This is a genomic window from Nocardioides deserti (assembly GCF_014266025.1).
Lineage (GTDB): Bacteria > Actinomycetota > Actinomycetes > Propionibacteriales > Nocardioidaceae > Nocardioides > Nocardioides deserti.
Genome location: NZ_JACMYC010000004.1, coordinates 170,148 through 283,121, shown reverse-complemented (window position 1 = coordinate 283,121; position 112,974 = coordinate 170,148). Strand labels below are relative to the sequence as shown.

Annotated in this window: 109 protein-coding genes (2 of these 109 running past the window's edge); 39 read left to right on the top strand and 70 right to left on the bottom strand. The window is 73.3% G+C overall.

What is annotated here, in order from left to right; all coding sequences use genetic code 11:
- A protein-coding gene (locus H7344_RS09225; RefSeq protein WP_186345719.1) for a wax ester/triacylglycerol synthase family O-acyltransferase crosses the window boundary here: on the bottom strand, window positions 1-1,157 show its 5' portion. The gene continues 376 nt to the left of window position 1, outside the view; the window shows 1,157 of its 1,533 coding nt (coding positions 1-1,157); its start codon is at window positions 1,155-1,157; its stop codon lies beyond the left edge, outside the window.
- Between the two features lie 155 nt (window positions 1,158-1,312).
- Here H7344_RS09225 and H7344_RS09220 point away from each other — a divergent pair, with 155 nt between their 5' ends.
- Both H7344_RS09220 and H7344_RS09215 read left to right on the top strand, forming a co-directional pair.
- The gene (locus H7344_RS09220; protein ID WP_186345718.1) at window positions 1,313-1,678 is read left to right on the top strand and encodes a hypothetical protein; all 366 of its coding nucleotides are present in this window, start codon (window positions 1,313-1,315) and stop codon (window positions 1,676-1,678) included.
- Window positions 1,675-3,000 (top strand): hypothetical protein, encoded by a 1,326-nt coding sequence (locus H7344_RS09215; RefSeq protein WP_186345717.1) that lies wholly within the window; start codon window positions 1,675-1,677, stop codon window positions 2,998-3,000. The genes H7344_RS09220 and H7344_RS09215 overlap by 4 nt, the downstream gene beginning before the upstream one ends.
- Here the strand turns inward: H7344_RS09215 and H7344_RS09210 are convergent.
- Together H7344_RS09210 and H7344_RS09205 are read right to left on the bottom strand one after the other, a co-directional pair.
- Window positions 2,963-4,303, bottom strand: coding sequence for an AAA family ATPase (locus H7344_RS09210; RefSeq protein WP_186345716.1), 1,341 nt, complete (start codon window positions 4,301-4,303; stop codon window positions 2,963-2,965). The genes H7344_RS09215 and H7344_RS09210 overlap by 38 nt on opposite strands.
- 8 nt (window positions 4,304-4,311) lie before the next feature.
- A complete protein-coding gene (locus tag H7344_RS09205; RefSeq protein ID WP_186345715.1) occupies window positions 4,312-4,944 on the bottom strand; it encodes a hypothetical protein in 633 nt (210 codons plus the stop codon).
- Window positions 4,945-5,083: 139 nt separating this feature from the next.
- Between H7344_RS09205 and H7344_RS09200 the strand changes: the two genes are divergently transcribed.
- Window positions 5,084-5,323, top strand: coding sequence for a helix-turn-helix domain-containing protein (locus H7344_RS09200; protein ID WP_186345714.1), 240 nt, complete (start codon window positions 5,084-5,086; stop codon window positions 5,321-5,323).
- 19 nt (window positions 5,324-5,342) lie between these two features.
- On the opposite strand, the gene H7344_RS09195 is transcribed toward H7344_RS09200, so the two are convergent.
- Genes H7344_RS09195 through sigE form a run of 3 tightly spaced genes read right to left on the bottom strand, consistent with a single transcriptional unit; the run spans window position 5,343 to window position 7,858 of the window.
- A complete protein-coding gene (locus H7344_RS09195) occupies window positions 5,343-6,683 on the bottom strand; it encodes a S1C family serine protease (RefSeq protein WP_186345713.1) in 1,341 nt (446 codons plus the stop codon).
- Window positions 6,684-6,737: 54 nt separating this feature from the next.
- On the bottom strand, window positions 6,738-7,241 hold the full coding sequence (locus H7344_RS09190; RefSeq protein WP_186345712.1) for a hypothetical protein: 504 nt from the start codon (window positions 7,239-7,241) through the stop codon (window positions 6,738-6,740).
- On the bottom strand, window positions 7,241-7,858 hold the full coding sequence (gene sigE / locus H7344_RS09185; protein WP_186345711.1) for an RNA polymerase sigma factor SigE: 618 nt from the start codon (window positions 7,856-7,858) through the stop codon (window positions 7,241-7,243). Before sigE ends, H7344_RS09190 begins: the two co-directional genes overlap by 1 nt.
- 213 nt (window positions 7,859-8,071) lie before the next feature.
- Here sigE and H7344_RS09180 point away from each other — a divergent pair, with 213 nt between their 5' ends.
- Complete coding sequence (locus H7344_RS09180; protein WP_229706899.1) at window positions 8,072-8,728, top strand: O-methyltransferase; 657 nt, start codon at window positions 8,072-8,074, stop codon at window positions 8,726-8,728.
- Between the two features lie 207 nt (window positions 8,729-8,935).
- Here H7344_RS09180 and H7344_RS09175 read toward each other — a convergent pair whose 3' ends face one another.
- The gene (locus H7344_RS09175; protein ID WP_229706900.1) at window positions 8,936-10,990 is read right to left on the bottom strand and encodes an MMPL family transporter; all 2,055 of its coding nucleotides are present in this window, start codon (window positions 10,988-10,990) and stop codon (window positions 8,936-8,938) included.
- 62 nt (window positions 10,991-11,052) lie between these two features.
- Here H7344_RS09175 and H7344_RS09170 point away from each other — a divergent pair, with 62 nt between their 5' ends.
- Window positions 11,053-11,565, top strand: a complete 513-nt coding sequence (locus tag H7344_RS09170; RefSeq protein ID WP_186345710.1) for a MarR family winged helix-turn-helix transcriptional regulator — start codon at window positions 11,053-11,055, stop codon at window positions 11,563-11,565.
- On the opposite strand, the gene H7344_RS09165 is transcribed toward H7344_RS09170, so the two are convergent.
- The 3 genes from H7344_RS09165 to H7344_RS09155 are packed head-to-tail and all read right to left on the bottom strand — an operon-like array spanning window position 11,495 to window position 13,618.
- Complete coding sequence (locus H7344_RS09165; protein WP_186345709.1) at window positions 11,495-11,833, bottom strand: hypothetical protein; 339 nt, start codon at window positions 11,831-11,833, stop codon at window positions 11,495-11,497. The two genes, H7344_RS09170 and H7344_RS09165, sit on opposite strands and share 71 nt — an antisense overlap.
- Window positions 11,834-11,849: 16 nt before the next feature.
- Window positions 11,850-13,418, bottom strand: a complete 1,569-nt coding sequence (locus tag H7344_RS09160; protein WP_229706901.1) for a leucyl aminopeptidase family protein — start codon at window positions 13,416-13,418, stop codon at window positions 11,850-11,852.
- Between the two features lie 32 nt (window positions 13,419-13,450).
- Entirely contained in the window at window positions 13,451-13,618 is a 168-nt protein-coding gene (locus H7344_RS09155) for a DUF3117 domain-containing protein (protein ID WP_166191440.1), read from the bottom strand.
- Window positions 13,619-13,789: 171 nt separating this feature from the next.
- Between H7344_RS09155 and H7344_RS09150 the strand changes: the two genes are divergently transcribed.
- Together H7344_RS09150 and H7344_RS09145 are read left to right on the top strand one after the other, a co-directional pair.
- Window positions 13,790-14,584, top strand: coding sequence for a PaaX family transcriptional regulator (locus H7344_RS09150; protein WP_186345708.1), 795 nt, complete (start codon window positions 13,790-13,792; stop codon window positions 14,582-14,584).
- A complete protein-coding gene (locus H7344_RS09145; RefSeq protein WP_186345707.1) occupies window positions 14,581-15,426 on the top strand; it encodes an enoyl-CoA hydratase-related protein in 846 nt (281 codons plus the stop codon). Before H7344_RS09150 ends, H7344_RS09145 begins: the two co-directional genes overlap by 4 nt.
- A 130-nt stretch (window positions 15,427-15,556) precedes the next feature.
- Here the strand turns inward: H7344_RS09145 and H7344_RS09140 are convergent, their stop codons facing one another.
- Genes H7344_RS09140 through dapE form a run of 5 tightly spaced genes read right to left on the bottom strand, consistent with a single transcriptional unit; the run spans window position 15,557 to window position 18,904 of the window.
- The gene (locus tag H7344_RS09140) at window positions 15,557-16,339 is read right to left on the bottom strand and encodes a M14 family zinc carboxypeptidase (protein WP_186345706.1); all 783 of its coding nucleotides are present in this window, start codon (window positions 16,337-16,339) and stop codon (window positions 15,557-15,559) included.
- A gap of 32 nt (window positions 16,340-16,371) precedes the next feature.
- Entirely contained in the window at window positions 16,372-16,794 is a 423-nt protein-coding gene (locus H7344_RS09135) for a hypothetical protein (RefSeq protein WP_186345705.1), read from the bottom strand.
- A gap of 15 nt (window positions 16,795-16,809) precedes the next feature.
- Window positions 16,810-17,079 carry a DivIVA domain-containing protein gene (locus tag H7344_RS09130; protein WP_186345704.1) on the bottom strand — a complete coding sequence of 90 codons (270 nt, stop codon included), beginning with the start codon at window positions 17,077-17,079 and terminating at the stop codon, window positions 16,810-16,812.
- Complete coding sequence (locus H7344_RS09125; protein ID WP_186345703.1) at window positions 17,079-17,825, bottom strand: LOG family protein; 747 nt, start codon at window positions 17,823-17,825, stop codon at window positions 17,079-17,081. The genes H7344_RS09130 and H7344_RS09125 overlap by 1 nt, the downstream gene beginning before the upstream one ends.
- Window positions 17,822-18,904, bottom strand: a complete 1,083-nt coding sequence (gene dapE / locus H7344_RS09120) for a succinyl-diaminopimelate desuccinylase (protein ID WP_186345702.1) — start codon at window positions 18,902-18,904, stop codon at window positions 17,822-17,824. The genes H7344_RS09125 and dapE overlap by 4 nt, the downstream gene beginning before the upstream one ends.
- A 73-nt stretch (window positions 18,905-18,977) precedes the next feature.
- On the opposite strand from dapE, the gene H7344_RS09115 reads away from it, so the two are divergent.
- Window positions 18,978-19,829, top strand: coding sequence for an LLM class F420-dependent oxidoreductase (locus H7344_RS09115; protein WP_186345701.1), 852 nt, complete (start codon window positions 18,978-18,980; stop codon window positions 19,827-19,829).
- Here H7344_RS09115 and ileS read toward each other — a convergent pair whose 3' ends face one another.
- The 3 genes from ileS to H7344_RS09100 form a co-directional block, all read right to left on the bottom strand.
- The gene (gene ileS / locus H7344_RS09110; RefSeq protein ID WP_308423317.1) at window positions 19,830-23,063 is read right to left on the bottom strand and encodes an isoleucine--tRNA ligase; all 3,234 of its coding nucleotides are present in this window, start codon (window positions 23,061-23,063) and stop codon (window positions 19,830-19,832) included.
- A 295-nt stretch (window positions 23,064-23,358) separates the two neighbouring features.
- Window positions 23,359-24,243, bottom strand: a complete 885-nt coding sequence (locus H7344_RS21155; RefSeq protein WP_186345700.1) for a DUF559 domain-containing protein — start codon at window positions 24,241-24,243, stop codon at window positions 23,359-23,361.
- A 64-nt stretch (window positions 24,244-24,307) separates the two neighbouring features.
- Window positions 24,308-26,416: an FAD-dependent oxidoreductase gene (locus H7344_RS09100; RefSeq protein ID WP_229706902.1), complete on the bottom strand. Its 2,109-nt coding sequence runs from the start codon at window positions 26,414-26,416 to the stop codon at window positions 24,308-24,310.
- A gap of 90 nt (window positions 26,417-26,506) precedes the next feature.
- Between H7344_RS09100 and dapD the strand changes: the two genes are divergently transcribed.
- On the top strand, window positions 26,507-27,448 hold the full coding sequence (gene dapD / locus H7344_RS09095) for a 2,3,4,5-tetrahydropyridine-2,6-dicarboxylate N-succinyltransferase (RefSeq protein WP_186345699.1): 942 nt from the start codon (window positions 26,507-26,509) through the stop codon (window positions 27,446-27,448).
- Between the two features lie 61 nt (window positions 27,449-27,509).
- Window positions 27,510-28,472: a hypothetical protein gene (locus H7344_RS09090; protein WP_186345698.1), complete on the top strand. Its 963-nt coding sequence runs from the start codon at window positions 27,510-27,512 to the stop codon at window positions 28,470-28,472.
- A gap of 130 nt (window positions 28,473-28,602) precedes the next feature.
- On the opposite strand, the gene H7344_RS09085 is transcribed toward H7344_RS09090, so the two are convergent.
- Entirely contained in the window at window positions 28,603-29,349 is a 747-nt protein-coding gene (locus H7344_RS09085) for a hypothetical protein (protein ID WP_186345697.1), read from the bottom strand.
- 157 nt (window positions 29,350-29,506) lie between these two features.
- Here H7344_RS09085 and H7344_RS09080 point away from each other — a divergent pair, with 157 nt between their 5' ends.
- Both H7344_RS09080 and H7344_RS09075 read left to right on the top strand, forming a co-directional pair.
- Window positions 29,507-30,757 carry an AI-2E family transporter gene (locus H7344_RS09080; protein ID WP_186345696.1) on the top strand — a complete coding sequence of 417 codons (1,251 nt, stop codon included), beginning with the start codon at window positions 29,507-29,509 and terminating at the stop codon, window positions 30,755-30,757.
- Window positions 30,758-30,831: 74 nt separating this feature from the next.
- Complete coding sequence (locus H7344_RS09075; RefSeq protein ID WP_186345695.1) at window positions 30,832-31,500, top strand: hypothetical protein; 669 nt, start codon at window positions 30,832-30,834, stop codon at window positions 31,498-31,500.
- A gap of 9 nt (window positions 31,501-31,509) precedes the next feature.
- On the opposite strand, the gene dapC is transcribed toward H7344_RS09075, so the two are convergent.
- Both dapC and fdxA read right to left on the bottom strand, forming a co-directional pair.
- A complete protein-coding gene (gene dapC / locus H7344_RS09070; protein ID WP_313960337.1) occupies window positions 31,510-32,586 on the bottom strand; it encodes a succinyldiaminopimelate transaminase in 1,077 nt (358 codons plus the stop codon).
- Between the two features lie 26 nt (window positions 32,587-32,612).
- Complete coding sequence (fdxA, locus tag H7344_RS09065; protein WP_186345694.1) at window positions 32,613-32,939, bottom strand: ferredoxin; 327 nt, start codon at window positions 32,937-32,939, stop codon at window positions 32,613-32,615.
- Between the two features lie 109 nt (window positions 32,940-33,048).
- Between fdxA and H7344_RS09060 the strand changes: the two genes are divergently transcribed.
- Window positions 33,049-34,008, top strand: coding sequence for a GNAT family N-acetyltransferase (locus tag H7344_RS09060; protein ID WP_186345693.1), 960 nt, complete (start codon window positions 33,049-33,051; stop codon window positions 34,006-34,008).
- On the opposite strand, the gene H7344_RS09055 is transcribed toward H7344_RS09060, so the two are convergent.
- From H7344_RS09055 to H7344_RS09030, 6 genes are read right to left on the bottom strand one after another with little or no spacing between them, the layout of a single operon-like run.
- Window positions 34,005-34,805, bottom strand: a complete 801-nt coding sequence (locus H7344_RS09055) for an esterase/lipase family protein (protein ID WP_186345692.1) — start codon at window positions 34,803-34,805, stop codon at window positions 34,005-34,007. The genes H7344_RS09060 and H7344_RS09055 overlap by 4 nt on opposite strands.
- The gene (locus H7344_RS09050; RefSeq protein WP_229706903.1) at window positions 34,799-35,653 is read right to left on the bottom strand and encodes an esterase/lipase family protein; all 855 of its coding nucleotides are present in this window, start codon (window positions 35,651-35,653) and stop codon (window positions 34,799-34,801) included. Before H7344_RS09050 ends, H7344_RS09055 begins: the two co-directional genes overlap by 7 nt.
- Before the next feature lie 30 nt (window positions 35,654-35,683).
- Entirely contained in the window at window positions 35,684-37,405 is a 1,722-nt protein-coding gene (locus H7344_RS09045) for a VanW family protein (protein WP_186345691.1), read from the bottom strand.
- A gap of 10 nt (window positions 37,406-37,415) precedes the next feature.
- A complete protein-coding gene (locus H7344_RS09040) occupies window positions 37,416-37,775 on the bottom strand; it encodes a hypothetical protein (protein WP_186345690.1) in 360 nt (119 codons plus the stop codon).
- A gap of 19 nt (window positions 37,776-37,794) precedes the next feature.
- On the bottom strand, window positions 37,795-38,727 hold the full coding sequence (gene mshB / locus H7344_RS09035; RefSeq protein WP_186345689.1) for an N-acetyl-1-D-myo-inositol-2-amino-2-deoxy-alpha-D-glucopyranoside deacetylase: 933 nt from the start codon (window positions 38,725-38,727) through the stop codon (window positions 37,795-37,797).
- A 26-nt stretch (window positions 38,728-38,753) separates the two neighbouring features.
- Window positions 38,754-39,458, bottom strand: a complete 705-nt coding sequence (locus H7344_RS09030) for a (deoxy)nucleoside triphosphate pyrophosphohydrolase (RefSeq protein ID WP_229706904.1) — start codon at window positions 39,456-39,458, stop codon at window positions 38,754-38,756.
- A gap of 23 nt (window positions 39,459-39,481) precedes the next feature.
- Between H7344_RS09030 and H7344_RS09025 the strand changes: the two genes are divergently transcribed.
- Complete coding sequence (locus H7344_RS09025) at window positions 39,482-40,576, top strand: hypothetical protein (RefSeq protein ID WP_186345688.1); 1,095 nt, start codon at window positions 39,482-39,484, stop codon at window positions 40,574-40,576.
- 174 nt (window positions 40,577-40,750) lie between these two features.
- On the opposite strand, the gene H7344_RS09020 is transcribed toward H7344_RS09025, so the two are convergent.
- Together H7344_RS09020 and H7344_RS09015 are read right to left on the bottom strand one after the other, a co-directional pair.
- Window positions 40,751-43,708, bottom strand: a complete 2,958-nt coding sequence (locus H7344_RS09020; protein WP_186345687.1) for an alpha-2-macroglobulin family protein — start codon at window positions 43,706-43,708, stop codon at window positions 40,751-40,753.
- Window positions 43,709-44,152: 444 nt separating this feature from the next.
- Entirely contained in the window at window positions 44,153-46,834 is a 2,682-nt protein-coding gene (locus H7344_RS09015) for a beta strand repeat-containing protein (protein WP_186345686.1), read from the bottom strand.
- 235 nt (window positions 46,835-47,069) lie between these two features.
- Between H7344_RS09015 and H7344_RS09010 the strand changes: the two genes are divergently transcribed.
- Complete coding sequence (locus H7344_RS09010; RefSeq protein ID WP_186345685.1) at window positions 47,070-48,686, top strand: hypothetical protein; 1,617 nt, start codon at window positions 47,070-47,072, stop codon at window positions 48,684-48,686.
- 59 nt (window positions 48,687-48,745) lie between these two features.
- On the opposite strand, the gene H7344_RS09005 is transcribed toward H7344_RS09010, so the two are convergent.
- A complete protein-coding gene (locus H7344_RS09005) occupies window positions 48,746-50,017 on the bottom strand; it encodes an HNH endonuclease signature motif containing protein (protein WP_186345684.1) in 1,272 nt (423 codons plus the stop codon).
- 263 nt (window positions 50,018-50,280) lie between these two features.
- Window positions 50,281-51,093, bottom strand: coding sequence for a thioesterase family protein (locus tag H7344_RS09000; RefSeq protein WP_186345683.1), 813 nt, complete (start codon window positions 51,091-51,093; stop codon window positions 50,281-50,283).
- Window positions 51,094-51,153: 60 nt separating this feature from the next.
- On the opposite strand from H7344_RS09000, the gene H7344_RS08995 reads away from it, so the two are divergent.
- Entirely contained in the window at window positions 51,154-51,495 is a 342-nt protein-coding gene (locus H7344_RS08995) for a YidH family protein (protein WP_186345682.1), read from the top strand.
- Here H7344_RS08995 and H7344_RS08990 read toward each other — a convergent pair.
- Window positions 51,488-52,027, bottom strand: a complete 540-nt coding sequence (locus H7344_RS08990) for a DUF421 domain-containing protein (protein ID WP_186345681.1) — start codon at window positions 52,025-52,027, stop codon at window positions 51,488-51,490. The two genes, H7344_RS08995 and H7344_RS08990, sit on opposite strands and share 8 nt — an antisense overlap.
- A 112-nt stretch (window positions 52,028-52,139) precedes the next feature.
- Here H7344_RS08990 and H7344_RS08985 point away from each other — a divergent pair, with 112 nt between their 5' ends.
- Together H7344_RS08985 and H7344_RS08980 are read left to right on the top strand one after the other, a co-directional pair.
- Window positions 52,140-54,665, top strand: coding sequence for a hybrid sensor histidine kinase/response regulator (locus H7344_RS08985; protein WP_186345680.1), 2,526 nt, complete (start codon window positions 52,140-52,142; stop codon window positions 54,663-54,665).
- 250 nt (window positions 54,666-54,915) lie between these two features.
- Window positions 54,916-55,326: a G5 domain-containing protein gene (locus H7344_RS08980; protein WP_229706905.1), complete on the top strand. Its 411-nt coding sequence runs from the start codon at window positions 54,916-54,918 to the stop codon at window positions 55,324-55,326.
- A gap of 218 nt (window positions 55,327-55,544) precedes the next feature.
- On the opposite strand, the gene H7344_RS08975 is transcribed toward H7344_RS08980, so the two are convergent.
- A complete protein-coding gene (locus H7344_RS08975; protein WP_186345679.1) occupies window positions 55,545-56,822 on the bottom strand; it encodes a PAS domain-containing sensor histidine kinase in 1,278 nt (425 codons plus the stop codon).
- Between the two features lie 19 nt (window positions 56,823-56,841).
- Window positions 56,842-58,371 carry a serine/threonine-protein kinase gene (locus tag H7344_RS08970; protein ID WP_186345678.1) on the bottom strand — a complete coding sequence of 510 codons (1,530 nt, stop codon included), beginning with the start codon at window positions 58,369-58,371 and terminating at the stop codon, window positions 56,842-56,844.
- 215 nt (window positions 58,372-58,586) lie between these two features.
- On the opposite strand from H7344_RS08970, the gene H7344_RS08965 reads away from it, so the two are divergent.
- Window positions 58,587-60,005 (top strand): sensor histidine kinase, encoded by a 1,419-nt coding sequence (locus H7344_RS08965; protein ID WP_186345677.1) that lies wholly within the window; start codon window positions 58,587-58,589, stop codon window positions 60,003-60,005.
- Window positions 60,006-60,022: 17 nt separating this feature from the next.
- Here the strand turns inward: H7344_RS08965 and H7344_RS08960 are convergent, their stop codons facing one another.
- From H7344_RS08960 to H7344_RS08885, 16 genes are all read right to left on the bottom strand, one after another.
- Window positions 60,023-61,072, bottom strand: coding sequence for a phosphotransferase family protein (locus H7344_RS08960; RefSeq protein WP_186345676.1), 1,050 nt, complete (start codon window positions 61,070-61,072; stop codon window positions 60,023-60,025).
- The gene (locus H7344_RS08955) at window positions 61,069-62,253 is read right to left on the bottom strand and encodes an acyl-CoA dehydrogenase family protein (protein ID WP_186345675.1); all 1,185 of its coding nucleotides are present in this window, start codon (window positions 62,251-62,253) and stop codon (window positions 61,069-61,071) included. The genes H7344_RS08960 and H7344_RS08955 overlap by 4 nt, the downstream gene beginning before the upstream one ends.
- Before the next feature lie 232 nt (window positions 62,254-62,485).
- Window positions 62,486-63,091 (bottom strand): TetR/AcrR family transcriptional regulator, encoded by a 606-nt coding sequence (locus tag H7344_RS08950; protein WP_186345674.1) that lies wholly within the window; start codon window positions 63,089-63,091, stop codon window positions 62,486-62,488.
- 46 nt (window positions 63,092-63,137) lie between these two features.
- Window positions 63,138-63,917 (bottom strand): acetoacetate decarboxylase family protein, encoded by a 780-nt coding sequence (locus H7344_RS08945; RefSeq protein ID WP_186345673.1) that lies wholly within the window; start codon window positions 63,915-63,917, stop codon window positions 63,138-63,140.
- Window positions 63,918-63,988: 71 nt separating this feature from the next.
- Window positions 63,989-64,783 carry an acetoacetate decarboxylase family protein gene (locus H7344_RS08940; RefSeq protein WP_186345672.1) on the bottom strand — a complete coding sequence of 265 codons (795 nt, stop codon included), beginning with the start codon at window positions 64,781-64,783 and terminating at the stop codon, window positions 63,989-63,991.
- On the bottom strand, window positions 64,780-65,466 hold the full coding sequence (locus tag H7344_RS08935; RefSeq protein WP_186345671.1) for a nitroreductase family protein: 687 nt from the start codon (window positions 65,464-65,466) through the stop codon (window positions 64,780-64,782). Before H7344_RS08935 ends, H7344_RS08940 begins: the two co-directional genes overlap by 4 nt.
- On the bottom strand, window positions 65,463-66,266 hold the full coding sequence (locus H7344_RS08930; RefSeq protein ID WP_186345670.1) for an SDR family NAD(P)-dependent oxidoreductase: 804 nt from the start codon (window positions 66,264-66,266) through the stop codon (window positions 65,463-65,465). The genes H7344_RS08935 and H7344_RS08930 overlap by 4 nt, the downstream gene beginning before the upstream one ends.
- Before the next feature lie 90 nt (window positions 66,267-66,356).
- Window positions 66,357-67,352, bottom strand: coding sequence for a zinc-dependent alcohol dehydrogenase (locus tag H7344_RS08925; RefSeq protein WP_186345669.1), 996 nt, complete (start codon window positions 67,350-67,352; stop codon window positions 66,357-66,359).
- 1 nt (window position 67,353) lies between these two features.
- A complete protein-coding gene (locus tag H7344_RS08920; RefSeq protein ID WP_186345668.1) occupies window positions 67,354-68,187 on the bottom strand; it encodes an SDR family NAD(P)-dependent oxidoreductase in 834 nt (277 codons plus the stop codon).
- Window positions 68,184-69,185, bottom strand: a complete 1,002-nt coding sequence (locus H7344_RS08915; protein WP_186345667.1) for an ABC transporter permease — start codon at window positions 69,183-69,185, stop codon at window positions 68,184-68,186. Before H7344_RS08915 ends, H7344_RS08920 begins: the two co-directional genes overlap by 4 nt.
- Window positions 69,186-69,195: 10 nt before the next feature.
- A complete protein-coding gene (locus H7344_RS08910; RefSeq protein ID WP_186345666.1) occupies window positions 69,196-70,749 on the bottom strand; it encodes a sugar ABC transporter ATP-binding protein in 1,554 nt (517 codons plus the stop codon).
- Window positions 70,750-70,782: 33 nt separating this feature from the next.
- Window positions 70,783-71,829, bottom strand: a complete 1,047-nt coding sequence (locus H7344_RS08905; protein ID WP_186345665.1) for a sugar ABC transporter substrate-binding protein — start codon at window positions 71,827-71,829, stop codon at window positions 70,783-70,785.
- A 103-nt stretch (window positions 71,830-71,932) separates the two neighbouring features.
- On the bottom strand, window positions 71,933-73,483 hold the full coding sequence (locus H7344_RS08900) for a class I adenylate-forming enzyme family protein (protein ID WP_186345664.1): 1,551 nt from the start codon (window positions 73,481-73,483) through the stop codon (window positions 71,933-71,935).
- Between the two features lie 8 nt (window positions 73,484-73,491).
- Window positions 73,492-75,084, bottom strand: a complete 1,593-nt coding sequence (locus H7344_RS08895; protein ID WP_186345663.1) for an acyl-CoA synthetase — start codon at window positions 75,082-75,084, stop codon at window positions 73,492-73,494.
- Between the two features lie 104 nt (window positions 75,085-75,188).
- A complete protein-coding gene (locus tag H7344_RS08890) occupies window positions 75,189-76,202 on the bottom strand; it encodes a cyclase family protein (RefSeq protein WP_186345662.1) in 1,014 nt (337 codons plus the stop codon).
- Between the two features lie 88 nt (window positions 76,203-76,290).
- Window positions 76,291-76,887, bottom strand: coding sequence for a lysophospholipid acyltransferase family protein (locus H7344_RS08885; protein WP_186345661.1), 597 nt, complete (start codon window positions 76,885-76,887; stop codon window positions 76,291-76,293).
- A 320-nt stretch (window positions 76,888-77,207) separates the two neighbouring features.
- On the opposite strand from H7344_RS08885, the gene H7344_RS08880 reads away from it, so the two are divergent.
- Window positions 77,208-77,822, top strand: a complete 615-nt coding sequence (locus H7344_RS08880; RefSeq protein WP_222130435.1) for a TetR/AcrR family transcriptional regulator — start codon at window positions 77,208-77,210, stop codon at window positions 77,820-77,822.
- A gap of 99 nt (window positions 77,823-77,921) precedes the next feature.
- Here the strand turns inward: H7344_RS08880 and sucB are convergent, their stop codons facing one another.
- The 3 genes from sucB to H7344_RS08865 are packed head-to-tail and all read right to left on the bottom strand — an operon-like array spanning window position 77,922 to window position 81,746.
- Window positions 77,922-79,754: a 2-oxoglutarate dehydrogenase, E2 component, dihydrolipoamide succinyltransferase gene (gene sucB / locus H7344_RS08875; RefSeq protein WP_186345659.1), complete on the bottom strand. Its 1,833-nt coding sequence runs from the start codon at window positions 79,752-79,754 to the stop codon at window positions 77,922-77,924.
- A 10-nt stretch (window positions 79,755-79,764) separates the two neighbouring features.
- Window positions 79,765-80,790 (bottom strand): alpha-ketoacid dehydrogenase subunit beta, encoded by a 1,026-nt coding sequence (locus tag H7344_RS08870; protein ID WP_186345658.1) that lies wholly within the window; start codon window positions 80,788-80,790, stop codon window positions 79,765-79,767.
- Complete coding sequence (locus tag H7344_RS08865) at window positions 80,787-81,746, bottom strand: thiamine pyrophosphate-dependent dehydrogenase E1 component subunit alpha (RefSeq protein WP_186345657.1); 960 nt, start codon at window positions 81,744-81,746, stop codon at window positions 80,787-80,789. The genes H7344_RS08870 and H7344_RS08865 overlap by 4 nt, the downstream gene beginning before the upstream one ends.
- A gap of 210 nt (window positions 81,747-81,956) precedes the next feature.
- On the opposite strand from H7344_RS08865, the gene H7344_RS08860 reads away from it, so the two are divergent.
- Together H7344_RS08860 and H7344_RS08855 are read left to right on the top strand one after the other, a co-directional pair.
- Window positions 81,957-82,706: a histidine phosphatase family protein gene (locus H7344_RS08860; RefSeq protein WP_222130434.1), complete on the top strand. Its 750-nt coding sequence runs from the start codon at window positions 81,957-81,959 to the stop codon at window positions 82,704-82,706.
- Window positions 82,696-83,586, top strand: a complete 891-nt coding sequence (locus H7344_RS08855) for an ADP-dependent NAD(P)H-hydrate dehydratase (protein ID WP_186345656.1) — start codon at window positions 82,696-82,698, stop codon at window positions 83,584-83,586. Before H7344_RS08860 ends, H7344_RS08855 begins: the two co-directional genes overlap by 11 nt.
- 85 nt (window positions 83,587-83,671) lie before the next feature.
- Here H7344_RS08855 and ychF read toward each other — a convergent pair whose 3' ends face one another.
- Complete coding sequence (gene ychF, locus H7344_RS08850) at window positions 83,672-84,748, bottom strand: redox-regulated ATPase YchF (protein WP_186345655.1); 1,077 nt, start codon at window positions 84,746-84,748, stop codon at window positions 83,672-83,674.
- A gap of 93 nt (window positions 84,749-84,841) precedes the next feature.
- A complete protein-coding gene (locus H7344_RS08845) occupies window positions 84,842-85,024 on the bottom strand; it encodes a hypothetical protein (protein ID WP_186345654.1) in 183 nt (60 codons plus the stop codon).
- A 92-nt stretch (window positions 85,025-85,116) separates the two neighbouring features.
- On the opposite strand from H7344_RS08845, the gene H7344_RS08840 reads away from it, so the two are divergent.
- Window positions 85,117-86,307, top strand: coding sequence for a cysteine desulfurase-like protein (locus H7344_RS08840; RefSeq protein WP_186345653.1), 1,191 nt, complete (start codon window positions 85,117-85,119; stop codon window positions 86,305-86,307).
- Window positions 86,308-86,317: 10 nt separating this feature from the next.
- Here the strand turns inward: H7344_RS08840 and H7344_RS08835 are convergent, their stop codons facing one another.
- Together H7344_RS08835 and H7344_RS08830 are read right to left on the bottom strand one after the other, a co-directional pair.
- Window positions 86,318-87,088: a sulfite exporter TauE/SafE family protein gene (locus H7344_RS08835; protein WP_186345912.1), complete on the bottom strand. Its 771-nt coding sequence runs from the start codon at window positions 87,086-87,088 to the stop codon at window positions 86,318-86,320.
- A 58-nt stretch (window positions 87,089-87,146) separates the two neighbouring features.
- Window positions 87,147-87,767: a FadR/GntR family transcriptional regulator gene (locus H7344_RS08830; RefSeq protein WP_186345652.1), complete on the bottom strand. Its 621-nt coding sequence runs from the start codon at window positions 87,765-87,767 to the stop codon at window positions 87,147-87,149.
- 109 nt (window positions 87,768-87,876) lie between these two features.
- Between H7344_RS08830 and H7344_RS21150 the strand changes: the two genes are divergently transcribed.
- Complete coding sequence (locus H7344_RS21150; RefSeq protein ID WP_186345651.1) at window positions 87,877-89,238, top strand: SLC13 family permease; 1,362 nt, start codon at window positions 87,877-87,879, stop codon at window positions 89,236-89,238.
- Between the two features lie 19 nt (window positions 89,239-89,257).
- Here the strand turns inward: H7344_RS21150 and H7344_RS08820 are convergent, their stop codons facing one another.
- Together H7344_RS08820 and H7344_RS08815 are read right to left on the bottom strand one after the other, a co-directional pair.
- Complete coding sequence (locus H7344_RS08820; RefSeq protein WP_186345650.1) at window positions 89,258-89,923, bottom strand: HAD family hydrolase; 666 nt, start codon at window positions 89,921-89,923, stop codon at window positions 89,258-89,260.
- Window positions 89,920-90,636: a CDP-alcohol phosphatidyltransferase family protein gene (locus tag H7344_RS08815; RefSeq protein ID WP_186345649.1), complete on the bottom strand. Its 717-nt coding sequence runs from the start codon at window positions 90,634-90,636 to the stop codon at window positions 89,920-89,922. Before H7344_RS08815 ends, H7344_RS08820 begins: the two co-directional genes overlap by 4 nt.
- A gap of 31 nt (window positions 90,637-90,667) precedes the next feature.
- Between H7344_RS08815 and H7344_RS08810 the strand changes: the two genes are divergently transcribed.
- Entirely contained in the window at window positions 90,668-91,444 is a 777-nt protein-coding gene (locus H7344_RS08810; protein WP_186345648.1) for an exodeoxyribonuclease III, read from the top strand.
- Window positions 91,445-91,468: 24 nt separating this feature from the next.
- Here H7344_RS08810 and H7344_RS08805 read toward each other — a convergent pair whose 3' ends face one another.
- Both H7344_RS08805 and H7344_RS08800 read right to left on the bottom strand, forming a co-directional pair.
- A complete protein-coding gene (locus H7344_RS08805; RefSeq protein WP_186345647.1) occupies window positions 91,469-91,972 on the bottom strand; it encodes a hypothetical protein in 504 nt (167 codons plus the stop codon).
- Window positions 91,973-92,056: 84 nt separating this feature from the next.
- Window positions 92,057-92,914 carry a formate/nitrite transporter family protein gene (locus H7344_RS08800; RefSeq protein WP_222130433.1) on the bottom strand — a complete coding sequence of 286 codons (858 nt, stop codon included), beginning with the start codon at window positions 92,912-92,914 and terminating at the stop codon, window positions 92,057-92,059.
- 106 nt (window positions 92,915-93,020) lie between these two features.
- Between H7344_RS08800 and H7344_RS08795 the strand changes: the two genes are divergently transcribed.
- Window positions 93,021-94,049, top strand: a complete 1,029-nt coding sequence (locus tag H7344_RS08795) for a DNA recombination protein RmuC (RefSeq protein ID WP_229706906.1) — start codon at window positions 93,021-93,023, stop codon at window positions 94,047-94,049.
- 42 nt (window positions 94,050-94,091) lie between these two features.
- Complete coding sequence (locus tag H7344_RS08790) at window positions 94,092-94,514, top strand: DUF6542 domain-containing protein (protein ID WP_229706907.1); 423 nt, start codon at window positions 94,092-94,094, stop codon at window positions 94,512-94,514.
- Between the two features lie 132 nt (window positions 94,515-94,646).
- Here H7344_RS08790 and H7344_RS08785 read toward each other — a convergent pair whose 3' ends face one another.
- A complete protein-coding gene (locus H7344_RS08785) occupies window positions 94,647-95,270 on the bottom strand; it encodes an L-threonylcarbamoyladenylate synthase (RefSeq protein ID WP_186345644.1) in 624 nt (207 codons plus the stop codon).
- A 47-nt stretch (window positions 95,271-95,317) separates the two neighbouring features.
- A complete protein-coding gene (locus tag H7344_RS08780; protein ID WP_186345643.1) occupies window positions 95,318-96,322 on the bottom strand; it encodes a 4-hydroxy-3-methylbut-2-enyl diphosphate reductase in 1,005 nt (334 codons plus the stop codon).
- 46 nt (window positions 96,323-96,368) lie between these two features.
- Here H7344_RS08780 and xseA point away from each other — a divergent pair, with 46 nt between their 5' ends.
- Together xseA and H7344_RS08770 are read left to right on the top strand one after the other, a co-directional pair.
- Complete coding sequence (gene xseA / locus H7344_RS08775) at window positions 96,369-97,643, top strand: exodeoxyribonuclease VII large subunit (RefSeq protein ID WP_186345642.1); 1,275 nt, start codon at window positions 96,369-96,371, stop codon at window positions 97,641-97,643.
- Entirely contained in the window at window positions 97,636-97,857 is a 222-nt protein-coding gene (locus tag H7344_RS08770; protein ID WP_186345641.1) for an exodeoxyribonuclease VII small subunit, read from the top strand. Before xseA ends, H7344_RS08770 begins: the two co-directional genes overlap by 8 nt.
- On the opposite strand, the gene H7344_RS08765 is transcribed toward H7344_RS08770, so the two are convergent.
- A complete protein-coding gene (locus H7344_RS08765; RefSeq protein WP_186345640.1) occupies window positions 97,854-98,429 on the bottom strand; it encodes a DUF4245 family protein in 576 nt (191 codons plus the stop codon). The genes H7344_RS08770 and H7344_RS08765 overlap by 4 nt on opposite strands.
- Before the next feature lie 121 nt (window positions 98,430-98,550).
- Here H7344_RS08765 and H7344_RS08760 point away from each other — a divergent pair, with 121 nt between their 5' ends.
- The 5 genes from H7344_RS08760 (at window position 98,551) to glpX (ending at window position 102,617) form a co-directional block, all read left to right on the top strand.
- Window positions 98,551-98,946, top strand: coding sequence for a TOBE domain-containing protein (locus tag H7344_RS08760; RefSeq protein WP_186345639.1), 396 nt, complete (start codon window positions 98,551-98,553; stop codon window positions 98,944-98,946).
- On the top strand, window positions 98,943-99,728 hold the full coding sequence (gene modA, locus H7344_RS08755; RefSeq protein WP_186345638.1) for a molybdate ABC transporter substrate-binding protein: 786 nt from the start codon (window positions 98,943-98,945) through the stop codon (window positions 99,726-99,728). The genes H7344_RS08760 and modA overlap by 4 nt, the downstream gene beginning before the upstream one ends.
- On the top strand, window positions 99,725-100,513 hold the full coding sequence (locus H7344_RS20585; protein ID WP_186345637.1) for an ABC transporter permease: 789 nt from the start codon (window positions 99,725-99,727) through the stop codon (window positions 100,511-100,513). The genes modA and H7344_RS20585 overlap by 4 nt, the downstream gene beginning before the upstream one ends.
- Window positions 100,510-101,547 carry a sulfate/molybdate ABC transporter ATP-binding protein gene (locus H7344_RS20580; protein WP_186345636.1) on the top strand — a complete coding sequence of 346 codons (1,038 nt, stop codon included), beginning with the start codon at window positions 100,510-100,512 and terminating at the stop codon, window positions 101,545-101,547. The genes H7344_RS20585 and H7344_RS20580 overlap by 4 nt, the downstream gene beginning before the upstream one ends.
- A gap of 65 nt (window positions 101,548-101,612) precedes the next feature.
- Entirely contained in the window at window positions 101,613-102,617 is a 1,005-nt protein-coding gene (glpX, locus tag H7344_RS08740; protein WP_186345635.1) for a class II fructose-bisphosphatase, read from the top strand.
- Here the strand turns inward: glpX and H7344_RS08735 are convergent.
- Window positions 102,582-103,418, bottom strand: a complete 837-nt coding sequence (locus H7344_RS08735; RefSeq protein ID WP_186345634.1) for an esterase/lipase family protein — start codon at window positions 103,416-103,418, stop codon at window positions 102,582-102,584. The genes glpX and H7344_RS08735 overlap by 36 nt on opposite strands.
- Window positions 103,419-103,502: 84 nt before the next feature.
- Here H7344_RS08735 and H7344_RS08730 point away from each other — a divergent pair, with 84 nt between their 5' ends.
- Window positions 103,503-104,438, top strand: coding sequence for an alpha/beta fold hydrolase (locus H7344_RS08730; RefSeq protein ID WP_186345633.1), 936 nt, complete (start codon window positions 103,503-103,505; stop codon window positions 104,436-104,438).
- Window positions 104,439-104,487: 49 nt separating this feature from the next.
- Here H7344_RS08730 and H7344_RS08725 read toward each other — a convergent pair whose 3' ends face one another.
- Complete coding sequence (locus tag H7344_RS08725; protein WP_186345632.1) at window positions 104,488-105,570, bottom strand: ABC transporter ATP-binding protein; 1,083 nt, start codon at window positions 105,568-105,570, stop codon at window positions 104,488-104,490.
- Window positions 105,571-105,764: 194 nt separating this feature from the next.
- Between H7344_RS08725 and H7344_RS08720 the strand changes: the two genes are divergently transcribed.
- Genes H7344_RS08720 through H7344_RS08705 form a run of 4 tightly spaced genes read left to right on the top strand, consistent with a single transcriptional unit; the run spans window position 105,765 to window position 110,134 of the window.
- Entirely contained in the window at window positions 105,765-107,093 is a 1,329-nt protein-coding gene (locus H7344_RS08720) for an extracellular solute-binding protein (RefSeq protein WP_186345631.1), read from the top strand.
- Complete coding sequence (locus H7344_RS08715) at window positions 107,090-108,043, top strand: carbohydrate ABC transporter permease (protein ID WP_229706908.1); 954 nt, start codon at window positions 107,090-107,092, stop codon at window positions 108,041-108,043. Before H7344_RS08720 ends, H7344_RS08715 begins: the two co-directional genes overlap by 4 nt.
- A gap of 4 nt (window positions 108,044-108,047) precedes the next feature.
- Window positions 108,048-108,881, top strand: coding sequence for a carbohydrate ABC transporter permease (locus H7344_RS08710; protein WP_186345630.1), 834 nt, complete (start codon window positions 108,048-108,050; stop codon window positions 108,879-108,881).
- Between the two features lie 5 nt (window positions 108,882-108,886).
- Window positions 108,887-110,134, top strand: a complete 1,248-nt coding sequence (locus tag H7344_RS08705; RefSeq protein ID WP_186345629.1) for an ABC transporter ATP-binding protein — start codon at window positions 108,887-108,889, stop codon at window positions 110,132-110,134.
- A 41-nt stretch (window positions 110,135-110,175) separates the two neighbouring features.
- Here the strand turns inward: H7344_RS08705 and H7344_RS08700 are convergent, their stop codons facing one another.
- The 4 genes in view from H7344_RS08700 to H7344_RS08685 are tightly spaced (at most 23 nt apart) and all read right to left on the bottom strand, a layout consistent with a single transcriptional unit that may run on beyond the window.
- A complete protein-coding gene (locus H7344_RS08700) occupies window positions 110,176-110,868 on the bottom strand; it encodes a DUF1707 SHOCT-like domain-containing protein (RefSeq protein WP_186345628.1) in 693 nt (230 codons plus the stop codon).
- Window positions 110,869-110,891: 23 nt separating this feature from the next.
- Window positions 110,892-111,980: an ABC transporter ATP-binding protein gene (locus tag H7344_RS08695; protein WP_186345627.1), complete on the bottom strand. Its 1,089-nt coding sequence runs from the start codon at window positions 111,978-111,980 to the stop codon at window positions 110,892-110,894.
- A gap of 4 nt (window positions 111,981-111,984) precedes the next feature.
- The gene (locus tag H7344_RS08690) at window positions 111,985-112,764 is read right to left on the bottom strand and encodes an ABC transporter permease (protein ID WP_222130432.1); all 780 of its coding nucleotides are present in this window, start codon (window positions 112,762-112,764) and stop codon (window positions 111,985-111,987) included.
- A protein-coding gene (locus tag H7344_RS08685) for an ABC transporter permease (protein WP_222130431.1) crosses the window boundary here: on the bottom strand, window positions 112,761-112,974 show its end. 593 nt of this gene lie beyond the right edge of the window; only the last 214 of its 807 coding nucleotides appear in the window; its start codon lies beyond the right edge, outside the window; the stop codon is at window positions 112,761-112,763. The genes H7344_RS08690 and H7344_RS08685 overlap by 4 nt, the downstream gene beginning before the upstream one ends.

Here is a 112,974-nt window from a genome sequence, read left to right as displayed (position 1 = left end):
CTGAGCTGGTAGCCGCGGCGCACCTCGCGTGCCGCGACGCGCGACCCGATCGCGTGGAAGGTGGTCGGCGCGAAGCCGGCGATGCCCGCGAGTCGGTTGGCGGCGACGCCGCGGCCGGTCTCCTTGTGCACCTGGAAGGAGTAGCTGACCTGGTGCAGCCGCACCACCGGGCTCGCCTCGCCGACCGGCAGGTCGACGTAGTGGGCGGCGATCTGGCTGCCCAGCGAGGTCGCCTCGAGCTCGGTGTCGATGACCGAGACCGGCACGACGGCACGGATCCGGCGGAAGCCCCGGAGCGACTCGTCGCGCGTCATCAGCCACGCCCGCAGCCCGCCGGTGATGGTCGCGAGGATGACGTCGTTGACGGTGCCGCCGTGGACGTCGCGGACCTTGCGGTAGTCCTGGAGCCGGGTCTCGACCGTCACGATGCGACGTTGCTGCGACAGCGGGCCGCCGAGCGCGCCGTCGCGCTGGGGCCGGCGACCGGCGAGGCCGCCGACGATACGACCGGCGGTGCCGGCGGTGGCCTCCGCGGCGCGCAGCAGCGAGCCGGTGGTGCCGCGGGCGGTGTCGAGCACCGTGCGGGGGTCGGTCAGGGAGTCCCGCGCCGCGTCGACGAGCATCGCGGCGGACGTGGGCCCGCGCTGCGGCATCCACTCGTCGCCGCCCAGCACCTTCGGCTCGGGCTGGACGTCGAGGAGGAGCTGGCCCAGGTCGACCGTCTCCGCGCCGTCGACGAGCACCTGGTGGGCCTTCGACAGCAGGGCCACGCGGCCGCCGGCGAGCCCCTCGACGAGGTAGATCTCCCACAGCGGCCGGGTGCGGTCCAGCGGCCGGGACACGATCCGGGCGACGAGCTCGCGCAGCTGGTCCTGGGTGCCCGGGCGCGGCAGCGCCGAGCGCCGCACGTGGTAGGCGAGGTCGAAGTGCTCGTCGTCGACCCACACCGGGTTCGCGACCCGGCCGGGGACCTGCTGGAGACGCTGCCGGTAGCGCGGCACGAACGAGATCCGGTCGCGGATCAGCTCGACGAGCCGGTCGTGGTCGAAGCCGGACTCTGCGCACTCGAAGATCTCGACGGTGGCGTTGTGGGCCGGCGTCGTCGGGGTCTCCTCGGCGAGGAGGGCGAGGTCGCGGGGCCGCAGCCGCTCGCTCATCCGGCGCTCACTCCCTCGTCTCGTCGGTGGTCCCGCTGGTGGTCTCGCTGGTGGTCGGCACAGCGCGTCCGTCCCGGACCCGTACCCGATCGCGCTTGCTCAACGTGGGATTCTGACAGACGTCACCCCCCGACCCCATGAGGAAAGTCACCAGCATGCACACCACGCGACGACTCGCGGCAGCCGCCGCGGTCCTGGGCCTCGCGCTCGGCACCACCGCCTGCGGCGACGACGAGCCCGCCCCCGAGACCTCCGGCGAGACGCAGACCATCGAGGTCACCTTCGAGGGCGGCACGGTCACGCCGAACGGCGAGCGCGTGGAGGTGGCGGTCGACGAGGAGGTCGAGCTGGTGGTCCAGGCCGACGAGGGCGGCGAGATCCACGTCCACTCCACGCCGGAGCAGACGCTGCAGTACGGCGCCGGCACCACCACCCTGCCCATCACCCTGGACCAGCCGGGCGTCGTCGAGGTCGAGTCGCACGACCTGGACCAGGTGATCGTGCAGCTCGAGGCCCGGTGAGCGACGGGCGGTACCTCGCCCACGGGATCGGCGGCGCCAAGGACCTGCCGATCCCCCCCGAGCTGGCGATCGCCGGCGCGGTGGCCGCGCTGACGGTGTCCTTCACCGTGCTGGCCGTCGCGTGGCGGTCCCCGAGGTACGACGCTGCCACCTCCGGCCGGCCCGCGCCGGCGTACCTCCAGGCGCTCGTCGACGCGCCCGCGCTCCGCGTGGTGCTGCGCGTGCTGGGCATGGCGGTCTTCCTGTACGGCGCGTACGCCGCCGTCCTCGGCCAGGACCTGCTCACCAATCCCGTGTTCGGGATGTTCTACGTGTGGTGGTGGGTCGGCCTGGTGCCGCTCTCGCTGCTCCTCGGCCCGGTCTGGAAGGCGATCAGCCCGGTCCGCACGATCAACCTGGCGTTCGCGAAGATCTCCGGCAGCGACCCCGACCGGGGCGTGTTCACCTACCCCGAGCGCCTCGGCGTGTGGCCCGCCGCGATCGGCCTCTACGCCTTCGTGTGGATGGAGCTGGTCTACCAGTTCTCCACCGAGCTCGGCCCGGTCCGCCTGTGGGTCGCGACGTACGTCGCCGTGATGCTGCTCGGCGGCGCCTTGTTCGGCAACACCTTCTACGAGCGCGCCGACCCGTTCGAGGTCTACTCCTCGCTCATCGCCAAGCTGTCCCCGTGGGGCCGGCGCGACGGCCAGCTCATCGTGCGCAGCCCGCTCGCGAACCTCGACTCGGTCACCGTCCGCCCCGGCCTCGTGGCGGTGATGGCCGTGCTCTTCGGCTCCACCGCCTACGACTCGTTCCGCGAGTCGTCGTTCTGGGTGCGCCACATCCAGTCCAGCGAGACCTCGGTGTCGCTGCTGAACAACCTCGCGCTGCTGGGCTTCGTCGTCGGCGTCGGCGTGATCTTCGCGGTGGGCACCGCGGCCACCGGCGTCGGCCCGGAGACGCCCCGGTGGAGCCTGCCGGACCGGTTCGCGCACTCGGTCGTGCCGATCATCGTGGGCTACATGGTCGCCCACTACCTGACCTACCTCGTCGAGGTCGGGCAGCTGACGCTCATCCAGGCGAGCGACCCGCTGGGCACCGGCCAGGACCTGCTCGGCACCGGGGACTGGAGCGTCAACTACTGGTTGTCCTACCACCCGACGCTGCTGGCCAACACCAAGGTGCTCGCCGTCGTCCTCGGCCACGTCGTCGGTGTGGTGGCCGCGCACGACCGGGCGATCAAGCTGCTGCCGAAGCGTCACCAGCTCACCGGCCAGCTGCCGCTCCTCGTGGCGATGGTCTTCTTCACCGCCGGCGGTCTCTACCTGCTCTTCGCCGCCTGATCGTCGCGCCGCGGGCGCCGGGTGTCGTCGCCGGCGGGGCCGACGGCGGGGCCGACGGCGGAGCGGCCGGCGGAGCGAGCGCGTCGACCAGCGATGCGACGGCCCGGGTCACCGGCGAGTCGCCGGACTCCAGCAGCGTGCGGCCGGCGACCAGCGCCCGGTCCACCGCGGCGCGGTCGTCGGGCACGAAGTGCAGCGACGCCACCCGCCCGAAGCCCCGCACCATCGCGGCCACGTCCTTCTCCGACCAGCCCAGCGTCGGGCGCATCCGGTTGACGACGACCCGCACCGGGACGCCGCCGGTGACCTCGTCGAGCTCGACCAGCCCGCGCGCCAGGCGCGAGAGGCCCACGGGGTCGGCGGTGCCGACGACGAGCAGCTCGTCCGCGCCGACGACCGCCTCGAGGGTGAGCCGGTTGCGGCTGGGCCGGCCCGGTTCGAGCCCGTCCTCCTCGAGGCTCGGGCCGGTGTCGACGACGACGTCCCCGTGCGACCGGCCGACGTCGAGGAGGTGCTCGAGCGTGCCCGACCGGACCTCGGCCCACCGGTCGGCCCGCGGCAGCCCCGTCACCACGCTCAGGTGCTGGTCGAGGCCGCGCTGCACCGAGGCGAACCCGTCGGCCAACGTCCCCGCCGTCGCCAACCGGGTCGCCGCGAGGAGCCCCGAGACCTCGTCGAGGATGCCGAGCTGCTGCGCCACCGTCCCGCCGTACGGATCGGCGTCGAGGAGGATCGTGCGCCGGCGCCGACGGGCCAGCTCCGCGGCGACGGCCGCGGCGAGCGTCGTGCGCCCCGGTGCGCCGGCCGGACCCCACACCACCAAGGCGCGCCCGCGCGGGCCGGCCGGTCCCGGCTCCACGGTCGCTCCGTCGGCGTCGGCGTCCGCACCGAGCGCCGGTGCGTGGCGCGGGACGGTCGGCGGCGCGTCGGGCGTCGAGACGGCCGCGACGACCGCGTCGGCGAGCAGGTGCAGCGCCGCCTCGTCGACGACGGCGCCGATGCCGACCCGGGAGGCACGCAGCCGCCCGGCGTCCACCGCGTCGCTCGGCACGACGGCGACCGGCTGGACCCCGTGCGCACGCAGGTGGTCGACCGCCGCGGCGTCCAGGCCAGGCGCGTCGATCCCGACGACGGCCGCGTCCGCCTGACCCGCGGAGGCGGCGGCGAGCAGGTCGTCGACGTCGACGCACCGCTTGAGCACGACGACGTCGCGCCGCTCGTCGAAGCGGCGCAGCGCCTCGGACTCCCACGCGGCGCCGCCACCGACGACGAGCACGACGAGCGGGCTCCTGGGAACGCTCACCGGGCCGCTCACGAGACCTGGGTGACGGTGGTGACCGGGTTCTCCACCCGCGACAGCCGCGCGAAGAAGTCCTCGGCGTCGTCCTCGTCCACCGCGACGACGAGCTGCCGCTCGCCGGTCGCGCCGAAGCCGTCGTCCAGCGCGGGCACGTCGACCACGACCACGTCGTCCAGCACCGGACCGTCCGGGGTCCCGGCCGACCCGGTCAGGTAGACGTCGACCACCGAACCCTCGGCCACCGCCGGCGGCACCAGGTCGACGGCGAGCGGCACCGACACCGTGCCGGCGTCGTCGGCCGACCCGACCGCCGCGCGCGGCAGCAGCTCGTCGGCGCCGACGCCGCGCACGAGCGCCAGGTCCGGAGGCAGGGCGTCGTCGACGGTGAAGTACCGGTCCAGCCCCTCGTCGGCGAACCGGACCCGTCGGGCCACGAGGTCCTCCTCCCCCACCCGGTCCCCCGCGCCGAGGTCCGAGACGACGGCCCAGACCTGCACGGTGTCGTCGGCGCCGTCGACCACCCGGGCCCCGATCACGACCGACGCCGCGACCACCAGGACCCCGATCCACAGGCGCGGGTCGCGCCAGCCGGGCGTGCCGGTGCGCGTCGCCGGCGGCGGGGAGCTCGCTTGTTCCGTGGCCACGCGGACAGTGTGCAGATCGCGGGCGCGGCCGTCACCCCGTCATCCACAGCCGCCCGCAGCCGTCCGTCGAGCGCCGCGTCGTCCACAGCCGGCAGCCGGGTCCGCGGGTCCGGGGGCGGGAGGTGCCACCATGTCCCTTATGGCCGGTACGCCCCGCTTCCTCACGCTCGCCGACGTCGCCGAGGTGCTCAACACCTCGAGCGCGCAGGTGTACGCGCTGGTGCGCCGCGGCGAGCTGCCCGCCATCAAGATCGGCGGCCGGGGCCAGTGGCGGGTCGAGTCCAGCCAGCTGGAGGACTTCATCCAGCGGATGTACGACGAGACCCGCACGTTCGTCGACGAGCACCCGTACGTCGACGCCGAGCCGCGCGGGGAGTGACCCGAGCTCGGCCTGGCGCTCAGCCCGTCTCGGAGCCGAGCGTCACCTCGACCTCGCGCTCGTCGCCGTCGCGGACGACCGTGAACGCGATGGTCTCCCCGGGCTGGTGCGTGCGGATCGAGACGATCAGCGCGATGCCGTCGGTGACCCGCTCGCCGTCGACGGCCACGACCACGTCGCCGGCCTCCAGGCCCGCCTCCGCGGCCGGGGTGTCGTCGAGGACCTCCTCGATCCTCGCGCCGGTGCCGTCGCGCCGGCCGGTCTGCACCTGGGCGCCGATCACCGGGTAGCTCGCCTCGCCCGTCCGCAGGATCTGGTCGGCGGTCACGCGGACCTGCTCGATCGGGATCGCGAAGCCGACGCCGATGTTGCCGGACTCCCCGCCGAGCATGCCGCCGCCGGTCGTGGCGATCGCGGAGTTCACGCCGACCACCTGGCCGCGCAGGTTGACCAGCGGCCCGCCCGAGTTGCCGGGGTTGATCGCGGCGTCGGTCTGGACGGCGTTGATGTAGGAGGAGTCGTTCGCCGAGTCGCCGGTCGTGACCGGGCGCTTGAGCGCGCTGACGATGCCGGCGGTCACGGTCGAGCTCAGGCCGAGCGGCGAGCCGATCGCCACGACGCCCTCGCCGACGAGCAGCCGGGTCGAGGAGCCGAGCGCCGCCGGCTTCCTGCCCTCGACCTCCTCGGCGTAGAGCACGGCGAGGTCGTAGACCGGGCTGCGCCCGACGACCTGCGCGGCGTACCGGTTGCCGTCCTGGTCGACGATCTCGATCTCGCCGTCCTCCTCGGCGGCGTCGGCGACCACGTGGTTGTTGGTCACGACGTGGCCGCGGGTGTCGAGGACGAAGCCGGAGCCGGTCGCGCCGCCGGCCTCGCCATCCAGCTCGGCCCGGATCTGGACGGTGCTGGGCAGCAGCTCCTGGGCCACCGCCGCGACCGAGCCGTCTGCGACGTCGAGCGGCGGGTAGGTGCGCACGGCGTCCTCGGCGAGGCCGGAGCCCAGCAGCGCGGAGCCGGACTCCTCCTGGAGCTGGTCATGGACGACGCTGCCGACCACGCCGCCGACGACCCCGACCACCAGGGCGAGGACGGAGACGACCGGCCACACCCAGGCCGGGACGCGGCCGCGGGGCGCGGCGGTCGGCGCCGGGTAGGGCTGGCCGTACGGCTGCGGGTAGGGCTGGGGGTACGGCTGGGCGTACGGCGCCGGCCCACCGGCCGGGCGCGGGGCGTCCCACTGCATCGGCCGCGGCTGCGCGGTCGGCGGGACCCAGGAGGCACCCGCCGCGGGCGCCGGGCCCAGCGGGCGGGTCTCCTCCGGACCGCTCGCGCCGCTCGGGCCGGGCTGCTCGTCGTTCACGTGCCCATCATGACGGGCGGCTGGTGGTCCGCCGCGCCCGACCACTGCGCCCGATCAGGGGCGGCGCAGCGCCGGCGCACCCGGGGTGGGCGACGGGGCCGGTGCGGGCGTCGTGGTGCCGATCGAGGTGACCGGCGCGCGGCGGTCGACCGGGGGTGCGTCGGCCGGGGCCGCGCCGAGCGCGATGACCCCCATGACCGCGGCGCCGACCGCGCCACCGCCGATCGCCACGAAGCTCGCCGTACGCCGCCCGCGGTGCTGCTCGCGCTCGGCCGCGATCGCCAGGTAGACGTCGCCGGGAGGCATCCCCGCCGCCGCGGCGGGGCCGCAGCGCAGCGCGCCCTTGAGCGAGTCGGGGGCGCCGCCGCAGTCGCCCATCGAGAAGCCGACCAGCCGCGTCTTGACCCAGCCCTCGCGCTCGACGAGGTCCCGGCAGGCGTGGCAGGCGTGCACGTGCGCCCAGGCGCGCTCGGCCTCGGCGGCAGGCAGCTGCCCGTCGAGCAGCGCGCTGACCTTGGCACCGAGGTGACCGCCCAGCGGACCCATCAGCGAGCCCATCAGCGGTCCCGTCCCGGGACGAGTGCCTCGTGCCCGACGGGACCGGAGTACCGCTGCCGACCGTCCACCGGCGCCCTGTGCGCGAGTGCCTTGCGGAGCATCGCGCGGCCGCGGTGGATGCGGGAGCGGACCGTGCCGAGCTTCGCGTCGAGGATCCCGGCGATCTCCTCGTAGGAGAGGCCCTCCACGTCGCACAGCACGACGGCGGCGCGGAAGTCGGGCGGCAGGGTCGCCAAAGCCCGCTCCACGTCGTCGTCGAAGCGCTGGTCGGCGTACGCCGCCTCGGGTGCGGGCGAGGCGCTGGTCAGCCGGTCGGCCCGCTCGTCGGAGAGCGCGTCGAAGCGGATGCGCTGCTTGCGGCGGGCCTGGTCGAGGAAGAGGTTGGTGGTGATGCGGTGCAGCCAGCCCTCGAACGTGCCCGGCGTGTAGCCCGACAGCGAGCGGAACACCCGGACGAAGACCTCCTGGGTGAGGTCCTCGGCGTCGTGGCGGTTGCCGGTGAGCCGGTAGGCCAGGCGGTAGACGCGGTCGGAGTGCTGCTCGACGACCTCGTCCCACGTCGGCACCCCGGGGGTGCTGGTCTGCTCCGGACCGGGCGTTGCGTCCCGCTCGTCCATGACGGTCCCTCTCCACCTGACCACTGCGTCCCCCTCACCGTAGGTGTGCTCGCTGAGAGATCCCTGTGAGCCGGATGCCCACGTCCTCTGCCAACGCTCGAGCGCATCTCCGCGTTCCCGGGGGCGTTCCCGGGTGCGTTCCCGGTGCGTTCCCGGGGGCGTTCCCGGGTGCGCCGGGTGATGCCCGGGCTCCCGGCGCGGTAGGTTCGCCGCGTGACGACGACGCCGGTGAGTGCTGCCAGCTGGAGCTATGCCGAGGAGTTCGTGGCCGAGGACGAGGTCCTCGCCGCCGCGCGCGCCCGCGCGCAGGAGGTGGGGGTGGTCCCGGTCGGCCCCGGCGCCGGCGCGGCCCTGCGCTTCCTCGCCTCCGTCCTCGACGCCCGCGCGGTGGTCGAGATCGGCACCGGCACCGGTGTCTCCGGCCTCTGGATGCTGCGCGGCATGCGCGGCGACGGCGTCCTCACCACCGTCGACGTCGAGACCGAGCACCAGCGCCTCGCCCGCCAGTCCTTCACCGAGGCCGGCATCGCCACCCAGCGCGCCCGCACGATCTCCGGCGCCGCCCTCGACGTCCTCCCCCGCCTGACCGACGGCCACTACGACCTGGTCTTCTGCGACGGCGACAAGCGGGAGTACGCCGCCTACCTCACCGAGGCGCTCCGGCTGCTCCGCCCCGGCGGCGTGGTGGCCTTCGACAACGCCCTGTGGCACGACCGGGTTGCGGACCCCGCCCAGCGCGACGAGGAGACCGTCGCCATCCGCGACCTCGGCCGGGCCGTCGTCGAGCACCCCGACCTGGTCGGCCTGATGCTCCCCGTCGGCGACGGGCTGCTCGTCGCGAAGAAGACCTGGAACCCCGAGTCCGACTGACCCACTGACGACGCCCCGAACCGCCGAGTCAGACCGCTGACCGGGGTCGTGTGCCCCAGGACGCGCCCGCCCGCGACGACAGGCACACGACCCGAGCCGAGCGACCGGATCAGGCCGACCGGATCAGGCCGACCAGATCCGGCCTCGTGCTGCCCGGCGAGCGCCAGGGCGCACGCTCAGCAGCACGAGGCGTCGTACGCCGATCCCTCAGGCGCGCACCCTCCGCGGCCACCAGAACCGGTCGCCGAGGATGAGGGCGGCGGCGGGGACGAGGACGGTGCGGACGAGCAGGGTGTCGAGCAGGACACCGATGCAGATGACCGTGCCGACCTGGGCGAGGACGACGAGCGGCAGCACGCCGAGGACGGCGAAGACCGCGGCGAGGAGCACGCCGGCGCTGGTGATGACGCCACCGGTGGCGGCGAGCGCGCGGAGCATCCCGTCGCGGGAGCCGTGGTCGGCGGCCTCCTCGCGGGCGCGGGCGACGAGGAAGATGTTGTAGTCGACGCCCAGCGCGACGAGGAACAGGAACGCCAGCAGCGGGACCGACTCGTCGAGCGCGGAGAACCCGAGCGGACCGGTGAAGAGCCACCAGGCGGCGCCCATCGAGGCGGCGTACGTGCCGAGCACGGTGGCGACGAGGATCAGCGGCGCGACGACCGAGCGCAGGAGCAGCAGCAGCGCGCCGAGCACGAGCCCGAGGATGAGCGGAAGGATGACGACCCGGTCGCGGGCAGCGCCCTCGCGCGCGTCGATCGCGGTGGCCTCGGTGCCGCCGACGTGGGTGTCGTCGAGGCCGTCGACCGCCTCGCGGATGGCGGCGATGGCGTCCTCGGCCTCGTCCGAGCCGGGCGATCCCTCGAGCACGACGTTGAGCTGGGCGACGCCGTCGCCCTCCGGGCCAGGCTGGACCTGGGCGACGCCCTCGGCTCCTTCGACGGCCTGGGCGACTTCGCGGGGGTCGGCGGTGGTGACGACGCGGGCGGGGTCGGTCAGGCCGGCCGGGAAGGACTCGGCGAGTCGGTTCGAGGCCGAGATCGCCTCCGGCTCGTCGAGGAACTGCTCGTCCTGGTCGAGGCCGGTGCTCACGCCGAGCAGGCCGATGGACAGGGCGGCGATGAGGGCGATGGTGCCGGTGGCGAAGAGCGCCGGCTTGCGGGCCACCCGGGCGCCGACGCGGTGCCAGAACGAGTCCTGGTCGACCAGCGCCGTCTGGCCGGTGCGCGGCACCTTCGGCCAGAAGACCCAGCGACCGAAGAGCACGAGCAGCGCGGGCAGCACGACGAGCGCGAAGAACGCCGCGATCACGACGCCGACGGCGCACGCCAGGCCGAGCCCGCGGGTGGTGGGCACCACCGACAGCAGCAGCGTGAGCAGGCCGAGCACGACTGTGGTGGCGCTGGCCAGCACCGCCTCGGCGGTGCGGGCGAGGGCGGTGGTCATGGCGGCGTACCGGTCCTCGACGTGCCGCAGCTCGTCGCGGTAGCGCGAGATCAGCAGCAGCGCGTAGTTCGTGCCGGCGCCGAAGACCAGCACCGACAGGATGCCGACGGTCGACTCGTCCCAGGCCACGTCGAGCGCGGCCATCACCTGGGTCGCGGCGATGGCGGCGAAGCGGTCGGCCACACCGACCACCAGCAGCGGGATCGCCCACAAGATGGGGCTGCGGTAGGTGATGACCAGCAGGAACGCCACGACGGTCGCCGTGACGGCCAGCAGCCGGAAGTTCGCACCGTCGAAGACCGCCGCGAGGTCGGCCTGCACCGCCGCCGGACCGGTCGCCTGCGCGGTGACGCCGTCGGGCGCGGTGTCGTCGAGCTCCGCGCGCAGGTCCTCGACCTCGGCGGAGACGTCGGTGGCGGAGCCGGGGGCGACCTGCACGATCGCGATCGCGGCGGTGCCGTCCTCCGCGACCGACATCGGCCCCTCCGGGCCACCGCCGACCGCGTCGAGGTCCTGGGCCACCGAGCGCAGCTCCTCCAGCGCGCCGTCGTCGAGCTCCCCCTCGTCGGCGGTCCACAGCACGACGGCGGTGTTCGAGCCCTCGTCGGGCAGCCGCTGCTCGAGCTCGGTGGCGAGCGTGGAGTCGAGGTCGCGCGGCAGCTGGTCGAGCGGCTGCTGCTCGCGGTCGCCCTCGCCGAGCAGCACCAGGCCGAGCACGGCGGCCACGAGCGGGAGGAACGCGAAGAGCCAGGCGGTCCGCCGCGCGACGACCACCGACGTCACGGGGTGCGGCCGGTGGGTGGACCGGTGATCGGGCACGGCGTTCTCCTCGAGGACGTACGATTTAGTCCAGACGAAAAGATGCTAAGCAGGTGAGACAAATGGCGGACCAGCACGGGCTTCTCGGTGCCCTGCGCGACCTCGTCGAAGCCGGGGTGCGCATGCGGCACACCGTCGCCCGGGCCGCCGGCCTGAGCGAGCACGAGATGGTCGCGCTCCAGCACCTCAGCCGCGGCTCGGTCGGCCCCGCCGAGCTGGCCCGCCTGCTCGGCGTCTCCACCGCAGCGTCCACCGGCATCGCCGACCGGCTCGCGGCCCGCGGTCACGTCGTACGCCGTGCGCACGCAGCCGACCGCCGGCGCACGGAGCTGCACCTCACCGAGTCCGGGCGCGCGGAGGTGCTCGCGCACCTCTCCCCCATGCTGGTGGCGCTCCGGGCGCTCGACAAGGAGTTCGACGACGACGAGAAGGCCGTCATCGAGCGCTACCTGACCGGCGCGACCGCGGCGCTGGGCCGGATCAGCGAGCAGGCCGGTGCGCCGCTCAGCCCCGAGGCGTCGCCTCGAACCCTTCCCAACCCTCCGCGACCGCCACGACGTCCCACGGCTCGATGAGCACCGGCGGCGCGCCGACCATCCGCGAGCCCGGCGCGTCCGCGGCCCCGGCGGCGAACTCCTCCTGGAACGCCGCCCGAGCCTCGTCGGTCGCGAACAGGTAGAGCCCCTCGAACCACTCGCCCGGACGCACCCGCCAGGTCTTGAACCGCAGCCCGGCCATCCCGGTGAAGCGCGCGTGCGAGGTCTCGGCGACGTACGCCGCCAGCTGCTCCTCGACGCCCTCGGGCGCGTCGACGAGCGACCAGCGGATGCTCAGCCCCTTCACCGCTGCTCCCGGGCCATCAGGCGATGCCGTCGAGCGGCGCCTCGGCGCCGAGCCAGGTCAGCAGCGCGCGGGCGCCGAAGCCGGTCGGCCCCTCCGTCCACTCGTCCGCGTCGGCCGGTGCGTCGCCCACCGAGGCGACGTCGAGGTGCGCCCACGGGACGTCGCCGACGAAGTGCTGGAGGAACAGCGCCGCGGTGATCGCGCCCGGGCCACCGGCGCCGTTGTCGGCGTCGGCGACCTTCGAGGCCAGCTTGTCCTCGTAGACCTCCGCCAGCGGCATCCGCCACAGCGGCTCCCCGGACGCCTCGCCGGCCGCAGCGATCGCGGCCGCCAGCACCTCGCGGTTGGCGAAGAACCCGCCGACCTGCTGGCCGAGCGCCACCTTCATCGCGCCGGTGAGCGTGGCGACGTCGACGACGACGGTCGGGTCGAGCTCGGCGACGGCGTACGCGAGCGCGTCGGCCATCACGACCCGTCCCTCGGCGTCGGTGTTGGTGATCTCGGTGGTCCGCCCGCCCCAGTGGCGCACGACGTCGCCGGGGCGCAGCGCGTTGCCGGAGACGGCGTTCTCCGCCATCGGTACGAGCCCGACGACGCGGACGGGGCAACCGACGTCCTTCAGCGCGGCCATGGTGGCGAGCACGACTGCGCCGCCGGTCATGTCGCGCTTCATGTTCGCCATCGCCTGGGCGGGCTTGATGGACAGGCCGCCGGTGTCGAAGGTGATGCCCTTGCCGACCAGCACGACCGTGGGCGTACGCCGTCCGGCGCGGCGCGGCGCGTAGTCGAGCTGCACCAGGCGCGGCGGCGTCGCCGAGCCCTGGCCGACGCCGAGGACGCCGCCGAAGCCCTCGGCGGCGAGCTGCTGCTCGTCCCAGACGCGGTAGCCGAGACCGGCCTCGTCGGCGAGGCGGCGGGCCTCCTCGGCGAGCCAGGCCGGGTTCTTCAGGTTCGACGGGACCGTGGCGAGGGTCCGCGAACGCCACCCGGCGCCCGCGACGGCGAGCGCGCGCCGCAGAGCGGCGTCGTACGCCTTCGGGTCGAGCGCGGCCAGCACGACCTGCTCGACCGGGACGTGCTCGGGCGGCGTGGAGCGCCAGGAGAAGCCGTACGACCCGAGCACGAGACCGACGACGAACGGCTCGAGCCCGGTGTCGGGGTCGAGCGCCGGCACGGTCGTGGCGACGGCGCGGACGTCCTTGACGGCGCGGCCGAGCGCCGCGCCCGCCTTGCGGAAGTCCGCGGGGCGCTGCGCACCGACGCCGACCAGCAGCACGCGCCGCAGCGACGCCTGGTCCGGACCGCCGAGCGGCACCGGGTAGGCGACGATCCGGCCAGCCTCGCCGCTCGCGCGCTCGGCCTCGAGCAGCGCGACCAGGTCGACGCCGAGCTGCTCGCCGACCTCGTCGGCACCGGGCCCGAGCACCGGCGCGGCACCGTCCCCCTCACCCGGGACGACCGGCAGGGCCACGACCTCCACGCCGTCGACCGCGAGCGGCCGGGCACCGCTCAGCGCGAGCTCGGGCGGCGAGACCTGGGACGGGAGCGAGAGGGCAGGCGGGCGGTCGGACGAGGTGGGGGGCACGACGCGGCGCGAGGCGGGGTTCGTGGCCGGCGTCAGCCGACGACGGCCTTGAGGGCGTCGCCGAGCGCTCCGGCCTCCTCGGCGTTGAGCTCGACGACCAGACGACCGCCGCCCTCCAGGGGGACGCGCATGACGATGCCGCGACCTTCCTTGGTGACCTCGAGCGGACCGTCACCCGTTCGTGGCTTCATTGCCGCCATCCCGGCACCTCTTCTCGTGTTGCAGTCCTCGAGACCGACGAGGTCCAGGCGCCCCGCCAGCCGTGTGACCTCCATTATCCCCTATCGGGCTCCGGAGTGTGACCGGTCCCCACACCTCGGCCCGTGGGACGCGCGGGTCGGCGCCCTCCCACCGGTGACAGACTCGGGTGCATGCACGCGCGGTCGGCCCTCTTCGACCTCTACGGCGACCACCTCCGCGCGTGCGGCTCCCAGGCGCCGGTCGCCGCCCTCGTGCGCCTGCTCGCGCCGGTCGGCATCGCGGCCCCGGCGGTCCGCACGGCGATCTCGCGGATGGTCATGCAGGGCTGGCTCGAGCCCGTCGCGCTGCCCGACGGCCGCGGCTACCGCGCCACCGACCAGGCCACCCGCCGTCTCGACGAGGCCCGCGCCCGGATCTACCGGCGCCGCGACGAGCCGTGGGACGGCCACTGGCACCTGGTGCTGGTCACCTACCCGCCCGACCGGAGCGCGCGCACGCGGCTCCGCGCCGACCTGGCCTACCTGGGGTACGCCGAGCTCGCCGACACCGTCTGGGTCGGCCCGGTCGCGAGCCCGGAGCTCGACGGGGCGCTCGCCCGGGCCGGTGCGACCGCGCGGACCGCCCGCGCCCGCGACGTCGCCCCCTCCCCGGCCGACGCGTGGGACCTGGCGGCGCTGCGGGCGTCGTACGACGGGTGGCCGGCCGTTGCGGGCGCGCTCGTCGCGGGCCACCTCGCCGCGCACGACGACCCGGACGAGGCGGCGTTCGCGGCGCGCTTCCACCTGGTGCACGAGTGGCGCAAGTTCCTCTTCGCCGACCCAGGACTGCCGGCGGAGGTGCTGCCGGCCGACTGGCCGCGCGACGAGGCCGCGCAGTGCTTCGCCGCCGAGGCCGGCCGGCTGAAGCCCGCGGCGGACAGGTTCGTCGCCCGCTGCCTGCCGAGCGCGGCAGACTGCCCCGCATGACCTCCGCCAGCCCCTCCGCCAGCTCCTCCTCCGGCCCCACGCCCGACGCGACCCAGGCGCCCGTGCTCCTCGACGTCTCCGAGGGCGTCGCGACCATCACGCTCAACCGGCCCGACGCGATGAACAGCCTCGACGTCGCGACCAAGGTGCTGCTGCGCGAGATCGTCCAGCACGTCGCCGAGGACCCGGCCGTGCGCTGCGTGCTGCTCACCGGCACCGGCCGCGCGTTCTGCACCGGCCAGGACCTCAAGGAGCACGTCCAGCTGCTGCACAACGGCGGGAGCGAGGCGCTGTTCTCCACCGTCGACGAGCACTACAACCCGATCGTCACCACGCTGGCCGGCATGGCCAAGCCGGTCGTCGCCGCGGTCAACGGTGTCGCCGCGGGCGCCGGCGCGAGCCTCGCCTTCGCCTGCGACCTGCGCCTGGTCGCCGACACCGCGGGCTTCAACCTCGCCTTCGCCAACGTCGGGCTCTCCTGCGACACCGGCGCCAGCTACCACCTCCCGCTGCTCGTCGGGCGGGCCAAGGCGCTCGAGCTGCTCTACTCGCCGCGCACCGTGCCCGCGGCCGAGGCGCTCGAGCTCGGCCTCGCGACCTCGCTGCACTCCCCCGACACGCTCGCCGAGGAGGCACGCGCCCTCGCGGTCCGGCTCGCCGCCGGCCCGACGGTCGCGCTCGGCTCGATCCGCCGCTCCGTGGCGTACGCCGCCGGCCACACGTTCGAGGAGGCCGTCGCCTTCGAGTCCTCGATGATGCAGCTCACCGGCGCCACCGAGGACCACCGGGCCGCCGTCGACGCGTTCGTCGCCAAGCAGAAGCCGGTGTTCGAGGGCCGCTGAGGGTCGGGCCCGGCCCGGCGGGCCCGGGTCCGGGCGTCGACGATCGTTCAATTGCGCGGTTCCAGCGCCTCGGCGCCCGCGAACCGGTCCACAACCCAACAATTGAACGATCGTGCGCGCCCGGGACCGACTAGCGCTGCGCCCAGTCCAGGTGTCCGCGGTAGGCGCCGAAGATCGACAGCACCTGGTCGGGGACGACCGTGCGCAGTCGGCGGCGCGACGGCTTGGCGGCGTACTCGACCGTCAACGCGGCGCCCTTGAACCGGTGGTTGAACCAGCCGGTCATCGTGCCGTGGCAGACGCCGCCGCAGTCGAAGGTCTTGCGCGGCAGGCCGAGGTGACGGGCGACCTTGCGGGCGAAGCGCGGCCGCTTGGTGTCGGTGTCGACCCCGTGCAGCGGCTGGTGGAAGCTCAGCAGGTAGTCGGGCCGGACGTCGGCCAGGAAGCCCATCATCGCCTTCGTCTCCGGCTCGGACGCCGCCTTCGGCCCGGACTCGTAGCGCCCGTCGAGGTCGGCCCACTTGTAGGGGTAGTTGCGGTTGAGGTCGACGCCGCGGGCGCTGCGCCGGGTGCCCGCGGCGAGGCCGTCGGGGTTGTAGGTCGGCACGATCCACAGGTCGACACCGACGACGGGCGGACCGTCGCGCAGCGCGGTGAGGATGTGCCGGGTCGCGGGCTCGTCGCCGTGCATGGTCGAGATCAGTACGACGGTCGGCACGCCCGGGCGGTCCGGCTCGCCGAGGTGCCAGGCGACGATGTCGCGGTCCTGCGCCGACGTGCCGAGGACGCGCTTGCCCACGACCGCGGGTCGCTCCGGGGCGGCGCGCTCGGGGGCCGCGGCGGGTGCCGCCGGTGCGCTGGTGAGGACCAGCGCGAGGCCGGCGACGGCGGTCAGCAGGCGGGGACGGCGCACGGGCGCTCCTCGGGATCGGCGGCTCGGACGACTCAGACGACGGAGGTCAGGTAGGCCCAGGTCAGCACGCAGACGCCGGCCAGCGTGCCGAGGTGGGCGAGCAGCGACAGGCCGGGCCCCTCGGACCAGGAGTCCTCGGCGCCGGCGGACGCGTGGCGGCCGCGGCTGGGCAGCCAGCGGACGAGGATGCCGATCCCTGCCACCACCAGGAGCCACCAGAAGCCGAGCCCGATGATGCCGACGGTGTCCCCGCCGAGGGGCGAGTCCGGCGGCGCGAGGAGGAAGACGGTCCACACGACGAGCGCCGCGACGCCGGCGCCGGTGTGCAGGTCGAGCAGGCGGCGACCAACGCGGAGCCGGCCGGCGCCGCCCTCACCGCGCAGGCGCAGCCGGGTCAGCACGACCACGACGGCCCCGAGGGCGGTCAGGACGTAGACGACGACCTCGCTGGACACGCGGCGCAGTCTGCCCTACGCCGTGTGGTCGTCGCCACGGACGTCCGCGGCGTCCCGCTCGCGTGCGAGCCGGTCGAGCAGCGCGTCGACGTCGGCCATCCGGTAGCCCCGCAGCGCCAGCGGGAACCGCACGCGCCGCAGGTCCTCGGCCGTCAGCGGCCGGTCGGCGGGCAGGTCCACGGCCAGGCGGTCGTGCTCGACCTCGCTCATCGGCGTGCCCCGTCCGGCGGCCACGGCGGCAATGCCGCCCATGAGGAGCACGACCAGGACGGCGAAGAACCACATCATCGCTCGCTCGCCTCCCCGGCATCCGCGTCCCGCGCGGCCTGCATCAGCGCCACGACCTCGTCGAGGTCGTCGGTGAGCGTCAGCATGTCGAGGTCCTCCACCGCGATCTTGCCCTCGGCGGCGACCGTGTCGCGCAACCAGTCGACCAGCCCGCGCCAGTAGTCGGTGCCGATCAGCACGATCGGGAAGCTGGTGACCTTCCGGGTCTGCACGAGCGTCATCGCCTCGAACAGCTCGTCGAGGGTGCCGACGCCGCCCGGCAGCACGGCGAAGCCCTGGGAGTACTTCACGAACATCGTCTTGCGGGCGAAGAAGTAGCGGAAGTTGATCCCGACGTCGGACCAGTCGTTCAGCCCGGTCTCGAAGGGCAGCTCGATGCCTAGCCCGACGCTCACCCCGCCCGCCTCGCTCGCGCCCTTGTTGGCGGCCTCCATCGCCCCCGGTCCGCCACCGGTGATCACCGCGAAGCCCGCCTCGGCCAGCCGCCTGCCCAGCTCCTCCGCCGCGGCGTACGACGGGTGGTCGACGGGCGTGCGGGCCGAGCCGAACACCGCGATCGCCGGCCCGAGCTCGGCCAGCGCGCCGAACCCCTCGACGAACTCTGCCTGGATCCGCATGACGCGCCACGGATCCGTGTGCAACCAACCGCTGTCGCCGCGGGAGTCGAGCAGCCGCTGGTCGGTGGTGGAGCCGTCGACCTGGTCGCGTCGCTGCACGACCGGGCCCTTGAACTTCGACCTCATGCGTCCACCTCTCCTGCCGCGCTCGTCAGCCACGCCCGCAGCTGCCGCTCGCAGCGCTCGATGTCCGCGACCGGCACGTGCTCGTCCTGCTTGTGGGCGTAGAGCGGGTCGCCGGGGCCGAAGTTGACCGCCGGCACGCCCAGCGCGGTGAACCGGGCGACGTCGGTCCAGCCGAACTTCGGCGCGACCCGACCGCCGACCGCCTCGACGAACGCCTTCGCGGCCGGCCGGTCGAGCCCCGGCAGCGCGCCCGGCGACATGTCGGTCAGCCGGACGTCGTACCCCTCGAAGAACTCGCGGACGAACGCCTCCGCCTCCGCCTCCGAGCGGTCCGGCGCGAAGCGGAAGTTGACCTCGACGACGCACTCGTCGGGGACGACGTTGCCGGCGACGCCGCCGGAGATGCGGACGGCGTTGAGGCCCTCGTGGTACTCCAGCCCGTCGATCACCGGCCGCCGCGGCTCGTAGGCCGCGAGCCGGTTGAGCACCTCGGCGGCGCCGTGGATGGCATTGACCCCGCGCCAGGAGCGGGCGGAGTGCGCGCGCTCGCCGGTGGTGCGGACCTCGACGCGCAGCGTGCCCTGGCAGCCGGCCTCGACCGACGCGTTCGAAGGTTCCATCAGGATCGCGAAGTCGGCCGCCATCAGGTCCGGGCGGGCCTCGGCGAGCAGGCGGAGGCCGTTGTACGTCGCGTCGATCTCCTCGGCCTCGTAGAGGACGTAGGTCACGTCCCGCACCGGCTCGGGCACCGTGGCGGCGAGCTTCAGGATGACCGCGTCACCGCCCTTCATGTCGCAGGTGCCGAGGCCGTGCAGCACGCCGTCCTCGAGCCGGCTGGGCAGGTTGTCGTTGACCGGGACGGTGTCGAGGTGGCCGGCGATGACGACCCGCTCGCCGCGACCGAGGTCGGTGCGGGCGACCACCGTGTGCCCGTGGCGCACCACCTCGAGGTGCTCGAGCGGGCGCAGGGCCGCCTCGACGGCGTCGGCGATCTCGGCTTCGTCGCGGCTGACGGACTCGATGTCGACGAGGGCCGCGGTGAGCGAGACGACGTCCAGCGAGAGGTCGAGGGTGGCCATGCCTCCATCCAAGCAGCCGGGCCGCGACCGCCGCCCTTCCACCACAGGTGGAACACGTTCTAGTCTCAGGCCCATGCGCAACGGCCTCGTCCTCTTCACCTCCGACCGCGGCATCACCCCGGCCGCCCTCGCGAAGGCGGGCGAGGAGCGTGGGTTCGACACGATCTACGTCCCCGAGCACACCCACATCCCGGTCAAGCGGACCGCCGCCCACCCCGGCACCGGCGACGAGACGCTGCCCGACGACCGTTACCTCCGCACCCTCGACCCGTGGATCTCGCTGGCCACCGCCGCGGCGGTCACCACGCGGATCCGGCTGTCGACCGCCGTCGCCCTGCCCGTCGAGTCCGACCCGATCACGCTGGCCAAGCAGATCGCCACCCTCGACCACCTCTCCGGCGGCCGCGTCACCATCGGCGCCGGCTTCGGCTGGAACACCGACGAGCTGGAGGACCACGCCGTCCCGCCGGGCAAGCGCCGCACGGTGCTGCGGGAGTACGTCGAGGCGATGCGGGCCCTGTGGACGCAGGAGGAGGCGTCGTACGACGGGCAGTTCGTGTCGTTCGGGCCGTCCTGGGCCTATCCCAAGCCCGTCCAGGCGCACGTGCCGCTCATCATCGGCGCCGGCGGCGGGCCCAAGACGTTCCGCTGGATCGCGGAGAACGCCGACGGCTGGATGACCACCCCCACCCAGCAGGACGTCCTCGGCAACATCGAGGCGCTGAAGAAGGCGTGGGCCGAGGCCGGTCGCGGCGGCGCCCCGGACATCCGCGTCCTCATCGCCTTCAAGCCCGACCCCGCCGACCTCGCCGCCTGGGCCGAGGCCGGCTGCACCGAGCTCATCTGGGGCGTCCCCGACAAGTCCGAGGACGAGGTCCTCGCCAGCCTCGACCGGATGGCCACCCGGCTCGGCCTCTCGGCCTGATCAGGCCTTCGCGACCGTCACCTGCGGCTCGCCGTCGCCGGCGACCAGGTCGAGCGAGGTGGCGAGCGTCTCGGAGGTCAGCAGATCGCGGTGCGTCTCGGCGGCGGCGAGCACGTCCGTCGACCCGGCCACGGTGAGCGCGATCCGGTCGGAGACCTCGAGGCCGGCGTCGCGGCGGGCCTGCTGCACCTGGCGGACCAGGTCGCGGGCGAGGCCCTCGGCTGCCAGCTCCGGGGTGACCGCCGTGTCGAGCACGACGAATCCGCCGCTGCGGAGCACGCCGGTCGCGGAGTCGGCGTCGGCCGACCCGACGACGGTCTCCAGGGTGTACTCCCCCTCCTGCAGCGCCAGTCCACCCGAGGTCACGGTGCCGTCCTCGGCCACCGACCAGTCGCCGGTCTTCGAGCCCTTGATCGCCACCTGCACGTCCTTGCCGAGCCGGGGGCCGGCGGCACGGGCGTTGACGGTCAGCTTCTGCTCCACGCCGTACGACGCCGCCTCGTCGGAGTCTGCGGCGAGCAGGCGCACCTGCTTGACGTTGACCTCGTCGGCCACGATCCCCTCGAACCCGGCCAGCGCGGCCGGGTCGTCGACGACCACCGTCAGCGTCGACAGCGGCAGCCGGTTGCGCAGGTTGCCCGCCTTGCGCAGGGCGGACGTGGCCGAGCAGACCTCGCGGACCTGGTCCATCGCGGCGACCAGCGCGTCGTCGGCCGGCAGCGCGGACGCGTCCGGCCAGTCGGCCAGGTGCACCGACCGCTCGCCGGTCAGCCCGCGCCACACCTCCTCGGTGGTCAGCGGCAGCAGCGGGGCGACGGTCCGGCAGGCCACCTCGAGCACCGTGTAGAGGGTGTCGAAGGCCTCGGTGGAGTCACCCCAGAAGCGGTCGCGCGAGCGACGGATGTACCAGTTGGTCAGCACGTCGAGGAACGACCGCGTCGTCTCGCACGCATCGGCGACGGCGTACTCGTCGAGCTGCGCGGTCATCGCCTCGACGTACTGCCGCAGCTTCGCGAGGAGGTAGCGGTCGAGCGGGTCCTTGGAGTCGGTCGACCACTGCGCGGCGTACCCCTGGCCGTCGTTGGCGGCGTTGGCGTAGAGCTGGAAGAAGTACCAGCTGTTCCACAGCGGGATCATCACCTGGCGCACCGAGTCGCGGATGCCCTGCTCGGTGACGACCAGGTTGCCGCCGCGCAGGATCGGGCTCGACATGAGGAACCAGCGCATCGCGTCGGCGCCGTCGCGCTCGAAGACCTCGCGCACGTCGGGGTAGTTGCGCAGCGACTTGCTCATCTTGTTGCCGTCGCTGCCCAGCACGATGCCGTGGCTGATGCACGACTGGAACGCCGGCTTGTCGAACAGTGCCGTCGCCAGGACGTGCAGGGTGTAGAACCAGCCGCGCGTCTGGCCGATGTACTCGACGATGAAGTCGCCCGGGAAGTGGCCCTTCTTCCCGCCGTCCTCGGGCGCGGTGCCGTCGAACCACTCGGCGTTCTCGAACGGGTAGTGGTTCTGCGCGAAGCTCATCGACCCCGAGTCGAACCACACGTCGAGCACGTCCGGGACGCGTCGCATCATCGACTTCCCGGTCGGGTCGTCGGGGTTCTGGCGGACCAGCTCGTCGACGTACGGCCGGTGGAGGTCGGGCTCGCCGTCCTTGTTGCGCGGCAGCGTGCCGAAGTCGCGCTCGAGCTCCTCGAAGGAGCCGTAGACGTCGAGACGGGGGTACGCCGGGTCGTCGCTCTTCCACACCGGGACCGGGCTGCCCCAGAACCGGTTGCGGGTGATCGACCAGTCGCGGGCGTTGGCCAGCCACTTGCCGAACTGGCCGTCCTGGATGTGGTCGGGCACCCAGCGGATCTGCTGGTTGAGCTCGAGCATCCGCTCCTTGATCGCGGTCACCTCGACGAACCACGACGAGACGCCCTTGTAGATGAGGGGTTCGCGGCAGCGCCAGCAGTGCGGGTAGGAGTGGTCGTAGGTCTCGCGGCGCAGCAGCACCGTGCCCGGCGTGACGGCGCCGGCGGCCTCGCCGGTCTCGCCTCGGGTCGCGGCCTTCAGGTGGTCGATGACGTGCGGGTTGGCGTCGAAGACCTGCATGCCGGCGTACTCCGCGACCGGGTGGGTGAACCGGCCGTCCTTGCCGACCGGCATGACCGGCTCGATGCCCTCGCGGTCGGTGACCTCCTTGTCGACCTCACCGAACGCGCCGGCGGTGTGCACCAGCCCGGTGCCGTCGGTGGTCGTGACGGCGTCGTCGGCGGGCACGACGCGGAAGGCCCGCTCGTGGCCGAGGTAGTAGGAGAACGGCGGGGCGTAGGTCAGCCCGAGCAGCTCGGTGCCCTTCCCGCGCCACACGACCTCGGGGGTCTCTCCGAGCTCGCGGGCGTAGGCACCCAGTCGCGCCTCGGCGAGCACGTAGCGCACCCCGTCGGCCTCGACCGCGACGTAGTCGATGTCAGAGCCGACCATGACCGCGAGGTTGCTCGGGAGCGTCCACGGCGTGGTCGTCCAGACGAGGAGCTTGGCGCCCTTGAGCTCGTGGTCGGAGGTGATGTCGTAGCCGACGGTGACGGCCGGGTCCTGGCGGTTCTGGTAGACGTCGTCGTCCATGCGCAGCTCGTGGTTGGACAGCGGCGTCTCGTCGTTCCAGCAGTAGGGCAGCACGCGGAAGCCCTCGTAGACCAGGCCCTTGTCGTGCAGGCGCTTGAACGCCCAGATGACCGACTCCATGTACTCCGGGTTCATGGTCCGGTAGTCGCGGTCGAAGTCGACCCAGCGCGCCTGGCGGGTGACGTACTCGCGCCACTCGCCGGTGTACTTCATGACCGACTCGCGGCACGCCTCGTTGAACCGGTCGATGCCCATCTCGACGATCTCGTCGGTGGTCTTGATGCCGTTGAGGCGCATCGCCTCGAGCTCGGCGGGCAGGCCGTGGGTGTCCCAGCCGAAGCGGCGCTCGACGCGCTTGCCGCGCATCGTCTGGTAGCGCGGGACGATGTCCTTGACGTAGCCGGTGAGCAGGTGGCCGTAGTGCGGCAGCCCGTTGGCGAACGGCGGGCCGTCGTAGAAGACGAACTCGTTGCTCGCGTCCGCGCCCGGGTCGCGCTGGTCGATGCTCGCCTGGAAGGTGCCGTCGGCGTCCCAGTAGGCCAGCACCCGCTCCTCGATCGCAGGGAACCGCGGGGTGGACGGCACGCCGCTCTCGGAGGTGGAGACCTTCGGGTACGTCATTTCGGGTTGCTCCTGCAGCTTCGGGGGTGATCCTTCTCGAAACCACAGGGACGATCCGGTCGGACCGCGGTACCACCCTGCTTGCCGCCCGGTGCTGCTGGACGACCGCTCTGCTGCGGCTGTGACGGGCCCACCCGTCCGGTTCTACTGAGGACTCGCGTCCCGTTCTTCCGGAGGCTCGCCGCTGATGACGGCTCGAACGCCTGTGGTCCCAGGGTACGGCGCCGCTGCTCGACCCCGCCAATCGGTTCCTCGCTCGTCGACGGACGGGCAGAAGTCCGATGGAGCGATCGGCTCAAGCGGCGCGGCAGGACGCGCAACGGACTTCTGCCCGCTGGTCGACGGCGGCCTGGAGCACTCGCAGGACGTCCGCGCGGTGGAACATCACGTCCTCCCACGAGAAGCGCAGAACCAACCACCCGTGGACCGCCAGACCGTTGTAGCGGCGGCAGTCGCTGGCGAGCTGGTCGCGGCCGCCGTGCCAGGCGAAGGAGTCGGCCTCGAGAACGATCCGAAGGCGGCGGTCCGCCAGGTCGACGCGCCCGAGGAACGCCGGCTCCCAGACCTCGACCTGCGGCTCGACCACCAGGCCGTCGACCTCCAGCGCGATGGCGCGGAGCACCGACTCGAACGGGTTCGCCGCCAGCGGGCTCGCGTGCTGCGCCACTCGTCGCACGCGTGCGGCGCCGGCTCCTCGCGCCGCATCGGCCAGCGCTCGAAGGTGGCCGGGCGCGAATCCGTCGCGCAGCGCCGAGTCGGCGACCGCGAGGGCGTCGGCGAACGGCAGCGACCGGGCGCAGTCCAGCAGCGTGCGGTCCTTGCTCGTCGCCCCCTGTGTACGCTCCTCGGCGGTCACGTCCGCCCAGTGGAGGTGGACGCGAGCTGCGCCGGTGCTTCGTCGGCGCCGACCGACAGTGACGTGCGGTCGGTCCGGCCTGGTCGCCACCGACCAGCCGTGCAGCAGCGCGGCACTTGTGTGGGAGACGACGCCGGTGAGCCGGTGGGCGGCGGCTCGGGCCTCGTCGACCTGCGGCAGCGCCCAACGGCCACGCGCCAGGCGGGCGAGGTCGCCACCGGCGATCGCTCGCTCCACCTCCGCGCGGGAGGTGAGGGCGACGAGCTGGGCGCGGGTGGCCGTGCCACCCAGCCGCTCGAGGACCTCCACCACCGACTCCGTCACGCCCCCACGGTCGCCCAGGATGAGCCGCAGCGCACCCGGCTCTCCACAGGCCGGCGCCTGGACCTCAGAGGACGGTCGCGACCTCCCAGGCGGAGTGGACGGCGCCGTGGATGTAGCCGACGTCGGCGGCGTCGCCGACGACGTCGACGGCGAACCCGGCCACGCGCAGCTCGTCGGCGAGCGGGGAGCCGGCGCAGGTCCCGTCGGCGTGCACGACGAGGTCGGCGGCGGCTGAGAACGAGCGCTCGCCCTCGGTCCACTCGACCGCGGACTCGGTGATCCGGGTGACGACCGCCTGGCGGTGGAGGTCGACGCCGTGGGCACCGGCAGCCTTCACGGCCGTCCAGCGTCGCGGCATCGCCATCGGCAGGCCGAGCTGGCGGCCCTCGTGCAGGAGCGTGACGCGGCGACCGCGCTCGGCGAGGAACTCCGCGAGCTCCAGACCGACCAACGAGCCACCGATCACCACGACGTCCTTGCCGACGGGCAGGAAGCGGCGGGTCAGGCGGCGTACCGCCTCCGGCGAGCGGGTGATGCCCGAGGCGCGGCCGAGACGCCCGAGGGTGCGCAGGACGGCACCGCCCTCGCCGGCGGTGGCCGTGCCGAGGAGCAGCGCGCGCAGGGTGTCGCCGGTGTGGACGTGCGGCAGGTCGCCGCCGGGGAGGTCCGGTCGCGGCCGCACGGCGCCGGTCGCGACGACGACGTGGTCGGGTCGCAAGGCGCGCACGGACTCGACCGTCGCGGTCGTGCGGAGACGCACCGCGATCCCGAGCCGCGCGACCTCCGCCTCGTGCCAGCGCAGCAGCCGCTCGTTGTCGGGGGTGGTGAGCGCGGAGAACCACAGCGTCCCGCCGAGGCGGTCGGACCGGTCGACCACCGTGACCCGGTGGCCCCGCTCGGCCAGCAGCCGCGCGCTCTCCAGCCCGGCCGGACCGGCGCCGACGACCATCACGTGCTTGGTCGCGGAGGCCGGTCGCAGCGGGAGCAGCGTCTCGTTGCCCAGCGCCGGGTTGACCGCGCAGAAGGGGGTGTCGTCGAAGAAGTTCTCGGCCACGCAGAGGTAGCAGTTGATGCAGGGCCGCACCTGCTCGGCGCGACCGTCGCGCAGCTTGTTCGGCAGCTCGGGGTCGGCCAGCAGCTGGCGGCCCATGGCGGCGAAGTCGACGCGCCCGGCCGCGATCGCCTCCTCGGCGACCTCCGGCAGCACCCGGCCGACCGCGATCACCGGCACGCCGACCCGGGCGCGGACGGCGGCGGCGTTGTCGAGGTACGCGCCGACCTGCGCGGGCAGCGGGCCGTCGGTGAAGTTGTCGAACGGGTTGCGGCCCCAGCCGGTCACGTGGATCGCATCGGCGCCGGCCGCCTCGAGCAGCACCGACGCCTCGACCGCCTCGTCGAGGGTGAGCCCGCCGTCCTCGCCGTACTCCTCCCCCGCGAGCCGCACCAGCACGGCCAGCCGGTCGCCGACCCGGTCCTTGACGGCGCGGACGACCTCGCAGGCGAGCCGCGCGCGGTTGGCCAGCGGGCCGCCGTACTCGTCGGTGCGTCGGTTGTCGCGGCGGTTGAGGAAGACGCCGAGGATGTAGCCGTGCGCGACGTGCACCTCGATCGCGTCCGCACCGGCCCGCGCGACCCGCTCGGCGGCGTCGGCCCAGGTGGCGACCAGCCAGGCGATGTCGTCGTGGGTCATCTCGCGGTACGTCGCGTGCTTGCCCGCCGTCGCGGACGCCATCCGGCGCAGCTCGTCGGGGGTGCTGTCGACGAGGGCCGACATGTCGTAGCCGCCGGTCGGCGGGCTCGGCGCGAGCAACGGCCGGTCGTTCGCGGTGTCGACGCGGGCGACTTTGCCGTGGTGGGTCGACTGCACGCACAGCTTGGCGCCGGCGGCGTGCACGGCGTCCGCGAGCGCGCGCAGGCCCGGCACGAACCGGTCCTCAGAAAGGCCCGGCTCCTTGGTCGAGGCAGCGCCGTGCGGGAACGCGATCGCGCAGGCGCCGGTGATCACCAGGCCGGCGCCGCCGGCGGCCCGCGCGGCGTAGTGCGCGACCTCCCGCTCCTCGATCTCGCCGTCCTCGGACACGTTCATGTCCATCGCCGGCAGCACGATGCGGTTGCGCAGCTCCATCGGGCCGATCCGGCCGGGCGACATCAGGGCGGGGAAGGACTGGTTCACGCGCGCACGCTAGGTACGCCGGCACCCACCGCGTCCGCGCTGTCGCACCCACCGGGACGGGCACGGGCGCCCCGCCTAGACTCGAGCCTCGTGACTGCGACCTCAGCCTGGGGCCACGGCCTCGCGACCCTGACCGACGACGGCACCGTGCTCGACGTGTGGTTCCCGCAGCCCGCGCTCGGCGCGCGCGACGGCGCCGAGGTGCCGGCCGAGCTGACCGCCCTCGAGGGCCGCGACGACGTACGCCGCGTGACCCGCGAGGTGCGCACGGTCGAGGTCGCGGACCTGCAGGCCGCGCCGGCCTCGACCGAGGACGTCTGGCTGCGCCTGCACCTGCTGAGCAGCCGGCTCGCGGTGCCGCACTCGATCTCGATGGAGGGCGTCTTCGGGCTGCTCACCAACGTGGTGTGGACGTCGGCGGGCCCCTGCGCGGTCGAGGGCTTCGAGCTGACCCGGGCGCGGCTGAAGGCGAGCGGCCAGCACGTGACCGTCCACGGCGTCGACAAGTTCCCGCGGATGGTCGACTACGTCCTGCCCACCGGCGTGCGCATCGCCGACGCCGACCGGGTGCGCCTCGGCGCCCACCTGGCCGAGGGCACGACCGTCATGCACGAGGGCTTCGTCAACTACAACGCCGGCACGCTCGGCGCCTCGATGGTCGAGGGCCGGATCTCCGCCGGCGTCGTGGTCGACGACGGTTCCGACGTGGGCGGCGGCGCCTCGATCATGGGCACGCTGTCGGGCGGCGGCAAGCAGGTCATCTCGATCGGCAAGCGCTGCCTGCTCGGCGCCAACGCGGGCCTGGGCATCTCCCTCGGCGACGACTGCGTGGTCGAGGCCGGCTGCTACGTCACCGCGGGCACCAAGGTCACCGTCAAGGACATGGACGGCAAGCCGCGCGTGGTCAAGGCGATCGAGCTCTCCGGCACCAACAACGTGCTGTTCCGCCGCAACTCCGTCTCCGGCGCGATCGAGGGGGTGCCGTGGCGCAGCGAGGGCGTCGAGCTCAACGCCGCGCTGCACGCCAACTGACCCTCGGCGGACCCGGCCGGGTTGGGCGAGCCCCGGACACTGGGCCCATGAGGCGCGCTGCATGAGGATCGGTTCGGCCGTGGCGCTGCTGGGCGCCGCGGCGCTGGGCGTCACGGCGTACCTCGGGTGGGACGTGCTGCGCGAGTCCACCCCGTTCTCCGGCGGCGAGCAGTGCACGGCGACGGTCGAGGGCCGGACCGTCGAGCTCGAGGTCGAGCAGGCGGAGAACGCCGCGCTCATCACCGCGATCGCGGTCGGTCGCGGCATGCCCGCCCGCGCCGCGACGATCGCGCTGGCGACGGCGTACCAGGAGTCGGAGCTCTACAACATCGACTACGGCGACCGCGACTCCCTCGGCCTCTTCCAGCAGCGGCCCTCGCAGGGGTGGGGCAGCCCCGAGCAGGTGCTGGACCCGGTCTACGCGACCAACGCGTTCTACGACGAGCTGGTCGACGTGGACGGCTACGAGTCCCTGGAGGTGACCGTGGCCGCGCAGCGCGTGCAGCGGTCCGCCTTCCCTGACGCGTACGCCGACCACGAGGCCGACGCGCGCGTGCTGGCCTCCGCGCTGACGGGGAACTCGCGGGCGGCGTTCACCTGCGAGCTCGACGGCGACGCCGAGGAGGCCGCCGACGAGCTGACCGAGTCCGGCCTGGTGAAGCGTGCCGAGAAGGTGCGCCGCGAGGTCGTGAACGTCTTCGGCGACCAGTCGCTCGGCGGCTTCGCGCCCGGTGGTGTGCGCGACGGGCACATGGAGGGCTCGACGCACTACGACGGCCGCGCGGTCGACATCTTCTTCCGCCCGGTCACCGACGCGAACAAGACCCGCGGTTGGGCCGTCGCGCACTACCTCGTCGCCATGGCCGACCGGCTCGACGTGCAGACCGTGATCTTCGACGACCGGATCTGGAAGAACGGCTGGCGCTCCGGCTCCGGATGGCGCGACTACGACCCGCCCTCGCGCTCGGGCGACCGAGCGATCCTCGAGCACCGCGACCACGTCCACGTCGACGTCTTCGACTGACCAGGACGCCCCGGCGACCTGCACAGCGCGGCGCCACCGCCCCTCGTTCGGGGCGGTGGCGCCGTGGTGTCCTCCGGGTGCTGCTGGCTGGTGCCGTGCTGGTCAGGCGGTGCTGGTCAGGCGGTGCTGGTCAGGCGGCCTCGCGCGGGAACGGCAGCGGGAGGTCGCAGATCGGCAGCGGGACCGGGAGCGCGGCGCAGATCGCGTCGAGCGGGTTCCCGTCGCCGCCACCCGCGGCGGCGTCGCAGATCTCCTGCGGCAGACCGGCGTCGCACAGCGGCTGGATCGGGCTCGCGCCGCCGGGGCCGGGGGCTCCACCCGCGGCGTCGCAGAGCGGCTGCAGCTGGGGAACCGCGTCGCACAGCGGCTGGATCGGGCTCGCGCCGCCGCCACCCTCACCCGGGGTCGGGATCGGCAGGCTGCCGAACGCGTCGCAGATCTGCTGGGGCAGGCCGGCGTCACAGGCAGGCTGCAGCGGGTTGCTGGCGGGCGGCGGCTCCGGGGTGCTGCTCCGCTGGCACTGGCGCAGGTCGCGCTGGGCGCGGGCCTTGCGCTCCTTGGCCCGGTTCAGCTGCGCCTTGGCCCTGTTCTTCTTGGCCTTCGCCTTCTTGATGCCCGCCTTCTTGCCGGACTTCTTCGCCTTCTTCAGCTGCTTCTTCGCGGCCTTGAGCTTGGCCTGCTTCTTCTTCGTCTGCTTCGCGGCCTTGTTGACCGCCGTCCTCTCGGACGAGCAGTCGGCTGCGGCAGCAGCCGTGGTGGCGTCCGTCGCGGTGCTCGAGCTGCGGGCGACGCCGGCACCGGCGCCACTGGTGAACCCGAGCACGAGCGCGATGGCCACGAAGGCCACCGCCGCCGGCCGGAGGAGGAAACGGGTCATGAAGTGCTCCTGGGGGGTCGATTCGGCGGGGCGGACGCGCAGGCGAGCGTCGCTGCGCCACGGTAACCCGGTGTGACCTGACCCACACCCCTTTCCCGTGGCACGACCGGACGGGTTCGCCCCCGCTCAGGAGGGCTCCGGCCGGGTACCGTGCCTCGTGCCCGAGTCCCGCCACGTCCCCGACCTGACCACTCCGCCGGCCGCTCCCGACACCGCCGGCGCCGTCGCCCTCGACCGCGACGACCGCGACGAGCGTCACCAGCGCCTCGGCCGCGGCCTGACCTGGGTGGGGGTCTGGTCCTGGCGCTGGGTCGGCTTCGCGATCGCCGCCGCCATCCTCGGCTGGCTGGTCGGGGTGCTGTGGGTGGTGCTGCTGCCGGTCTTCCTCGCCCTCACCCTCGCCTCGGTCCTGCAGCCGGTCTCGCACTTCGTGGTCCGGCGCACGCCGCTGCCGCACGGGCTCGCGGCCGGCCTGGTGCTCCTCGGGTCGCTCGCGGTGCTGGCCGGCCTGGTCACGGCGATCGCGCCGTCGGTGACCGGCCAGTGGGGCGCCATCGTCGACGACGCGACGGAGGGCGCCGACCAGCTCCGGGCCTGGGCGGTCGAGCGCGAGCTGGTCTCCCAGGCGCAGCTCGACGACGCCCTCGCGCAGGCGACGGACCGGCTGCGCGACAGCGCCGGCTCGATCGCCAGCGGCGCGCTCGCGACGGCGAACGCCGTCACCTCCGGCCTGGTCACCCTGGTGCTCACCCTGGTCCTCACCTTCCTGTTCCTCAAGGACGGGCACCGCTTCCGGCCGTGGGCGGCGCGGGTGACCGGGGCCCGCGTCGGTCGTCACGTCGAGGAGGTCCTCGACCAGGTGTGGACGACCCTGGGCGGCTTCGTCCGGACCCAGGCGATCGTGAGCTTCGTCGACGCCGTACTCATCGGCATCGCCCTGGCGGTGGTCGGCGTGCCGCTGGCGATCCCGCTGGCGGTCCTGACCTTCATCGGCGGCTTCGTGCCGATCATCGGCGCGTTCGTGGCCGGCGGGCTCGCCGTGCTGGTCGCGCTGGTCTCGGTCGGGTTCCAGGGCGCGCTGATCGTGCTGGCGGCGATCATCGTGGTCCAGCAGCTCGAGGGCAACGTGCTCCAGCCGTGGCTGCAGTCGCGAGCGATGCAGCTGCACGCCGGCGTGGTCATCCTGGCCGTCACCCTCGGCTCCACGCTGTTCGGCATCGCCGGCGCGTTCCTGGCCGTGCCGGTGGCGGCGATGACGGCGGTGGTGCTGCGCTACCTCTCCGGCCTGGCCGACCCGCCGCAGGAGGCGACCGCGCCGGAGGACCCGGACGACCCGACCCCGGAGGAGGCCGCGGCCGTCGCCGCCGCCGATCGGGATCCCGACGCGGTGCGGCCGGCGACGCCCTGACCTGCGCCGGGCGGCGGCGCCGGTCCGGCGTTGGCTAGGGTGCCGGTCCGACCCCGCGAGGAAGGAGCCGTCGCGTGCTCGCGCTGCCCGCCCACGGCTTGGTGGTGCTCTCGGCCCCCAAGTGCGCCTCCACCGCACTGGAGGGGGCCCTCGGCGACCGGGCCGAGATGGTCATGCGCCACCACCCCCGGCTCAAGCACGTCAACGTGCGGGCCTTCCACCGCTACGTCGCCCCGCTGCTCGGGGTCGCCGGCTACGAGCGTGACGACTACGAGGTGGTCAGCCTGCTGCGCGACCCCGTGGACTGGCTGCACTCGTGGTGGCGCTACCGGCAGAGCCCGCACGTGCGCCAGGCCGAGCGCGACGGGTCCCGATGGACCGGGTCGGTGGAGTTCGCGGAGTTCGCGGCGGCGTACGTCGCCGGGCGCGGCGCCGAGATCGGCGTGCTCGGGCGGCCGGCGCGGTTCGTACTCAAGCAGGACGGCTCGGTCGGCGTGGACCGGCTCTTCGCCTACGAGCGCACCGACGTGTGGCAGGGCTGGCTCCGGGAGCGGCTCGGCGAGGACCTGGAGTTCCCGGTCAGCAACCGCTCCCCCGTGCGGACCGAGATCGAGCTCGACGACGACCTGCGCGCCCGGCTGGCGGCGTACTTCGCCCCCGAGGAGGAGCTGCGCGCCCGGGTCACCGAGACCGGCGAGTGGGCCGGCGCCCGGGGTGCGCGCCTGACGCACCCGGTCGACTGAGGCCCGGGGTCAGGCGCGGAGCCGGTCGGCCGCGGCCTGGATGCGCTCGTCGGTGGCGGTGAACGCCACGCGCACGTGCTGGTTGCCGGCCGGGCCGTAGAACGAGCCCGGCGCGACCAGGATGCCGCGCTCGGCCAGTGCGGCGACGGTGTCCCAGCAGTCCTCGTCGCGGCTGCTCCAGAGGTAGAGCGACGCCTCGGAGTGGTCGATGCGGAACCCCGCGCCCTCCAGCGCGTCGCGCAGCACGCGGCGCCGCGCGGCGTACCGGCTGTGCTGCTCGGCGGCGTGGACGTCGTCGTCGAGGGCGGCGGCCATGGCCCGCTGCTGGGGGCCGGGCATCTGGAGGCCGAGGTTCTTGCGGACCGCGAGCAGCTCGCCGACCAGCGCGGCGTCGCCGGCGACGAAGGCGCAGCGGTAGCCCGCGAGGTTCGAGCGCTTCGAGAGCGAGTGGACGGCGAGGATGCCCTCGGTCGACCCGCCGCAGACGTCGGGGTGCAGCACCGAGACCGGCTCCGCCTCCCAGGCGCACTCGAGGTAGCACTCGTCGGAGACCAGGATCGTGCCGCGCTCGCGGCACCACTCGACCACCTTGCGCAGGTGGTCGACGGGCAGCACGCGGCCGGTCGGGTTCGAGGGGCTGTTGAGCCACAGCAGCCTCGGCATCTCGGGGCCGAAGGCCGTCAGCGAGTCGGTCGCCAGGGAACGGGCGCCGGCGAGCGCGGCGCCGACCTCGTACGTCGGGTAGGCCAGCTCGGGGTAGCCGATCAGGTCACCGGCACCGATCCCGAGATGCACCGCCATCGACCCGATCAGCTCCTTGGAGCCGATCACCGGCAGCACCTGGTCCAGGCCGAGGCCGGTCACGCCGTGGTTGCGCTCCAGCCAGTCGATGGCAGCCTGGCGGGTCTCCGGGCGGCCGATCGTCAGCGGGTAGCCCGGCGAGTCGGCGCCGGCCCGCAGCGCCTGCTGGACGACCTCGGGCGTGGGGTCGACCGGGGTGCCGACCGAGAGGTCGACGATCCCGTCCGGGTGCTGGCGGGCCTGCTCGGCGTACCGGACCAGGTGGTCCCAGGGGAAGTCCGGCAGCCTCGAGGAGACCCCCGACGAGACGCTCAGTGGTCCTGGTTCTGCGGGTCGAGGCCGGCGATGAACGGGTGGTCCTTGTCGATCTCACCCATCTTCGCGGCGCCGCCGGGCGACCCCAGGTCGTCGAAGAAGCCGACGTTGGCGGTGTAGTAGTCCTTCCACTGCTCCGGCACGTCGTCTTCGTAGAAGATCGCCTCGACCGGGCAGACCGGCTCGCAGGCGCCGCAGTCGACGCACTCGTCGGGGTGGATGTAGAGCATCCGCTTGCCCTCGTAGATGCAGTCGACCGGACACTCGTCGACGCACGCGCGGTCCTTCACGTCGACACACGGCTGCGAGATGACGTAGGTCACCGGGTCCTCCTGGGAGCGCAAAGGGATGCACGTACGGGCCCAACCCTAGTATCCGGACGTGGCCGATCCGTCAGAACCCCACGATGTGGGCCCGGGGGTGGGCCGGGAGGTGGGCGAGCAGGTGGGCCGGCACCTGCTCGGCCCGCACGTCGTCGGCCAGCGCGTGGTCGTACGCCGCGTGGTGCGGGGCGAGGTCGGCCCCACGGGCGGGCCGGCGTTCACCGACCTGCTCGGCACCTGCCTGGCGTGGACGGCCGGCCCCGGCGGCACCTGCGTGCTCCAGCCGGACCCGCGCGCCGGCGAGCCGCCGCCCGAGCCCGTGCGGATCGCCCTCGCCGACATCGTCTCCGGCAAGCCGGTGCCGCCGCGGCCGAGCCACCGGTTGCGGGTCGAGCCGCGCGAGGCGCAGCTGCGCGCGCTGGCGCTGTGGCCGGACCTGGTGACCGAGGAGGTCGGGCCGGAGCCGGGCGGGTGGCTGCTGCGGCACTCCCCCACCTCGCCGAACCGGCGCGCGAACTCGGTGCTCGCCGCCGGCCCGCCCGGCCCGGTGGGGCTCGACGCGGCGCTCGAGCGGGTCGTCGGCTTCTACCGCGCCACGACGGGGCGGCCGGTCGCCGCCGTGCTCACCGACAGCGCCGAGGAGGCCGCCCTGCGCGAGCGGGGGTGGGTCGCCGAGAGCGGCGACGCCGACACGGTGTTCTCCGTGGCCGGGGTGGCTGCGGCGCGGCGTGCGCTGCGCTCCGCCGGCGGCGCGGGCGGTGCCGCCGTCGGCCCGGAGGTCGAGCTGGCCGAACTGGCTCCCGGGGTGGTGCGGGCGAGCCTTCCGGGGGCGACCGGCGTGGCGGCGTACGACCGGGACTGGGTGGGGTTCCGCAGCGTCGAGGTGGACCCGGACCGGCGCCGGCAGGGACTCGGGCTGCGGGTGATGTCAGCGCTCCTGGGCTGGGGCGCGGAGCTCGGCGCGACGACGGCGTACCTGCAGGTGCTCGGCGACAACGTGCCGGCGCTGGCGCTCTACGAGCGGCTGGGGTTCGTCGAGCACCACCGGTACCGCTACCTGGCGCGCTAGCAGCCGAGCCCGGTGGTGCGGGCCGGCCCACGGCGGCCGAGCGCGTCGAGGGTGACCGCGATGGTGGTGCTGCTCGAGGGCAGGAGCAGGTGCTCGGACAGGTCGAGGGCGCAGAGGTCCTGGACGGTGACGTTGGTGGTGCGCGGACCGGGTGCGAGGTGGCCGGAGGTGTGCGGGAGCACGACCTGCTCGTAGCGGGTGGTCACCTGCGTCCAGCTCACGCGGCCGGGGGTCTCGTCGCCGGCGTTGAGGTCGGCGAGGAACGCCGAGCCCGCGGCCTGCTGGCGGCACGCCGGGCACGAGATTGCGGAGCCGACCAGAGGGAACCGCGAGCCGTGGTGGGTCGCGGCGATGCTGACCACGTCGTCGACGACCTTGCCGCCGCCGAGCCGGGCGACGTAGTAGCGGGCGAGCAGGCCGCCCTGCGAGTGGCCGACCAGCGACACCTTCGCGGCGCCGGTCGCCTTGCGCACGCGGCGTACGTAGGCGCGCAGCTCGCGCGCGGAGACGGTCACGTCCTGGGTGCCCTGCTGGCCGTACTCCAGCGACCACACGCACCACCCCGCGCTGGTCAGCGCCGAGGACATCCGCTCCCAGCCGTAGCTGCGGTCGCCGAACGTGCCGTGCACGAGGACCACCGGCGTCGGGTGCTTCGCGGACGGTCGGCACGACCAGTCGTTGGCGCCGGGCGGGTCCGGGTCGAGGACCGGCGTGCTCGCCGAGGTGGGCACCGGCGCGAGCGCGAGCAGCGTCCCGAGGACGCCGGCCACGAGCGGGGCGAGCAGGCGGCTCAGCACGGCGGTCGGAAGCCCTTCCGCGCCGGACCCGGCCGGGTCAACGCGTCGAGGGTCCAGGCGATCGCCGTGCGGCTCATCGGGATCAGCAGGTGCTCGGCGAGGTCGCCGGGGCAGGAGTCCTGGATCGTGGTGTTCGTCGTGCGCGGGCCTGCACGGAGGTAGCCGGACAGGTGCGGCACCACGACCTCGTCGTACGCCGTGGTGACCTGGGTGTAGCTGACCTTGCCGGGCGTCTCGTCCCCGGCGTTGAGGCGGCGCAGGAAGGCCGACCCGACGGCCTGCTGGTTGCAGGAGTAGCAGACGACGTCGAGCAGCGGGTTGGTCAGCAGCGCCAGTGCGGTGCCGCCGCTGAGGACCGTGCCGTGGTTGGACGGGGCGAGCCCGACCAGGTCGTCGACGACCTTCGCGCCGCCGAGGAACTTGATGTAGTAGCGCGGCATCATGCCGCCCTGCGAGTGGCCGACCATCGAGACCTTGGCGGCACCGGTCGCCCGCAGCACCCGGTTGGTGAACCGCTTCAGCTGCTTGGCCGACGTGACGATGTCGCCGGTGCCGCGGTTGCCGTAGTCGAGGGAGAAGACGCAGAACCCCTTCGCCTTGACCGCCGCCGACAGCGGGTCGAGCAGGCTCTTCCGGTCACCGATCGTGCCGTGGACGATGACCACCGGCGTCGGCCGCTTCCTCGTCGGCTCGCAGTCCCAGTCGTTGGCCCCCGTCGGCTCGCCCAGCCCGCCCGGCAGCGGCAGCGGGAACCCGGACGGCGCCGCTGCGGCCGTCCCGGTCGTGCTGACCATCGCGAGGAGACCAAGGACGAGAGCAGTGACGAGGGCCGCGAGGGATGCGCGCACGTCTAGACCAACGAGCCTGGCGCGCCCCGGTTACTTGCAGACGACCGTGTCCGACGGCGTGTACGTCGTGTGGAACTCCTCGCGCTTGACGACCTCGTCCTGGCCGGGCCGCTTGAAGTACCGCACGACATCGACCTGGAAGCCGGAGTAGCCGGTGTTCGGGTAGCAGTCGTCGGTGGTCAGCGTGCGGGTCTCCGGAGCGGTGTAGGCGTAGCGGTCCGAGGTGGTGCTGGTGATGTCCCAGACCTTCGTCGACCACAGGGAGACGGTCACGGCGCCCTGCCCGCCGGGGCTGCTCGGGGACACCTTCGCGTCGATGAGGACGCCGTGCTCGGTGTCGTTCCTGAAGCGCAGGTCGAGCGCGCCCCAGGCGACGGTGGCCTCGCGGCCGACCGGGTAGCGGTCGATGTAGAACGAGTGCGGCTTGTGCTCGACGTCCTCGAGACCGGCGAAGAACATCGCGTTGAACAACGTCGTCGCCATCTGCGAGACGCCGCCGCCGAGGTCCTCGACGAGGATGCCGTCGTTGATGACGAAGCCCTCGGTGAACCCGTTCTCCGCGGTCCGCTCGCCGACGGTGTCGTTGAGCGAGAAGGTCTCCCCCGGCTTGAGGAGGGTGCCGTCGACGAGCTCGGCGGCGCGGCCGAGGTTGACGTTGCGGTACTCCGCGTGGGGGTAGTAGGTCGTGAACGTCGAGACCTGCTCCTTGATGTTGAGCTTCCTCGCGTCCGCGGTGGTGAACTCCGGCTCGGCGACCTGCGCCTCCACCTCGAGCTCGCGTTCACCCTCCTCGCGGGTGACCAGGTCGAGGAAGGTCGCGCTGACCTCCTCGGGGTCGTAGCTGACGCCCGGCTTGGCGGGGACGACCCTCGGCTTGCCGTTCCGCAGCACCACCGTCGCGTCGACCGGGGCGCCGTCGTCCCCGACCGCGTCGCCGACCAGCTCCTCCAGCGCCGCCTCGTCCACCTCGGGCACCAGCGCGCCGTCCTCGGCGGTCATCGACAGCAGCGGCCCGAACTGGCGCGGCAGCAGCCGCACCGGCGAGTCGCCGAAGACGAGCGTCACCGGGCCGGACATCGCCGGGTTCGCGAACTCCTCGACCGCCGTGCGCAGGTCCGCCTCGTCGACCTCGGGCTCGACCTCGACGAGCGGCAGCTCGACGGTCGGGTCCTCGGAGAGGTACGCCGCGACGAGGTCGTCGCGCAGCGCCTGGCGGTCGACCTCCTCACCCGTGCGGGGCTCGCGCGTCACGACGCGGCTGCCCTCGAACGACACCGCAGCGTCGCGGGCCGGCCGGCCGACCTCGCCCTCCACCGGGGCGAGCGCCTCGGCGAGCGCGGCGTCGTCGACCTCCACCACGGCGTCGAGGTCGTCGCCGTCGGTGTAGTAGGCCCACAGGCGGCGCGGGTCCCACGAGCGCCCGCCGCCGGCTTCGGCGACCGACTCCTCGTGGTCGACCGTGACGCCGGCCGTGGCCGGGTCGAGCTCGAACGTCTCGCCCGCGGCGGTCAGCGTGAACGGCTCCGCCGCGCGGTCGGCGAGGCCGTCGCGCAGCGCGGCGACCGCGTCGTCCGGTGTCTTGCCGCCGATGCCGACGCCCGCGACGGTCGTGCCACGGGGCACCTTGTCGCCGGCCATCGCGTAGGCGGCGACCCAGCCGGCGCCGACGAGCACCACCAGCCCGAGCAGGACGAGGAGGACGGCGCGGCCGCCGGCCTTCTCGCGGGACGGGGCGGTCTGCGGCTCGGTCACGCGGGCCAGTCTAGGAAGGCGCCCCCGACGACACGGGAGGCGTCCGGTCGGGGCGCGGCAGCGTCGCGACCGAGACCACGAGCAGCAGCACCGCCACCGCCAGGACGACGTAGCCCGCGACGCCCGCCGGCACGAGGAAGTCGCCCTCGGGCCGCTCCTGCAGGGCGGCGGCCAGCACGGCGGCGTACGCCACGGCGTAGGGCGGGCGCGTGGACCAGTGGGCGGGCAGCGCGAACACGGCGGCGACCGACGCCGCGACGCCGAGCAGCAGCCCCCACCACAGCTGGTGGAGTGAGACCGTCGCAACGGCGACCGCGAGGCCGAGCGCCAGAGACCCAACGAGCCTCCCGGCCGTGGCCACCACCTTCACGGGCGGGCCTCCGCGGCGCTCAGAGCCCGGCGAAGAGGTCGGTCTCGAGCCCGTCCTCGCCGACCGGTCCCTGCTGGCCCTTGGCGATCCGGTAGAACTCCAGGCCCCAGGCGGTCGCGCCGACGTTGTTGCTGAGCGCGAAGAACGGGCCGTCGGTCGTGACCTGCGTCGGGTAGGCCTTGAGCGCGGCCATCTTGCGGTCGACGAAGTCGGTGGCGTCCACGCCGGCGGCGAGGTTCTCGTCGGGGGTCACGAAGTGCGGCAGCGGGCCGTCGGGGTCCATCCCCTCGAACGACGTGGTGTCGCCGGCCTCGCGGAGCAGCCGCAGTCCCTCGCGCATGCGGCTCTCCGACATCGCGCCCCAGTAGATCTTGGCGAGGTCCCAGGGCTCGCCGAGGTCGAGCCGGTACGACGGCACCGCGGCGAGCTGCGCGGCGTACATCGCGACCCGGTGGGCCTGGATGTGGTCGGGGTGGCCGTAGCCGCCGAACTGGTCGTAGGTGACCAGCACCTGCGGGCGCACCTCGCGGATGATCGCGACGAGGTGGTCGGCGGCCTCGGTGAGGTCGGCGTTCCAGAAGGCGTTGGGGTGCTTGGCGATCACCTCGGGGTCGCCGACCGCGTGGCCGTCGGCGTGCCACGCCATGCCGGAGTCGCGGTAGGTGCCGAAGCCGCCGAGCCAGCGGTGGTCGGTGACGCCGAGCTCCGCCATCGCGTCGGCGATCTCGCCGCGGCGGTGCTCGCCGAGGCGGTCCTCCTTGTCGGCGGCGAGGTGCTCCAGCTCGGGGACGAGGATCTCCCCCATCTCGCCGGCCGTGCAGGTCACGAGCGTGACGCCGCGGCCCTCGGCGACGTACTTCGCCATCGTGGCGCCCTGGCCGATCGTCTCGTCGTCGGGGTGGGCGTGGACGAGGAGCAGGCGGTGCTGGGGCTGCTCGGGGCGCTCGGGCATGGAGGTGATCCTAGGTCGGTCGATGTTCAGGGGCGCTTGATCCGGCGCGGCTGCGTCGGCAGGTCGAGGGGTGAACCCGCGACGGGTGCGTCCTGTTCCGCGGCCACCTCCCCGTCACTCGCAGCGTCGAGCCAGCCGTCGAGCTCGTCGACGAGCAGCTCGAGCGCGATGACCGGGGCGTCGGTGAGCACCGCCCACGGGTGGTCCTCGTCGTCGTCCTCGCCCGCGAGCCGCTCGCGCTCGACGTGCGCGTCGTACCCGTCGTGGCGCAGCCGTCGTGCCGCCTCCGCCGCGTCGTCCTCGTCGAAGAACACACCGCGCAGCGTCGGCGCCGCCCGGCGCAGCTCGTGGGCGACCTCGGCGAGGAAGGGCCGGTCCGGCTCGAGCCAGTCGACCTCGTCGAGCTCGTCCGGGCCGAGCCAGCGCAGGCGGTCGTGGGTGTCGTCGTGCGGCTCGAGCTGGTCGGCCTCGCCGGTGATCCGGGCGAGGGCGGCGGTCAGCTCGTGGCGGTCACCGACGGGTACGACGCCGGAGAGCCAGCGGACCACCTCGACGTCCACGCCGAGCTCCTCGCGCAGCTCCCGCTCGAGCGCGTCGCCGGCCCGCTCCCCCGGCTCGACCTTGCCGCCCGGCAGCTCCCAGCGGCCGGCGGCCTCGGGCGGGCGGGTCCGTCGGGCGGCGAGCACGCGACCACCCCGGACGATCGCGGCGCCGACCACCTGTTGCCTCACCCCTCGAACCCTAAGGTCGAGCCATGCACGGTGTGCACCTGACCCGGACCGCCGAGAACGTCGCCGAGATCGACACCCTGGCCGCCCGGCTCGCCCGCGGTGGTGGCGGTCGGGTGCCGCTCACCGACTTCCTCGCCGACCTCCGGACCACCGGCCGCCGCGGCCGGCGCGGCCCGCTGGGTCGGCTGCTCGGCCGCAAGGTCCGCCGTTCGTTCACCTGGGACGCCGCGGACCGCCGTGACCCGCTGTGGTGGCCGCAGGGCATCACGTCCTCCGCCGACGCCGTCGACGGCCCGGGTCTCGTGGAGGGGCGCCGGGTGCTCGTCGTGTCCTGGTACGCCAAGGCCGCCTCCCACGACGGTGGCCAGGGTTCCCGGCTGACGTTCGTCGACCTCGAGACCCGCCGCTACCGCCACGTGCTCCTCGTCGTCCCGACGCTGCGCGACGGCGAGGTGCACCTCGAGCCGCTGCGGGTCCACGCCGGCGGCATCGTGTGGCGCGGCCCGTACCTCCACGTCGCCGCCACCGCCCGCGGCTTCGTCACCGTCCGCCTCGACGACCTGATGTGGGCGCCGGTCGAGGGCGACTCGATGTTCGGCTACCGCTGGGTGCTGCCGGTGCGGTTCACCCACAAGGCCGCGGCCGACGACGGCGTCGAGCGGCTGCGGTACTCGTTCCTCTCCCTGGACCGCTCCGTGGAGCCGCCGGGGCTGCTGGCCGGCGAGTACGGCCGCCGCAAGCAGACCCGCCGCCTCGCCCACTACCCGCTCGACGACGCCGGACTGCCGGCCCTCGGCGAGGACGGGTTCGCGCGGCCGGCGACCCTCGACGACGCCGGCCTCGCCGGCATGCAGGGCGCGGTCACGGTCGGCTCGTCGTACCTGGTCACCGCATCGCACGGGCCGTGGACGCCGGGTTCGTTGCACGCCGGCCGCCCCGGCGCCTTCCGCCGCCACCGGTGGGCGCTGCCGATGGGCCCGGAGGACATCACCTGGTCCCCGCCGGACGACCTGCTCTGGACCGTCACCGAGCACCCCCGCCGCCGCTGGGTCGTCGCCGTCCGCCGCGCCTTCGTCGCGCCCCTGGCTTCCAGTTCCCCGGGCGCTCCGCCGGGGTAGTCCGTGACGTTCGGCAGGCGATCCGGGCCCGCATCACCTGCCGAACGTCACGGACTAGCTCTTCGTCATCCACAGGCGGGCGCACCTCGGAGACGACGACCGGCCGCCCTCCCGAAGGAGGACGGCCGGTCGGAGGTAGCCCCTGGCAGCGACGTCAGGAGCCGGCGGACAACGTCAGCGCACGCGCTTGACGTTGGTCATGTCGCCCTTGTGGGCCGGCTGGGGCACCACCTTGGCGACGTACTTGGTGAACTTGCGGCCGTTCTTGTCACCGATGCGGAACCACTTGCCGCCCTGCTTGTTGAGGCGGCCGACCTGCATCAGCTTGCGGTTGCCGTTCTGGATCCGGAACACCTTCACCTTGGCCCCGGCCGCGACCTTCCAGGTCTTCACCCGGATGACGTCGCGCTTGCCACCGTTGTTCTTGCCGTTCATCTTGGCGACGATGGCCTTCTTGCCACCGTTGCCATTGCCCGGCTGGTCGGTCTCCGGCTGCCACGAGATCGGCTCGGAGTCGGCGGTCGCCGTCCGGGTGGCCGTCACCGGGTCGCCGTCGGCGTCCACCGTGGTGCGGGGAGCGTCGTTCAGCGTCGCGGTGAGGGTCTGCACGACCTCGTTCTGGGAGGTCGCGACGATCGCGGAGTTGGACGTGGCGAAGTCCGTGGTGGTGCGGTTGAACTCGCCGTCCGTGCGCACCTCGGCGCGCGGCGTGTCGTCGCTGATGGTGACCTCGCGGTCACCGACGAGGTTGCCGAACTGGTCGCGCGCGAACAGGTTGAAGTCGACGTCCTGGCCGATCCCCGCGGCGCCGTCGCTGTCGTCGCCGTCGCGGACCAGCTCGAGCTCGCCGATGTTCAGCGCGTTGCGCGAGTCGAACGTGACCGTCTCGGTCTCGGTGACGCCGCCGGCGGTGACGGTGATGGTCGCCGTGACCCGGCCGTCGTCGTCGAAGCCCTCGTCGCGGCCGATGGTCGCCACGACGCCCGCCTGGTCACCGGCGTCCCCGGTGGAGACCTGCTCCTCCTGACCCAGGTCGCGGTAGACGCCGAACAGGTCGCCGGCGTCGTCGTTCTCCGGGTCCAGCGCGAGGTCGTCACGCGTCTCGGCGTTGGGGCTCAGGAAGCCCTTGTCGACCGTGACGGTGACCGGGACGTCGTTGAGCGTGCCGCCCTGCTGCCCGTTCTGGCCCTGTCCGCGGACGGTGATGTCGAGGTCGACCGGCTTGCCGGGCGCCGGGTTGCCGTCGAAGAGCGCCTCGACGTCGACGTCGATCGAGCCGACCTCGGCCTGCTGGGCGAAGTTGACGGTGATCTGGCCGGCCGCGTCGGCCGACGCCACGTCGCCCTGCCCCTGCAGGTCCCGCGCCACCGCGTTGACCACGGTGGCGTCGGGGGTCGGGGGGACGTTCGGCGGGACGCCCGGGTCGGTGAGGGCGACCCGGAACTCCCCGTTGGCGTCGGTGGTGGCCGTGGCCGTGTTGCCGGAGACGGTGGTGCCGTTCGGCTGCTGAGCGGCCGGGGCGAACGAGACGTCGCCGGCGCCGGTCTCGGTGATGCTCACGGTGCGGCCGGCGAGGTTCGCGCCGCCCGCGCCGGTGAGCGCGAGCCGCCCGACGACGGTGTAGGTGCCGTTGACCGGGGCGTTGGCGTTCGCGCCCTCGGCGAAGGTGATCTCCGACTCGGCGGCCTGGAAGGTCAGCGGCTGGCCGTTGATCAGGCCGGTGCCGCCGACGTTCGGGCGACGCACCTCGAGGGTCCAGGTGCCGGCCGGCTGGCCGGTGATGCCGGTCGTGGTGAACGGGACGGTCACCTCGCCGTCCCCGTCCGTCTGGCCGGCGTTGGTCCACGCCGTCGACTGGTTGGGGCCGGCCGCGGACGGGTCCACGGTCCAGCGGTACTGCACCGGCTGGTTCGCCACGCCGTTGCCCTGCTGGTCGTCGACCGACGCGGTGAACGTCGTGCCGCTGAGCTCGTCGAGGTCGTACGCGTTGCGGTTCGGCTGCGCGGCGACGCTGACCGCGGTGGCCTGCTGGGCGTACGACGCGACGGTGAAGGCCTGCGCCTCCACGTCCGCCGGCTGGTAGCCCGCCGTGCCGTTCGTGTCGGCGTACGCCACGTAGGTGCCCCTGCCCAGGCCGGTCAGGGTGACCTGCCCGTTGGCGTCGGTGCGACCGGCGTTCGCGTTGTCCGTCGCGGCGGTGTTGTCGCTGGTGTCGTCGTCCACGGTGTAGCCGACCCGAGCACCCGCGACGGGGTTGCCGCGCTGGTCGGTGACCGTGACGGTCGCGTTGGTGGTGCCGCCGTCCGGGACGTTCGTGCGGGCCGGCGTGGCCGACACGCCCTGCACGTCCTGCACGTAGTACGACGACGCCTCGGTGTCCTCGTCGGTGTCGATCGCCGCGGTCAGGGCGGCCTGGTTCGGCTCGGTGCCCGGGGAGAACTGGTAGCCGTTCGCGGCGTACTCAAGCACGCCGTTCCAGGTCCACCGGCCATTGTCACCGCGCGTGGCCTGGATGCCGCCGACGCGACCGGGGGTGCTGTCGCCCGTGGCGTCCTGCACGGCGTCGAAGACCGTGATGTCGTTGAGGCCGGTCGGGTCCGACACGGTGCCGCGCACGGCGACGCTGTGGGTGCCCTCGACCGGGTCGCGGTAGATGCCGAGGTTGCCCTCGGTGGCCAGCTCGACCGTCGGCTGGTCGGTGACGACCTCGAGGGTGTCGGAGTCGGCGTTGCCCAGCCCCGTGTTGGGGACCGCCCGGAGCTCGACCGTGTCGCCGGCGCGGACGTCGTTCGGCCGGGTCCACTCGGTGGCGAAGGCACCGTCGGCGTTGCGCGTGACCGGCGCGGCGACGTTCTGCCACTCGCCGGTGGAACCGCGGCGGTACTGGAAGGTGATCGAGGTGACGCCCTCGGGCGCGACGGCCACGAGCGACTCGGTGGTGTTGGTGCCGTCGTTGTCGAACGACAGGGTGTTGGCGTACTGCTCGCCGCCGCCCGTCAACAAGGTGACGGCGTCGACCTGGTCGTCGAGGGGTACGGCGTTCGCGCTGCCCGCCATGAGCGGGATGCCCGAGATCGCCAGGGCCGTGATGGCGGAGCCCGCCAGGCCCTTCTTGATGCCGCTGCTTCGCATGCGTTCACTACCTCCAAGGGTGGTGTGACCGGGACGTTCCCGGCCGACGGGGCGGCGGAGTGCGCCGCCCTGGCGTCGCGGTCTAGACCGACGCCGGACCATCTTTACCCTGCTCGGCGACCCACATGCGAGCCCTGACCCGGGTACTACGACCAAAGGACGACGGGTCCGCGGTCTGGTCCACCGGCCGAAATGCAAAGGACGCCGTGCGTTGCACGGCGTCCTTGTCAGGGTCACGCGGACCGCGTGCCCTAGGGTGAGACAGGCGGTCCGGACCATTCTCGCGCAGCGGCAAACAGAGAATGGCCCGGACCGCGTCTGTGTGTCCCGACTATCGGTGGGGTGCAGCCCCGGGGGCTGCGGGAGCTAGGCCCCCGGTAGGAGCTCCCCCCCGGGCCCGAAGGCCCGGGGGGTCACCCGTGAGTTGATCCGAAGATCAGTGGGTCACTTGATGAAGACAGCCTTGGTCCGGTCGCCCTTGGAGGTGTCGGTCGGGCGGACCTTCGCGAAGTACTTGCTGCTCTTCTTGCCGTTCAGGTCCTTGCGGACGAACGTGGCACGGCCGTTGCTGTTCAGGGACTTGGTCTTGACCCGGCGGACCTTGCCCTGGGCGTTGACCTTGTACAGCTCGACGGCAGCGTCAGCAGCGGCCTCCGGCTTGTCGACCGAGACGCGGATGCGGTCGTAGCCGTCCGAGGCGCGGTTCGAACCGGTGGCCGTCGCGACGATGGTCGCCGGCGGGGTGTCGGGACCCTCACCCGGGATCACGTTGACAGTCGCCTCGGTGACGTTCGAGGAAGCCGACAGACCCTGCGCACTACCTGCCGCAGCGGTCGGGTCGAGCTGGTTCTCGGCCGCACCGAACTGGTTGGTGTTGCCGCCCGGGTTGAGACCCTGCACGCGGATGGTGACCGGACCCTCAGCGTCGTCGTCCAGACGCACGTTGATCCGCGCCTCGCCAGCCGGGTTCGTGGTGGCGTCGCTGTCCTGGAAGGCACCCGGGCCGCTGACCTGGATGTTGAGCGCACCAACCGGGTAACCGCGCAGCGGGTTCCCGAACGCGTCCGTGACGACCGCGATGAACGTCGCCTGCTGCTCGCCCTGGGCGACCTCGTCGTCCTGGGCGCTCACGGTCACGTTGCGGGCCTGAGTCGGGTCGGTCTGTGCGGTGACAGTGAACTGCGCGGTCTTGGTGCGGCCGCCCGAGGTCACGGTGACGGTGGTCAGACCGGACTTGGTCCCAACGATGCGGATCGACTGCGGGGCGTTGCTCTCAGGGAGAACGATCCGCTCCGAAGCCGCACCCTCGCTCAGGCGCGTCTCGCCGTTGCGGAGGATCAGCGCGCCGTTGTCGACGGTGACGGTCGCCGGGGCGCCGTTGTCGCCGCCGGCAATGGCCAGCTCGACAACCTCGTCGTCGTTGACACCGTTGGCCGGAGTGTTCGACGTGTTGGTGTCGGAGAACGGCACGACCGACACCGTGGTCGGGTCGTAGGTCGGGCTACCCGTGTTGACGTTGTCCAGCGACAGGTTGAAGTCGCTGCCCTGGCCGTCGGTCGTGTAGCGAATCGTCGCGGTGTCGAAGTGCTCCGCGAAGTTGCTGTCGCCGTCGGGGTCGATCGGGTTGGCGGCGAACTGGTCGCGGAACGCACGGAACGTGACCGTGTCCGTCGAACCGTTCGTGGCGTTGACGTCCGTGAAGGTGAACGTCGCCCGACCGTTGGCGTCGGTCGCCTTGCGGGCCTGCGGCTGAGCGTCGGTGTTCGCACCCGTACGCTGCGCCTCGACGAACGCGCCGGCAGCCGGAAGACCGAACTGGTCGGTGGTCACCACGGTGATGTCGACGGTGCCGTCGATCTTCGAGACGTAGGTCTCGGCCTCGGCGTTGACCTCGGAGACAGTGCCCCGCTGGAAGTCCAGCTGCAGGTCGAGGCCGCCGCCGTCGATGTTGACGACGTCGCCCTCCTGCACCGTGCCGGCGTCAGGGGTGATGGTGAGCGAACCACGACCATTGGCGTCAAGGGTGGTCGAGACCGTGGTGGAGCCCTGACCGCCGAAGGTGACGTTCGGGCTCGCGACCGTAAGAACGATGGTGCCGTTGGCGTCGGCCGCCGGGGTGTTCGAGCGGATGTCGATCCGGATCGAGGTCTGGTCAACGCGAACCGGGACGTCCTGGCTGTTGACGCCGTAGTCGCCACCGCCGAAGCCGGTCCAGCCGTCCGCCGCGGTGACGATGTCGACCTCGTCGTCGGTCAGCGTGCCGACCGCCTTCGCGACGATCAGCTGAGCGGAGCTCGACAGGTTGGCCGGCCCGTCGGCGACGTCGCCGCCGGCGCCGTCGGTGTCGGTGTCGCCCGCGACGGTGATGGTGTACGCGCCCTCGGTGTTGCCGGTCGCGCGGAACGTCGTGGTGCCGCGGAGGATCTCACCCGCGGTGATCTCGTCGTTGGTAACGGTGACCGTGCCCGCGGCGGGCGCGCTGTCGGTGACGTCGAGGTTCTCGGCGCCCGTCAGCTGGGTGAGCCGACCGCCGGCGTCACGCAGCGTGACGGTGTAAGGGGCGCTCTGCTGGCCAGCAGCCGTGGTCTGGCTGTTCGGGCTGATCTCGGCCGTCGTGGGCACTCCGCCGGTCTGAATCGAAAGCTGGGCACGCGGCTCCGTCGCGTCGACGCCCGCCGTGCCGCCCTCCTCCAGGTACACCGCAAACTCAGCCGTGTCGCCGACGTCGGTAGTGGTGACGGGGACCTGGATGACGATCTCGTCGAAACCGTCGTTGTTACCGAACTCGTTGGTCTCGGCCGGGGCCGGGGTGCCGTCGTCCTCGCGGTAGTCGAGGACGGTGACCGCGCCAATCGTCTGGGTAGCGTCGTTCGCAGAACCCTCGAGGTCGTTGTCGACGACAGTCAGGTTCTGCGCCTCGAGCTCGGTGATGCCCTTGGTCTCGAGGACGATGATCGCGCCGTTGCCGGCACCGGTCGAGCCGTTGCGGGCGGGGCCCTCAAACGCGACGTTGATGACGTCGTTGACGTCGGCCGAAGCCGGGGAGGCGAGCGCCGGGATACCGGCGACCGCGAGTGCGGAGATCGCGGAAACCGCGAGACCCCGCTTGATGCCGCTGCTGTTCATGCGTGTGTTTCCTTCCGGAATGATTAAAGGTGGCGAGCGGAGCTCGCCGGCAGGGAACCACCGATGAGGGCCCCTGTGGCCCCGGACACGGATTCCTGGGCCATCCCGAACATTAGGGACGCGGCTTGGGTCACCCGGGGTTGTTGCAGTCCGTCTTTACTTCTGCAATAAATGTGTCCCGACGACGTGAACCGGGTCATGGAGTCGCTTCGACTCACCTGCCCGGAAGGACCCCATGACAGGCACCGGCGAGAGCTCCGGCGCGGCCCGGCGGCGCGGGCGGCCGCAGAGGCTGCCGATCGACCCCACGCCGGTCACGGACCTCGGCGTCGGGGTGGACCAGCGGGTCGCCTGGCTGCTCAGCACGAACCGGCTGCTTGGGCCGGACCCGGAGCTCGCGCGGCGCGACGGTTTCCTGAAGGTGCTCAAGGAGCAGGGGGTCCAGGTCGACAACACCCGCGTCTCCCGGTGGGAGTCCGGCCTGCAGCCGGTTCCCGGGCGGGTCGTGGCGACGTACGAACGGGTCCTCGGCCTGCCCGAGGGCGCTGTGGTGTCCGTGGCGGCCGGGCTGCGCCGCGGGTTCGGCAGCGCCCCTCCCCCGCGCGAGACGTCGTTGCGCGACGAGGACCTGACCAGCGGGTCGTTCGAGGGAATGCTCGATGTCGCCGAGCACGGCGACGCCAGCGGCGCACTGTGGCTGCGGCTGGCCGAGCAGCTGCACAAGTTCGACCGCGTCTTCCTGCGCAAGGAGGAGTGGATCCGACTGTGCGGGCAGCTCGTCGAGGAGCTGGGAGTGGCGGTCGGTCCGGCGTACGTACGCCGGTACGAGGCCGCCGCGACCATGCTGCGGCACCGGGCGGCGCAGCGGCCGATGCTCCGCGCGATCGGCAGCTTCGTCGTCCACCCCGACACCCAGGTCGTTGCGCCGGTGCTCAACCTCCTGACCGAGCTTCCGGACGCGCCGGCCGGCGACCTCGTGCTGCGCCTGCTCGGCAGCGAGGACGGCAACCTCCGGCGCGCGGCGGCCTCCGTGGCGGCGTACAAGGTGGCTCGGGGGCACCTGCGGGGCGACGCCCTCGGCCAGCTCGAGACCGCCGTGCTCGGTGCGCTGCGCCGATCGGACCCGCTCGACGGGCGACTGGACTTCTTCGACCTTGCCGTCCATCTGCCCGACGACTCGTGGGAGCGGGTGAGCGGTGGGCTGCGCACCAGACGGGCCTTCGGCATGGTCACCCAGGCCCGGGCGACCTCCGAGCTGGTCCCCCACGTCCGCACCGTCGCGATCGTCGCCGAGCTCGCCGCCACCGCGCAGGCTCAGACCCCGACGCAGCACTCCCGTGAGCCCGACCCGATGCTCCGACGGCTGCTGCGCGAGGCGCTGCTGCACGTGCACAAGCCCCGCCGGCACCACGCGGCGCTGGTGATCGCCGCCAGTCCTTACGCCCCCGCCGTCGCTGAGCAGTGCCTGCGTCTGACCGGGCACCCGAACGACCTGCTCGCCGCTCGCGCCTGGACGGTGCTGATGCGGATCGGGCACGGCGGCCGCGAGGACAAGGTGGTCCGCCGTGCCCGCACCGAGGAGCGGCCCACCCTCCGCGCCCGGGCGCTCGTCAACGTCGGCATGGCGTGCGCCGGGCTGCCGGAGGAGGACGCCACCGCGCTGGCGGACGCCGTAACCACGCAGCAGCGGCCGGCCGACCGGCACGCGACGCTGTTCGCGCTCGGCATGCAGGGCGCCACCGAGCTCAAGGCGCTCGCCGAGCACGACCAGCAGGACATCCGGCGAGGCGCCTCGTGGTGGCTCGAGCGGGGGCCGGCGATCCACGACGCCGACGCGGTCGGAGCCTCGTAGCGGCTGCGCTGCTCTCCCACCGGCTCTTCGTGGTCGAGATGGCGGGTCGGCCGGTCGGTCTATGTCCGCATGTGGAAGGTGACCTGGTTGTCGGGGTGGATGGTGGTCTCGAAGCGGGGGTCGTGGATGCGGGCGTGGTGCCGTGGGCAGAGCAGGCGGCCCTTCTCGAGGTCGGTGCGGCCGCCGGAGAGCCACGTGTCGTCGTGGTGGGCGTGGCAGAGGTGGGCGGGCCAGTCGCAGCCGGCGGTGGTGCAGGTCTTCTGAGTGATGGCCAGTCCGCGGCGCTGGGCGCCGGAGAAGAGGCGGGCGGTGCGGCCGAGGTCGAGGAGCTCGGAGCGGGCGCCGAGGACGGCGGGGAGGAGGCCGGCTTCGCAGGCCATCCGCCGCGCCATCGACGCGGAGATCGGCTGCCCTGAGTCCAGGACCGCGCGGCCGACATCGCTCTTCAGGTTCGTGTAGTCGATGAGGACGATGATCGAGGCGTTCAGGCCACCGAGCATCGGCAGCTTGTCGGCCGGGAGACGTTCGAGGAGCTCGCAGAACGCATCCCCCAAGCGCTCCGGTGAGGGTCGCCGCTCGACCTGCTCCCGCTCTCCGGTCTGGTCCGCGTCCTTCTTGGTCGCCTGGTGCTTCGGTGCTGCGAACGCGAGCAGCATCTTCTTGAGCATCTCGCCGTGCAGCGTGGGGATGGAGAACTTCCCGCGGTAGCTGCCGCGCCCGTCGGGTGCCATGGTCAGCCAGGCCTTCGCCCGTGCCTCGCGTTCTTCTTGCTCGAGGGCGCGGGCGTCGCGCTCCTCGCCGATCTCGGGCGCAACGACGGTGAGGACGTGCTTGGCCAGGATCGCCAGAGTCTTGGGGTCGCAACCCAGCGCCTCGGTCAGGAGGTGCTTCTCGGCCCGCTCCGGGATCGTCGGGTCGGGCAGGCCATCGGGGAGCCGGTCGACGCACTCGGTGATCACCCGGGCGTGGTCGATGCTGATCGCGCCCTCCGCCAGCGCAGCGGACGTGGACGCGTGGCGGTCGAGCGACTCTGCGAGCCGCATCCGCCGCATCGCGGCGGGCCGGTCCTGCCTCGTCTCATGGCCCCACCACGACGCGGTGTCCGTGGCGCCGGTCCGGTCGCCCACGGCGCGCCGGTCGGCTTCGGCGGCCAGCCTGAGCTCGAGCGCCTCGACCTGCGCACGCAGCCGGGTGGCCTCCACCAGCGTCGCGGACACTTCGTCGTCGGACATGGTCCAGAGTCGAGAGCCAGCTGCCGAGCGGGCCTTCTTGCGGGACTTCACGACCGCGCGGCACACCGGGTGCGCGTTGTGTCGGGAGTCCTCGGCCATGGGTCTACTCAAGCAGCGACCACCGACAGTGACGGGGTTGTCTCCGCAGGTCAAACCACTATGTGGACAACGAATCCAGCGAGCTTCTCGGCCGGTTTCGGGACGGACCTGGCGGCCTCCTCAACCAGCCGCCGCGAGCCGGGAGACCACCGCGGGCCACGACGAACTCGTCCTCATAGCTGCCTGCACCGCAACCACCCACGGCCTGCAAGCCGAGGGTCGGCTGCCAGGGGTTTCGACACGCCTCGCTGGCGCTCGCCGGCTCAACCAGCGGTGGGCCGCGGTTGGCGGGCGAGCTGGCGGGACTGGGCGACGAGGCGGCCGGTGGAGTCCCAGACCTCGCAGTCCTCCTCGAACATCCCGCCGGCCATGTTGCGGGTCGCGTGGCGGACCTTGAGCCAGCCGGGGGCCGGGACGGCGCGGACGTGGGCGGTCAGCTCCAGGGTCGGCGCCCAGCCGGGCATGCCGAGGTCGAAGGTGACGGGCGGGAGGGCGTCGACGGCGAGCAGCAGCGAGACGGGGTCGGGCTCGCGGCCGTCCGCGAAGCGGAACCACGCGGAGATCGCGCCGGTGCGGCCCGGCTCGCCGACCGCCCAGCCGATGTGATCGGGGTGGAAGCGCATGTCGAAGCGCTGCATCAGCGGCGCCACGCGGCGTACCTCCTCCGGCGCCATCGACGACGGCACGCACTCCTCGACCGGCGGCAGGTGGGGCTCCTCGGCGGTGGTGCGGACGTCGTCGCCGAGCCGCCCCAGGTCCCCGTACGTCGCCAGCGCGGTGATCCGCGCCTGGTCGACCTGCCGGAGGTCGGCCGCGACCGTGCTGACCGTGCCCCCGTCCCGCCGGACGTCCAGCGCCACCTCGGCCGGGCCGGCGGTCGAGGCGGAGAGGTAGTACGCGCTGACCGCCAGCGGGTGCGGCTTGGCCGGCAGGTGGGTGCTGATCGCGCGGCCGATGATCGCCAGCAGGTAGCCGCCGTTGATGCCTCCGCCGACGTGCCATCCGTCGGAGAGGTCGGCGGCGTAGACCCCGTCCCCGGTCGGCGTGACGGCGGTCTGGGCGTCGTACTCGTGCATGACCCGGACCGTACCGAGCGCCGGTCCTCCCCCGACGAGCCGGTGCGTCAGGATGGCGGCATGGGCGCCTACGACGTCGGGGACGAGCCGGACCCGCGGTACACGCTGGCCAACGAGCGGACCTTCCTCGCGTGGGTCCGCACTGCGCTGGCGGTGATGGCGGGCGGCGTCGCGCTGCACTCCCTGGAGGTGCCGGAGCAGGACGGGTTGCGGATCGTGCTCGTCGTCGTGCTGGTCCTGCTCGGCGGCGGCACCACGGTGCTGGCCTACCGCCGGTGGGCGCTCGTCGAGCGGGCGATGCGGACCGGCCGACCGCTCCCCCGCTTCGGGCTCGGCGCGGTGATGACCGGCGCGGTGCTCGTCGCCGCGGTGCTGCTGGCGGTCACGTTGAGCATCAGCTGAGTCCGTCGCTTGATCCGCCGTCCCGCGCGAGCCGCAGGTCGGCGAGGGCGGACCGGTCCCCGGCCGAGTCCCGCGGGATGACGCTGAGCGTGCCGTCGGTCTCGAGGACCACCGCGGCCACGCGGCCCAGGTCGCCGAGCCCGCTGGACCGGATGGCCTGGCGCACCTCGGCCAGGTTCGTGCGGGTGCGGCGCATCGCATCCGGCAGCGGCTCGCCGTCGACCAGCAGCGCCGTCGGCTGGGCGGTCACCCAGCTGCGGGCCGCCCCGACGTGCGCGGTCACGAACGCGACGAGCAGCTGCAGCACCACGAGGAGCGCAAGCGCCGCGACCCCCTCGGACCACGCCAGCTTCGCATCGGTGAGCACGGTCGCCAACGTCGAGCCGAGGGCGATGGTGACGACGAAGTCGAAGGCGTTGAGCTTGGCGAGGGTCCGCTTGCCGGAGACGCGCAGCAGGGCGACCAGCGCGGCGTACCCCGCCGCTCCGACCAGGACGATCCGCAGCACATCGGTCCACGAGCTCCACCACATGCCTGATCCGGTACCCCACGACCAGCACCGCAGCGGGGCGAGGCGACCCGGGCCTCGGTCCCCCTCGTCCGAAATGCGCGCGAGCACCGCCCCCCGCCCTGACAATGGAGGCATGCCCGGCGCTCGGTGGTCCCCGCAGGAGCACGTGCGGACGACACTGCCCGCGGTGCTCGGTGCGATCGCGCTGCTCGGTCTCGCCGTCCACCTGACCCGGGGTGCGAGCGCGGCGTACGACGCCCTGTACATCCTCGTGGTCGTGGGCGCGGCGGTGACGGCCGGCCTCGGCGCCCGGGCCGCTGCCCCCGCTCGGCGACTGGTGCCGACCCTCGTCGCGCTCGGCCTCGGGGCCAACGCCCTCGCCGACATCATCTGGTACCTCTACGCCTGGACCGGCCCGGAGCCGGACGTGTCCTGGGCCGACGTGCCGTACTTCATCAGCTACCTCGGGCTGGGCGCCGCCCTCCTCGCCGCGCTGTGGCAGGTGCGTCCGCGCGGACGCCGCGACGCCGAGGTGCTGCTGGACGCGCTCACGATCGTCACCGTCTGCGTGCTGCTGCTCTGGGACGTCTCGATCGGCGGCATCGTCGCCGACGAGACGACCAGCACCGCCGAGCGGGCGGTCTTCGCGGCCTACCCCGTCGCCGACGCCGTGCTCCTCGGGCTGGTGCTGCGCACGCTCGCCACGCGGGCGACGCGCGACCGGATCGGGCTCGAGTTCGCGCTCGGCGTGGGGTGCTGGCTCCTCTCCGACCTCGGTTACCTCCTGTTCTCGCTCTCGGGCCCCGTCGCGGCCTGGCTGGACCTGGGCTGGATGGTCGGTGCCGTCCTGCTCGCCCGCTCGGCAAGCCCTCGGCCCGGGTCGACGGCCGGCCCGGTCGACGCCAGGACCGGCGAGCACGCCGGCACCCGGATGGCCGTCGCCATCCTGCCGCTCCTCGCGCCGATCGGCGTGCTGGTGGTCGACGACCTGGTCGGCCGCCACGGCGACGTGCTCGCCGCCGGCGCGGCCGCCGCGGTGCTCGCGGCGATCGCGGTGGTGCGCACCGCGCGCCAGCTGCGCTGGGAGGCCGACGCGCTGGCCGCGGCGCACGCGGCGTCCGCGGCGAAGTCGGACTTCCTGGCGACGATGTCGCACGAGATCCGCACCCCGTTGAACGGCGTCATCGGCCTCACCGGGCTGCTGCTCGACACCGAGCTCACCGACCGGCAGCGCCAGTACGCCGAGGGCGCGCGCGGCGCGGGCGAGGCGCTGCGCACCGTCATCGACGACATCCTCGACTTCTCCAAGATCGAGGCCGGCAAGCTGGACCTCGAGGTCGTGGACCTCGACCTCGTGAGCGTCGTCGAGGGCGCCGCCGAGCTGGTCGCGGCCCAGGCCCACCAGCGTGGCCTCGAGCTGCTGGCGTACTGCTCCCCCGACCTGCCGACCGCGCTGCGCGGCGACCCCGCCCGCCTGCGCCAGGTGCTGCTCAACCTCGCGTCGAACGCCGTGAAGTTCACCCACGAGGGCGAGGTGGTCGTCTCCGCCCACCTCGACGGTCGCGCAGACGGTCGCGCGGACGGCGGCGCCGGAGACGAGACGGTCTTCGTGCGCTTCGAAGTGCGCGACACCGGCATCGGGCTGGCCGCGGAGCAGCGCGAGCGGGTCTTCGAGCCGTTCTCCCAGGCCGACTCCTCGACCACCCGCCAGTACGGCGGGACCGGCCTGGGCCTGGCGATCTGCCGGCAGCTGGTCGCTGCGATGGGCGGCACGCTCGGCGTCACCAGCGAGCCGGGCGTCGGCAGCACGTTCTGGTTCCGCGTGCCCATGGCGCCCGCCCACGACACCTCGGTCACCGCGACCTGCCGCCGCGACGACCTCGCGGGCCGTCGGGTGCTCGTCGTCGACGACAACGCCACCAACCGGCTGGTGCTCGAGGGCCAGCTCGGCGCCTGGGGCATGGACGTCACCCTCGCCGACGGCGCCGCGGCCGCGCTCGAGCTGCTGGCGGACGGCCTGCGCCCGGCCCTCGTGCTGCTCGACCTGTGCATGCCCGGCACCGACGGCCTCGAGCTCGCGCGGCGCATCTCCTCGCGCGGCGACGCCCCGCCGATGGTGCTGCTGACCTCCGAGCCCGCGGTCGACCTCGGCGACACCGCCGCCGCCGGCATCGGCGCCGTGCTCACCAAGCCCCTGCACATGGCGCGCCTGCGCGAGGTCGCCTGCGAGTCCCTGGCCGCGCCTGCCCCGACCCCGGCGGGCCGTGACGGCGTACGTGCCGGCAGCGGGCACCTGCTGGTCGTCGAGGACAGCGAGATCAACCAGCTCGTCGCGGTCGGCATCCTGGCCTCGCGGGGCTACACCGCCGACGTCGCGGAGGACGGCGCCGAGGCGCTGACCATGCTCGCCGAGCGGGCGTACGACGCGGTCCTCATGGACTGCCACATGCCGGTGCTCGACGGGTACGACGCAACGGCCGAGCTCCGACGCCGCGAGGCCGACGGCCGGCGCACCCCCGTCATCGCGATGACCGCCGGCGTCGGCGCCGCCGACCGCGACCGCTGCCTGGCTGCGGGCATGGACGACTTCGTCCCCAAGCCGGTCCACCCCGACGAGCTGCAGGCGGTCCTCCAGCGCTGGGTCACGTCCCGCGCCTGACGGGCGGCGGTTCGGCGCGGCGGTTCGGCGCGGCAGACTTCGAGACGCCGCGGGCGCCCTCCTCGACCCACCGGCTGGCGTCGGTCCAGAGGTCCAGACCGATGGGCGGCCCTGACCGGTTCCCAAGCGCATCAGTGTGCCGCGTGAGCGAGTCGGCGCCGCGACCGTCCCCGACGAGTCGCCGGCCGAGTCCGCGACTCAGCCGTCCACTCAGCCACCCGCGCCGGTCGTCACGCACAAGACGGTCCGGGTGCGGGAGAGGATCCCCTTCGGGCAGCAGGTCCGCCGGACGGACCAGCTGGACCGCGGCGAGCGGCGGATCGGTCAGCCCGGCCGAGCGGGCACCCGCGTACGGGTCGTGCGCGTGACGCTCGAGGACGGCGTCGAGGTCGCCCGCGAGATCCGTCGGACCTTCGTCGCCCGCCGGCCGGCGCCCCGGGTCACCTTGCTCGGCACCTACGTCGCGCCTCCGCCGCCGGTCGCCCCTGCAGCCTCGAGTGGCTGCGACCCGAACTACTCAGGGTGCGTCCCTGTCGCGAGTGACGTCGATTGCGCCGGAGGCAGCGGGAACGGCCCCGCGTACGCCAGCGGCGTCGTCCAGGTGCTCGGCTACGACATCTACGACCTGGACGCGGACGGCGACGGGTACGGCTGCGACTGAGCCCCGTTCCGGCCGTCTGGCCTCCAGAGTCGGCGGGTCCCGACTCGGTCCCGTCGAGCCCGTTCGCTCCGTCCTCGCGCCGAACTGCTGAACGAACGAGGCCTCGGGCATCGGCGACCTGCGCAAACGCCGTCGTCGAGGGCCCTTCGCCCAGTACTTCGGCAGCGCCGGGCACGCCCGCCGGGCCCGGCGAGTTCGGGACAGGCGCTGCGCCCTCCTCAACCAGCCGAGCTCGGCCGGCCGAGGGGGACGGCGAAGGCAAGGGTGCTGCCGCCGCCGGGGCTGCTGGTCACCCAGATCGAGCCGCCCATGAGCGTGACGAGCTGCTTGCAGATCGCGAGCCCGAGGCCGGTGCCGCCGTAGCGGCGGGTGATCGAGGAGTCGCCCTGGCTGAAGGACTGGAAGAGCTTGCCCTGCTGCTCCTCCGTGATGCCGATGCCGGTGTCCTCGACGCGGACGAGGACCTTGGTGGAGGCCGGCAGCGTCTCGGCGACCTCGACGCTGACCCGGACGGAACCCTCGGGGGTGAACTTCACGGCGTTGTCGAGGAGGTTGCCGACCACCTGGCCGAGCCGCTCGGGGTCGCCGGTGAGGCGGCGCGGCAGGTCCGGGTCGACCGTCAGCGAGAGCTCGAGCCCGCGTTCCTCGGCGACCGGGCGCACCAGGGAGACGGCGTCGCCGACGACCGTGCGCAGGTCCATGTCGACGTCGTGCACCGAGGCGCGACCGGCCTCGATCGAGGAGAAGTCGAGGATGTCGTCGACCAGCCGCAGCAGCCGCTGGCTGGACCGCTGGACGGCGGCGGCGAACCGCTCCTGCTCGGGGTCCAGGCCGCTGTCGACGAGCAGCTCGGTCGTCGCCATCACAGCGGTCAGCGGCGTGCGGATCTCGTGGCTGACGTTGGCGAGGAACATCGACTTCGCCTCGCTGGCCTGCTCGGCGCTGCGGCGCGTCCGGGCGAGCTCGCGCTGCATCCGGTTGCGCGCGGTCACGTCCTCGGCGATGCCGTACACCCCGACCACCTCGTCGTCGAGGACGATCGGCACACCGGTCACGCTCACCTCGGCGGTCGTGCCGTCGGGGCGCAGCACAACGGTCTCGAGCTGCTGCGCGCGACGCTGCACGATCTCGACGAACGCCTCGGCCACCGGTCCCTCGGCGCCGGGCTGCAACAGCTGGGCGAACGGCATGCCGATCAGCTCGTCCGCGGCGTACCCGCTCACTCGCTCGGCCGCCGGGTTCGCCTCGACGAAGCGGCCCTCGAGGTCCAGGGAGAACACGGCGCTGGGGTGGTACTCGAACAGCGAGCGGTAGCGCTCGTTCGTCTCCGCCGCCGCGCGCCGCGTCGCGGCGCCCACCTGGCCGACCGCGAGCAGGTCGGCACGGGCGCGGCGCCAGCGCGACCAGCAGTACGCCGCGAGGGCGTGGCCGCCGACCGTGGTGCTCGCGAGGACCGCGGTCCTCGCGTCGACGCCGCGTCGCCAGCTCCTGCGCACCCTCACGAGGGTATCCGGGTCAGGCGACTCCGTCGGCGACGATCCGTCCGCCGCGCACGGTGATCTCGCGGGTCTCGCTCTCGTCGCCGTCGTAGGTGAGGTCGACCAGGACGGTCCCACCGCCCTGCGGCTCGGTGCCGTCGACCCTGACCGAGCCGATGGAGGACCAGAAGCCCGAGTACGAGTCGTAGCCCAGCTCCTCCTGCAGGTCCGGCGAGAGCACCCGCCAGGCGCTCTCGTAGTCGTCGGGCAGGAGGGCGTAGTAGTCCTCGACCAGCTGCTCCTCGTTGCCGCTGCTCACCGGTGGCGTCTCCGCACTCGGCGACTCCGCGGCCTCCTCCGTCTCCTCGGGGGTCTCCCCCGTCGTCGCGGAGGTCTCCTCGCTCGGCTCCTCCTCCGCCGGCGGGTCGCTCGGCTCCTGCGACGCCGATCGGGACCGGTCGCCGCCGGGCCGGTCGGTGGCCGTACCCGCGTCCTCGTCGTCGCCGCCGAGGACACCGCTCAGCAGGGCGGCGCCGAGCGCCACGACGAGGACGACGGCGGCGACCGCCAGGGCGAGGGCGGTACGCCGTCGGCGAGGGTCGTCGGGCCCGCTCGCGGCGGGCACCGGGGCCGGCGCGGCGACCGGCGCGGGTGCGGGGGTGGGCGCAGGCGTGGGCTGCGGCTCGGGCTGGGGCTCGGGCTGGAGCTCCTCCACCGTCGTGGCGTCGGCCGCGCCGCCGACCGGCAGCAGCACGGTCGAGGCGTCGCCACCCTCGGCGACGACGCGGAGGGCGGCCGCGGCTTCGGCCATGCTGGGGCGGGCGCCGGCGTCGACCGACATCATCCGGCGGATCGGCTCGGTCAGCGCCCCGGCCCGCTGCGGCACCGGCGGCTCGTGGCCGACGATGTGCATGAGCATGGCGATCGAGTTCTCCTGCGTCGGCCACGGCGGCTCGCCCTCGACGGCCGCGTAGAGGCTCGCGCCCAGGGCCCACACGTCGTCCTCGGGCGTCGGCTGGCCGCCGCGGGCGAGGCCCGGGGAGAAGTAGAGCGGGGTCCCGGCCACCATGCCGGTCTGGGTGAGCTGCTCCTCGCCGAGGGTGCGGGCGATGCCGAAGTCAGAGATCTTCGCGACGTCGTCGTCGGTGACCAGGATGTTGCCGGGCTTCACGTCGCGGTGCACCACCCCGCGCGCGTGCGCCGCGGCGAGGCCGTCGGCGACCTGCGCACCGAGGCGGGCCGCACGGCGTACCTCTACCGGGCCCTCCTTCAACACCTCGGAGAGGTTGCGCGAGGGGAGGTACTCCATCACCAGCCAGACGTGGCCCCCGTCCTCGATCGCGTCGAAGATCGAGACGACGTTGGGGTGGTTGAGCGCCGCGGACGACCGCGCCTCGCGCAGCGCGCGCGCCAGGTGCGGCGTCGACTCGCCCGGCAGGCCGCCGACCTGCTTGACGGCGACCTCGCGGCCGAGGGTGCGGTCCTGGCAGAGCCAGACGGCACCCATGCCGCCGCGGCCGACCTCGCGCACGACGTCGTAGCGGCCGGCGATGGTCTCGGGGGGCATGCGGGGTCCTCCTGCGTGCTGCGCGGCCTTCACGGTCGGGTACCCGCTACCCGCGCGCCGGTCCCGGCAAGCGCGGGGACCCCGTCCCCTACCGGCCGAGGCCTCGCAAGCATTCGCCGGGCGACAACCGGGTAAGGGGCACTTCACCTATTTCACGACGTCGACGGCGGGCTCGGCCGCTGTCGACGGGGCAACGACGTACTGGGGGACCGAGCATGCGACGGTGGCTGGACCGCGGCGCCGGTGACGGGCGGACGGTGCTCGCCCTCGTCCTCGTCCTGACGGTGCCGTTGCTGCTCCTCGGCTGGCTGGTGCCCAGCGCACGCGACCTCGACCGTGCGGCGCTGTCCTACGAGCTGCTCGTCTACCCGTCGGTCCTCGTCGCAGGCCTGCTGTTCTACGTCTGCTGGCGCATGTCCGGGAACCCTACGACCGCGTGGCTGGCGGCCGGCGTCACGGTCGTGGGCGCCCAGGGCGTCGGCCTGGCCGCCGTGCGCCTGGCCCAGCCGACCGCGTTCGCCGCGCACGCGGGCTGGATGACCGGGATCGACCTGGCCCTGCAAGCGCTCGTCGTCGCCGGCACGGTCCTCGCGGCGCGGCGGCCGCTGCACGTCGACCCGTTCCTCGCCGGCCTGGTCGTCGGCGCGGTCGTCACCGCGCTGCGCGCGACCGCCCTCGACCTGCCCGCCCTGGGCCTGTCCGGGACGGCCCTGAGGGGGCTCGCCGTGCTGCTGTTCGTCGGCCAGGCCTGTGCCGCGCTGCTGCTGACGCGCCTGAGCGGTGCGCCCGGGTGGGTACGGCTCCGGATCGGCCTCGCGTCCGTCGCGCTCGGCTTCAGCCAGCTGGTCCTGGCGCCCGGCCTGTTCGAGGACCTCGAGGCGGCCCTCGCGACCGTCCTGCGGATCGGCGGCGCCGTTGTGCTCATCCACACCGCCCTGGCGCTCCTGCAGGTGAATACGCGCCGGTACGGGAGCACGGTGCGGAGCCTGCACCGCCGGATGGAGCACCTGGAGGCGGACGCCCGGGTCAACCGGGAGCGGCTCCACGAGATCGGCGCGACCATCGCCGGCATCGCGAACGTCTCGCAGGTCCTCCACACGCACCCGGGTATCTCGCCTGACCGGCGGCGCCACCTCGAGCAGGCGATGGACGCGGAGGCGTCCCGCCTCCAGAGGCTGATGGACGACCGGCGCACGACCCGGTTCGAGCAGGCCGACCTCGACGCCGTGCTGGAGCCGCTCGTCACCGCCCACCAGGCGCGCGGTCGCCAGGTGGCTTGGGCCCCCAGCCAGGTCAAGGCCCTCTGTCGGCCCGACGACGTCGCCGAGGTGGTGAACATCCTGCTGGAGAACGCCGCGCAGCACGCCCGCACCGCCTGCACCCTCGAGGTCGACCACGCCGCTGACGTGATCGAGATCCGGGTAGGTGACGACGGCCCCGGCGTCCCGGCTGACCTGGCCGGCACCATCTTCGACTGGGGCCGCAGCGGTCCCGCCTCCACGGGGCAGGGCATCGGCCTCCACATCGCCCACCGGCTCATGGTCGAGCAGGGCGGCGACCTGCGCCTCGAGCCCGCCCCTCCCGGGCAGGGCGCCACGTTCGTGGCCGTGCTCCCCGGCGAGGTCCCGGAGTAGCCGTCGACGCCCGCTGGTCAGAGCCGTTCGAGCCCCGCCTCGAGCAGCGGCTGCACGGCCTGGGCGGCGGTGTCGAAGCCCTCACCGTGGGTGGCGCCGGCGCGGTGCCGGTGGTCGATGCCGGCGGCGATGACGGCGAGCTTGAAGCAGCCCAGCGCGAGGTGGGCGTCCCAGTCGACGAGGGGCACGCCGCCGGCGCGCTCGTACGCCGCGGCGAGGGCGTCGGCGCTCGGCAGCCGGTCGCTGGTCCAGGCCGTGGGGAACCCCAGGACCAGGTCGAGGGCCGGGTGGCGGTAGACGCACATCATCGCGACGTCGGCGACCGGGTCGCCGATGGTCGAGAGCTCCCAGTCGACGACGGCCTCGACCCGAGGCCCGTCCGGCCCGTCGAGGGACAGCAGCGTGTTGTCGATGCGGTAGTCGCCGTGGACGACGCCGGTCGAGCGCTGGTCGAACTCCGTCGCCGCGAGCCGGCCGCCGAGCTCGGTGGCCAGCGGACCGAGCGCCGGGTCGCCGACGAGCTCCCACTGGCCGGTCCAGCGGCGCACCTGCCGCGCGGCGTACCCGTCCGGGCGGCCGAACCGCTCCAGCCCGACCGCGACGTGGTCGACGGAGTGCAGGGCGGCCAGTGTCTCGACGAGCCGAGCCGTCGTCGCCTCCAGGGTGGCGTCGTCGAGGGCGTCGAGGTCGGCGCGCGACTGGACCGTGCGACCGGTCACGAACTCGGCGACCGCGAACGGCAGGCCCACCGCCGTCGCGCCCTCCTCGGCCACCACGACCGGCCGGGCGACCGGGAAGCCGGCCGCGGCCAGCGCGCCGGTCACCCGCGCCTCCCGGCCCACGTCGTGCGCGGACGGCGTGCGACCCAGCCGGGGCGGCATCCGCATGACCCAGGCGTGGCCGGGCTCGTCACTGCCGTCGTCGAGCCGGTAGGTGAGGTTGGAGCGGCCGCCGGCGATGAGCCGCGCGCGCAGGGGCCCGGCGAGGTCCGCGCCGGCGCGGGTCATCTCGTCGGCGACCGCCGCCAGCTCCTCGGCGGAGAGGGCGGCGGCGCCGGCCTCACTCATCCGAGGTCCTTCTCGACCCGGCGCACCGCGCGCTTGGCGATCGACCAGCGGTGCACCTCGGAGGGGCCGTCGTAGATCCGGAAGGGCCGGATCTCGCGGGCGATCTTGGCGACCGGCAGCTCGGTCGAGACGCCGAGGCCGCCGCACATCTGGGTGGCCCGGTCGACCACGCGGTGCAGCGCCTCGCCGGCGAACGTCTTGGCGATCGAGGTGCTGGCCGAGGCCCGCTCCCCCGCGTCGAGCTCCTCGCACGCGGTCCTCAGCAGCGCCCGCGTCGCGGCGAGGTCGATCTCGTTGTCGGCGATCATCTGCTGGATCATCCCGAGGTCGGCGAGCCGCGAGCCGAAGGCCTGACGGCCGGCCACGTGCCGCACCGCGACCTCGTGCGCCCGCCGGGCCGCGCCGGTCCAGCGCATGACGTGGGTCATCCGCGCCGGGCCGAGCCGCACCTGCGCGTAGCGGAAGCCCTCGTCGACCCCGCCGAGCACCTCGGAGTCCGGCACGAACGCGTCCGTGTAGGTCACCTCGCAGTGCCCGCCGACCATCGAGCGGTCGACCGTGCCGACGTGGCGGACGACCTGCAGCCCCTCCGTCTCGGCGGGCATCAGGAACATCGTGGCGCCGCCCGAGCCCGCGGAGCCGGCCCCGCCGGGCTCCCCGCTCGTGCGCGCCATCGTGATGAAGAACGACGCGCCGTCGGCGCCGGTGATGAACCACTTGCGGCCGTTGACGACCCAGCCGCCGTCGACCTTCGTCGCGCGGGTCGTCAGCGCCGACGGGTCGCTGCCGGCGCCCGGCGCCGGCTCGGTCATCGCGAAGGCCGAGCGGACCTCGCCCCGCGCCAGCGGCTGGAGGTACGTCGCCCGCTGGGCGTCGGTCGCCACGTGGTCGAGCAGGTGCACGTTGCCCTCGTCGGGCGCGGCGACACCGGCCGCCAGCGGCCCGAACAGCGAGTAGCCCGCCTCCTCGAAGACCGCCGAGCGCTCGACCATGCCGAGCCCCTGGCCGCCGCAGTCGACCGGCGCGTGAGGCGCGAAGACGCCCGCGTCCCGGGCCTCCTGCTGGAGCCGCACCCGCAGGTCGTCGCCGCCCGCGGCCTCGATGTCGCCGTCGTGCTCGTCGTCCAGCGGAAGCACGCTCGTGCGGATGAACTCCCGCGTGCGGCTGACCAGGTCACTCATGCGTCTGTCCTCCTCGTCGGCGTAGCGACCGACCGATCGCTCGCTCGGTCAGCGTGACACCATCAGGCGCCGTCCGTCAACCGGTCAGCGGCCAGGTGGCGGGGGCACGACTTCCGGCCGACCGACCGGACATCTCGGGGCAGTCCTGCACATACCGGGGCAGATCTACCCCGATATGTGCAGGGGTCACCGGTTAACCGGTGACCCCTGCAGCCCACGGCCCGCGGGTCCCTCAGGCCTGAACGAGCCCACGCGCCAGGACGAGGTGGCGCGCGACCAGCTCGTCGGGGGTCAGCGGTCCGTCCTCGCGGTACCAGGACGCGACGCCCACGCACAGCGAAGCCACCGCCCGCGCGGCGTCCTCCGGATACGGCGTACCGAAGACGCCGGAGGCGGTGCCCGCCACGACGACCCGGTCGAGCATCCGCTGCTGCTCGTCGCGGCGCTCGACGTACCGCTGCCGGTTCTCCGGGACCAGGCTGCGGATCTCGCTGGACCCGACGAACGCCTGGCGCCGGCGGAACATGTGGAAGCGCAGCAGCGACTCCACGAGCGCGTCGAACTGCGCGGACGGGTCGTCCGGAGCGTCGGCCAGGGCGGCCGCGCTGCGCTCGAGCAGCTCGTCCATGACCGCCATCATCAGCGCGAGCAGGATCTCCTGCTTGGACCTGTAGTGGTGGTAGACGCCCGGCACCGACAGCCCCGCCTCGGCGGCGAGGTCGCGGATGCTCGTGCCGTGGTAGCCCTGCTCCGCGAACCGCTCCAGCGCCGCGTCGAGCACGCGCGGCAGCGTGGGGGCGTCGTACGTCCGCCAGTCCGCGAGGTCGGGAGCCGTCATGCCCTCACTCTAGGGACGACGGCCCCCGATCCCGGGCATCAGGCGGTCAGGCGGGCAGGCGCGCGGTGCTGAGCGCCGGCCAGTGGTCGGAGCGGCCGAGCGCGAGCGGCAGGAACGCGTCCGCGTCCATCTCTCCCAGCGGCACACAGCTCGCCTTCATGCCGGTCTCGACGTAGACCGCGTCGCGCAGCTCCAGCACCTCGAGGCTGTCGAGCGGGTCGTGGACGGTGCCGGTCAGCTCGAGGGTCGCGGGTCCCTTGCGGACCAGCGTGGTGCGCTGAGCGAACTCCGCCATCGTCAGCGTCGGCGGGCCGGCGAGCGCCTGCGCGCCGGGCTCGAGCTCGTACTTCACGTTGAAGTTGCGCCCCAGGACCTCGGTCGGGCCGCGGTCCGGGCCGAGGTCGGCCTCGATCCGGACCAGGGTGGTCCCGCGCCGCTCGAGGATGCCGGTCATGTGGCCGTCGTTGCGCCACAGCGTGGACGTGCCGATCTTCTTCGGCTCGCCGTAGAGATCGCGCCCGAAGAGCATCGGGACGTCGTTGTCCATGAACATCGTGAGCACGTAGTCGCCGGCGACGCCGTCGTGGCTGGCGCTGACGTAGACCGCGGACGCCGCGAAGTCCCCGACGCAGTTGCTGCGCCAGCGGCTCACCTGGACCGTGATCCGTGGCTCCGCGCCCGGGTCCAGATCGGCCGGCAGGATGTCGCGGATCGTCTCCGGGTGCGTCAGGAAGTCGACGCTCAGCGACTCGCCGCCGACGAACTCGACGTCGGCGAGCGTCGCCTGGACGGCGGCGACCTCCTCGGGTGACCTGCGGAAGCCCATGGGTTCTCCTTCGTTCGGTTCGGCTCGGTTCGGTTCGGTTCGTCTCGGTTCGTCCGGTTCGGGTGGGTGGCTCAGGGACGAGGCACGACCCGGCCGAGCGGCAGGGTGAAGTCGGTGGTCGAGGTGAACGCGTCGAGCACCCGCACCGGGGCGAACACGTGCCACGGGTCGGCGGCGCTCGCCGAGCCGAGCTCGACGGCCCCCCGTCCGCGCCACAGCTCGAGCCGGCCGTCGGCGCCGCGGTGCGAGCGGGCGCGCACGTCGACCGCGACCAGCTCGTCGACGACCGGCGGGCGGCCCGGCTCGGAGGCCGGCAGCAGGCGGTGGCTGAGCGTCGGCAGCAGCTCGGCGGTCTCCAGCGACAGCAGCTCCTCGGGCGGCAGCAGCCGCTCGGGCTGCATGGTCAGCGTCATCAGCCGGACGCCGCGCGGCCGCTCGACGGTCATCGCGAGCTGCTCGGTGCCTGGGCCGCCGCTGCCACGACCCGACCACGTGAGGTGGGCGAGCTTCTTGCCGTAGCCCCACAGCTCGCGACCGGCCGCCATCGGCGCCTCGGAGTCGGTGACGATGACCGGCTGGTACCAGAACCGCTCCTCCCCCACCCGCACGCGCACCACGAGGTAGGCCTCGAGGTACGGCCCGAACGTCGAGGTCGGGTAGTGGCACGCCCAGGCGGCGCAGACGGCCGGGTCGCTGTCCGGCTCCACGCCCTCGGGGAGGTACGCCGCCAGGCCGGTCGGGTCGGCCTCGTAGACCACCCAGGTCTGGCGCGCGCCGCGGAACTCGTAGGGCGGCGGCGGGTAGAGGGGGCCCGCGATCGGCATGGAGACGGGGCTCGCCCCGAGCATCGGGACGGGCGCGCTCACGACGTGCGGCCCGGGGACCACAGCGGCTCCGGGGTCTCGAAGCCGGCCGGCTCGCCCCACCGGTTGCGGTAGGTGACCTCGTGCGCGGGTCGGCGGGGCGCGACGCCCCACCGGCCCATCGGGTAGCCCATCGCGACGGTCGCCGCGAGGGTCCACCCGCGGTCCGGCGGCACACCGAGGACGGCCTTGGTGGAGTCGGGACGGAAGACGTCGAGCACGTTGGTCATCCCGCTGCCGACGCCCTGCGCGCGGGCGGCCAGCATCGCCGACCAGACGGCGGGGTAGGTGGAGCTGCCGTCCCGGTCGCCGCGGGAGAAGGCGAAGAACAGCAGCGGCACCTGCTCGAAGTGGTCGGCGAGGTGCTGCACGCTGGCGCGCAGCTTGCAGAACCGCACCGACGACGGCGCCTCGGGGTCGGCCTCGGCGGCCGCCACCTGCGCGGCGTAGTGCCCACGCCACAGCAGCGCCACCGCCTCGCGGTAGGGGTCGGCGAGCCGCCCGACGACCTCGCGATCGTCGACCAGGAGGAACCGCCAGGCCTGGGTGTCGCCGCCGCTGGGCGCGCGCACCGCGGCGTCCATGATCCGCGCCTGCACCTCCAGCGGCACCGGGTCGGGCCGCATCCGGCGCATCGCCCGAGTCGTGTAGAGGGTCTCCCAGACGCCGGCTGCGGCCTCGCTCATGCCGCGGTCCAGCCGCCGTCGACGACCAGGTTCGCGCCGGTCATGAAGCCGGACGCGTCGGAGGCGAGGAAGAGCGCGGCGGAGACCAGCTCTTCGGGGATGCCGAAGCGCCCGAGCGGGATCTTGCCGAGCAGGTGTCCGCGCCACTTGTCGTGGCCGCGCAGCCCCTCGGTCATGTCGGTCTCGAAGTAGCCCGGCGAGAGGGTGTTGACCCGCACGCCGCGCTCGGCCCACTCCAGCGCGAGGGTGCGGGTGAGGGCGTCCACGGCACCCTTGCTCGCGGCGTACGCCGCCATCCGCTCCATGCCGACCTGGCCGTGGATGCTGGAGATGTTGACGACGGCGCCACGGCCGCCGGCCAGCATCAGCTTCCCCGCCTCCCGGGCGCACAGGAACGAGCCCGTGACGTTGACGTCGAGCACGTGGCGCCACTCGTCCTCGTCGACGAGCTCGGCGCGCTTGAAGATCGGGCTGACGCCGGCGGAGTTCACCAGCGCGTCCAGACCGCCCCAGCTCTCGGCGATCGTGGCGGCCGCGGCGTCGACGGCGGCACCGTCGGAGACGGACCCGACCAGGACCAGGGGCTTGCCACCGAGCTCCTCGATCTCGTCCGCGACCTGCTGCACCGTGTCCGCGGACCGCGCCGTCAGGGCCACCCTGGCGCCGGCGGCGGCGAAGCCGAGCGCCATCGCCCGGCCCAGCCCGCGGCTGGCACCGGTGACCCACACGCGCTGGTCGGTGAGGTCGAAGGTGACCGAGGACGAGTGCTGTCCCGGTCGCGTGGTGGAGGGGATGGTCATGACGGACTCCTAGCTACGGGTGCCGCGGGCACAGGGCCGCGGCACCGCGCCCGGTCGGGCGTGGTGGTGGGGGGCGTGCGGAGACGAGGGTCAGGCGCGCGGCACGATGGCCGCCTTGACGACGTGGTCCTCCGGCCGGGGCGCGTCGAGCGCGCGGTCGGCCTGGTCGAGCGGGTAGCGGTGGGTGACGAGCTCGGCGAGCGAGACGCGACGGGAGACGATCAGGTCAACGGCGGCGGCGAAGTCGGTGTCGACGTACCCGAAGGACCCGGTCACCCGGTGGGCGCCCACCGGCCACGGGACCGCGGCGTCGTTGAGCCCGACCAGGACGACGGGGGCCGCCGGTGCGAGCAGGGGCAGCGCGGCCGTGACGGCGGCAGGCACGCCCGAGGCGTCCAGCAGGGCGTCGTACGACGCCGCGCCGGTCGGCTCGCCGGGCGCCGAGGTGGTCGCTCCGAGCCGGGCCGCGGCGTCGCGCCGGTGCTCGACCGGCTCGACGACGTGGACGGTGAGGTCGCGGGCGAGGGCCGCCGCCGTGACGGTCAGCCCCACGGCGCCCGCGCCGGTGACGAGGACGTGCCCACCCGCGTTGACCGCGGCCAGGCCGACGGCGTGGAGCGCGACGGCGAGCGGCTCGGCCCACAGCAGGTCGAAGGGGTCCGTGGCGGCCGGGACCGGCACGACGTCGCGGCCGACGACCACGTCGGGCAGGTGGAGCTGCTCGGCGAAGGCGCCCTGCGCTCCGTAGCCCAGCGAGCGGCCCGCGGTGGACCCGCAGAGGTGGGTGTCGCCGTCGTGGCAGTAGGCGCACTCGCCGCACGAGCGCATCGGCCGCACCGCGACCCGCGTGCCCGGCTCGAGCCCGAGCGCCGCGCCGGCGACGGCCACGGTCGCGGACAGCTCGTGGCCCATCACCTGCCCCGGCTCGACGTAGTGCCCGTGGGCGTAGGAGGCCAGGTCCGACCCGCAGACGCCGCACGCCTCGACGTCGAGGAGCACGTCGGTCGGGCCGACCGGGGGCTGCTCGAGCGGCTCGGTGCGGACGTCGCGCGGGGCGTGCAGCACGGCCCCCAACGGATGGGACATGTCAGTGCATCTCCTGTCCGCCGGTGACGTTGAGCGCCTCGCCGGTGACGAAGGAGGCGCCCTCGGACGCCAGGTAGACCGCGGCCGCGGCGACGTCCTCGGGGGTGCCGAAGCGACGCGCCGGGATCTGGCGGGCCAGCCGCCTGCGGTAGTCCTCCTCGGTGCGGCCGGCGGCGCCGGAGAAGGTCTCGTAGACGCCCCCCTTGACCGCCAGCAGCGGGGTGTCGATGGTGCCGGGGCAGATCGCGTTGACCGTGACGCCGTGCTGGCCGAGCTCGCCGGCCATCGACTGGGTCAGCCCGACCACCGCGAACTTCGCAGCGGAGTACGCCGCGAGCAGCGGCTGGCCGGTCTTGCCCGCCTGGGAGGCGATCGTGATGATCCGCCCGCTCTCCTGCGGCACCATCCGCCGCGCCGCCTCACGGGCGACGAGGAACGCGCCGGTCGCCATGACGTCGATGTTGACCTGCCAGTCGGCGAGCGTGAGCTCGGTGACCGGCGACAGCCCGATCGCCAGGCCGGCGCAGTTGACGACCACGTCGACGCGGCCGTGCTCGGCGACGGCGGCGTCGAAGAGCGCGGCCACCTGCTGCTCGTCGGTCACGTCGCACGGGACCGCGGTGACCGTCCCGAGCTCGGCGAGCTCGGTGGCGGCCGTCGCGAGGTGGTCCGGCGGCGCGACCTCGTAGTCGGGGTGACTGGCCAGGGGCGCGCCCACGTCCGAGAGCACCAAGGTGTCCCCGAGCCGCAGGAACGACTCCGCGATGGCCCGGCCCATCCCACCCGCCCGGGCGCCGCCGGTGACGACGACGACCCGGGGCTGCTGCGCACTCATCGGCGCCTCATGACGAGGAAGCTCGCGGCGAAGACGGCCAGGAGCAGGATGATGCCGCGCACGGCGTACTGCCAGAAGGTCTCGACGCCCATGATCGACAGGCCGTTGTTGATGACGCCGATCAGCAGCACGCCGATGACCGTGCCGAGGATGTGGAAGCGGCCGGGGCGCAGCGTCGAGGCGCCGATGAACGCCGCGGCGAAGGAGTCGAGCAGGTAGGTGTCGCCCACGCCCTGCGGGCGGCCGACGCCGAGGTTCGCGGCCACGATCATGCCGCCGAGGGCGGCGCAGGCCGCCGAGATGCCGAGCGCGAGCAGGGCGTAGCGCTTGACCGGGATGCCGGAGAGGCGGGCGGTCTCGGCGTTGCCACCGATGGCGTACATGTGGCGGCCCAGCTGGGTCTGCTCGAGGAAGACGTAGAGCACGACGGCGACGATGAGGAGGAAGACCACCGGCATCGGGATCGGGCCGATCTCGCCCTGGCCCATGATCAGGAAGCCGTCGGGGATCCCGGACAGGATCGTCTGGGAGTCCGAGACGCCGAGCACGACGCCGGTGAGGATGGAACCGACGGCGAGGGTGACGATGAACGCCGACACACCGCCGTAGGCGACCACGACGCCGTTGAAGGCGCCGATGACCAGGGCGAGCGCGAGGACGACGAGCACGGCGACCGCGGGACTGCCGAAGGTGCCCTCCGCGAGCCACTTGCAGGCGAGGTAACCACCGAGGGTGGCCATGCCGGCGAGGCTCAGGTCGAAGAGGCCCTGCACCAGCGCGACGGTCAGGCCGAGCGCGATGATCCCGAGGATCGAGACCTGGTTGAGGATGTTGAAGAAGTTCTGGCTGGTCGCGAAGACGTCGGGCTTCAGCAGGCTGAAGATCGCGACGCACGCGACCAGGCTGGCGATGGTTCCGTAGCGGCTGACGACGTCGATGAGCTTGTCGCTCGTCGACGTCTCGCGCCGCGGGCCGGTCGCCTGGGGCGACTCGGCCACTGCTGTCGAGCTAGACACTCTTCCTCCCGAAGGACAGTCGCATGATCGAGTTGACGGTGATGTCGTCGCCGGCGAGCTCGCCGACGACCGCTCCGTCGTGCAGGACGAGGACCCGGTCGCAGACCCGGACGAACTCCTCGAGCTCGGTGGAGGTGAAGACGACAGCGGCGCCGTTGTCGGCGAGGCTGCGAGCGAGGCCGTAGATCTCGCCCTTGGTGTGGACGTCGACCGCTGCGGTGGGCGAGTCGAGGAGGTAGACCTTGGCCCGGCGCAGCAGCCACCGGCCGATGACGACCTTCTGCGCGTTGCCGCCCGAGAGCGTGCGGACCTCCTTCTCGAGGCCGCCGCTCTTCAAGCTCAGCTGCGCCATGACCTCGGCGACCTCGCTGCGCTCCCGGCCCCGCCGCATGAGGCGCAGCACCGGGTCGGTCCGGTAGGACTTCGTCGAGGCGAGGGTGGCGTTCTCGCGGATGGAGAGGTCGCTGACCAGGCCCTGGGCGAGCCGGTCCCGCGGAACGAGAGCCATGCCGGCCGCGACCGCCTGCTGCGGGTTGCGGATCCGTCGCGGGGTGCCCTCGACGAGCACCTCGCCGTGGACCCGGCGCATGCCGTACAACGACTCGACGACCTCGCCGGCGCCCTCGCCGGGCAGGCTGGCGATGCCGACGACCTCCCCCGCCCGGGCCTGCAGGTCGACGCCCCGCAGGACGTCTCCCCGCAGGCCCCGTGCCTCCAGCACGACCTCGCGCGGCGGCGCGGTCGCGGTGAACGCCTCGTGGGCGATCGCCTTCTCCGCGCCGACGAGCTGGTCCACCAGGCTGTCGTGGTCGAGCTCGGCGGCCTGCCAGGTCCCGACCAGCCCGCCGTCCCGCATGACGGTGATCCGGTCGCAGACCTTGAACACCTCGTTGAGCCGGTGGGTGACGAAGACGAAGCCGATGCCCTCCTCCGCCAGGCGACGCATCTGCGAGAACAGCGTGTCGACCTCTGCGGGCTGGAGCGAGGTGGTCGGCTCGTCGAGGATGATGACCCGCGCGTTGCTGGCCAGCGCCTTGGCGACGGCCACCATCGCCTGCTCGTGGGCACCGAGGCTCGAGACCTCGCGGTGCGGGTCCAGGTCCGGCAGGCCGACCCGGTCGAGCAGCGCCCGGGTGCGACGGTGCGCGGAGCGCCAGTCGACGAGGACGCCGATGCGCCGGCCGAGGCCCTCGACCATCAGCACGTTCTCGGTCACGGAGAGCTCCGGGACGAGGTTGCCGTGCTGGTGGACGACCGAGATCCCCAGCGCCTGGGCCTGCTGCGGGTTGCGCACCTCCACCTTCGAGCCGTCGATCTCGACGGTCCCCGACGTCAGCGCGATCGCGCCCGCCAGGGCTTTGATGAGGGTGGACTTGCCGGCGCCGTTCTCGCCGAGGAGCGCGTGGACCTCCCCCGCCTCCAAGGAGAAGTCCATGTGGTCCAGGGCCCGGGTTCCCGGGTAGTCCTTGACCGCCTCGCGGACCCTCAGGAGCGGGCCGGGGCGGGCGGCGGACTCCCGCCCCGGCTCGTTCTGTGTCGTCGTCACGTCAGCTGCCTGTCGCTCGGTGGTGGATGCGGCTCAGACCTCGCCGGGGAAGAACGCGCAGTTCTCCCAGTCCGGCTCCTCGCCCTCGGCGGGGACGGTCTGCTCGTTGACGAGGCAGGGCTTCATGTAGACGACCTTGCTGGGCAGCGTGCCGCCGCCGACGATCGTCTCGATGGTCTCGATGGCCTTGGCACCCATGAGCGGGAACGGGTTGGCCGGCTCCATCTTGTACGGCGAGCCCTCGCGGATGAGGTCCCAGGCGAAGGAGTTGCCGTCGAAGCCGACCGCGAAGACCTTGTCCTCCAGGCCGGCCTCCTCGATGGCGCGGACGGCCGAGGGGGCCAGCTCGTCCCAGCCGAGCCAGATCGCGTCGATGTTCTTGTCCGACTGCAGCAGGTTGGTCAGCTGGTCGTAGGAGTCCTCGACCTGGCCGGGGACCTTGACCTCGATCTCGCGGACGACCTCGATGTCGGGGTTCTCGCTCATGACGGCGTCGAAGCCGGCGTCGCGGTCGCGCAGCGCCTGGAGGACGGTCCAGTTCAGCTTGACCACCCGGCCCTTGCCCTCGAGGCGGTTGGCCATCTCGGCGGTCATCAGCGAGCTGTTGATGAACTCGTTCGTGCCGATCTCGGCGTCCACGCCCTCGACGAAGCCGCCGTAGATGGAGACGAACGGGATGTCGGCCGCGTCGGCCTCCTTCATCACGCCGGTCATCTGGGCGTTGGGCGAGGAGTTGTTGACGATGACGTCCACGCCGCGGCTGATGAAGTCGCTGGCGGCGTTGTTCGTGGCCGCCTGGTCGCCCTGGCCGTCGAAGACCTCGACCGTCCAGCCCTTCTCCTCGGCGGCCTCGACGAACTGGTCCTTGATGCCGTTGATGCTGGGCGAGTTGAGGTTGACCGCGACGAAGCCGATGGACAGGTCCTCGACCGGCCCTGCGGCCTGGCCGGAGTCGCCGTTGCTGCTGTTGTCGCCGCTGTTGCCGTTGCTCGACGACTCGTCGTCGCTGTCCATGGAACAGCCGACGAGCGAGAGGGAGACCGCCAGGGCGGCCGCCGTCAGGCGGATGGTGCGCTTCATTCCGTGCTCCTTCAGGGCAGGGTGGAACCAGGTGTCCGGGTGGTGTGCTGGTGGTGTGCAGGTGGAGGTGGACGGTGCTGCTGACGTGGCGAGCGGGTGGCGGTCAGCCGTCGCGGAGGAGGGCCTTGACCACCTTGCCGCCGGGATTGCGCGGTAGCTCGTCCCGGATCTCGACCACGGAGGGGACCTTGTAGTGGGCGAGGTGCTCGCGGCAGAAGGCTCGGACCTCGTCGGGTGTGAGGCCGGACCCCGGTGTGGCGACGACGTGGGCGACCACGCGCTCGCCGTACTGCTCGTCCGGCACGCCGACGACGGCGGCGTCCAGGACTCCCGAGTGCTGGTGGAGGACGTTCTCGACCTCGAAGCTGAAGACGGACTCGCCGCCGCGTTTGATGACGTCCTTGAGCCGGTCACGCAGGACCACGAAGCCGTCCTCGAGGACGGCGGCGTCGCCGGTGGCGATCCAGCCGTCGGGGTCGGTCAGGGGCGCGATGCCGTCGGCGGTCCAGTAGCCGAGGGCGACCTGGCCGCCCCGGACGACGATCTCGCCGACCTCGTCCGGGGCGGCGTCCTGGTCGCCGGCGCCGGGGCGGCGCAGCCGCAGCTCGGTCAGCGGCAGCGGCCGGCCGACCGTGTGCGGCATCCGCACGGCGTCCTCGCCGCCGACGTAGGTGATCATCGAGCAGGTCTCGGTCATCCCGAAGCCGTTGCCGAGCGTCGCCTGCGGCATCGCTGCCCGCATCCGCTCCAACAGCGCGGTCGGCATCGGCGCGCCGCCGAACAGGGCCAGCCGGAAGCCGGCCAGGGCGTCGTCGCCGGTCTCCTCGGCGTGCCCGAGCAGGCGCCACCACATGGTCGGAGCGCCGACCGTGGAGGTGCAGCCGTGCTCGCGGACCGCGGCCAGGGCACGGCCGGCCTCGAAGCCGTCGAGGAGGTACGCCGTGGCGCCGAGCAGGACGACCGGCACGGTCTGGGAGCACAGCCCGGTGATGTTGAACTGCGGGACCATCACCAGCTCGACGTCCTCGGGACGTCGGCCGATCACGGTGGTGCAGGTGACGGCGTTCTGCAGCGCGTTGCCGTGGCTGATCACCACGCCCTTGGGGCGGCCGGTCGTGCCGGAGGTGTACATGATCGCCGCGGGCGCGTCCGTACCCGGCGTGTCGGCCGGCAGGTCGGCCTCCGGCCCCCCGGCGAGGAACCGGCCGTCGGCGTCGACGACCTCCACCCGGGGCGCGGCGGACACCGCGGCGCACGTCGCGGCCGCGGCCTCCGTCATGCCCGGCCCCACCAGGAGCAGGCCGGGGCCGCTGTCGCCCACGAGGACCGCGAGGTCGGCGGCCGTCAGCCGGTGGTTGAGCGGGACGACGACCGCCCCGGCCGCCCAGGTGGCGAGCACGGCGGTGGTGAAGGGCAGGCCGTTGCCGGCGAGCACCGCCACGCGGTCGCCCTCGGTGACGCCGGCCCCCCGCAGGCGGCGGGCGAGCCCGTCCACCTCTCCACCGATCTCGGCCCAGGTGGTCCGGCCGGACGGGGTGACGAACGCCGGGTGGTCACCGCGCGCCGCGACGGTGCGGCGCAGCATGTCGACCAGGTCGACCGGCAGCGGCACGTCGTAGTGGCGGATCCCGCGCTCGTCGGTGCGGGTGGGCACGGCGGCGTTCACTCGGTCTGCCCCGTCTGCGCGAAGAGCTCCCAGTAGCTGTCCCGCAGGTCGCGCTTGAGGATCTTCCCCGAGGCGTTGCGCGGCAGCTCGTCGACGTAGACCACGGCGGAGGGCTTCTTGTACGACGCCAGGTCGCTCTTGAGGAACGCCAGGACGTCCTCGGAGCTGGGCCGCTCGTCGCCGGCGGCCACGACGACCGCGACCGGGGTCTCGACCCAGCGCGGGTGCGGGACGCCGACGACCGCGACCTCGCGGACGGCCGGGTGCCGCTCGACGGCGCGCTCGACCTCGGCGGGGTAGATGTTCTCCCCACCGCTGATGATCATGTCCTTGACCCGGTCCACGACGTAGATGAAGCCCTCGTCGTCCTGGCGGACCAGGTCGCCGCTGTGGAACCAGCCGCCGCGGAACGCGTCCGCGGTGGCCTCGGGCAGCTTGTAGTAGCCCTTCATCACCGTCGGGCCTCGGTAGACGATCTCGCCGACCTCGCCCGGGGCCACGTCGCGGCCCTCGTCGTCGACGATGCGCACCTCGACGTTCACGGCGGGCAGGCCGACCGAGCCCATCTTGCGCACCGCGTCACCGGCCTTGAGGAAGCAGGTGTTCGACGACATCTCGGTCTGGCCGAAGGCGTTGACGATGCCGACGTTCGGGAACGTCGTGACCAGCAGCTCGAGCGTGCTCGGCGGCGCCTGGGAGGCACCCCACAGCGCGCGGCGCAGGTTGGTGGTGTCGATCTTCGCCGCCAGCGGGTGCTCGCAGATCTGCTGCCACTGGGTCGGCACGAAGTAGCACATGTCCGGCTGGTGCTTCTCCAGCAGCCGGAGCGACTCCTCGGGGTCGAAGCCGGTCGACGGGGTGATGATGCAGGTGCCGGCGAGGTAGATGAAGGGCAGCAGGCCGTTGACGCCGCCGATGTGGAACAGCGGCAGGCCCGAGAGCCAGGTGTCGCCCGGCCGTGCCTCCATCTCCAGGATCCAGTTGATGGTGTTGCACACCAGGTTCTGGTGGGTGAGCATCGCGCCCTTGGGGCGGCCGGTCGTGCCCGAGGTGTACATGAGGAACGCGAGGTCGTCCTCGTCCACGTCGGCAGCAGGCGCCTCGGCCGAGCCGGCGGCGAGCAGCTCCTCGTAGGACTCGGCCCGGCCCTGCGGCGTACCCGTCGTGGCGACGAGGCGCACCGCGGCGAGGCCGTCGGTCGACTCCAGCGCGACGGTCGTCAGCTCGTCGTCGGTGAGGACCGCGACGGCGTCGGAGTCGGAGAGGATGTAGGCCAGCTCGGTCGGGGCGAGGCGGAAGTTGACGGGCACGGGGCAGGCGCCGAGCTTCTGGCAGGCGAAGAACGACTCCACGACCTCGAGCCGGTTGTACATCAGCACCGCGACCTTGTCGCCGTGCTGGACGCCGCGGTCGGCCAGGGCGTTGGCGAGGCGGTTGGTCCGCTCGTCGAGCTCGGCGAAGGTCAGGGAGGCGTCCTCGAAGACGACGGCGGTCCGCTCGGGCGCGCGGCGGGCGTTGCGCGCCAGGATCTCGCCCAGGACGAGCCTGCGGCTGCGGGCCAGCTCGCTGTCGTGCTGCGTGGTGTGCATGCGTGGGTGTCCTCGTGGTTCGTGGCGGTGGGTGACGCGCGACGCGCGGGCCGGCCCGTGGTGCAGGGCGGGCCGGCCCGGGCGTCGGGCGCGGGCGGTTCGGCTCAGAAGACCGCGACGGGGTTCGCCGGCGAGCCGGACGCGTTCGTCACGTTCAGCGGCGGCGCCGAGAGGAAGAACTCGTAGCGGCCGAGCTCCTCGCAGGTGGCGGAGAGGTCCTCGAGCCACCACACCTCGCCGAGCGTCAGGCCGAGGTCGCGGATCAGGCGGGCGTGCAGCGGGTAGACGTGCTCGAAGGGCTCCTCGTGGGGCTCGACCTCGACCGCGATGTTGTCCATCGCCAGCGAGGCGACGTCCTTCTCCGCGAGCCAGTCGACGACGGCACGGGTGATGCCCGGAGCACCGACCTTCCAGTACTCCATCTTGTCCTCGAGCTGGTAGTACCACGGCACGTGCCCGGTGCGGATGACGAGCATGTCGCCCTCGCCGACGGTCACGCCCTGGGCCTCGGCGCACGCGTCGAGGTCGTCGGGGGTGATGCCGTACTGCGGCTGGAGGCGGTCGACGCCCTTGAACTTCGGCAGGTCGAGCAGGACGCCCCGGCCCACCAGCGTGTCCTTCATCTGGTGGATCGAGCCACGACGGGCGCCGGCGTAGGACTCGACGTTGCCGATCCAGAAGCCGTTGAACATCGTGTCCTTGTAGAAGAAGTGGGACAGGCCGTCCCACTGCGTGCTGCCCTGGAGCGGCATGAAGATGTAGTCGTCGGTGCCCTGGAAGTTCGGGTAGTCCTGACCGGCCTTGGTGCCGGCGACGAAGTCGGACCCGGTGTAGCCGTAGAGGTGCACGACGCCGGTGCGCGTCGGGTGGACCGGGCCGGTGCTGTCCAGGGGGATCGCGCAGCTGACGACCTTGCCGGTCTCGATGAGCTTCGCGGCCGCGGCCACGCGCTCCGGGGTGAGCAGGTTGGCCGTGCCCTTCTCGTCCAGGTCGCCCCAACGCCCCCAGTTGTTGGGAGTGCGGTCGTTGACGTAGCCGATGACCTTGCCGTTGGCATCGACGGAGAACACCGGCGGCGTCCACTCGTCCGACCACTTGCCATCTGCTGTGCGGCCCATGTGCTTCCTCCTGGTTGCTGTGCGGGGGTCTCGGGTGGTGCTGGTCAGGTCGGTTCGGGGGTCTTCCGGCTCCGGCTCGGGCGCCGGCTCAGGCGGCTGTCCGGGCCGCGGCGACGGCCGCTGCCCAGTCCGCCTCGGTGAGGCGCTCGAGGACGCTCGTCACCTGCTGCGGGGCGAGCAGCGTGACCTCGCGCTGGACGAGCTCGGTCACGCTCGGCAGGTCGGCGGCGGGGCCGGGCACGCACACGTGGCCGCCGCGGCGCACCGCGCGGACGGCGGAGCGGACGTCGTCCGCCGCCACCACCACCGAGGCCCGGCCGGAGGCCTCGCGAGCAGCGACCTGCGCCTTGAGGTCGGGGTCGGTCACGGACGGGGCGGCGAGGACCGTGCCGTCGACGAGCAGGCGGGCGAGCACGAGCGTCGCGGACCCCTCGTGGCCGACCACGAGCGTGGTGCGGGCGGCAGGCGCCTCGAGCAGGGCGGCGACAGCCAGCACGGCGGACCGCAGCGCCGGTAGGACGTCGCCGGGCAGCGCTGGGCTCGAGGTCCGGGCCGTGCCGTGCGGGCTCCGGCACCACAGCGCCGCGCCGGCGGCGCAGGGCTCGCAGGTGCCGCACGAGCGGTCGGCCAGCAGCGCCTCGGCGCCGACGGTGTCGACGCCGAACGAGCTTCTGAGCTCGGTCATCTGCAGGCCCCCTTCCGCCCGACTCGTCGGTCGGTTCGCATGGCGAGGACGCTAGGTAACCCCGGTCACACTGTCAAGGGGTTGCCGGTGACTGCGCTCACATTTTCCGATCGTTTACCTGCGGAACAGCGCCACTCCGGGGCGGCGGCGAGACCAGATCGCGGTTCTAGACCGGCCGACCGGTCGGCCGACGACCGGATTTGTCCTGGGTTTTCCCGACCAACGAGTCGGTTTTCTCCGGTCCGGGCATTAGAGTCCCCTCGTCAGCCATGGAAGGACGCCTGCACGTGAAGACAGTGGACAGAGCAGCACGACGTCGGATGTCGTCGACCGAGCGGCGTCAGCAGATCGTCAGCCGGGCCGCCGGGCTCTTCGACAAGACCGGCTACTCGAGCACGACGATGGACGACATCGCCAAGGAGGTCGGGGTCGCCAAACCCACCCTGTACCACTACTTCCCGAGCAAGGACGACATCCTCCACGCCATCCACGAGGAGTTCATCGACCTGCTGATCGACCGCCACGAGGCACGGAGCGAGACCGGCCTGCGTGCCGAGCAGCTGCTCCTCGAGGTCATGGCGGACATCCTCGAGCTGATGGAGACCCACCGCGGGCACGTCCGGGTGTTCTTCGAGCACCACCGGGAGCTGCCGGCGGAGGCGCGCGGGCCGATCAAGGCCAAGCGCGACCGCTACGAGCGCATCGTCGAGGACCTCATCGCTGCCGGTGTCGAGTCCGGGGTCTTCCGCCAGGCGGACCCGCACCTGGCCGCCCTGGCGGCCTTCGGCATGTGCAACTGGGCCTACCAGTGGTACCGCCCCGGCGGCCGCTTGCGGTCGCGCGAGCTGGCCTACCAGTTCTGGAACTACCTCGTCTACGGGCTCGGCACCGACCAGCTGACGCCCGCGGCCGCGCGCGCCGTCCCGCCGGCCTGATCGGGCGCACCGGCCCCGCCGGCTCTGCCGACCCTCTCGTTCGACGACGCCCCACCGTCCCGCGGACGGTGGGGCGTCGTCGTACCCGGACGGCTCCGCTCAGCGGTAGTCGTCGACGTCCCAGGTCTCGAGCCGGCGGCCGATGTCGACCAGGCAGCGGGTCGCGTCCGCGCCGTCGAGGGCCCGGTGGTCGAAGGTCAGCGCGAGCCGGAGGATCGGGCGGATCGCGATGGTCTCCTGGCCGTCGGCCAGGCGCACGACCCAGGGGCGCCGCTGGATGGTCGGCATGCCCAGGATCGCCACCTGCGGCTGGTTGATGATCGCCGGGGCCGAGACCGCGCCGACGGAGCCGGGGTTGGAGATCGTGAAGGTTCCCGCTCGGAAGTCGTCGGGGCCGGGCTTGCCGTCGCGCAGCCGCGCGGCGAGGTCGGTGATCCCCTCCCCCAGCGTCTCGACGGTCATCCGCTCGGCGCCGCGCAGCACCGGCACCATGAGGCCGCGGGGCGTGTCCACGGCGATGCCCAGGTTGATCTCGCCCCACCGCAGCAGGCGCTCGGTCTCGAAGGTCGCATTGAGGTCGGGATGCTCGAGCAGGGCGGCGCAGGTCGCCCGCGCGACGAACGGCAGGAACGACAGCTTGCCGCGTCCCTGGGTCGCCCGGTGGGCGTTGAGCCGGGCGCGCACGTCGGTGAGCAGCCCGAGGTCGACGTCGACCTCGGTCGTCATGTGTGCCGCCGTGCGGCGCGAACGCGTCATGTGCTCGGCCGTCACCCGCCGGATGCGGCTGGTGGGGACGGCGTCGTACGGCACGTCCTCGTAGCCGATCGGCAGCCCGTCGGGCCCGACCGGGTGCCCGGTGGTCTCGGGGACGGGCGCCGCTGGGGCGGCCGGCGCAGGGGCCGCCGAGGGTGTTGCGGCGACCACGGGCGCCGCAGCGGGCTGCTCCGCAGCGCGCTGGACGTCGGCACGGGTCACGTGCCCGCCGCCACCCGTGCCGGGCACCAGGGCGAGGTCGACCCCGAGCTCGGCGGCCAGCCGCCGGGCGGACGGTGCGGCGACCGGACGGCCCGCGCGGGCCACGGTCGCCAGCAGTCGGTCGACGGCCGCGGTGTGGTCAAAAGGTGCCGGCCGCAGCTCGGCCGGTCGACCGGGCACGGTCGGCCCGGCAGTGGCTGACGGCTGCGCAGCTCGCTGCGGTGCCGGCTGGGCGGTCGGCGCCGCTCCGGCGGCCGGGGCCGCCGTCGGCTCGCTCGCCGGCGGCGCGGGTGCGGCGGGAGCCGCGCTCGGCAGGGCGCCGTCCGGGGTCACCAGCGCGAGCGGCTCACCGACGAGGACGACCTCGCCCTCGGCGTGGCGCTGCTCGGCCAGGACGCCGGCGACCGTGCTCTCGATCTCGGTGTCGACCTTGTCGGTGGCGACCTCGCAGATCGGCTCGCCCAGCTCGACCGGGTCACCGACCTGCTTCAGCCACGCCGAGACCGTGCCCTCGGTGACCGAGACGCCCAGCCGGGGCATGACGACGGCGTACTGGTCGTCGGCGCCCTCCGGCCTCGGCCCAAGCTCGGGCGCCGGCGGCTCCGGGTAAGGACCGGTGTCCGGGCTGTCGCCGAAGCCGGCCGGGTCCGGCACGATCGACGGCGTCGGCTCCGGCGCGGTCGGCTCCGGCGCGGCCGGCGCGGGGGCGGCGGTGGCCTCGTCGGCGGCGGCGACCGTCGCGAGCGGTGCGCCGACCTCGACGACCTCGTCGACGGCGTACAGCTGCTCGGTCAGCACACCGGCGACGGTGCTCTCGATCTCGGTGTCGACCTTGTCGGTGGCGACCTCGCAGATCGGCTCGCCGACCTCGACCGGGTCACCGACCTGCTTCAGCCACGCCGAGACCGTGCCCTCGGTGACCGAGACGCCCAGCCGGGGCATCAGGACGTGCGCCATTGCGTGACTCCTAGATGGCCGCGAGCGCGCGCGCCGCGGCGACGATCTCGTCCGTGGAAGGGATGCAGGCCTGCTCGAGCTCGGGGTCCTGCGGGAGCGGGGTGTCTGTGCCGCAGACGCGCCACACCGGCGCGTCCAGCGCGAAGAACGCGCGCTCCTGCACCTGGGTCGCGATCTCGGCGCCGAACCCCGCGGTCCGCGACGCCTCGTGCACGACCATGAGGCGGTGCGTGCGCTCGACGGAGGCGACGATGGTGTCGATGTCGAGCGGGACCAGCGTGCGCGGATCGATCACCTCGACGTCGATGCCGTGAGGCGCCAGCTGCTCCGCGGCGGCGACCGCACGGTCGACCATCAGCCCGGTGGCCACCACCGTGAGGTCGTTGCCCGGCCGGGCGACGCGCGCCGACCCGAAGGGGACGACGTGCTCGTCGGACTCCGGCACGGGGCCCTTCACGCGGTAGAGGCCCTTGTGCTCGAAGAACAGCACCGGGTCGGGGTCGCGGATCGCTGCCTTGAGCAGCCCCTTGGCGTCGGACGGGGTCGCCGGCACCGCGACCTTGAGTCCCGCGACGTGCATGGCGATGGTCTCGAGGCTCTGGGAGTGCTCGGCACCCGCGCCGCCCACCACGCCACTGGGCAGCCGGACGACGACCGGCATCGTGAACTGCCCGCCGTGCATGTACCGCCACTTCGCCAGCTTGTGGAAGATCTCGTCGGCCGCGGTGAAGAGGAAGTCGGCGAACTGGAGCTCGACGACCGGGATCGTCCCCGCCAGCGCCGCGCCGGCGGCGCCGCCGACGATGAAGGTCTCGTTGATCGCCGTGTCGCGGACCCGCAGGGGGCCGAACTCGTCGAGCAGGCCGCGGGTGAGGCCGAAGACGCCGCCGAGGCGGCCGATGTCCTGGCCCATCATCCAGACGCGCTCGTCGCGCCGCATCTCCTCCGCGAGCGCCTCGTTGATGGCGCGGGAGTAGCCGATGACGCGCTCCGTCCCGCCCGCCACGCCCGTTGCTGCCGCAGATGTCGTCGTCATGCCCACACGTCCTCGAAGATCACCGAGCGGTCCGCGCGCGGCGCCGCGAGCGCCGCGCCGAAGGCCTGCTCGACCTGGCTGCGCGCCTCGGCGTCGATGCCGCGGCGTACGTCGTCGGGGATGCTCTCGCCGAGGCGGTGCACCGGGTCATTGGGGATCTCGTCGCCCAGCACCGGGTCGTCCCGGTAGGGCTGGCGGTCCCCCTCGTAGTGGCCGCGGATGCGCAGCGTCTTGGCCTCGATCAGCGTCGGGCCCTCCCCGCGGCGCGCGCGGTCGATCGCCTCGGCCGTCGCGTCGTGGACCGCCATCGCGTCCTGGCCGTCGACGACGACGCCGGGCATGCCGTACGCCGGGGCGCGGTCGGCGACGTGCTCGGTCGGGCTCTGCTCGGTGAACCGCGCCGAGAGCGCCCACCCGTTGTTCTCGCAGATCCAGACGACCGGCAGCTTCCACACCGACGCCTGCAGCGCGGCCTCGTGCCAGGTGCCGCGGCCGGACGCGCCGTCACCGAAGAACACCACGGTGACGCGCCCGTCCCGGAGCAGCTGGGAGGCCGCCGCGGTGCCGGCACCCATGACGAAGTTCGAGCCGAGCGTCCCGCCCTGGCCGAGCACGTGGCGCGAGGCGTCGGCGAAGTGGACCGTGCCGCCCCCCTTGCCTCGCGTGCTCCCGTTGGCCCGGCCGAGGAGGTCGCCGAACAACGGCTCGAGCGGCATGCCCTTCGCGAAGGCGTAGCCGAGACCGCGGTGGGCGTAGTAGAGGTAGTCGTCGTCCTGCATCGCGCTGACCGCGCCGACCTGGAGGCCCTCCTGGCCGATGCCGGGGTGCCAGAAGCCGCCGAACCCCTCCTTCTCGACGTGCTCGCGGATGCGCAGCTCGGCGAAGCGGATGGTCACGACCTTGCGGTAGACCTCTCGCTGCACCTGCTCGCGGTCGGGCCCGGGATCGTTCGTCACGGCGCGGCTCCTCGCTCGGCGAATACAGACCGACCGCTCGGTCGGTTCACGATGTGTGCAGCGTGCCACATCGGTCCTCGCCTGACAACGCATGGCGGGGAAAGTTCTGCCCCGGCCGACGCGGCGTGATCCGACTTGGCGGTCGGGTGGGTGTCGAGAGGGCGGCGTGGGTACTCGGGGCGCCCTGGAGGTGCGGCTGGAGGAGGCGACGTGAGACCGAGGTGGGAGCAGGGGCCGGCGGAGCTGGTGCTGGTGCGGCACGGCGAGTCGATGGGCAACCGGGCCGACGCGGCGGCACGCGACGCCGGCGCGGAGGTCCTCGACCTGACCGCGCGCGACGCCGACGTCGAGCTGTCCGACACCGGGCGCGACCAGGCCGCGGCGCTGGGCCGCTGGCTGCGCGAGCGGGACGACGCGGCGCGGCCGACGGTCGTGGTCAGCTCGCCCTACCGTCGGGCGGCCGAGACCGCGGCGATCACCGTGGACGGCCTCGACCTCGGCATCCAGCACGACGAGCGGCTGCGTGAGCGCGACCTCGGCGTCTTCGACGGGCTCACCGGACGCGGGATCCGCAGCCGCTACCCGGAGGAGGCCGAGCGGCGCGACAAGCTCGGCAAGTTCTACTACCAGCCGCCGAGCGGCGAGAGCTGGGCCGCGGTCGCGCAGCGGGTGCGGGGCCTGCTGGCCGACCTGCGGCACGGGTACGACGGTGATCGGGTGTGGCTGTTCAGCCACCAGGCCGTGATCATGACGTTCCGGTACGTCCTGGAGGGCATCGAGGAGGCGGACCTGCTCGACCTCGACCGCCGGATGCGGATCCCCAACGCGTCGGTGACGACCTACCGTCGCGAGGGCTCGTTCCTCGAGCTGGACTCCTTCGCCGACACCACGGCCGTCGACCGGATCGACGTCGACGTCACCCACGAGGAGTCGCAAGGAGCGGCCGACGATGCCTCCTGAGCCCTCCCCCGTGCCGAGGATCGTCACCCCCGGCCTCCTGCGCGGCTGGCCGCTGCCGGACCCGGGCGAGGACAAGAACGCGCGCGGCCGCGTCGTCCTGCTCGCCGGGTCGCGCCGGTCGCCGGGCGCCGTGCTGCTCGCCGCCGAGGCCGCGCTGCGCGCCGGGTCTGGCAAGGTCACCGCAGCCACGATCGACGAGGTCGTCCCCGCGCTCGCCGTCGCGGCACCCGAGGTCGGTGTGGTGCCTCTGGACGCGAACGCCGCTGGCCGGATCGACCCCGGCGCCGCGGACACCGTCGTCGGCGACTGCGGCTCCGCCGACGTGCTACTCGCCGGCCCCGGGTTCGTCGACCCCGACGACGCGGTCGCGCTGCTCGAGGGCGTCCTGCCCCGCCTCGACCTCGCGCTGGTCCTCGACGCGCTGGGATCGGCGTACCTCACCGCGCACCCGGACGGCCTGCACCACCTCGAGGGCTGCGCCGTGCTCACCGTGAACCCCTCCGAGCTCGCGCAGACGGCCGGCGTCGAGGACGACGACGTGGCCGCCGACCCGGTTGCCGTCGCCGGCGAGGTCGCCGCCCGCAGCCGGGTCGTCGTCGTCTGCGGCGGCACCGAGAAGCACGTGGTCACCCCCAGCGGCGACGCCTGGACGGTCGAGGGCGGCGGACCCGGGCTGGGCGCCTCCGGCTCCGGCGACGTGCAGGCCGGCATCGTCGCGGGACTGCTCGCGCGGGGCGCCGAGCCGGCACAGGCCGCCGCGTGGGGCGGGTACGTGCACGCCCGCTGTGGCGAGCGCCTGGCCGCCGCGGTCGGTCCGCTCGGCTACCTCGCCCGCGAGCTCCCCTCCCAGGTGCCGGCGATCATGACCGAGCTGTCGTGAAGCTGCCCGCGTCCGGCCTCGTGCTGCTGAGCGTGCGCCCCGGCGCACGCTGGGCAGCACGAGGCGGCGGGGTCAGCTGGAGGGGTCACACGTTGAAGCGGAACTCCACGACGTCGCCGTCGGCCATGACGTAGTCCTTGCCCTCCATGCGGACCTTGCCGGCCTCCTTGGCCTTCTGCATGGAGCCAGCCTCGACGAGGTCGGCGAAGGAGACGATCTCGGCCTTGATGAAGCCGCGCTGGAAGTCGGTGTGGATGACGCCGGCGGCCTCGGGGGCGGTGGCGCCCTTCTTGATCGTCCAGGCCCGGGTCTCCTTGGGGCCGGCGGTCAGGTAGGTCTGCAGGCCGAGGGTGTCGAAGCCGACGCGGGCGAGCACGTCGAGGCCGGGCTCCTCGACGCCCATCTCGACCAGCATCGCGCGGGCCTCGTCGTCGTCGCCGAGCTCGACCAGCTCGGACTCGAATTTCGCGTCGAGGAAGATCGCCTCGGACGGGGCGACCAGCTCGCGCATCCGGTCCTTGAGGGCCTCGTCGGCGAGCTCGTCGGCGTCGCAGTTGAACACGTAGATGAACGGCTTGGCGGTCAGCAGCGACAGCTCTCGGACGAGCTCGCGGTCGATCGAGGTGGCGATGATGGGGGTGCCGGCCTCGAGGTGGCCGAGCGCCTCCTTCGCGGCGTCGAGGTTGGCCGCGAGCGACTTGTTGCCGCGCGCCTCCTTCTCCAGCCGCGGGATCGCCTTCTCCACCGTCTGCAGGTCGGCCAGGATCAGCTCGGTCTGGATGGTGGAGATGTCGTTGCCGGGATTGACCTCGCCGTCGACGTGGGTGACGTCCTCGTCGCGGAAGACCCGCGTGACCTGGCAGATCGCCGCGGACTCGCGGATGTGGGAGAGGAACTTGTTGCCCAGCCCCTCGCCCTCGGACGCGCCGCGCACGATGCCGGCGATGTCGACGAACTCCACGGTCGCCGGAAGGATCTTGGCGCTGCCGAAGATCTCCGCGAGCACCGGCAGCCGCTCGTCCGGCACGCCTACGACCCCGACGTTCGGCTCGATGGTGGCGAACGGGTAGTTCGCCGCGAGGACGTCGTTCTTGGTCAGGGCGTTGAAGAGGGTGGACTTGCCCGCGTTGGGGAGCCCGACGATGCCGATGGTGAGAGCCACGGGCGGCCACTCTACGGAGCGGCGAGGGACCCGGCCGAATCACGACCGGGTCCCTCGAAGGTGCGCCCGCTCAGGGGCGCGGCGCGGCGCGGCTCAGCGGAAGCGGCGCAGCAGCCCACGGACGCCGCGGCCGATCGCCTCGTCCTGGGGACGACGCCCGGTGCCACCGGTCCTCGCCCGTCCGGTGCCGAGACCGCCGGCCCCGACGCCGCCGGTCCGCGGCGTGCGCCGTGCCCCGCCGGCGACCCTGCTCACGACCTGGTTCAACATGCCCATCTCGTTCTCCTCCCTCGAGGTGCTGGACGGTTCCGGTGCCCGTCGGCGGGCCGCCGCAATCGGCGGCCCGCCCGGGGTGGCAGCATCGCGCCGTGGACGTCGACCGCATCCGTGCCTGCTTCCCCGCCCTCGACCTCGGGGTCGCCCACTTCGACGGGCCGGGCGGCTCGCAGGTGCCCCGCCAGGTCGCCGACGCCGTGGCGGCCGCGATGACCGCCGGCCTCGGCAACCGGGGCACGACCACCGAGGCGGAGGCCCGCACCGAGCGCGTGGTCGCCGAGGCCCGCGCGGCCACCGGCGACCTGCTCGGCACCGACGCCCGCGGCGTGGTCTTCGGCCGCTCGATGACGCAGCTGACCTTCGACATGTCCCGCACGCTGTCCCGCTCGTGGGGCCCCGGCGACGAGGTCGTGGTGACCCGCCTCGACCACGACGCCAACATCCGCCCGTGGGTGATCGCGGCCGAGCGCGCGGGCGCGACCGTGCGCTGGCTCGGCTTCGACCCGGCGACCGGCGAGCTGGACGACGTCGCCCCGCTGCTCACCGACCGCACGCGGGTCGTCGCGGTCACGGCGGCGTCCAACCTGCTCGGCACCCGTCCCGACGTACGCCGCCTGGCGGACCTGGCCCGGGAGGCCGGCGCCCTGTCGTACGTCGACGCGGTGCACCTGGCCCCGCACGCACCGGTCGACCGGTCGGCGCTCGGGGCGGACCTGGTCGCGTGCTCGCCGTACAAGTTCTTCGGCCCGCACCTCGGGGTGCTCGCCGGCGACCCGGCGTTCCTGGAGACCCTGCACCCGGACAAGCTGCTCCCGTCGACCGACGTGGTGCCGGAGCGGTTCGAGCTCGGCACGCTCCCCCACGAGCTGCTCGCCGGCGTGACCGCGGCGGTCGACTTCATGGCCGGCCTCGAGCCGGGCCAGGGCACCCGGCGCGAGCGGCTGGTGCGCTCGATGACGACCGCCGCACAGCACGAGGACGGCCTGCTCGCGCACCTGGTCGAAGGGCTGCGGGAGATCGACGGCGTGACGCTGCAGGGGGCGCCGGCGCACCGGACGCCGACCGTGCTGTTCACCCTCGCCGGCCACGCGCCCGCCGGGGTCGCGCGGCACCTGGCCTCCGAGGGCGTGAACGCGCCGGCGGGGCACTTCTACGCGATCGAGGCGTCGCGGCACGCGGGGCTCGGGGACACCGGCGGCGTGCGCGCCGGCCTGGCGGCGTACACCACCGTCGAGGACGTCGACCGGCTGGTCGAGGCGGTCGCAGGCCTCGCCCGCGCCTGAGGGCGCGAGGTCAGGTCAGCATGGTCACGACGGTGACGATGCCCGCGACCAGCACGCCCGTGCGCAGCACGGTCGCGGGCAGGCGGCGGGCGATCCGCGCGCCGAGGTAGCCGCCGGCGACCGAGCTGAGGGCCATCAGCGCCACGACCGTCCAGTCGACGTCGGCGACCAGGGTGAAGACGATGCCGGCGACGATGTTGGAGGCCATCAGCGAGGTGGTGCGGATGCCGGCGACCACCCCGAAGTCGAGGTCGAGGCTCAGCGCGAGGACGGCGATCATCATGACCCCCGCGCCGGCGCCGAAGTAGCCGCCGTAGACCCCGGTCAGCACCACGAAGAGCGTCGCGACCGGCGTGAGCCGCAGCCGCGGCGGCCGGTCGGCGTGGCCGTGGCGGGTCCGCAGCGCGGCGGAGATCCGGGGCTGGGCGGCGACGAGCACGCAGGTGCCGAGGATCAGCCACGGCACGACCGCCTCGAAGACGCTCGACGGCAGCGCCAGGAGGAGCACCGCCCCGCCCAGGCCGCCCACGGCGGAGAGCCCGATGACCTGCCGGGTCAGCCGCGGCTCGACCCGCAGCTCGTCGCGGAAGCCCACCGCGCCGCCGGCGCCGGCGGGGATGAGCCCCAAGGTGTTCGACACGTTCGCGACGACCGGCGGCAGCCCGATCGCGAGCAGGACCGGGAAGCTCAGCAGGCTCGCGACGCCGACCGTCGAGGTCAGCAGCCCCGCGCCGAAGCCGGCGAGCACCACCCAGACGTGCTCGAGCAGGCCGTCCACCACGTGCGTCCCTCTCCTGGCCCGAGGCGGGCCGTGTCGTCTCTCCGTCGACGGCGGACGGTCAGCCGCCCAGCATGCCCTGGCAGGTCGTGGCCGCCGCCGCTGCGTCCCCGCGGAGCACCGCGTCGGCGAGCGCGTCGAGCCGCTCGTGCACCTCGGCGGAGTCAGCCGGCCCGGGAGCATGCCCGGCCAGGGCGTCGTCGAGCTCGGCCAGCAGCCCGTCGCCGGCCAGGCGGCGCACGCACCGCCAGGTGTGGTCGAAGGAGCGCTGCCGACCGTCGGGCGCGAGCATCGCGACCCGCATCGAGCTGTCCGCGCCCGCCGCGGTCCGCGCCAGGCCGGCCAGCACCGCCTCGCGGGCGACGAGCACCTCCGCCCGCGGCCGGGCGGCCAGCCCCGCCTCCCAGGCGGGTACGCCGCCGGCGGGCTCCGGCTCGCGGACGAGCGCGCCGACCCCGTGGCGCACCTCGATCCGACCGCGTGTCTCGAGCGCCGCGAGCGCCCGGGACAACGTCGCGCGGCTGACCCCGAGCTCGGCGGCCAGCTGGCGCTCGGGCGGCAGCCGGTCGCCGCCGACGAGCCCCTGCGCCTCGATGAAGTCCGAGATGTGCGCCGCGAGGCTCTCGTAGAGGCGCTCGCGCCGCAGGGGCGCCAGGCGGCGCGCGGACGGCTCGTCGGGCATGGTCCGGATCCTAGTGAACCGGTGGCCCGGTTGTCAGGTGGCTCAGCCACTGACTATCGTCGCTCCTCCCGGCGCATGACGCGCATCACAACCGGATGGGAAACCTGCTGTGTCCACCGAACTCATCTCGCTGGCGGTCCTCGTGGTCGTCTTCCTCGTGGCGACCGTCCGGGGCGTCAACATGGGTGCGCTCGCGCTCGTCGCGGCGTTCGTCGTCGGTCTCACCGTCTACGACCTCGAGGTCGACGGGGTGCTGGCCGGCTTCCCGAGCGACCTGTTCGTCATCCTCGTCGGCGTCACGTACCTCTTCGCGCTCGCCAAGAACAACGGCACCGTCGACTGGATCGTCCACGCGGCCGTCCGGGCCGTGGGCGGCCGGGTGGCGCTCGTGCCGTGGGCGATGTTCCTCGTCTGCGCGGCCGTGACCTCGATCGGTGCGGTCAGCCCGGCCGCCGTCGCGATCGTCGCGCCCGTGGCGATGGGCTTCGCGCTGCGCTACTCCATCAACCCGATGATGATGGGGATGATGGTCGTGCAGGGCGCGACCGCCGGTTCCTTCTCCCCCATCGGCATCTTCGGCTCGATCACCAACGGCGTCGTCGACCAGAACGACCTGCCGGGCAACCAGCTGGTCCTCTTCCTCACCACCTTCACCGCCGCCGCGCTCATCGCCGCGATCACCTACGTCGCCTTCGGCGGCCGCGCGCTCATCGCCCGCGGCAAGGAGGCCACCGCCGGCGCCGAGCTCAGCGCGGAGGCCGAGGCCGCGAGCCACGCCGTCATGCGCTCCGGAGGGCCCGGTGTCCCGCACTCGGCCGTCGAGGCCGGACGCGCGACCGCCCCGAGCAGGGACGCCGACCGCGACGAACGGCACACCCTCGACACGCAGCGCATCGTCACGCTCGTGGGCCTCGCCGCGCTGATGATCGGTGCGCTGGGCTTCGACCTGGACGTGGGCTTCACCGCGCTGACCATCGCGGTCGTCCTGACCCTGGCCTTCCCCGAGTCGGCGAAGGGCGCGGTCGAGAAGATCAGCTGGGGCACCGTCCTGCTGATCGGCGGCATCGTCACCTACGTCAACCTGCTCCAGGACCAGGGTGTCGTCGACTGGGTCGGCGAGCAGGTCGCCGAGGTCGGTGCGCCGCTCGTGGCCGCGCTGCTCATCTGCTTCATCGCCGCCGTGGTCTCGGCGTTCGCCTCCACCACCGGCATCATCGGCGCGCTCATCCCGCTCGCGGTGCCGTTCCTGCTCACCGACCAGGTCAACGCGATCGGCCTGATCGCCGCGCTGGCCATCTCCAGCTCGGTCGTCGACTGCAGCCCGTTCTCCACCAACGGCGCGCTGGTCGTCGCCAACGCCGACGCCGCCGACCGCGAGGTCGTCTTCAAGCGGCTCATGCAGTGGGGCATGTCGATCGTGGTCATCGCCCCGATCGTCGCGTGGGGCCTGCTGGTGGTCACCACCGCCTGACCCCGTCCCACCGCCGGGGTCAGACCCCGGCGACCGCCTCGGCCAGGGCCGCGGCGTCGGTCACCTCGACCGGCGGCCGCGGCCCTGTCTCGTCCACGACGTGGCCCGGCCGCGCCAGGCGCACCGTCGCCAGGCCCGCCTCCAGCGCCCCGCGCACGTCGCGTGCCGACGCCGCCACGTGGACCAGCCGGTCCGGTGCGGCGACAGCCGCGGCGCGGGTGTAGATCTCACGGCTGGGCTTGTACGCGCCCAGCCGCTGGCTGGTCAGCACCAGGTCCGGGTCGACCAGGGCGTGTGCCCGCGTCCGCCGGGCCAGCGCGTCGTCGACGTTGGACAGCAGCCCGACGCGGTGCTCCGCGGCCACGCCGGCGACGCCCGCAGCGACGTCCGGCCACAGCGGCCAGTCCGCGACCGACTCCTCCAGCAGGGCCAGGTCCCCGGCGACGTACGACGGGTCGTGGCCGAGCTCGTGCCAGGCCCGCGACAGCGCCTCGAGCGAGACGTCGTGGAACGTGGTGGGCGCGACAGCGGTGCGCTGGAGCGCCTTGTTGTGGCCGTCCCAGCGGTCGTAGAGCTCCTCCCCCGACTGCGCCCACCCCCGCGTCGCGGCGAGGTCGGCCAGCACGCGCGAGGCGCCGGTGCGGCTGTCGGTGAGGGCGCTGAACAGGTCGAAGGTGACGATCACGCAGCCGACGGTAGCGACGCCTCCCGACGGCGGCCCGAGAGCGTCAGCCAGCCGCTGACGGCGGTGTAGTACGCGACGTACGCCAGCGAGGCGGCGACCAGCAGCGGCGAGGGGTCCGGCAGGTCGACGACGAGCAGCGCGTAGACGCCGAGCCAGGCCGTCGCCAACGTCATGTTCAGGCCCCACAGCGCCTCGGTGCGCGACGGGTACACGTAGCGCACCGGCACGAAGACGAGCACCGCCAGCACGAGCAGCAGCCCCACGGTCGCGGTCACCGACAGGTCGAGCACGAAGACGTGGAAGGCCACGATGTTCCAGTAGCTCGGGAAGCCGAGGAAGAAGTGGTCCTCGGTCTTCGCGTCGCTGCGGCAGAACTGGTAGCACGACGCGACCAGCGGCACCGCCGCCACCACGCCGCCCCACGCGCCGTCGGGCAGCCGGCCGGTCGCCCACAGCAGCACCATCGGCGCGAACGCGTAGGTCAGGTAGTCGACGATGTTGTCCAGCAGCGCGCCGTCGAGCTCGGGCACGACCGCCTTGACCCGGAACCGCCGGGCCAGGAACCCGTCGGTGCCGTCGACGAGCATCGCGACCAGGAACAGCCACAGCACCGCCTCGACCTGCCCGTCGTAGGCGAGGTGGACCATGAGCAGGCCCAGCACCACCCCGGTCGTCGTGTACGCGTGCACCATCCACGCAGCCGCCCGGTCCATGCCTAGAACCTAGGTGCTTAGGGTGGCGTGCGTGCGCATCGCCACGTGGAACGTCAACTCCCTCCGCTCCCGCATCGCCCGCGTCGAGGCCTTCCTCGAGCGGCACGACGTGGACGTCCTCGCCCTCCAGGAGACCAAGGCGCGCGAGGAGCAGGTCCCGATGATGGGGCTGGAGTCGATGGGCTACGAGGTGGCGTACGCCGGCACCAACCAGTGGAACGGCGTCGCCGTGCTCAGCCGCGTCGGGCTGGCGGACGTCGAGGTCGGCTTCCCCGGCCAACCCGGCTGGGGCGACCCGGCGGAGTCCGAGGCGCGCGCCGTGGGCGCGACCTGCGGCGGCGTACGCGTGTGGTCGCTCTACGTGCCCAACGGCCGCAAGGTCGACGACCCGCACTACCACTACAAGCTCGACTGGCTGGGCCGGCTGCGCGAGGCCGCGCAGGAGTGGCGCACGACGCCGACAGCGCTGGTGGGCGACTGGAACATCGCGCCGACCGACGAGGACGTCTTCGACCCGAAGCAGTTCGCGACCTCGACGCACGTGACACCGCGGGAGCGGGCGGCGTTCCAGGCCTTCCTCGACGACGGGTACGTCGACGTGGTGCGGCCGCACGCGCCCGGCCCGGAGGTCTACACCTACTGGGACTACTACCGTCAGCGCTACGAGCGCAACCGCGGGCTGCGGATCGACTTCGTGCTCGGCTCGGCGCCCTTCGCCGAGCGCGTCACCGGCGCGTTCATCGACCGCGAGGAGCGGGCCGGCCAGGGGGCCTCGGACCACGCGCCGGTGGTCGTCGACCTCGACTGACCGGCCCGCCCCGCGGGACGTGCGTCAGCTGCCGAGCGGGGAGACCTTGGCGGCCTTCTTGGACGCCTGCTTCGTCGCCTTCCGGGCCGCCTTGCGGGTCGACTTGACGCTCGACCTCGCCGCGCCGGTGACGCCCTGGCTGAGCAGGGTGAGGCCGGCACCGACGAGCCAGACGTCCTTGGCGACGGCGGTGCCCTCCTGGCTGGGGCGGATGCCGTCGTCCAGGGTCATCGACGGGGTCTTGAGGTACATCCCCATCAGGCCCGCGCCGAACGCCGCGAGCGCACCGCCCGCGACCGTCGCAGACACCTTCGGGGTGAGCAGCGCGGCGCCGACGGCGATCTCGCTGAACGCCAGGACCTTGGCGAACCGCTTCGGCTCCATGTCCTGGAACAGGCTCGGGTAGGTGCCGGCGGCGGCGCCGTGGAGGAACTGGGCGGTCCCCTCGTCGGCGCCCAGCTTGCCCACACCGGAGTTCAGGATGTAGGCGCCGGTGGCGACACGGAGCGGGACATGGGTCAGGTGCACGGGGACTCCTCGGTGGTGGGGTGGGACTCCCTTGCCAGTAGCCAGGGCCCGCGCACGTCAATCGCCCCGATCGGCCGGCCTGCGTCAGCCGTCCTCGGCCTCGGCGCCGTGGCGCTCGTCCTCGAGCCGCTCCTTGCTGCGCAGCAGCCGCAGGAGCGTCACCAGCCCGAGGCCGCCGATCATGTTGCCGACCACGCTCAGCGCGAGGAAGCCGGCCCAGTCGGCGTACCCGAACCCGGCGTCGCCGGTGTGGAGCGCACCGAAGATGAGCAGCGAGTCGAGGATCGAGTGGAACATCTCGGTCCCGGCCAGCAGGAACGCCGCGGCGACCGCGGCGACGATCTTCGCCGGCATGTCCTCGGTGCCGTGCTGCATCCGGGTCAGCAGCGTCATGACCGCGCCGCCGAGGATCGACAGCGAGATGGTCTCGGCGTTGACCGGCGCGGTGGCGAAGTGCGTGGCGGACTCGACGAGCTGGCCGTGCAGCGACGGGAAGCCCCAGACGACGAGCCACATCATCACCCAGCCGCCGGCGAGGTTGGCGACCAGCGTGCCCGACCACAGCTTGGCGAGCTGCCGCAGCTTCGCGCGCTTGGCCGCCACGGTCACGACCGGGACGAGGAAGCCCTCGGTGAACAGCTCCGAGCGCCCGAGGAGCAGCGCGATGAAGCCGATCGAGAACGCGAGCCCGGCCAGCAGCTGGTTGCCGGTCTCGTGGAGCACGACCAGGAGCGCCAGCACGCCCAGCGCCACCTCCGTGCCGCCGACGAAGCCGGTCACCAGCACCTCGCGCCACGGACGGCTCAGCCGCTGCGTGCCCTCCTCCACCTGGCGGGTGAAGGACTTCTCCAGGACGTCCTCCATCGGCCCGTCGGTCTCCCCGAGCTCGTGCCGCTCGTCGGTGGCCCTGTCCGGTCCGGCGCTGTCCGGCTTCTCGCTCACGGTGGCCTCGTCTCGTCCGGGATGGGGGTGGTGCGGGACGCGGAACGGTGCCCGCTCCGGCGCGGGCCGAACCACACTGTCGGCGGCCGGCGCCATGCTGTGGGCCATGCAGACGGTGACGTTCTTCCTCGCCCTCGGGGTCGGCCTGGCGCTCGGTGCCGTGGTCGGCGTGCTGTGGGCGCGCTCGCGGCCGGCGGTCGTCGAGGGCGCGCTGGAGTCGGCCGAGGTGATGCAGGGGCTCGACCGGCTCAGCGACCAGCTGCGCCACCTCGACCTCCAGCGCGAGGGCTGGACCGGCCGCCTCCACCAGCAGGTCGACGACCTGCGGCGGGAGACCCAGTCGCTCGCGACGGCGCTGCGCAAGCCGCAGGTGCGCGGCCGGTGGGGTGAGCTGCACCTGCGCCGCGCCGTCGAGCTGGCCGGGCTGGTGGACCGCTGCGACTTCGCCGAGCAGGTCCGCCTCGACGACGGCGCGCTGCGGCCCGACCTGGTCGTGAACCTGGTCGGCGGGCGCCGGGTGGTCGTCGACGCGAAGGTGCCGCTGGACGCCTACCTCGACGCCAGCTCCGCCGAGGACGACGTCCAGCGCAGCCACCACCTGGCCCGGCACGCCCGCCAGCTGCGCACCCACGTCGACCAGCTGGGGTCGAAGGCCTACTGGCGCTCGCTGCCGGAGACGCCGGAGTTCGTGGTGCTCTTCGTGCCGGCCGAGTCGTTCCTGGCCGCGGCGCTCGAGGCCGACGGAGGGCTGCTGGAGCACGCGGCGGCCAAGCAGGTCGTCCTCGCCTCACCCACCACGCTGATCGCGCTGCTGCGCACGGTCGCCCACGGTTGGACGCACGAGGCGCTGGCCGAGCAGGCGCGCGAGATCCACCGGCTCGGGCGCGACCTGCACACCCGGCTCGGGACCTTCGGCGGCCACCTCGACTCCGTCGGCCGCTCGCTCAACGCGGCCGTCGGGCACTACAACGCCGCGGTCGGGTCGCTGGAGTCACGGGTGCTCGTCTCCGCCCGCCGCTTCACCGACCTGGCGGTCACCGACGAGGAGCTGCCCGCCCCGCGGGCGGTCGAGCTGCGCGCGGTGGACCGGCGTGCCGCGCCCGACGACGCCGACCGCGGCCCTACGGTGGCCTGAGGGGCCTCGGTCCCGCGAGCACCGATGCGGCGAGGAGAGGTCGTGGAGCAAGCCAGGACGCTGTGGGAGGAGGGCCGCGAGCCCGCCTTCCAGGTGGTGGCGCTCGGCCTCGCCGTCACGCTCACCGCGGTCGTCCTCGACGTGTGGCTCTTCGGCGACGTCGGGTGGCTCTTCGACCTGGCCTTCGTCGCGCTCTGCGTCGCGCTCTCCCTGCGGGTGCGCCCGTCGGACTTCTTCGCCGTCGGGGTGCTGCCCCCACTGCTGATGCTCGTCGTCTTCGCTATGCTCGGCAGCACCCGCCCCGCCTCGATAGCGGAGCCGCACGACGGCGCCGTCCAGGCACTCGTCTCCGGGCTCTCCACCCACAGCGCCGCGCTGGTGACCGGCTACCTGCTGTGCCTGGCCTGCCTGTTCGTGCGCCAGCGGGTGCTCACCGGCCGGCCCACCGACCTGCTCGGCTCCTGACGCCCACGCCCGCCGCGCGGCGAACCAGTAGCTGCCGTCCGGCGGTGTAGTAACGGACGTCTCTGCCCTCCGTGGTGGCCGTGACGGACGTTTCCGACCGTTACTACCCCGGCAGCGGGCCGGGGCCGTGGCTCAGGCCTCGAACCGGTCGGGGTCGCCGGCGCCGCGGCGCAGGACCTCGGGCGCACCCTCGGACCAGTCGATGACCGTGGTCGGCTCGGCCGGGGTCTCGCCGCACTCGACGACGACGTCGACGTCGTGGTCGAGCTCCTCCTTGATCTCCCACCCCATGGTCCGCGCCTCGGTCTCGCCGGGGAGGATCAGCGTGCTCGAGAGCAGCGGCTCGCCGAGCTCGGCCAGCAGCGCCTGGACGAAGACGTGGTCGGGGATGCGGACGCCGACGGTCTTCTTCTTCGCGTGGAGCAGCCGCCGCGGCACCTCCGGCGTGCCGGGCAGGATGAACGTGTAGGGCCCGGGGGTCGCCGAGCGGATCGCGCGGAACGCCGCGTTGTCGACGTGGACCAGCTGCCCGAGCTGAGAGAAGTCGCGGCACACCAGCGTGAAGTGGTGCCGCTCGTCGAGCCCGCGGATGCGCAGGATCCGGTCGCGCCCCTCCCGGTTGCCGACCCGGCAGCCCAGCGCGTAGCCGGAGTCGGTCGGGTAGGCGATCAGCGCGTCGTCGTGCAGCGCCGCGACCACCTGCTGGAGCAGGCGCGGCTGCGGGTTGTCGGGATGGATGTCGACGAAGCGGGCCACCCGACGAGCCTAGACCTGACGCGACCTGCTCCGGCTCCGGCCAACGGTCAGCGAGCCTGGGCCGCGGCCTTGAGGTCGCGCCGCAGCTCCTTGGGCAGCGCGAAGATCAGGCTCTCCTCGGCGGTGTGCACGGCCTTGGCGTCCGGGTAGCCGCGCTCGGCGAGGTAGGCCAGCACGCCGTCGACCAGCGACTCCGGCACGCTCGCGCCGGAGGTCACGCTGACGGTGCGGACGCCGTCGAGCCAGGCCTCGTCGATCTCGGAGGCGTCGTCGACGCGGTAGGAAGCCTTGGCGCCAGCCTCGAGGGCGACCTCGACCAGGCGCACGGAGTTCGAGGAGTTGCCGGAGCCGACGACGATGACGAGGTCGGCGCCCAGGGCGATCTCCTTGACCGCGAGCTGGCGGTTCTGCGTGGCGTAGCAGATGTCGTCGCTCGGCGGGTCGAGCAGCAGCGGGAACCGCTCGCGGATCGCGGCGACCGTCTCGAGGGTCTCGTCGACGCTCAGCGTGGTCTGCGAGAGCCACGCGACGCGGGCCGGGTCGCGGACGACGATGTCGGCCACGTCAGCGGGGCTCTGCACCAGCTGGATGTGCTCGGGCGCCTCGCCGGCGGTGCCCTCGACCTCCTCGTGGCCCTCGTGGCCGATGAGCAGGATGTCGTAGTCCTCGGCGGCGAACCGCTTCGCCTCGTGGTGCACCTTGGTCACCAGCGGGCAGGTGGCGTCGATGGTCTTCAGCTCGCGCTCGGCGGCCTGGCGGTGCACCTCGGGGCTCACGCCGTGGGCGGAGAAGACGACGGTCCTCCCGGTCGGCACCTCGTCGAGCTCCTCGACGAAGATCGCGCCGCGTCGCTCGAGGTCGGCCACGACGTGCTTGTTGTGGACGATCTGCTTGCGGACGTAGACCGGGGCGCCGTACAGGTCCAGCGCCTGCTCCACGGTGACCACCGCGCGGTCGACACCGGCGCAGTAGCCCCGGGGCGCCGCGAGGAGGACCGCCTTCTCGGCGTCCTCCGGCGACAGGATCGGGGGCATGCCGATGTCGGTGCTCATGCTTCCCAGGATAGAGGCGTCGGTGGCATCCCCTAATCTCGCGGCCATGCCCCTGGAGACCTCGCCCGCCGCACCGGCACCGGTGCGGCAGATCGCCAACGCGATCGCCGGCTGGGTCGACCGGCTGGGCGCGGTGTGGGTCGAGGGCCAGGTCACCCAGGTGACGCGCCGCACCGGCATGGCGACGGTCTTCATGACGCTGCGCGACGCGGTCGCGGACATCTCGGTGACCGTCACCTGCGCGCGCTCGCTCTACGACTCCCTCGACGCGCCGCTGGTGGAGGGCGCGAGCATCGTCGTGCACGCCAAGCCGTCGTACTACCCGACCCGCGGCACCATCTCCCTCCAGGCCCGCGAGATCCGGATGGTCGGCCTCGGCGAGCTGCTCGCCCGGCTCGAGCGGCGACGGCAGCTGCTCGCCGCGGAGGGACTCTTCGAGCGGCACCTCAAGCGACCGCTGCCCTTCCTGCCCACCCGGGTCGGGCTGGTCACCGCGCCGAACAGCGCCGCCGAGCGCGACGTCCTGGAGAACGCACGCCGCCGCTGGCCCGCCGTCCGGTTCGAGGTGGCGTACGCCGCCATGCAGGGCACCCGCTCGTGCGCGGAGGTCATGGAGGCGCTCGCCCGGCTCGACCGCCATCCCGAGGTCGACGTGATCGTCGTGGCCCGGGGCGGCGGCTCGGTCGAGGACCTCCTGCCGTTCTCCGACGAGGCGCTCGTGCGCGCGGTGGCTGCCACCCGCACCCCCGTCGTCTCGGCGATCGGTCACGAGCCGGACCAGCCGCTGCTGGACCTGGTCGCCGACGTCCGCGCCTCGACGCCGACCGACGCCGCGAAGCTGGTCGTCCCCGACGTCACCGACGAGCTGCGCGGGGTCGCCTCGGCGCGCGAGCGGCTGCGGGCGTCGGTCGCCGCCCGGATCACCCGCGAGCAGGCCGGGCTCGACGCGCTGCGGTCCCGGCCGGCGCTCGCGGACCCGCGCTCGCTCGTCGACGCCCGCGTCGAGGAGGTCGCCTCGCTCCGCGACCGCGCGCGGCGCACGCTCGGCCACCGGCTGGACCGCGCGGCCGACGACATCGGCCACCAGCGGGCACGCGCCCGGGCGCTCTCGCCGCTGGCGACGCTGCAGCGCGGGTACGCCGTGCTCCAGGACCCCGACGGGCACGTGCTGACGTCGGTCGCCGGCGTCGCGGCCGGCTCGACGGTCAGCGTCCGGGTCGCCGACGGCCGGGTGCACGCCACCACCACCGGGGTCGAGGCCGACCCCGTCGACACGGGAACCCACACCCCAGCAGAGAACGACGGAGGAAACGATGGTTGACCCCGCTCCCGCCCCGGAGCTGTCCTACGAGGCCGCGCGCGAGGAGCTGGTCGAGGTCGTGCGACGGCTGGAGGCCGGCGGCACCACGCTCGAGGAGTCGCTCGCGCTCTGGGAGCGCGGCGAGCACCTCGCGACCGCCTGCCAGCGCTGGCTCGACGGCGCTCGGGAGCGGCTGGACGCCGCGCTCGAGGGCGACGAGGAGCAGGACGGCTAGCGACCGGCCGCGGTCGCCCCGACCGGCTCGGTGCTGAGCAGGCCGAGGAACAGCTCCAGGTCTTCCTGGGGAGCCGAGCCGTAGACGAGCAGGTTCTCCTCGCCCAGCTCGGCGGCGTACGCCGTGTCCCCGCCCTCGTCGCTGAAGACCTCCCAGGTCGAGCTGACCGCGCTGTCGACCTCGGCGGTGCCCTGCTCGTCGGTGTCGGCGTCGACGTGCCCCTCGAGCAGGTCCTCGACGCTCTCGTCCTCCTGGCGGAGGCCGATGAACCGGCCCTCGTCGGTGAGGACCGCGAGGAAGAACCGCGGCGCCTGGTTCGCCTGGGACGCCTCCACGTTCGTGGCGATCCAGCCGGCGGGGAGCGCCGGCGGGTAGGCCGGCTCGCGGTCCGCGGACTGCACGGCGGCGACCAGCTCGAGGTAGTCGACCGGCTCGGGCTGCACCTCGAGGTCGTTGCGGAAGATGGACCGGAACACCACGACGCCGATGACGACCACCACCGCGACGATCATCGACCCGATCAGGCCGTTGGTCGTGCGCTGGTAGCGGCCCGGGGTGCCCGTCTCACTCACGCGGGCCATCCTCTCAGCCGCCCCCGCGTACGCCGCACCCCGCGGCCGCGAGGACCGCCACGCGCCGCAGGTGCGGACAGTCGGTGGCGGATCTGTCCGCAGGTGCGGCATGATCGACGTCATGACGACGTACCGGGTGGCCGAGGCCGCGGCGCTGCTCGGCGTCAGCGACGACACGCTGCGCCGGTGGGTCGAGGCCGGCCGGCTCAGCGCCCGCAGCGAGAGCGGTCGCACGGTGGTGCCTGGCACCGAGCTGGCTGCGCTGGCGGAGTCGCTGGCCGAGCACCCGGACCGCGAGCAGACCCGCGCGGCCTCGGTCAGTGCGCGCAACCGCCTCTCGGGGATCGTCACCCGGGTGGTGCGCGACCGCGTGATGGCCCAGGTCGAGATGGTCTGCGGTCCCTACCGGCTGGTGTCGCTGATGAGCACCGAGGCCGCCGACGAGCTGGGCCTCGAGCCGGGCGCCCGGGCGATCGCGTCGGTGAAGTCGACCAACGTCGTCGTGGAGCGTCCGTGACGCGGGCGCTCCTGGCGCTGGCCCTGCTCCTGCCGGTCGGCCTGGTCGCCGGGTGCGGCGGCGAGGAGGACGGCACCACGCTGCGGGTCCTCGCGGCCGCGTCGCTGGCCGGCTCGTTCGAGGAGCTCGCCGAGGAGCTCGAGCGCACCCACGACGGCGTCGAGGTCCAGGTCTCCTCCGGCGGCTCGACCGACCTCGTGGCGCAGGTGCGGGAGGGCGCTCCGGCGGACGTGCTGGCGACCGCCGACACGGCCACGATGGACGTCGCCGTGGCCGACGGGCTCATCGACGGCGCACCTCGCACGATCGCCACCAACGTCCTCCAGCTGGCCGTGCCGCCGGGCAACCCGGCGGGCGTCACCGGGCTGGCCGACCTGGGCGACCCGGCCGACCCGCCGGACCTGGACAGGGACGTCGCCCTGGTCGTCTGCGCGCCCGAGGTGCCGTGCGGTGCCGCGGCACAGCGGCTGGCGCGCGCCGCCGGCGTCGTCCTGTCGCCGGTCAGCGAGGAACGCTCGGTCACCGACGTGCTGGGCAAGGTCATCTCGGGCGAGGCCGACGCCGGGCTCGTCTACGCGACCGACGTCCGCGCCGTCGGCGACGCGGTCCAGGGCATCGTGCTCCCCGAGGCGGCCGAGGCCGTCAACCGCTACCCGGTCGCGGCACTGGCCGACAGCGCAGAGCCGGACCTGGCGCGGGAGTTCCTCGACCTCGTCCTCGGCGACCTCGGCCGCCAGGTCCTGCGCGACGCCGGCTTCGGTCCTCCCGGACCGCCCTCGTGACCCCGGGCGTCCCCCGCTGGCTGCTGCTGCCGGCCGCCCTCGGCGCCGCCTTCGTCCTGCTGCCGCTGGTGGCGATCGTCGCCCGGGTGCCGTGGGGCGACTTCGACGAGCTGGTCACCTCCGAGGCCTCCCGCGAGGCGCTGCTGCTGAGCCTGCGCACCTCCGCGACCAGCACCGTGCTGTGCGTGCTGCTCGGCGTGCCGATGGCCGCCGTGCTGGCGCGCACGTCCTTCCCCGGCCAGGGCGTGGTCCGCTCCCTGGTGCTGCTGCCGCTCGTGCTGCCGCCGGTCGTCGGCGGCCTCGCACTGCTCTACACCTTCGGCCGCCGCGGCCTGCTCGGCGAGACGCTGGACGTGCTCGGCGTCCAGGTGGCCTTCTCGACGGCCGCGGTCGTGCTGGCGCAGACCTTCGTCGCGCTGCCGTTCCTCGTCCTCAGCCTCGAGGGCGCGCTGCGCACGGCCGGCGAGCGCTACGAGCTGGTCGCCGCGACCCTCGGCGCCCGGCCCACCACCGTGTTCCGCCGCGTCACGCTGCCGCTCGTGCTGCCCGGCCTGCTCTCGGGAGCGGTGCTCGCGTTCGCCCGCGCGCTCGGTGAGTTCGGCGCGACGGTCACCTTCGCCGGCAGCCTCGAGGGCGTCACCCGCACCATGCCGACCCAGATCTACCTGCTGCGCGAGACCGACGCCGACGGCGCCGTCGCCCTGTCGCTGGTCCTCGTCGTCGTGGCCGTCCTCGTCATCGGGCTCGCCACCCGGGGCCGCACCGCCGCCCGGGGGCTGTCGTGACCCTGCTGCTCGAGGCCACCGTGGCCGACCGCGGCGTCGACGTCGCGCTCGAGGTCGCCGCCGGCGAGACCGTCGCACTGCTCGGCCCCAACGGCGCCGGCAAGTCGACCGTCCTGGCCGTCGCAGCCGGGCTGCTGCGCCCCGACACCGGCACGGTCCGCCTCGACGACCACGAGCTGACCGGCGGCCGCGTGGTGCCGCCGCACGCACGGCGTACCGCCCTCCTCGCGCAGGACCCCCTCCTCTTCCCCCACCTCACCGCCCTCGACAACGTGGCGTTCGGCCCCCGCTCCGCAGGCGTACGCCGCCGGGCGGCCCGCGACAGCGCCCGCCGCTGGCTGGCCGAGGTGGGCGCGGCCGACCTGGCCGGGCGGCGCCCCGGCGAGCTGAGCGGCGGGCAAGCCCAACGGGTGGCGGTCGCCCGGGCGCTGGCCGCGGAGCCGCGGCTGCTGCTCCTCGACGAGCCGATGGCGGCCCTCGACGTCGCGGTCACCCCGGCCCTGCGGCAGACGCTGCGGCGGGTGCTCGAGGGCCGCACCACTGTCGTGGTGACCCACGACGTCCTCGACGCCCTGCTGCTGGCGGACCGGGTGGTGGTGCTCGACCGGGGCCGGGTCGTCGAGCAGGGGCCGGCCGCCGACGTGCTCGCCCGCCCGCGCAGCCCCTTCGCGGCGCGGATCGCGGGGCTCAACCTGGTCGCCGGCCGGTGGTCCGACGGTGCCGTCCGGTCCGACGACGGGCGCGTGGTCGCCGGCACCCCGTCGGGCCCGGTGCTGCGCGAGGGCGACCCCGCCGTGGCGGTGTTCCGGCCGCGGGCGGTCTCGGTCTTCCGCGACCCCCCCGGCGGCAGCCCGCGGACCGCGCTGGCCGTCGTCGTCACCGACCTCGAGCCGCACGGCGACCAGGTCCGCGTGCGCGCGGGCGACCTCGCCGCCGACGTCACCGCCCACGCCGCCGCCGAGCTCGACCTCGCCCCCGGCACCCCCGTCACGTTCTCCGTCAAGGCCACCGAGGTCGACGTCTACGCCCGCTGATCCCGCCGGGACGGCGGGTGAACGGGTGTGTCGGCGGAGTGGAGCAGACCACTAGGGTTCGGGTCATGAGCCTGGACGTCGCACCGGAGTCGCCCGACCGCAACCTCGCCCTCGAGCTCGTCCGTGTGACGGAGGCGGCCGCGATGGCGGCGGGCCGGTGGGTCGGCCGGGGCGACAAGAACGGCGCCGACGGCGTCGCGGTGAACGCGATGCGCGTGATGATCTCGACGATCGGCATGCAGGGCACCGTGGTGATCGGCGAGGGCGAGAAGGACAACGCCCCGATGCTCTACAACGGCGAGGAGGTCGGTGACGGCACCGGCCCCGAGTGCGACGTCGCGGTCGACCCCATCGACGGCACCACGCTGACCGCCAAGGGCATGACCAACGCGGTCTCGGTGCTGGCTGTGGCCCCGCGCGGCACGATGTACGACCCCTCGGCCGTCTTCTACATGGACAAGCTGGTCGCCGGCCCCGAGGCCGCCGACGTGGTCGACATCCGCCAGTCCGTCGCCGAGAACATCCACGCCGTCGCCAAGGCCAAGGGCAGCAGCGCGAGCGACGTGACCGTCGTCGTCCTCGACCGCCCGCGCCACGCGGAGCTGGTCGAGGAGATCCGGGCGACCGGAGCGCGGATCAAGTTCATCAGCGACGGCGACGTCGCCGGCGCGATCATGGCCGCCCGGCCCGACACCGGCATCGACCTGCTGCTCGGCGTCGGCGGCACGCCGGAGGGCATCATCACCGCCTGCGCGATGAAGTGCCTGGGCGGCACGATCCAGGGCCGGCTCTGGCCCACCGACGACGCCGAGCGCCAGCGCGCCGTCGACGCCGGTCTGGACCTCGACGCGGTGCTGACCACCGACGAGCTGGTCACCGGCGACGACTGCTTCTTCGTCGCCACCGGCATCACCGACGGCGAGCTGCTGCGCGGCGTCCGCTACCGCTCCGGCGGCGCCACGACGCACTCCCTGGTGATGCGCTCGCGCAGCGGCACGATCCGCTCGATCACGAGCGAGCACCGCCTGGAGAAGCTACGCGCTTACTCCGCGATCGACTTCGACCGCTGAGTCGAGGGTCCGCCGCCGCAGCGCGGAGGTGACGTGGTCGATGACCCGCGGGTCGACGGCCATGCCGACGTGCGAGGCGGTCACCTCGACCGGCTTGGCCGCCGGGTCGATGCACGCGCGCCAGTCGACGATGCCGTCGCGCTTGGAGTAGATCGCGGTGAAGCCGATGTGCGGGGCGAGCGGCAGCCGGCTCTCCTCGAAGGACTGCCGCGCGCAGTCGCCGGCCACGCAGTCCTCCGACATGAGCCCGGGCAGGCCCGCCCGGCTGAGCCGGATGAGCACGTCGACGCTGCGGGTCAGGACGCCGTGGTGCGCGCCGGGCGCCATCATCGGGCTGCCCATCGTGATGATCCCGGAGACCAGGTCGGGCCGGCGCACCGCCACCCCGCGCGCCAGCATCCCGCCGAGGCTGTGCCCGACGACCTGCACGGGGGCGCCGCGACGGGCGGCGATCGACTCCAGGCGCGCCTCGAGCTGGGCGGCCGCACCGAGCGTGCACCCGATGTTGGCCCGGATCGTCGACCGGTAGGTGCGGAAGCCCTGCGCCCGCAGCGCCCGGCCCATGAACGACAGGGACGTGTCGCCGGCCAGGAAGCCCGGGACCAGCAGCACGGGGTCGGCCAGACGGGCGGGGACGCGGCCGACGTACGGCGTCGCGCGGCGTGCGCGGCGCTCGGCGCGGGTCCGCATCGCGTAGCGGCCGGCCTCGCCCACGATGCTGCCCTCGCGCACCAGGGCCACCAGCGGCGGGGGCGCGAATCCTTCGGGGAGCAGGAACGCTCCCATGGTCGACTGGCTCACACCTCGACGTTACCCGCAAGTGACCTGGCTCACCCTGGTTTCCGGACGAGCGGTGTCCACGAGCCGTCTGCTTGACTGACAGCCATGTCTGCCAGATCGTCCGAGACCTCGGCGGTGGCCGCCTCCCCCGAGCTGTTCGCGCCCGTGCGGCCCGACGTCGAGCTGTGCTACCAGACCTTCGGCGACCCCGACGACGAGCCGCTGCTGCTCGTCATGGGCCTCGGCGGGCCGATGACCTGGTGGGACGAGGACCTGTGCCGCATGCTGGCCGCCCGCGGCTTCTTCGTCATCCGGTACGACAACCGCGACACCGGCCGGTCCTCCCGGCTGGAGGGTCGGGTCACCCGGGTCACGCTGGCGCGGGCGTTCACCGGCCGCCGCGTGCGTCCGCCGTACACCATGGCCGACCTCGCCTCCGACGCCTTCGGGCTCCTCGACCACCTCGGCCTCGACGCCGCCCACGTGGCCGGCGTGTCGATGGGCGGGATGATCGTGCAGACGATGGCGATCACCGAGCCCCGCCGGGTGCTGTCGATGACCAGCATCATGTCGACCACCGGCCGGCGCACCGTCGGCTGGCAGCACCCCAACCTGTTGCCGGCGCTGATCGGCAACAAGCGCGGCTCCCGCGAGGCCTACGTCAAGGCCAGCCGCCAGATGTGGCGGCTGATCGGCTCCCCGGGCTACCCCGAGCCCGAGGAGGAGACCCGCCGCCGGGCCGAGGAGACGTGGGACCGCGGCATCAGCGCCGAGGGCACGATGCGGCAGATGCTCGCGATCCTCACCCAGCCCGACCGCAGCGCCCGTCTGCGCGGCGTGCGCGTGCCCACCACTGTCGTCCACGGGCTCGCCGACAAGATGGTGCACGTCTCCGGCGGCCGGGCCACCGCACGCGCCGTGCCCGGCGCCGAGCTGCTGCTCATCGACGGCATGGGCCACGACACCCCGCCCGCCCTCTTCGAGACGTTCACCGCCGCCATCCGGCGTACGGCGGACAGGGCTGGCGCTCCGCGCTCCTGACGTGACAGGGGCGGTGTCCGGAGTGGTCACCGCCCCTGCCTCGGCTCGCTCAGTCAGACAACCGCTCCCCGGTCTCGGTGTCGAACACGTGGACGTCGGTGGGGTCGGTGGTGACATGGATCGTCTCGCCCTTGCGCACCTTGTCGCGGCCGGAGACGCGCACGATGATGTCGTGCGGGGTGCCCTGGACGCCGCTGGTGCCGTAGACGAACGCGTCGGAGCCGAGCTCCTCGACGACGGTGACCCGCACGGGCAGGCCGCCCTCCGCGGCCGACACCACGCGCCACGCCTCGGGACGGACACCGACGGTGATCCGGCCCTGCATGACCTTGGCGGCGGTCGGGTCGACCGGGACGAGGTACTCCCCGATCTTGGCCTGGCCGTCGACGGCGGTCGCCTCGATGAGGTTCATCTGCGGGGAGCCGATGAAGCCGGCGACGAAGAGGTTGACCGGCTTGTCGTAGAGCCGCAGCGGGCTGTCGACCTGCTGGAGGATGCCCTCCTTCATCACCGCGACCCGGTCGCCCATCGTCATCGCCTCGACCTGGTCGTGGGTGACGTAGACGGTGGTGACGCCGAGGTCGGACTGGAGCTTGGCGATGTCGGTGCGGGTCTGGACGCGCATCTTGGCGTCGAGGTTCGACAGCGGCTCGTCCATGCAGAAGACCTGCGGGCTGCGGACGATCGCGCGGCCCATCGCGACGCGCTGGCGCTGGCCGCCGGAGAGCGCCTTGGGCTTGCGGTCGAGGTACTCGGTCAGCCCGAGGATCCGGGCGGCCTCCTCGACGCGCTTGCGTCGCTCGTCGGTCGGCACCTTCGCCATCTTGAGCGCGAAGCCCATGTTGTCGGCCACGCTCATGTGCGGGTAGAGCGCGTAGTTCTGGAACACCATCGCGATGTCCCGGTCCTTGGGCGGGGTGTTGGTGATCTCCCGGTCCCCGATGAAGATCTTGCCGGCGTTGACCTCCTCCAGCCCTGCGAGCATGCGCAGGGTGGTGGACTTGCCGCAGCCGGACGGGCCGACGAGCACCATGAACTCGCCGTCCTCGATCTGGAGGTCGATGCCCGGGACGGCGGGCTTGTCCGCGCCGGGGTACCAGCGCTGGGCACCCTCGAACGTCACTGTTGCCATGAAATTGTCCTCGTTCCTTCACCGGCAGGTACGTGCCGGACGATCCGTCGTGAAGTGACGGCGTTCACAGTAGTGCCACCGGGCGCCGGGCCGGCGGCGGAACCCGCTGGTGAACGGCAGCCCGGGACAGGTGTTGAACCGCCTCGGAGTGGGCACGTGACCGCTACCACACCACCGTTCCGGAGCGGGGCACGATGGATCGACGACGACCGACCAGACCATCTCGACGACGAGCGCTCGCCGGGATCGGCGCCCTCGTCTGCGCCTCGGCGCTGCTGACCGCGTGTTCCGGTGACGACGGCGGCAAGCCGACGTTGAACTGGTACATCAACCCCGACGGCCAGGAGACGCTCACCGCGCTGGCCGAGGAGTGCAGCACCGACGAGTACGACATCGCGATCCAGCTGCTGCCCACCAGCGCGACCGACCAACGCACCCAGCTGGCCCGCCGGCTCGCCGCCGAGGACAGCTCCACGGACCTGATGAGCCTCGACCCGGTCTTCGTGCCGGAGTTCGCGAACGCCGGGTGGCTGGCGCCGTTCGAGGGCGACCTCGCCGACGAGGTCCTCGACGACGACGTGCTCCAGGGAGCGGCCGAGACCGTCGAGTGGGAGGACGAGATCTTCGCCGCTCCCCAGTGGGCCAACACCCAGGTGCTGTGGTTCCGCAAGTCGCTGGCCGAGGCCGCCGGGCTCGACATGAGCGGCCCGGTCACCTGGGACCAGGTGATCGACGCGGCGGCGTCCGAGGGCGGCACCGTCGGCGTGCAGGCCAACCGCTACGAGGCGTACGTCGTGTGGATCAACGCGATGATCCAGGGCGCGGGCGGCTCGATCGTCGAGGACACCGAAGCCGGCCGGGACGCGAAGGTGACCATCGACTCCGAGGCCGGCAAGGAGGCCGCCGCGGTGATCGAGAAGCTGGCCGACTCCGGCGCCACGCAGCCGGACTTCACCACCTCCAACGAGGGCACGAGCCTGGGCCGGATGTTCCCCGCCGAGGGCCCCGGTCAGTTCATGACGAACTGGACGTTCGTCTACAAGAACTACGAGGGGACCGTCGGCGGCACCGGTGGACCGGCCGACGAGGAGGAGTTCGAGGACCTCGGCTGGGCGCGCTACCCCCGCACGGTCGAGGGCGAGGAGTCCAAGCCCCCGATCGGCGGCATCGACATCGGCGTCGGCGCGTTCTCGGAGAACCTCGAGCACGCCCAGGAGGCCGCCGTGTGCGTGAGCTCCCCGGAGGCGCAGACGCAGCTCGCCGTCAACGACGGCCTGATGCCGTCCCGCGGCTCGGTCTACGACTCCCCCGAGCTGCAGGAGGCCTACCCGGCGGACCTGCTCGACCTCTTCCGGGAGAGCATCGACTCCGGCGGTCCCCGACCCAAGAGCGCCTACTACAGCCAGATCTCGAGCGCGGTGCAGTCGCGCTGGCACTCGCCCAACTCGGTCGACCCGGACTCCACGCCGCAGGAGTCGGCGGAGTTCCTGCGGGCCGTCCTCGACGGAGAGGCACTGCTGTGACGTCAGCGACCGTGCAGACCGCGACGGCGGAGAAGGAGAAGACCGGGCGGGGCGCCCCCGCCGACTCCGACCGGGTCAAGGCCGAGAACAGCCTGGGCCGCAAGCTCGTGCTCCCGGCCATCGTGCTGATGCTGCTGGTGACGGCGTTCCCCATGCTCCGCGCGCTGTACCTGTCGCTGTTCGACTACAGCCTCACCGCACCCGAGGACCGGGAGTTCGTGGGCCTGCAGAACTACCTGACGGCCCTCAGCGACGGGCTGTTCTGGCGCGACACCCTCAACACCGTGGGGATCATGGTCATCACGGTGGCCGTCGAGCTGGTGATCGGCTTCGCGTTCGCGATGGTGATGCACCGCGTGATCTTCGCCCGCGGCGTCATCCGGACCTCGATCCTCATCCCCTACGGCATCATCACCGTCGTCTCGGGCTTCGCCTGGCAGTTCGCGTTCTCCAACACCAACGGCTTCGTGAACTCCTGGCTGCCCTTCATCGAGGACAACTTCAACTGGTTCGGGGAGTACGGCTCCTCGATGATCGCGATCATGGTCTCCGAGATCTGGAAGACCACGCCGTTCATGTCCCTGCTGCTGCTGGCAGGCCTGGCGCAGGTCTCCGAGGACATGATCGAGGCCGCAAAGGTCGACGGGGCCACGTGGTTCCAGCGGCTGTTCAAGGTGATCCTGCCGAACATGCGGGCCGCGATCATGGTGGCGGTCCTCTTCCGCGCCCTCGACGCCTACCGGATCTTCGACAACATCTTCGTGATGACCGCCGGCGCGAACGGCACCGAGTCGATCTCGTTCCTGACCTACCGGCAGGTGATCGAGCAGTTCCAGCTGGGCATCGGCTCGGCACTCTCGGTGCTGCTGTTCCTCTCGGTGCTGGTGGTCGCGTACCTCATCGTCAAGATCTTCCGCGTCGACCTGGCCTCGGCCCGGCAGGAGGGGTGAACCGATGAAGCAGAAGATCGGCCTCGGGATCGGGCTCGCCGCGGTCCTCACCTGGTGCCTGCTGCCGGTGGTGTGGATCATCTCGCTGTCCTTCAAGTCCCAGGAGGCCATCACCAACGGCAGCCTCGGGTTCCTGCCCGCCGAGGGCGGCCGGGCCGGCTGGGCGAACTACGCCGACGTCCTCCAGGACGAGCAGTTCCGCCGGGCCATCCTGAACTCGATCGGCATCTCGCTGATCGCGACGACGCTGTCGGTCATCCTCGCCACGCTCGCGGCGTACGCCATCGCGCGCCTGGAGTTCAAGGGCAAGAAGTTCGTGCTCACCACCGCGTTGGTGATCGCGATGTTCCCGGTGGTCTCGCTCGTCGGGCCGCTGTTCGACATGTGGCGCACGATCGGCATCTACGACACCTGGCTGGGCCTGATCATCCCGTACATGTCCTTCACCCTCCCCCTCGCGATCTGGACGCTCTCGGCGTTCTTCCGCGAGATCCCCTGGGAGATGGAGCAGGCCGCGCAGGTGGACGGCGCCACCTCGTGGCAGGCCTTCCGCAAGGTGATCGTGCCGCTGGCCGCACCCGGTGTCTTCACCGCCGCGATCCTGACCTTCTTCTTCGCGTGGAACGACTTCGTCTTCGGCATCTCGCTGACCTCGACCGAGAGCGCCCGGCCGATCCCGGCGGCGCTGTCGTTCTTCGTCGGGCCCGACCCGTTCAGCCGTCCTGCGTCCCTGCTCGCCGCGGGTGCCGTGGTCGCCACGCTCCCCATCGTCGCCATCGTCCTGCTGTTCCAGCGCAAGATCGTCGCCGGCCTCACCTCCGGCGCAGTGAAGGGTTGATCGCCATGGCCGCCATCACCATGAAGAACATCGTCAAGAAGTACGGCGACGGCTTCCCCGCCGTCAACGACGTGTCGATCGACGTGCAGGACGGCGAGTTCATGATCCTCGTCGGTCCCTCGGGCTGCGGGAAGTCGACGCTGCTGCGGATGATCGTCGGCCTCGAGGACATCACCGACGGCGACATGGTCATCGGCGAGCGCCGCGTCAACGACCTCGCCCCGCGCGAGCGCAACCTGGCGATGGTCTTCCAGAACTACGCGCTCTACCCGCACCTGACGGTCTTCGAGAACATCGCGTTCCCGCTCCGGCTGGCCGGCGCCTCCAACGAGGAGGTCGACCAGAAGGTGCGCGAGGCGTCGAAGACCCTCGAGCTCGACGAGCACCTCGAGCGCAAGCCCGGCAACCTCTCCGGTGGCCAGCGCCAGCGGGTCGCGATGGGCCGCGCGATCGTGCGCGACGCGGACGCGTTCCTCTTCGACGAGCCGCTGTCGAACCTCGACGCCAAGCTGCGCGGCCAGATGCGCACCGAGATCTCCCGGCTGCAGAAGCGCCTGGGCATCACCACCGTCTACGTCACCCACGACCAGACCGAGGCGATGACGCTCGGCGACCGCGTCGCGGTGCTCAAGCGCGGCGTGCTCCAGCAGCTGGCCTCCCCCCGCGAGCTCTACACGAACCCCGCGAACCTCTTCGTCGCCGGCTTCATCGGCTCCCCGCCGATGAACTTCCTCCCCGCGACCGTCACCGGCACCTCCGTCGAGCTGCCGTTCGGCACCGTCCGGCTGCCGCAGGAGAAGGCCTCGCTCGTGCCGGAGGGCAAGCTGCTCATCGCCGGCATCCGCCCCGAGCACTTCGAGGACGCCTCGGTCGTCGACGAGTCCAAGCGCGAGCGCGGCTCGACGTTCACCACCAAGGTCGACGTCGTGGAGTGGCTCGGCAACGAGGCCTACGCCTACATCCCGTTCGAGGCCGACGACGCGGTCCGCGAGCAGCTCACCCAGCTCGAGCGCGACCTCGACGGTGACACGATGCGCAGCCAGCTCGTCGTCTCCCTCGACGGCGCCAGCCGGATCGCCGAGGGCGACGAGGCCGAGATCTGGGTCGACGCCCGGCAGATGCACCTCTTCGACCCCGAGTCCGGCGACAACCTCACCATCGACCTGGAGCGCGCCGGGCGCGTCCCGGCCAAGGAGGACCCCGAGGCAGCCGCCGCAGCCGAGCACGTCGCCGAGGACGCCGCCGCCCACTGACCGCACGGAGCCCGGGCGGCGGGGCCGGTCGGGCGCCGGAGTCAGGACAGCTGCGGGTTGTCCGGGCCGCCGCGGAGGCGCCTGCGGGGCTTGCGCGGGCCCTTGCGGGTGACGGTGACGCCGGCCATGAGCGCGACGCCCTTGACGCGGACGACGGGCGAGTCCGCGTCGATCCGCGCCTCGACCGTGTCGCGGCCGTGCTCGAAGGCGCCCATGATGCCGATGCCGTCGACGACGACTTGGGTCCGCTCGTTGACGATGATGTCGATCCCGGCCCAGAACGCGCCACAGCTGATGACGGTCTCCCGGCTGGTGAAGACCGCCTCGCGCAGGTCGATCTCGACCCCGCCCATGACGGCGTACGCCTGGTGGGTCGCGCCGACCTCCCACACGCCACGGCGCTCGCAGCCGCTCATGATCGCGACGGAGAGGTCGTGCCGCTGCGCCGGGACGGGTACGCCGCCGGCGACCGGCGCCGGCGCCGGCGCGGGCACTCCCGCGGTCGGCACGGCCGGGGCGGCCCCTGGCGCGTGGGGCAGGTCGGCGAGGAGCGGGACGAGGTCGGCGTACACCTTCGCGGCGTAGGCGGCCTCCAGCCGCTCGGCCAGCTCGTCGAGGTCGAGGCGACCCTCGCCGGCCGCCTCGCGCAGCACCTCGGCGGTGCGGTGGCGGTCGGCGTCGGAGACGCGCAGCCGCGCGGGGTCCGGCGGTCCGGGAACGGGGCTGCCCTCCATGGGCGTCAGCCTAGGCCGGGCGCTCAGTCGGCCACCACCAGGACCGGCACCGGCTCGACGTCCACCCGCACCCGCCGGCCGACCTGCAGCGCGGTGGCCACGGCGCTGGGGAGCTGGGCGGTGACCAGCGTGCCGTCGGCGAGCGTGACGCTCGCCCGGGAGACCGAGCCGAGGAACGCCACGGAGGCGACCGTGGCGGTGCCGGCGGGGTCCGCCGTCACGCGGACCGCCTCGGGTCGCACCAGCGCGACACCGGCGCCGGTGGCGGAGCCGGGGAGCACGTCGACCGTCGCGTCGAGCACGCGCGCCCGGCCGTCGACGACCTGCGCGGGCAGCCGGTTGCTCAGGCCCACGAACGAGCCGACGAACGGCGTGGCGGGGGCGTCGTACAGCTCGGCGGGCGGCGCGATCTGCTCGAGCCGGCCGGCGTTCATCACCCCGACCCGGTCGGCGACGGCGAGCGCCTCCTCCTGGTCGTGCGTGACGAACAGCGTGGTGGTGCCGACGTCGAGCTGGACCCGCCGGATCTCGTCGCGCAGCTGGACGCGGACCTTCGCGTCGAGCGCCGAGAGCGGCTCGTCGAGCAGCAGCACGGCCGGCTCGATCGCGAGCGCGCGCGCCAGCGCGACCCGCTGCTGCTGGCCGCCGGAGAGCTGGTGGGCGTAGCGGTCGTGGTGCTGGCCCAGGCCCACCAGGTCGAGCATGTCGCCGGCCCGGCGGCGCCGCTCGGCGCGGGACCTGCGGCGCAGCTTGAGGCCGAAGGCGACGTTGTCGAGCACGGTGAGGTGCGGGAAGAGGCTGTAGGCCTGGAAGACCATGCCCATGTCCCGCTTGTTCGGGGGCACCCGCGTGACGTCGCGGTCGCCGACGAGCACGGTGCCCGCGTCGGGCCGCTCGAGGCCGGCGAGGATGCGCAGCGCGGTGGTCTTGCCGCAGCCCGAGGGCCCGAGCAGCACGACCATCTCGCCCGGCTCGAGCCGCAGGTCGAGGCCGTCGAGGGCGTGCACGTCGCCGTAGGAGCGGCGCAGGTCGGCGAGCTCGACGGCGACGCCGGACGTGCTGGCCGGGCTGCTCGTGGGGCCCGGCGTGGTGTCGGCAGGGGTGGTGGTCATCGGGTCAGTTCCTCCCGGAGGTGGGTCGCCGCCGGTCGAGCAGCGAGAGCCCGACGAGCAGCAGGGCGGCGAAGAGGATGGAGGCGAGCGCGGCGGCCATCGAGGCCGGCGCGTCGCTCTTCTGGAGCAGCACGAGGACGACCGGCAGGGTGTCGAAGTTGAGCAGTGAGGCGACGGTGTACTCCCCCAGCACGAGCGCGATGGAGATGAACGCCGCGCCGAGGACGCCCGGCCAGATGTTCGGCACGACCACCCGCACGATGACGGTCGTCCAGCCCGCGCCGAGCGAGCGGGCCGCTTCGGACAGCGTGGTCGAGTCGATCGCGGAGAGCGCCACGTCGATCGCGCGGTAGGCGTAGGGCAGCACCAGCACGACGTACACGAAGGCGAGGGTGAGCGGGGAGTCGCCGACCAGGTAGTCGACCCAGGCGTAGACGTTGCCGAGCCCGACCACGATCACCAGCGCGGGGATCGTCAGCGGCAGCAGGCACAGGAACTCCACCAGCCGGGTCGCTCGCGGGATCCGCAGCCGCACCCAGACCATCGTGGGCACGAGCAGCACGACCATGCCGACCACCGTCAGCGCGGCGAGCAGCAGCGACGTGCGGATCGCCTCGGTCAGCGTCGGGTCCTCGACGAGCGAGGCCCAGGCGGCGCCGGTGCGGCCGCCGGTGCGCAGGTCGGTGGTGGAGAAGTCGAGCAACGCGAGGAGCGGCAGCGCGAAGAACGCCGCGAACGCCAGCAGCAGCAGGTAGCGGACCACCCGGCCCACGACGGCGCTCACCGCAGCCACCTCGACGTGCGCTTGAGCAGCCAGGCGTAGAGCGCCATGACGACCGCGACGACCACGACCATCTCGAGCGCGAGCGCGAAGCCGAAGTCCTGCTGGCCCAGCACGACCTCGGAGGTCAGCGCCGAGCGGATCAGCAGCGGGGTGATCGGAGCGCCCTGGCTGACCAGGGCGGCGGCGGTGGCGTACGCCGCGAACGCGTTG

Excerpts from the sequence above, each read along its gene's own strand:
- H7344_RS09220 (WP_186345718.1), top strand. The coding sequence starts at position 1,313 with ATGCACACCACGCGACGACTCGCGGCAGCCGCCGCGGTCCTGGGCCTC.
- H7344_RS09200 (WP_186345714.1), top strand. The coding sequence starts at position 5,084 with ATGGCCGGTACGCCCCGCTTCCTCACGCTCGCCGACGTCGCCGAGGTG.
- H7344_RS09190 (WP_186345712.1), bottom strand. The coding sequence starts at position 7,241 with ATGGGCTCGCTGATGGGTCCGCTGGGCGGTCACCTCGGTGCCAAGGTC.
- sigE (WP_186345711.1), bottom strand. The coding sequence starts at position 7,858 with ATGGACGAGCGGGACGCAACGCCCGGTCCGGAGCAGACCAGCACCCCC.
- H7344_RS09170 (WP_186345710.1), top strand. The coding sequence starts at position 11,053 with ATGGCGGACCAGCACGGGCTTCTCGGTGCCCTGCGCGACCTCGTCGAA.
- H7344_RS09155 (WP_166191440.1), bottom strand. The coding sequence starts at position 13,618 with ATGGCGGCAATGAAGCCACGAACGGGTGACGGTCCGCTCGAGGTCACC.
- H7344_RS09150 (WP_186345708.1), top strand. The coding sequence starts at position 13,790 with ATGCACGCGCGGTCGGCCCTCTTCGACCTCTACGGCGACCACCTCCGC.
- H7344_RS09145 (WP_186345707.1), top strand. The coding sequence starts at position 14,581 with ATGACCTCCGCCAGCCCCTCCGCCAGCTCCTCCTCCGGCCCCACGCCC.
- H7344_RS09130 (WP_186345704.1), bottom strand. The coding sequence starts at position 17,079 with ATGTGGTTCTTCGCCGTCCTGGTCGTGCTCCTCATGGGCGGCATTGCC.
- H7344_RS09125 (WP_186345703.1), bottom strand. The coding sequence starts at position 17,825 with ATGAGGTCGAAGTTCAAGGGCCCGGTCGTGCAGCGACGCGACCAGGTC.
- dapE (WP_186345702.1), bottom strand. The coding sequence starts at position 18,904 with ATGGCCACCCTCGACCTCTCGCTGGACGTCGTCTCGCTCACCGCGGCC.
- H7344_RS09115 (WP_186345701.1), top strand. The coding sequence starts at position 18,978 with ATGCGCAACGGCCTCGTCCTCTTCACCTCCGACCGCGGCATCACCCCG.
- ileS (WP_308423317.1), bottom strand. The coding sequence starts at position 23,063 with ATGACGTACCCGAAGGTCTCCACCTCCGAGAGCGGCGTGCCGTCCACC.
- H7344_RS09090 (WP_186345698.1), top strand. The coding sequence starts at position 27,510 with ATGAGGATCGGTTCGGCCGTGGCGCTGCTGGGCGCCGCGGCGCTGGGC.
- H7344_RS09085 (WP_186345697.1), bottom strand. The coding sequence starts at position 29,349 with ATGACCCGTTTCCTCCTCCGGCCGGCGGCGGTGGCCTTCGTGGCCATC.
- mshB (WP_186345689.1), bottom strand. The coding sequence starts at position 38,727 with ATGCCCGAGCGCCCCGAGCAGCCCCAGCACCGCCTGCTCCTCGTCCAC.
- H7344_RS09025 (WP_186345688.1), top strand. The coding sequence starts at position 39,482 with ATGCACGGTGTGCACCTGACCCGGACCGCCGAGAACGTCGCCGAGATC.
- H7344_RS09020 (WP_186345687.1), bottom strand. The coding sequence starts at position 43,708 with ATGCGAAGCAGCGGCATCAAGAAGGGCCTGGCGGGCTCCGCCATCACG.
- H7344_RS09015 (WP_186345686.1), bottom strand. The coding sequence starts at position 46,834 with ATGAACAGCAGCGGCATCAAGCGGGGTCTCGCGGTTTCCGCGATCTCC.
- H7344_RS09010 (WP_186345685.1), top strand. The coding sequence starts at position 47,070 with ATGACAGGCACCGGCGAGAGCTCCGGCGCGGCCCGGCGGCGCGGGCGG.
- H7344_RS09005 (WP_186345684.1), bottom strand. The coding sequence starts at position 50,017 with ATGGCCGAGGACTCCCGACACAACGCGCACCCGGTGTGCCGCGCGGTC.
- H7344_RS09000 (WP_186345683.1), bottom strand. The coding sequence starts at position 51,093 with ATGCACGAGTACGACGCCCAGACCGCCGTCACGCCGACCGGGGACGGG.
- H7344_RS08995 (WP_186345682.1), top strand. The coding sequence starts at position 51,154 with ATGGGCGCCTACGACGTCGGGGACGAGCCGGACCCGCGGTACACGCTG.
- H7344_RS08990 (WP_186345681.1), bottom strand. The coding sequence starts at position 52,027 with ATGTGGTGGAGCTCGTGGACCGATGTGCTGCGGATCGTCCTGGTCGGA.
- H7344_RS08985 (WP_186345680.1), top strand. The coding sequence starts at position 52,140 with ATGCCCGGCGCTCGGTGGTCCCCGCAGGAGCACGTGCGGACGACACTG.
- H7344_RS08970 (WP_186345678.1), bottom strand. The coding sequence starts at position 58,371 with ATGCCCCCCGAGACCATCGCCGGCCGCTACGACGTCGTGCGCGAGGTC.
- H7344_RS08965 (WP_186345677.1), top strand. The coding sequence starts at position 58,587 with ATGCGACGGTGGCTGGACCGCGGCGCCGGTGACGGGCGGACGGTGCTC.
- H7344_RS08960 (WP_186345676.1), bottom strand. The coding sequence starts at position 61,072 with ATGAGTGAGGCCGGCGCCGCCGCCCTCTCCGCCGAGGAGCTGGCGGCG.
- H7344_RS08955 (WP_186345675.1), bottom strand. The coding sequence starts at position 62,253 with ATGAGTGACCTGGTCAGCCGCACGCGGGAGTTCATCCGCACGAGCGTG.
- H7344_RS08950 (WP_186345674.1), bottom strand. The coding sequence starts at position 63,091 with ATGACGGCTCCCGACCTCGCGGACTGGCGGACGTACGACGCCCCCACG.
- H7344_RS08945 (WP_186345673.1), bottom strand. The coding sequence starts at position 63,917 with ATGGGCTTCCGCAGGTCACCCGAGGAGGTCGCCGCCGTCCAGGCGACG.
- H7344_RS08935 (WP_186345671.1), bottom strand. The coding sequence starts at position 65,466 with ATGAGCGAGGCCGCAGCCGGCGTCTGGGAGACCCTCTACACGACTCGG.
- H7344_RS08930 (WP_186345670.1), bottom strand. The coding sequence starts at position 66,266 with ATGACCATCCCCTCCACCACGCGACCGGGACAGCACTCGTCCTCGGTC.
- H7344_RS08925 (WP_186345669.1), bottom strand. The coding sequence starts at position 67,352 with ATGTCCCATCCGTTGGGGGCCGTGCTGCACGCCCCGCGCGACGTCCGC.
- H7344_RS08920 (WP_186345668.1), bottom strand. The coding sequence starts at position 68,187 with ATGAGTGCGCAGCAGCCCCGGGTCGTCGTCGTCACCGGCGGCGCCCGG.
- H7344_RS08905 (WP_186345665.1), bottom strand. The coding sequence starts at position 71,829 with ATGAAGCGCACCATCCGCCTGACGGCGGCCGCCCTGGCGGTCTCCCTC.
- H7344_RS08895 (WP_186345663.1), bottom strand. The coding sequence starts at position 75,084 with ATGCACACCACGCAGCACGACAGCGAGCTGGCCCGCAGCCGCAGGCTC.
- H7344_RS08890 (WP_186345662.1), bottom strand. The coding sequence starts at position 76,202 with ATGGGCCGCACAGCAGATGGCAAGTGGTCGGACGAGTGGACGCCGCCG.
- H7344_RS08885 (WP_186345661.1), bottom strand. The coding sequence starts at position 76,887 with ATGACCGAGCTCAGAAGCTCGTTCGGCGTCGACACCGTCGGCGCCGAG.
- H7344_RS08880 (WP_222130435.1), top strand. The coding sequence starts at position 77,208 with ATGTCGTCGACCGAGCGGCGTCAGCAGATCGTCAGCCGGGCCGCCGGG.
- sucB (WP_186345659.1), bottom strand. The coding sequence starts at position 79,754 with ATGGCGCACGTCCTGATGCCCCGGCTGGGCGTCTCGGTCACCGAGGGC.
- H7344_RS08870 (WP_186345658.1), bottom strand. The coding sequence starts at position 80,790 with ATGACGACGACATCTGCGGCAGCAACGGGCGTGGCGGGCGGGACGGAG.
- H7344_RS08855 (WP_186345656.1), top strand. The coding sequence starts at position 82,696 with ATGCCTCCTGAGCCCTCCCCCGTGCCGAGGATCGTCACCCCCGGCCTC.
- H7344_RS08845 (WP_186345654.1), bottom strand. The coding sequence starts at position 85,024 with ATGGGCATGTTGAACCAGGTCGTGAGCAGGGTCGCCGGCGGGGCACGG.
- H7344_RS08830 (WP_186345652.1), bottom strand. The coding sequence starts at position 87,767 with ATGCCCGACGAGCCGTCCGCGCGCCGCCTGGCGCCCCTGCGGCGCGAG.
- H7344_RS08815 (WP_186345649.1), bottom strand. The coding sequence starts at position 90,636 with ATGGACCGGGCGGCTGCGTGGATGGTGCACGCGTACACGACGACCGGG.
- H7344_RS08795 (WP_229706906.1), top strand. The coding sequence starts at position 93,021 with ATGCAGACGGTGACGTTCTTCCTCGCCCTCGGGGTCGGCCTGGCGCTC.
- H7344_RS08780 (WP_186345643.1), bottom strand. The coding sequence starts at position 96,322 with ATGAGCACCGACATCGGCATGCCCCCGATCCTGTCGCCGGAGGACGCC.
- xseA (WP_186345642.1), top strand. The coding sequence starts at position 96,369 with ATGCCCCTGGAGACCTCGCCCGCCGCACCGGCACCGGTGCGGCAGATC.
- H7344_RS08770 (WP_186345641.1), top strand. The coding sequence starts at position 97,636 with ATGGTTGACCCCGCTCCCGCCCCGGAGCTGTCCTACGAGGCCGCGCGC.
- H7344_RS08760 (WP_186345639.1), top strand. The coding sequence starts at position 98,551 with ATGACGACGTACCGGGTGGCCGAGGCCGCGGCGCTGCTCGGCGTCAGC.
- glpX (WP_186345635.1), top strand. The coding sequence starts at position 101,613 with ATGAGCCTGGACGTCGCACCGGAGTCGCCCGACCGCAACCTCGCCCTC.
- H7344_RS08730 (WP_186345633.1), top strand. The coding sequence starts at position 103,503 with ATGTCTGCCAGATCGTCCGAGACCTCGGCGGTGGCCGCCTCCCCCGAG.
- H7344_RS08725 (WP_186345632.1), bottom strand. The coding sequence starts at position 105,570 with ATGGCAACAGTGACGTTCGAGGGTGCCCAGCGCTGGTACCCCGGCGCG.
- H7344_RS08720 (WP_186345631.1), top strand. The coding sequence starts at position 105,765 with ATGGATCGACGACGACCGACCAGACCATCTCGACGACGAGCGCTCGCC.
- H7344_RS08710 (WP_186345630.1), top strand. The coding sequence starts at position 108,048 with ATGAAGCAGAAGATCGGCCTCGGGATCGGGCTCGCCGCGGTCCTCACC.
- H7344_RS08705 (WP_186345629.1), top strand. The coding sequence starts at position 108,887 with ATGGCCGCCATCACCATGAAGAACATCGTCAAGAAGTACGGCGACGGC.
- H7344_RS08700 (WP_186345628.1), bottom strand. The coding sequence starts at position 110,868 with ATGGAGGGCAGCCCCGTTCCCGGACCGCCGGACCCCGCGCGGCTGCGC.
- H7344_RS08695 (WP_186345627.1), bottom strand. The coding sequence starts at position 111,980 with ATGACCACCACCCCTGCCGACACCACGCCGGGCCCCACGAGCAGCCCG.